Origin of the sequence: Dyadobacter luticola, assembly GCF_005860805.1 — a bacterium.
Lineage (GTDB): Bacteria > Bacteroidota > Bacteroidia > Cytophagales > Spirosomataceae > Dyadobacter > Dyadobacter luticola.
In genome coordinates, this window is record NZ_VCEJ01000002.1 from 1,687,148 (window position 1) to 1,802,490 (window position 115,343).

94 protein-coding genes (1 of these 94 cut by a window edge) are annotated in these 115,343 nt (G+C 49.1%); 40 read left to right on the top strand and 54 right to left on the bottom strand.

Annotated features, from left to right (window positions below):
* A protein-coding gene (locus tag FEN17_RS07085; protein WP_229208716.1) for a histidine kinase crosses the window boundary here: on the bottom strand, positions 1 to 556 show its beginning. Its footprint begins 3,071 nt before the window's first position; 556 of the gene's 3,627 nt are visible here — the first part of the coding sequence; its start codon is at positions 554 to 556; its stop codon lies off the left edge, out of view.
* A 178-nt stretch (positions 557 to 734) separates the two neighbouring features.
* Between FEN17_RS07085 and FEN17_RS07090 the strand changes: the two genes are divergently transcribed.
* The gene (locus tag FEN17_RS07090) at positions 735 to 1,031 is read left to right on the top strand and encodes a hypothetical protein (protein ID WP_138364574.1); all 297 of its coding nucleotides are present in this window, start codon (positions 735 to 737) and stop codon (positions 1,029 to 1,031) included.
* Positions 1,032 to 1,052: 21 nt separating this feature from the next.
* Here FEN17_RS07090 and FEN17_RS07095 read toward each other — a convergent pair whose 3' ends face one another.
* On the bottom strand, positions 1,053 to 1,898 hold the full coding sequence (locus FEN17_RS07095; protein ID WP_138364575.1) for a DUF6268 family outer membrane beta-barrel protein: 846 nt from the start codon (positions 1,896 to 1,898) through the stop codon (positions 1,053 to 1,055).
* Positions 1,899 to 2,332: 434 nt separating this feature from the next.
* On the opposite strand from FEN17_RS07095, the gene FEN17_RS07100 reads away from it, so the two are divergent.
* Positions 2,333 to 2,806: a DUF7678 domain-containing protein gene (locus FEN17_RS07100; protein WP_229208717.1), complete on the top strand. Its 474-nt coding sequence runs from the start codon at positions 2,333 to 2,335 to the stop codon at positions 2,804 to 2,806.
* 7 nt (positions 2,807 to 2,813) lie between these two features.
* Here the strand turns inward: FEN17_RS07100 and FEN17_RS07105 are convergent, their stop codons facing one another.
* Together FEN17_RS07105 and FEN17_RS07110 are read right to left on the bottom strand one after the other, a co-directional pair.
* Positions 2,814 to 5,078 (bottom strand): NADP-dependent malic enzyme, encoded by a 2,265-nt coding sequence (locus tag FEN17_RS07105; RefSeq protein WP_138364577.1) that lies wholly within the window; start codon positions 5,076 to 5,078, stop codon positions 2,814 to 2,816.
* Between the two features lie 90 nt (positions 5,079 to 5,168).
* Complete coding sequence (locus tag FEN17_RS07110; RefSeq protein WP_138364578.1) at positions 5,169 to 6,497, bottom strand: GntP family permease; 1,329 nt, start codon at positions 6,495 to 6,497, stop codon at positions 5,169 to 5,171.
* Positions 6,498 to 6,582: 85 nt separating this feature from the next.
* Between FEN17_RS07110 and FEN17_RS07115 the strand changes: the two genes are divergently transcribed.
* Positions 6,583 to 7,674 carry an SGNH/GDSL hydrolase family protein gene (locus FEN17_RS07115; RefSeq protein WP_171037858.1) on the top strand — a complete coding sequence of 364 codons (1,092 nt, stop codon included), beginning with the start codon at positions 6,583 to 6,585 and terminating at the stop codon, positions 7,672 to 7,674.
* 20 nt (positions 7,675 to 7,694) lie between these two features.
* Here FEN17_RS07115 and FEN17_RS07120 read toward each other — a convergent pair whose 3' ends face one another.
* The 3 genes from FEN17_RS07120 to FEN17_RS07130 form a co-directional block, all read right to left on the bottom strand.
* A complete protein-coding gene (locus FEN17_RS07120; protein WP_138364580.1) occupies positions 7,695 to 8,420 on the bottom strand; it encodes an esterase family protein in 726 nt (241 codons plus the stop codon).
* Between the two features lie 17 nt (positions 8,421 to 8,437).
* A complete protein-coding gene (locus tag FEN17_RS07125; protein WP_138364581.1) occupies positions 8,438 to 9,040 on the bottom strand; it encodes a GDSL-type esterase/lipase family protein in 603 nt (200 codons plus the stop codon).
* Positions 9,041 to 9,212: 172 nt separating this feature from the next.
* On the bottom strand, positions 9,213 to 9,809 hold the full coding sequence (locus FEN17_RS07130; RefSeq protein ID WP_229208718.1) for an START domain-containing protein: 597 nt from the start codon (positions 9,807 to 9,809) through the stop codon (positions 9,213 to 9,215).
* 256 nt (positions 9,810 to 10,065) lie between these two features.
* On the opposite strand from FEN17_RS07130, the gene FEN17_RS07135 reads away from it, so the two are divergent.
* Positions 10,066 to 10,812 (top strand): cytochrome b/b6 domain-containing protein, encoded by a 747-nt coding sequence (locus tag FEN17_RS07135; protein ID WP_171037859.1) that lies wholly within the window; start codon positions 10,066 to 10,068, stop codon positions 10,810 to 10,812.
* Entirely contained in the window at positions 10,812 to 11,600 is a 789-nt protein-coding gene (locus FEN17_RS07140) for a molybdopterin-dependent oxidoreductase (RefSeq protein WP_138364583.1), read from the top strand. Before FEN17_RS07135 ends, FEN17_RS07140 begins: the two co-directional genes overlap by 1 nt.
* 9 nt (positions 11,601 to 11,609) lie before the next feature.
* Here the strand turns inward: FEN17_RS07140 and FEN17_RS07145 are convergent, their stop codons facing one another.
* From FEN17_RS07145 to FEN17_RS07175, 7 genes are all read right to left on the bottom strand, one after another.
* Positions 11,610 to 12,383, bottom strand: a complete 774-nt coding sequence (locus FEN17_RS07145; RefSeq protein ID WP_138364584.1) for a 3-hydroxybutyrate dehydrogenase — start codon at positions 12,381 to 12,383, stop codon at positions 11,610 to 11,612.
* 8 nt (positions 12,384 to 12,391) lie between these two features.
* Complete coding sequence (locus tag FEN17_RS07150; protein WP_229208719.1) at positions 12,392 to 14,818, bottom strand: alpha-L-rhamnosidase-related protein; 2,427 nt, start codon at positions 14,816 to 14,818, stop codon at positions 12,392 to 12,394.
* Positions 14,819 to 14,826: 8 nt separating this feature from the next.
* Complete coding sequence (locus FEN17_RS07155; protein ID WP_138364585.1) at positions 14,827 to 17,352, bottom strand: glycosyl hydrolase family 95 catalytic domain-containing protein; 2,526 nt, start codon at positions 17,350 to 17,352, stop codon at positions 14,827 to 14,829.
* 18 nt (positions 17,353 to 17,370) lie between these two features.
* Positions 17,371 to 19,737 carry a right-handed parallel beta-helix repeat-containing protein gene (locus tag FEN17_RS07160; RefSeq protein WP_138364586.1) on the bottom strand — a complete coding sequence of 789 codons (2,367 nt, stop codon included), beginning with the start codon at positions 19,735 to 19,737 and terminating at the stop codon, positions 17,371 to 17,373.
* A 101-nt stretch (positions 19,738 to 19,838) separates the two neighbouring features.
* Entirely contained in the window at positions 19,839 to 20,336 is a 498-nt protein-coding gene (locus tag FEN17_RS07165) for a GyrI-like domain-containing protein (protein ID WP_138364587.1), read from the bottom strand.
* 95 nt (positions 20,337 to 20,431) lie between these two features.
* Positions 20,432 to 21,790, bottom strand: coding sequence for a Gfo/Idh/MocA family protein (locus FEN17_RS07170; RefSeq protein WP_138364588.1), 1,359 nt, complete (start codon positions 21,788 to 21,790; stop codon positions 20,432 to 20,434).
* Positions 21,791 to 21,953: 163 nt separating this feature from the next.
* Positions 21,954 to 22,805 carry a phytanoyl-CoA dioxygenase family protein gene (locus tag FEN17_RS07175; RefSeq protein WP_138364589.1) on the bottom strand — a complete coding sequence of 284 codons (852 nt, stop codon included), beginning with the start codon at positions 22,803 to 22,805 and terminating at the stop codon, positions 21,954 to 21,956.
* A gap of 126 nt (positions 22,806 to 22,931) precedes the next feature.
* Here FEN17_RS07175 and FEN17_RS07180 point away from each other — a divergent pair, with 126 nt between their 5' ends.
* Positions 22,932 to 23,837, top strand: a complete 906-nt coding sequence (locus FEN17_RS07180) for an AraC family transcriptional regulator (RefSeq protein WP_138364590.1) — start codon at positions 22,932 to 22,934, stop codon at positions 23,835 to 23,837.
* Positions 23,838 to 23,839: 2 nt separating this feature from the next.
* Here FEN17_RS07180 and FEN17_RS07185 read toward each other — a convergent pair whose 3' ends face one another.
* Positions 23,840 to 24,646 carry a sugar phosphate isomerase/epimerase family protein gene (locus FEN17_RS07185; protein WP_138364591.1) on the bottom strand — a complete coding sequence of 269 codons (807 nt, stop codon included), beginning with the start codon at positions 24,644 to 24,646 and terminating at the stop codon, positions 23,840 to 23,842.
* A gap of 66 nt (positions 24,647 to 24,712) precedes the next feature.
* On the bottom strand, positions 24,713 to 25,573 hold the full coding sequence (locus FEN17_RS07190; protein WP_138364592.1) for a sugar phosphate isomerase/epimerase family protein: 861 nt from the start codon (positions 25,571 to 25,573) through the stop codon (positions 24,713 to 24,715).
* 313 nt (positions 25,574 to 25,886) lie between these two features.
* Here FEN17_RS07190 and FEN17_RS07195 point away from each other — a divergent pair, with 313 nt between their 5' ends.
* From FEN17_RS07195 to FEN17_RS07215, 5 genes are all read left to right on the top strand, one after another.
* Positions 25,887 to 26,771 (top strand): DUF4595 domain-containing protein, encoded by an 885-nt coding sequence (locus FEN17_RS07195; RefSeq protein WP_138364593.1) that lies wholly within the window; start codon positions 25,887 to 25,889, stop codon positions 26,769 to 26,771.
* 119 nt (positions 26,772 to 26,890) lie between these two features.
* On the top strand, positions 26,891 to 28,909 hold the full coding sequence (locus tag FEN17_RS07200; RefSeq protein WP_229208720.1) for a PAS domain-containing sensor histidine kinase: 2,019 nt from the start codon (positions 26,891 to 26,893) through the stop codon (positions 28,907 to 28,909).
* A gap of 30 nt (positions 28,910 to 28,939) precedes the next feature.
* Positions 28,940 to 29,317: a response regulator gene (locus FEN17_RS07205; RefSeq protein WP_205748106.1), complete on the top strand. Its 378-nt coding sequence runs from the start codon at positions 28,940 to 28,942 to the stop codon at positions 29,315 to 29,317.
* 38 nt (positions 29,318 to 29,355) lie between these two features.
* On the top strand, positions 29,356 to 29,904 hold the full coding sequence (locus FEN17_RS07210) for a hypothetical protein (protein WP_138364595.1): 549 nt from the start codon (positions 29,356 to 29,358) through the stop codon (positions 29,902 to 29,904).
* Between the two features lie 108 nt (positions 29,905 to 30,012).
* On the top strand, positions 30,013 to 31,119 hold the full coding sequence (locus FEN17_RS07215; protein WP_138364596.1) for a transporter: 1,107 nt from the start codon (positions 30,013 to 30,015) through the stop codon (positions 31,117 to 31,119).
* 59 nt (positions 31,120 to 31,178) lie between these two features.
* Here FEN17_RS07215 and FEN17_RS07220 read toward each other — a convergent pair whose 3' ends face one another.
* Complete coding sequence (locus tag FEN17_RS07220) at positions 31,179 to 32,267, bottom strand: T9SS type A sorting domain-containing protein (protein WP_138364597.1); 1,089 nt, start codon at positions 32,265 to 32,267, stop codon at positions 31,179 to 31,181.
* A 255-nt stretch (positions 32,268 to 32,522) separates the two neighbouring features.
* Here FEN17_RS07220 and FEN17_RS07225 point away from each other — a divergent pair, with 255 nt between their 5' ends.
* From FEN17_RS07225 to FEN17_RS07245, 5 genes are all read left to right on the top strand, one after another.
* Positions 32,523 to 33,143, top strand: coding sequence for a hypothetical protein (locus tag FEN17_RS07225; RefSeq protein WP_138364598.1), 621 nt, complete (start codon positions 32,523 to 32,525; stop codon positions 33,141 to 33,143).
* A gap of 108 nt (positions 33,144 to 33,251) precedes the next feature.
* Positions 33,252 to 33,623: a hypothetical protein gene (locus FEN17_RS07230; RefSeq protein ID WP_138364599.1), complete on the top strand. Its 372-nt coding sequence runs from the start codon at positions 33,252 to 33,254 to the stop codon at positions 33,621 to 33,623.
* 41 nt (positions 33,624 to 33,664) lie between these two features.
* Positions 33,665 to 35,287, top strand: a complete 1,623-nt coding sequence (locus FEN17_RS07235; protein WP_229208721.1) for an aminopeptidase P family protein — start codon at positions 33,665 to 33,667, stop codon at positions 35,285 to 35,287.
* A 56-nt stretch (positions 35,288 to 35,343) separates the two neighbouring features.
* On the top strand, positions 35,344 to 36,165 hold the full coding sequence (locus tag FEN17_RS07240) for an alpha/beta fold hydrolase (protein WP_138364600.1): 822 nt from the start codon (positions 35,344 to 35,346) through the stop codon (positions 36,163 to 36,165).
* Between the two features lie 42 nt (positions 36,166 to 36,207).
* Entirely contained in the window at positions 36,208 to 36,549 is a 342-nt protein-coding gene (locus FEN17_RS07245) for a TfoX/Sxy family protein (protein ID WP_138364601.1), read from the top strand.
* A gap of 52 nt (positions 36,550 to 36,601) precedes the next feature.
* Here FEN17_RS07245 and FEN17_RS07250 read toward each other — a convergent pair whose 3' ends face one another.
* Positions 36,602 to 37,846 (bottom strand): DUF4153 domain-containing protein, encoded by a 1,245-nt coding sequence (locus FEN17_RS07250; protein ID WP_138364602.1) that lies wholly within the window; start codon positions 37,844 to 37,846, stop codon positions 36,602 to 36,604.
* Positions 37,847 to 38,050: 204 nt separating this feature from the next.
* On the opposite strand from FEN17_RS07250, the gene FEN17_RS07255 reads away from it, so the two are divergent.
* Both FEN17_RS07255 and FEN17_RS07260 read left to right on the top strand, forming a co-directional pair.
* Complete coding sequence (locus tag FEN17_RS07255) at positions 38,051 to 39,040, top strand: hypothetical protein (protein WP_138364603.1); 990 nt, start codon at positions 38,051 to 38,053, stop codon at positions 39,038 to 39,040.
* 206 nt (positions 39,041 to 39,246) lie between these two features.
* On the top strand, positions 39,247 to 39,657 hold the full coding sequence (locus FEN17_RS07260) for a VOC family protein (protein WP_138364604.1): 411 nt from the start codon (positions 39,247 to 39,249) through the stop codon (positions 39,655 to 39,657).
* 23 nt (positions 39,658 to 39,680) lie between these two features.
* Here FEN17_RS07260 and FEN17_RS07265 read toward each other — a convergent pair whose 3' ends face one another.
* The 4 genes from FEN17_RS07265 to FEN17_RS07280 form a co-directional block, all read right to left on the bottom strand.
* On the bottom strand, positions 39,681 to 40,814 hold the full coding sequence (locus FEN17_RS07265) for a DUF4249 domain-containing protein (protein ID WP_229208722.1): 1,134 nt from the start codon (positions 40,812 to 40,814) through the stop codon (positions 39,681 to 39,683).
* A 187-nt stretch (positions 40,815 to 41,001) separates the two neighbouring features.
* Complete coding sequence (locus FEN17_RS07270) at positions 41,002 to 41,793, bottom strand: TlpA family protein disulfide reductase (protein WP_171037861.1); 792 nt, start codon at positions 41,791 to 41,793, stop codon at positions 41,002 to 41,004.
* 123 nt (positions 41,794 to 41,916) lie between these two features.
* On the bottom strand, positions 41,917 to 45,750 hold the full coding sequence (locus tag FEN17_RS07275) for a hybrid sensor histidine kinase/response regulator (RefSeq protein WP_171037862.1): 3,834 nt from the start codon (positions 45,748 to 45,750) through the stop codon (positions 41,917 to 41,919).
* 169 nt (positions 45,751 to 45,919) lie between these two features.
* Positions 45,920 to 47,023 carry a Gfo/Idh/MocA family oxidoreductase gene (locus tag FEN17_RS07280; protein ID WP_138364607.1) on the bottom strand — a complete coding sequence of 368 codons (1,104 nt, stop codon included), beginning with the start codon at positions 47,021 to 47,023 and terminating at the stop codon, positions 45,920 to 45,922.
* Between the two features lie 170 nt (positions 47,024 to 47,193).
* Here FEN17_RS07280 and FEN17_RS07285 point away from each other — a divergent pair, with 170 nt between their 5' ends.
* Positions 47,194 to 49,554: a mechanosensitive ion channel family protein gene (locus FEN17_RS07285; RefSeq protein ID WP_138364608.1), complete on the top strand. Its 2,361-nt coding sequence runs from the start codon at positions 47,194 to 47,196 to the stop codon at positions 49,552 to 49,554.
* A gap of 25 nt (positions 49,555 to 49,579) precedes the next feature.
* On the opposite strand, the gene FEN17_RS07290 is transcribed toward FEN17_RS07285, so the two are convergent.
* Entirely contained in the window at positions 49,580 to 52,168 is a 2,589-nt protein-coding gene (locus FEN17_RS07290; RefSeq protein WP_205748107.1) for a BamA/TamA family outer membrane protein, read from the bottom strand.
* A gap of 412 nt (positions 52,169 to 52,580) precedes the next feature.
* On the opposite strand from FEN17_RS07290, the gene FEN17_RS07295 reads away from it, so the two are divergent.
* A complete protein-coding gene (locus FEN17_RS07295) occupies positions 52,581 to 53,285 on the top strand; it encodes a hypothetical protein (RefSeq protein ID WP_138364609.1) in 705 nt (234 codons plus the stop codon).
* A gap of 104 nt (positions 53,286 to 53,389) precedes the next feature.
* Here the strand turns inward: FEN17_RS07295 and FEN17_RS07300 are convergent, their stop codons facing one another.
* Both FEN17_RS07300 and FEN17_RS07305 read right to left on the bottom strand, forming a co-directional pair.
* Entirely contained in the window at positions 53,390 to 54,058 is a 669-nt protein-coding gene (locus FEN17_RS07300) for a hypothetical protein (RefSeq protein ID WP_138364610.1), read from the bottom strand.
* A gap of 34 nt (positions 54,059 to 54,092) precedes the next feature.
* Positions 54,093 to 54,563, bottom strand: coding sequence for a low affinity iron permease family protein (locus FEN17_RS07305; RefSeq protein ID WP_138364611.1), 471 nt, complete (start codon positions 54,561 to 54,563; stop codon positions 54,093 to 54,095).
* A 239-nt stretch (positions 54,564 to 54,802) separates the two neighbouring features.
* Between FEN17_RS07305 and FEN17_RS07310 the strand changes: the two genes are divergently transcribed.
* Entirely contained in the window at positions 54,803 to 55,321 is a 519-nt protein-coding gene (locus tag FEN17_RS07310) for a hypothetical protein (RefSeq protein WP_138364612.1), read from the top strand.
* A gap of 12 nt (positions 55,322 to 55,333) precedes the next feature.
* On the opposite strand, the gene FEN17_RS07315 is transcribed toward FEN17_RS07310, so the two are convergent.
* The 4 genes from FEN17_RS07315 to FEN17_RS07330 are packed head-to-tail and all read right to left on the bottom strand — an operon-like array spanning position 55,334 to position 59,296.
* The gene (locus FEN17_RS07315) at positions 55,334 to 56,446 is read right to left on the bottom strand and encodes a glycosyltransferase family 9 protein (protein WP_171037864.1); all 1,113 of its coding nucleotides are present in this window, start codon (positions 56,444 to 56,446) and stop codon (positions 55,334 to 55,336) included.
* Complete coding sequence (locus FEN17_RS07320) at positions 56,433 to 57,011, bottom strand: D-glycero-alpha-D-manno-heptose-1,7-bisphosphate 7-phosphatase (RefSeq protein WP_138364614.1); 579 nt, start codon at positions 57,009 to 57,011, stop codon at positions 56,433 to 56,435. The genes FEN17_RS07315 and FEN17_RS07320 overlap by 14 nt, the downstream gene beginning before the upstream one ends.
* Entirely contained in the window at positions 56,995 to 58,326 is a 1,332-nt protein-coding gene (locus FEN17_RS07325; protein WP_138364615.1) for a glycosyltransferase family 4 protein, read from the bottom strand. Before FEN17_RS07325 ends, FEN17_RS07320 begins: the two co-directional genes overlap by 17 nt.
* Complete coding sequence (locus FEN17_RS07330) at positions 58,301 to 59,296, bottom strand: glycosyltransferase family 4 protein (RefSeq protein ID WP_138364616.1); 996 nt, start codon at positions 59,294 to 59,296, stop codon at positions 58,301 to 58,303. The genes FEN17_RS07325 and FEN17_RS07330 overlap by 26 nt, the downstream gene beginning before the upstream one ends.
* A gap of 259 nt (positions 59,297 to 59,555) precedes the next feature.
* Here FEN17_RS07330 and FEN17_RS07335 point away from each other — a divergent pair, with 259 nt between their 5' ends.
* The 3 genes from FEN17_RS07335 to FEN17_RS07345 are packed head-to-tail and all read left to right on the top strand — an operon-like array spanning position 59,556 to position 63,252.
* Positions 59,556 to 61,271, top strand: coding sequence for a carbamoyltransferase family protein (locus FEN17_RS07335; protein ID WP_138364617.1), 1,716 nt, complete (start codon positions 59,556 to 59,558; stop codon positions 61,269 to 61,271).
* Complete coding sequence (locus tag FEN17_RS07340) at positions 61,271 to 62,251, top strand: glycosyltransferase family 2 protein (RefSeq protein ID WP_229208723.1); 981 nt, start codon at positions 61,271 to 61,273, stop codon at positions 62,249 to 62,251. Before FEN17_RS07335 ends, FEN17_RS07340 begins: the two co-directional genes overlap by 1 nt.
* Positions 62,248 to 63,252, top strand: coding sequence for a glycosyltransferase family 9 protein (locus tag FEN17_RS07345; RefSeq protein ID WP_138364619.1), 1,005 nt, complete (start codon positions 62,248 to 62,250; stop codon positions 63,250 to 63,252). The genes FEN17_RS07340 and FEN17_RS07345 overlap by 4 nt, the downstream gene beginning before the upstream one ends.
* A 6-nt stretch (positions 63,253 to 63,258) precedes the next feature.
* Here FEN17_RS07345 and FEN17_RS07350 read toward each other — a convergent pair whose 3' ends face one another.
* Positions 63,259 to 63,855: a DsbA family protein gene (locus FEN17_RS07350; protein ID WP_138364620.1), complete on the bottom strand. Its 597-nt coding sequence runs from the start codon at positions 63,853 to 63,855 to the stop codon at positions 63,259 to 63,261.
* Between the two features lie 429 nt (positions 63,856 to 64,284).
* Between FEN17_RS07350 and FEN17_RS07355 the strand changes: the two genes are divergently transcribed.
* Positions 64,285 to 68,106 (top strand): CheR family methyltransferase, encoded by a 3,822-nt coding sequence (locus tag FEN17_RS07355; RefSeq protein WP_138364621.1) that lies wholly within the window; start codon positions 64,285 to 64,287, stop codon positions 68,104 to 68,106.
* 18 nt (positions 68,107 to 68,124) lie between these two features.
* Here the strand turns inward: FEN17_RS07355 and FEN17_RS07360 are convergent, their stop codons facing one another.
* The gene (locus FEN17_RS07360) at positions 68,125 to 69,000 is read right to left on the bottom strand and encodes a response regulator (protein ID WP_138364622.1); all 876 of its coding nucleotides are present in this window, start codon (positions 68,998 to 69,000) and stop codon (positions 68,125 to 68,127) included.
* 192 nt (positions 69,001 to 69,192) lie between these two features.
* Between FEN17_RS07360 and FEN17_RS07365 the strand changes: the two genes are divergently transcribed.
* On the top strand, positions 69,193 to 69,675 hold the full coding sequence (locus tag FEN17_RS07365; RefSeq protein WP_138364623.1) for a response regulator: 483 nt from the start codon (positions 69,193 to 69,195) through the stop codon (positions 69,673 to 69,675).
* A gap of 20 nt (positions 69,676 to 69,695) precedes the next feature.
* Here FEN17_RS07365 and FEN17_RS07370 read toward each other — a convergent pair whose 3' ends face one another.
* Positions 69,696 to 70,904 carry an MFS transporter gene (locus FEN17_RS07370; RefSeq protein WP_138364624.1) on the bottom strand — a complete coding sequence of 403 codons (1,209 nt, stop codon included), beginning with the start codon at positions 70,902 to 70,904 and terminating at the stop codon, positions 69,696 to 69,698.
* A 39-nt stretch (positions 70,905 to 70,943) separates the two neighbouring features.
* Positions 70,944 to 71,591 (bottom strand): FadR/GntR family transcriptional regulator, encoded by a 648-nt coding sequence (locus tag FEN17_RS07375; protein WP_138364625.1) that lies wholly within the window; start codon positions 71,589 to 71,591, stop codon positions 70,944 to 70,946.
* Positions 71,592 to 71,854: 263 nt separating this feature from the next.
* Between FEN17_RS07375 and FEN17_RS07380 the strand changes: the two genes are divergently transcribed.
* Complete coding sequence (locus FEN17_RS07380) at positions 71,855 to 72,289, top strand: hypothetical protein (protein WP_138364626.1); 435 nt, start codon at positions 71,855 to 71,857, stop codon at positions 72,287 to 72,289.
* Between the two features lie 55 nt (positions 72,290 to 72,344).
* Here FEN17_RS07380 and FEN17_RS07385 read toward each other — a convergent pair whose 3' ends face one another.
* Both FEN17_RS07385 and FEN17_RS07390 read right to left on the bottom strand, forming a co-directional pair.
* Complete coding sequence (locus FEN17_RS07385) at positions 72,345 to 73,193, bottom strand: helix-turn-helix domain-containing protein (RefSeq protein WP_138364627.1); 849 nt, start codon at positions 73,191 to 73,193, stop codon at positions 72,345 to 72,347.
* Positions 73,194 to 73,232: 39 nt separating this feature from the next.
* Entirely contained in the window at positions 73,233 to 74,204 is a 972-nt protein-coding gene (locus FEN17_RS07390; protein ID WP_138364628.1) for an aldo/keto reductase, read from the bottom strand.
* Positions 74,205 to 74,318: 114 nt separating this feature from the next.
* Here FEN17_RS07390 and FEN17_RS07395 point away from each other — a divergent pair, with 114 nt between their 5' ends.
* Positions 74,319 to 75,140 (top strand): helix-turn-helix domain-containing protein, encoded by an 822-nt coding sequence (locus FEN17_RS07395; RefSeq protein WP_138364629.1) that lies wholly within the window; start codon positions 74,319 to 74,321, stop codon positions 75,138 to 75,140.
* 43 nt (positions 75,141 to 75,183) lie between these two features.
* Entirely contained in the window at positions 75,184 to 76,698 is a 1,515-nt protein-coding gene (locus tag FEN17_RS07400; protein WP_138364630.1) for an FAD-dependent monooxygenase, read from the top strand.
* A 9-nt stretch (positions 76,699 to 76,707) separates the two neighbouring features.
* Here FEN17_RS07400 and FEN17_RS07405 read toward each other — a convergent pair whose 3' ends face one another.
* The 3 genes from FEN17_RS07405 to FEN17_RS07415 all read right to left on the bottom strand — a co-directional run bounded on the left by FEN17_RS07405 (position 76,708) and on the right by FEN17_RS07415 (position 78,600).
* The gene (locus tag FEN17_RS07405) at positions 76,708 to 77,355 is read right to left on the bottom strand and encodes a response regulator (protein WP_138364631.1); all 648 of its coding nucleotides are present in this window, start codon (positions 77,353 to 77,355) and stop codon (positions 76,708 to 76,710) included.
* Positions 77,356 to 77,621: 266 nt separating this feature from the next.
* A complete protein-coding gene (locus tag FEN17_RS07410; RefSeq protein ID WP_138364632.1) occupies positions 77,622 to 78,176 on the bottom strand; it encodes a fasciclin domain-containing protein in 555 nt (184 codons plus the stop codon).
* Positions 78,177 to 78,375: 199 nt separating this feature from the next.
* Positions 78,376 to 78,600: a hypothetical protein gene (locus tag FEN17_RS07415; protein ID WP_138364633.1), complete on the bottom strand. Its 225-nt coding sequence runs from the start codon at positions 78,598 to 78,600 to the stop codon at positions 78,376 to 78,378.
* Between the two features lie 325 nt (positions 78,601 to 78,925).
* On the opposite strand from FEN17_RS07415, the gene FEN17_RS07420 reads away from it, so the two are divergent.
* Together FEN17_RS07420 and FEN17_RS07425 are read left to right on the top strand one after the other, a co-directional pair.
* Positions 78,926 to 79,393: a hypothetical protein gene (locus tag FEN17_RS07420; protein ID WP_138364634.1), complete on the top strand. Its 468-nt coding sequence runs from the start codon at positions 78,926 to 78,928 to the stop codon at positions 79,391 to 79,393.
* Positions 79,390 to 79,794 carry a type II toxin-antitoxin system RelE/ParE family toxin gene (locus FEN17_RS07425; RefSeq protein WP_138364635.1) on the top strand — a complete coding sequence of 135 codons (405 nt, stop codon included), beginning with the start codon at positions 79,390 to 79,392 and terminating at the stop codon, positions 79,792 to 79,794. Before FEN17_RS07420 ends, FEN17_RS07425 begins: the two co-directional genes overlap by 4 nt.
* 33 nt (positions 79,795 to 79,827) lie before the next feature.
* Here the strand turns inward: FEN17_RS07425 and FEN17_RS07430 are convergent, their stop codons facing one another.
* The 4 genes from FEN17_RS07430 to FEN17_RS07445 all read right to left on the bottom strand — a co-directional run bounded on the left by FEN17_RS07430 (position 79,828) and on the right by FEN17_RS07445 (position 84,180).
* Positions 79,828 to 80,256, bottom strand: a complete 429-nt coding sequence (locus FEN17_RS07430) for a GNAT family N-acetyltransferase (protein ID WP_138364636.1) — start codon at positions 80,254 to 80,256, stop codon at positions 79,828 to 79,830.
* 100 nt (positions 80,257 to 80,356) lie between these two features.
* Positions 80,357 to 81,853: a TolC family protein gene (locus FEN17_RS07435; RefSeq protein ID WP_229208724.1), complete on the bottom strand. Its 1,497-nt coding sequence runs from the start codon at positions 81,851 to 81,853 to the stop codon at positions 80,357 to 80,359.
* On the bottom strand, positions 81,816 to 83,183 hold the full coding sequence (locus tag FEN17_RS07440) for an HlyD family secretion protein (protein WP_138364637.1): 1,368 nt from the start codon (positions 83,181 to 83,183) through the stop codon (positions 81,816 to 81,818). The genes FEN17_RS07435 and FEN17_RS07440 overlap by 38 nt, the downstream gene beginning before the upstream one ends.
* Complete coding sequence (locus tag FEN17_RS07445) at positions 83,176 to 84,180, bottom strand: ABC transporter transmembrane domain-containing protein (protein ID WP_138364638.1); 1,005 nt, start codon at positions 84,178 to 84,180, stop codon at positions 83,176 to 83,178. The genes FEN17_RS07440 and FEN17_RS07445 overlap by 8 nt, the downstream gene beginning before the upstream one ends.
* Positions 84,181 to 84,490: 310 nt before the next feature.
* Here FEN17_RS07445 and FEN17_RS07450 point away from each other — a divergent pair, with 310 nt between their 5' ends.
* From FEN17_RS07450 to FEN17_RS07475, 6 genes are all read left to right on the top strand, one after another.
* Positions 84,491 to 86,437: an LTA synthase family protein gene (locus FEN17_RS07450; protein ID WP_138364639.1), complete on the top strand. Its 1,947-nt coding sequence runs from the start codon at positions 84,491 to 84,493 to the stop codon at positions 86,435 to 86,437.
* Between the two features lie 102 nt (positions 86,438 to 86,539).
* Positions 86,540 to 87,457, top strand: coding sequence for a cation diffusion facilitator family transporter (locus FEN17_RS07455; RefSeq protein ID WP_138364640.1), 918 nt, complete (start codon positions 86,540 to 86,542; stop codon positions 87,455 to 87,457).
* 72 nt (positions 87,458 to 87,529) lie between these two features.
* Positions 87,530 to 88,087, top strand: a complete 558-nt coding sequence (locus FEN17_RS07460; RefSeq protein WP_171037865.1) for an RNA polymerase sigma factor — start codon at positions 87,530 to 87,532, stop codon at positions 88,085 to 88,087.
* Positions 88,062 to 88,673: a hypothetical protein gene (locus tag FEN17_RS07465; RefSeq protein WP_138364642.1), complete on the top strand. Its 612-nt coding sequence runs from the start codon at positions 88,062 to 88,064 to the stop codon at positions 88,671 to 88,673. Before FEN17_RS07460 ends, FEN17_RS07465 begins: the two co-directional genes overlap by 26 nt.
* Before the next feature lie 53 nt (positions 88,674 to 88,726).
* The gene (locus tag FEN17_RS07470) at positions 88,727 to 89,281 is read left to right on the top strand and encodes an OmpH/Skp family outer membrane protein (protein ID WP_138364643.1); all 555 of its coding nucleotides are present in this window, start codon (positions 88,727 to 88,729) and stop codon (positions 89,279 to 89,281) included.
* A gap of 248 nt (positions 89,282 to 89,529) precedes the next feature.
* A complete protein-coding gene (locus FEN17_RS07475; RefSeq protein ID WP_138364644.1) occupies positions 89,530 to 91,911 on the top strand; it encodes an ABC transporter permease in 2,382 nt (793 codons plus the stop codon).
* A gap of 3 nt (positions 91,912 to 91,914) precedes the next feature.
* On the opposite strand, the gene arr is transcribed toward FEN17_RS07475, so the two are convergent.
* The 8 genes from arr to FEN17_RS07515 form a co-directional block, all read right to left on the bottom strand.
* A complete protein-coding gene (gene arr / locus FEN17_RS07480; RefSeq protein WP_138364645.1) occupies positions 91,915 to 92,358 on the bottom strand; it encodes an NAD(+)--rifampin ADP-ribosyltransferase in 444 nt (147 codons plus the stop codon).
* Positions 92,359 to 92,419: 61 nt separating this feature from the next.
* Positions 92,420 to 93,052 carry a response regulator gene (locus FEN17_RS07485; RefSeq protein WP_138364646.1) on the bottom strand — a complete coding sequence of 211 codons (633 nt, stop codon included), beginning with the start codon at positions 93,050 to 93,052 and terminating at the stop codon, positions 92,420 to 92,422.
* 52 nt (positions 93,053 to 93,104) lie between these two features.
* On the bottom strand, positions 93,105 to 96,194 hold the full coding sequence (locus FEN17_RS07490; RefSeq protein WP_171037866.1) for a ligand-binding sensor domain-containing protein: 3,090 nt from the start codon (positions 96,192 to 96,194) through the stop codon (positions 93,105 to 93,107).
* Between the two features lie 120 nt (positions 96,195 to 96,314).
* Complete coding sequence (locus FEN17_RS07495; protein ID WP_138364648.1) at positions 96,315 to 97,682, bottom strand: alginate export family protein; 1,368 nt, start codon at positions 97,680 to 97,682, stop codon at positions 96,315 to 96,317.
* A gap of 6 nt (positions 97,683 to 97,688) precedes the next feature.
* Entirely contained in the window at positions 97,689 to 98,717 is a 1,029-nt protein-coding gene (locus FEN17_RS07500) for an MBL fold metallo-hydrolase (RefSeq protein WP_138364649.1), read from the bottom strand.
* A 13-nt stretch (positions 98,718 to 98,730) separates the two neighbouring features.
* A complete protein-coding gene (locus FEN17_RS07505) occupies positions 98,731 to 100,488 on the bottom strand; it encodes an amidohydrolase (protein ID WP_229208725.1) in 1,758 nt (585 codons plus the stop codon).
* Positions 100,489 to 100,512: 24 nt separating this feature from the next.
* Positions 100,513 to 101,529 carry an alpha/beta fold hydrolase gene (locus FEN17_RS07510; RefSeq protein ID WP_138364650.1) on the bottom strand — a complete coding sequence of 339 codons (1,017 nt, stop codon included), beginning with the start codon at positions 101,527 to 101,529 and terminating at the stop codon, positions 100,513 to 100,515.
* A 52-nt stretch (positions 101,530 to 101,581) separates the two neighbouring features.
* Positions 101,582 to 102,364 carry an alpha/beta hydrolase gene (locus FEN17_RS07515; RefSeq protein ID WP_138364651.1) on the bottom strand — a complete coding sequence of 261 codons (783 nt, stop codon included), beginning with the start codon at positions 102,362 to 102,364 and terminating at the stop codon, positions 101,582 to 101,584.
* 254 nt (positions 102,365 to 102,618) lie between these two features.
* Here FEN17_RS07515 and FEN17_RS07520 point away from each other — a divergent pair, with 254 nt between their 5' ends.
* Both FEN17_RS07520 and FEN17_RS07525 read left to right on the top strand, forming a co-directional pair.
* Positions 102,619 to 104,886, top strand: coding sequence for a tetratricopeptide repeat-containing sensor histidine kinase (locus tag FEN17_RS07520; protein WP_138364652.1), 2,268 nt, complete (start codon positions 102,619 to 102,621; stop codon positions 104,884 to 104,886).
* Between the two features lie 9 nt (positions 104,887 to 104,895).
* Positions 104,896 to 106,830, top strand: a complete 1,935-nt coding sequence (locus tag FEN17_RS07525; protein WP_138364653.1) for a sigma 54-interacting response regulator — start codon at positions 104,896 to 104,898, stop codon at positions 106,828 to 106,830.
* 21 nt (positions 106,831 to 106,851) lie between these two features.
* Here FEN17_RS07525 and FEN17_RS07530 read toward each other — a convergent pair whose 3' ends face one another.
* The gene (locus tag FEN17_RS07530; RefSeq protein WP_138364654.1) at positions 106,852 to 109,281 is read right to left on the bottom strand and encodes an ABC transporter permease; all 2,430 of its coding nucleotides are present in this window, start codon (positions 109,279 to 109,281) and stop codon (positions 106,852 to 106,854) included.
* A gap of 231 nt (positions 109,282 to 109,512) precedes the next feature.
* Between FEN17_RS07530 and FEN17_RS07535 the strand changes: the two genes are divergently transcribed.
* Positions 109,513 to 111,690 (top strand): T9SS type A sorting domain-containing protein, encoded by a 2,178-nt coding sequence (locus FEN17_RS07535; RefSeq protein WP_138364655.1) that lies wholly within the window; start codon positions 109,513 to 109,515, stop codon positions 111,688 to 111,690.
* Between the two features lie 57 nt (positions 111,691 to 111,747).
* Here the strand turns inward: FEN17_RS07535 and FEN17_RS27245 are convergent, their stop codons facing one another.
* From FEN17_RS27245 to FEN17_RS07545, 3 genes are all read right to left on the bottom strand, one after another.
* The gene (locus FEN17_RS27245) at positions 111,748 to 111,918 is read right to left on the bottom strand and encodes a hypothetical protein (RefSeq protein ID WP_171037867.1); all 171 of its coding nucleotides are present in this window, start codon (positions 111,916 to 111,918) and stop codon (positions 111,748 to 111,750) included.
* A 61-nt stretch (positions 111,919 to 111,979) separates the two neighbouring features.
* Positions 111,980 to 113,467 (bottom strand): alpha-amylase, encoded by a 1,488-nt coding sequence (locus FEN17_RS07540; protein WP_138364656.1) that lies wholly within the window; start codon positions 113,465 to 113,467, stop codon positions 111,980 to 111,982.
* Positions 113,468 to 113,529: 62 nt separating this feature from the next.
* Positions 113,530 to 115,161 carry a mechanosensitive ion channel family protein gene (locus FEN17_RS07545; RefSeq protein ID WP_138364657.1) on the bottom strand — a complete coding sequence of 544 codons (1,632 nt, stop codon included), beginning with the start codon at positions 115,159 to 115,161 and terminating at the stop codon, positions 113,530 to 113,532.
* Positions 115,162 to 115,343 lie beyond the last annotated feature (182 nt).

Below are 115,343 nucleotides of genomic sequence, written 5' to 3' on the forward strand. Positions count from 1 at the left end.
AATTATCGGATGCGAACATGGTTGCCGCCGGGATCAAAGCTGCGATCGGGTACAATTTGCCTGCTTCAAAAATAAAAATGCGCGAAGTAGTCCCGATCCACAGGCGGCCCGTCGGATCAGATTTAATCGTCACAACATTTAGTTTTTTCAGCAGATCGAAGCGATTGTCAGTAGAAAACGTGGCGTTTTTCTTATCAAAAACCAGCACTCCTTTCGACAGCCCTACCAGCAATTTACCCTCGCCTTCCACCGGGTGGATGGCATTGATAAACATATTTTTCTGGCTCGGATCACCTTTGTAGCGTTTCACCACCGCGCCGTCAAACCGGTTTAGTCCGTTGGTGGTACCGATCCAGAGGAACCCGGCAGCGTCTTTATACAGGCAGCGAACCTGCTTGGCGCTCAGCCCGTCCTGCCATTTAATGTTCTGAAAAATAGATTGGGAAGATGCAAACAGGGGCAGCAACAGAAGCAGCATAAAGCCGATCATATTGCCGGGAGAAATCGCCCATTTTTTCAAAATGGAGCTTACTCCATTTGAAATGTATTTATTCATGCTATGTAGGAACGGCCTTAATTGACCTAAGTAGTCTACAAAAAGACCAATAAATCAATACATATTTACCAAGCGGCGGGAATGAAAAATTTACCGGTAAAAAGTTAGAGTTAATGCTACATTATTTTTGAGGCGGGTTTACCTATCCAAAAATATCACTCACTTAAACTTATCGGTCATGTTCTGGTTTTTCACAGCTCTTGGGATCAACAGTCTCGCTCTGCTGCTCATCATTGCAAATGCGGTGTACGACGCCCTCACCCTAAAAAATTCGTCCGGCCATAACGATTTTGTAAACCTTATCGGTGTGGTACTGGCCGTCGTGATCGTGTTTGCATTCAGTCTCAAAAACGCAGGAAAGCAATCCATCGCCAACATGGTGCTATGGATACCAGGCGCCCCGCTGGCGCTCTTTTTCTTCTTCACCGCGATCTATTTTGTGATTATTTTCCTGACCGATTCGGATTGGAAGTAAGTCCGAAACATTAGATGCTCACTACTGTAACGCCTTACGCGCCTTCCCCTTAAAACTCGGCGGCTGCACGTATACGTCGAAGGTCATCGCGAGGCCGGAGGCGCGAATTGGGATTGCGCCGGTGACAAGTCGGGAACTGAGGTTTTTCCGGTATCCGGCGGAAAGTTCGATACCCAGTATATTGCCAATTTTGCGATTGTAGGTGAGCCCCATATCCACGTCGACGCGGCGGCAAACATCCGGATCGCCAGTATGCAGCGGGTTGAGGTAGTACGTCCGGGTTACGGATTCCGCTTTTACGTAAAGGATATCATTAGGCGAAAGATTGTTACGCCAAGCCGCACGTTTCGGCAGCATCAGCTCAAAACCCGCGTTTTCAGCATAATTATAGTTGAAGATAAAAACCGGCAAAATCGTTGTTTTGAAACTTTGGTTGAGCATTGCACCCGCCCCGATTTCCTTATTCGCCGATTTCCTTTTCAGGTAAGTTGCAGATAATGTATAGTTGATCGGTATCTGCTTAAACGTCAAATCGGCCAGGTTTCCGCTTTTATTAATGTGAGAAGTGGTGATGATCCATGACGTGCTGTCGAGCCGGATCAATGAATTCAGGTCGAGGCCGTACGAGCGCAGGTTCCAGCCCTGCATGTTGCTGATTGGATTTTCACCCTGCGTTTTTAATTCAAACTGCTCGCTGCGGTAGTTCGGACCGAGCAGTACGGTCACACGTTTTGTTTTGGCAAGCGGCAGCCAGGCGCGCATATAAAATTCTTCGTGCGTAAACTTTTTGGTACCCGCATTGGAAAACTGGTAAAGCTTGCCCGGCGCCTGTGTGGCACGAAAGCTCAGCCACTTTGAAGGGGCCATTCCGGCCAGTCCTGGTTTGAGGGATTGACAGGGTGCGTTGCAATTAACCAGGCAAAATAAAAAGGCAAAGGCCTTCCGGTAGTCAATCAACATGTTAGGGTCTTCAATAAATGTTATAGGGGCAACTGACTCTCACGCACGATTGGGAAACATCAACAAATCAACATTAAGTTCCTGATTTTTAACGCTGCGCAAATACGTCTCCGGCGCGTAATATTTCCGTATCATTTGTGCATTTACAGTAATCTTTATACGCAGAATTTCGGCAGGTTGATGCAAAATGTTCGAAGTTTTAGAAACACTTCACAGTCTATATTAGGATCAATTCTAAATTTCTGTTTTCGCCTGAAAAACACTTCGTTAAGTTTTATTTCCTTTTTGAAGAAATGTAGTTTTGAAATTGACACTACTTTTTTTCGATGGACCGGCAGCGGATGTTTCGCAAAACTTTCACTCTTACTGACTTCCAGCTCAGGCGCTTGCAGGAACTGAGCGAGCTGGATATGATGGATATGGAAGAACATATCCGAAAGGCCGTGGATGCCTACATCAAGGCACAGAATTTCGAACTGAGGGTGCCTGCACAGAAAGATATCGTTGCCAAAATCAAAAAGCGACAGGATGACGCGACCATTTCGCGCGCATTTTGGGTGAATGGCAATGTTGATAAATTTGAATTCTCCGCGCTGATCCTTAATGCGCCTGCCAAATCGGGTATGGATAAAGGCCGGATCTCCAAACTGGCTATCTGGGACCCGGCCGTGAAAAAGAAGACCGATAATCTCATCGCCTCCTGCATCATGAACTACGACCGCGGCTGGGATATCCGCCCCGGCAAACTGGCGCAGCCCTATTACGATAAGGTAAGAGACTTGCTGGACGAGCTCATCGCCCAGCCAAAGCTCTGACCATTAATTACATATCTACTACGGCCACTGCCACCATATTGAAGATTTCCCGCACGGTACTGCCGAGCTGCAGCACGTGTATCGGCTTTTTCATACCCATCAAAACCGGCCCGATCTTGTCGATCTGCGCAATTTCCTTCAGCAAGTTATAGGCAATGTTGGACGATGACAGGTTGGGGAAAATCAAGGTATTGGCGCCGGTTTTTCCCAGTGGAGAAAAGGGATATGACTCTTTTAGCAGGTTTAAATTAAAAGGTAAGTGCGCCTGCATTTCACCGTCCACGATCAGATCTGGGCGTTTTTCGTGTAAAATCCGCACGGCCTCCGCCATCTTAACGGCATCCTCACCTTCCGCACTGCCAAATGTAGAATAAGAAAGAAACGCGATCCGCGGCTCTACATTCAGCTTTTTCACTTCCCGCGCCGTCATCTCAGCAATTTCTACCAGTTCCTGCGCAGTTGGATTAATGTTGACCGTCGTATCGGCCAAAAAGATCGGCCCGAAGCGGCTCATGAGAATGTACATCCCAAGAATTTTATTGATACCCGCCTGGCGGCCAATTACTTGTAGAGCCGGCCGCAATGTTTGCGGGTAATTTCGGGTGAGACCGGAAATGAGTACATCTGCCTTCCCCAGCTCCACCATCACCGCACCATAATAATTCCGGTGTAGCATCAGGCCTTTGGCATCCGACAAGGTCATCCCTTTCCGCTTTCTTTTTTCGTAAAGTATTTCGGCATAGGCGTTTATATTTTTCTCCTGCCTTGCTGACCGTGGATCAATGATCGTCACGCGATCGATTGTAAGCTTGTGCTCGCTGATGATCCGGTTGATGATGATCGCATTTCCAAGTAAAATCGGGATTGCGATGCCCTGTTCCAAAACTTCCTGCACGGCGCGGAGCACGGTCAGGTTTTCACCGTCAGTAAACACGACGCGTTTTGGTTTTTGTTTGGCCTGGTTGATGATACCCCGGATCAGCGAGTTGTCCAGACCGATCCGGCTGGTCAGCTTCATATCATAATCATCCCAATCCGTAATGCTGGTACGCGCCACGCCGCTTTCCATCGCTGCAAGTGCAACGGCGGGGGCTACGGTGGTGAGCAAACGCGGGTCTGTGGGTTTTGGCAAAATGTATTTCCTGCCAAAAATCAGGTTGGTTTCCCCATAAGTCATGTTTACACTTTCAGGGACCGTCTTTTTTGCCAGCGCCGCCAGGGCTTTCACGGCTGCAAGCTTCATGGCTTCATTGATGGTCGTAGCACGCACATCCAGCGCGCCACGGAAAATGTAAGGGAAGCCCAGCACATTGTTCACCTGGTTGGGATAGTCGGAGCGGCCGGTCGCCATGATAATGTCGGGCCGTACTGCTACTGCATCTTCGTACGTAATTTCCGGGTTTGGATTCGCCATCGCGAACACAATGCAATCCGCGGCCATCGATTTCACCATATCCTGGCTCACCACATTACCTACCGACAAACCGAGAAACACGTCAGCGCCCACCAGCGCATCAGCCAGTTTCCAGTCCTCGGCAAATTTGTCCGTCACATATTTGTATTGGTTCGGAACAAGATTGGCGCGTGAAGTATGCAGCAGACCATCCTTGTCGAAAACGGTAATGTTACTTTTATCAACACCCAGCGCGACGTACAAATCGATACAGGCAATCGCCGCAGCACCTGCGCCATTTACCACGAGTCTGATCTTCGAAATATCCTTGCCCGAAAGGTCTAATGCATTTAGCAATGCTGCTGCGCTGCAAATCGCGGTGCCGTGCTGGTCGTCGTGCATAACGGGGATCGAGAGTTCTTTCCGCAGTCGTTCCTCGATTTCAAAACAAGCCGGCGCGGCAATATCTTCCAGGTTGATCGCCCCGAATGTCGGTTGCAGTATCTTGACCGTTTTTACAAAATCATCAATATTCTTCGTATCCAGCTCGATATCAAAGGCATCAATGTCTGCATAAATTTTGAATAGCAAACATTTACCTTCCATCACTGGCTTGGACGCAGCCGGACCGATGTCACCCAGACCGAGGACGGCTGTACCGTTTGTGATCACTGCGACGAGATTTCCTTTGGTGGTATAATCGTACACCTTTTCCTCGGCGGCCACAATTTCGAGACAGGGCTCGGCGACGCCGGGTGAGTACGCCAGCGACAGATCGCGCTGGTTGGAGGTTTCTTTGGTGGGTTTTACTTCTATTTTTCCGGGACGGCCTTTGGCGTGGTACCAGAGCGCATCCTCTTTTAATTTTTGCGAATTCATTTGGTCAGTTTTTCAAGGCAGGTTCAACTGGTGACCCCGCCGTACAGGCCCTAAAATAACTGACTTGTGCGCTTATAATCTAAATTTTTCCTACTCTAATATTTTGGAAAGGAAAAATACAACCAGAAATGAGGTGATACCCATCATCACAGTGGCCACGGAATATACGCGCAGCATGGTCTTCATATCCATCCCCGAAAACTTGGCGATCACCCAGAAATAGGCATCATTGGCATGCGAAACCATCATGGAGCCCGCGCCCATCGATAAGATACACAGCAGCGGCCCGCTACCAGTTGCCAATCCGAGGGCGGGCAACAAAGGCTGTACGATAGAAGATGCGGTGATGATCGCGACCGTGGAAGATCCCTGGGCGGTTTTTAACAAAGAAGTAAGCAAAAAAGGAAAAAAGATACCCAGGCTCCCCAAAGCCAGCGAGGCGCTGAGATGGTCCCCAATTTTGGTTGCTGCCAGTACCGCACCGAATGCCCCGCCGGCACCGATGATGACCAGAATACCACCCGCTTTTTCGGCTGCGTCCTGCAATAAGTGGCTTACCGCATCGCGCGTCCAGGAACGCTGGCCGGCAAACGCGAGCAAAACGCCGATGGACAAGGCGATTACGGGATCACCGATAGAAAGTAAACTGTTGACAAAACCTTCGGCCGGTGCATTTTCGACCAGTAAAAAGGATTTTAAACCAATAAGAATAATAGGCACGATCACTGGCAGGAAGGATTTCAAAACCGATGGGCGGACTACATTCACCTGCTGCTCCTCGACATTTTCAGCAAAAACAGGCGTTTTGCTACCCGCATATTTTGCCCAGAAGTAACCCACGATCGCCGACGGGATCGCCACCGCAATACCTACCAAAATCAGTTTTCCAAAATCGACTCCAATAATGCCCGCCGAAGCTGCCGCGCCCGGATGCGGCGGGATGAGGCAATGTACCGAATACAAGCCGGTAGCCAGCGAAGTGGCCATCACCGCCACCGAAATACCCGTCCGCCGCGCCAGTGACTGGTTCAGTCCGCTGAGAACGATATAACCCGAGTCGCAAAAGATGGGCAGGCCAATAATAAAACCGGTCACGCTCATTGCCAGCGGCGCGCGCTTCTCTCCTACCTTGCCGAGAATGTAATTCGCCATCACGCTGGTGCTGCCGGTATGTTCCAGCACCACGCCCAATGTCGTCCCGAGGACGATCAGCAGGCCCAGGGATTTCATAATGTTGCCAAAACCTTCTTTCGTAGCCGTGATCACCTCACTCACAGGCATTTGTACGCCCAACCCGACAATAAAACACGAGATAATCAGTGCAAAAAACGCGTGTACCTTGTAGCGGGCCGTCAGCAATACAATCGCCGCGATGCCGATCAGCAGACATACGAGCAGGTAGATAAAAGAATGTTGCATGTATTTTTCTTTGAAAAAATCTGAAATAATCCAAGTACAAAATGCGCGGCGGATACTATATAAAGTAATACCGATCATTTCTACTATGAAACCCGCGTTTCTTTTCCTGCTCAACTTTCTTGCATTCCAATCCCTCGCCCAGCAAACCGACCAGATTGAAAAAGCCATGCGGCCCTTTTGGGAAGGCAAAACCATGTACAACGAGTCGGTGATGATGATTTCGAAAGATGGCGGCGCGCCTGAGGCGAAATTGCTTTTTAAACCCAAACAAATACTTTCCGTGACCGACGCAGGCCTGCAAACGACCTATGTGAAAGGCGTGGACTGGGATTATAAAGATGACAAACTGGTGCTTCTGCCGGGTTCCAAGGCAGTTTCTATGAAGTATACCGAGCTCTATCCAGATTCTGCCAAGAAGAGTTTTCCCAAACGCGGCGGCGGAAAAGTGCTCTTTGCGGAAGGCGCTTTTTTCCACAACAAACAATTGGCGGTGACTTATACGCACGGTAAAAATGAGTGGGAAGGATTGAAGCCGGTTTTTCAAAAGGATAACCTGACGGTCGCACTGGATTTGCTAAAACAGAAAAAACCGATGCGCATTTTGCTTTTCGGCGACAGCATTTCGGAGGGTGCCAATGCCAGCGGGCAGTCCAATGCAGCGCCCAACCTGCCTACCTGGGGCACATTGATCGTGGAAAAATTGAAAAGCTACTACCAGACCAACATTGAATTTACGAACACCGCAGTAGGCGGCAAAAACTCGGATTGGGGCCGAGAAACTGTGGAGGAAAATGTGAATGCGTACAGCCCTGACCTGGTAATCATTGCATTTGGTATGAACGATGGTACCGGCAAAATGACCGCCGCAAAGTTCAAAGACAACATTCAGGCGATGATCAAAAGTATTAAAGCCAAAAAGCCGGACACCGAATTCATCCTCGTCTCAACCATGCTCCCCAACCCTGAATCGATGTTTCTCGGCACCCAGCCCGAGTACACGCAGGTTTTACAGGAACTGACCGAAAAAGGCATCGTACTTGTAGATATGACGGCCGTCCACCGCGAACTTTTAAAACACAAATCCTACGAAGACCTGACCGGCAACAACATTAACCACCCGAACGATTTTCTGATCCGGTGGTATGCGCAGGAGATTGCAGGCGTGCTGATGCCTTAAAAATGTTGATTTTAAATCGCTTACAGATAGAGTTTCACCATCTCCCGCCAGTACCTCGGCCGGTGGGCTTCTTCGCCCCAAATGTAAAGTTGGTGGTTTATGCCAATGTAATTGAGTGAGGAGCTGAGCTGCTGGTTATCAGGCAAAAAAGAATCTTCTTCGCCGATGACGAGGGTAATGTCCAGCTTCTTCAACTGATCGAGCAGCTTTTCGTCCGAGATACTGGGGACGAAGCGATTAGGCATGTTGTAGTAAATGTTATCGTCAAAATACCCGTCGAAAAGATCGGCGAAAAAGGGAAGCGGCCGCGTAAGATCATAGCGGGCGCTCATACCCACGATTTTATTAAAAACCGTCGGATGTTTCAGGCCAATGTTAACGGCGTGGTAACCGCCCAGGCTGCACCCCGCGGCGATCAAGCCTCTGGTTTTGTTCTGTTTCCTGATAAATGGCACCACCTCGTTGAGAATGTAGCGCTCATATTGTATATGCCTAATGATCCGCTGCGGCGGGGGGTTGTCGGAGTAAAAACTTTCCTGGTCCACGCTGTCCACGCAGTAAACCTGGATTTCGCCGGTAAGTATCTTGTCACGCATCGCATCCACCACACGCCAGTTTTCCATGTCGTAAAAGTGTGCCGACCTCGTGGGAAAAAAGATCACCGGCACACCGCGGCTGCCGAACACCAGCAACTCCATATCCCGGTTGAGGGATGGGCTGAACCATTTGTGATATTGTCGTTCCATAGACAAACCTGGTAGTCTTAGTGGCTGAATGTCAATCCCAAACTTTCCCTGATCACGTTTTTCCAAAGCGCATATCCGGCCGGGCTCAGGTGCAGGCCGTCCTGCTCAAAAAGGTTTTTAGACGGAGCTCCCTGCTCGTCCAGCATACCGGGAAAAATATCGATATAATGCTGGTTCGGGTCCGTGTCAATCACTTCGCGGATCAGCCGGTTGGTCATTTTGATCTGCGCAATGATCTCCCACCTTTGCAAACTGGGTTTAATGCTGATAAAATAACAAGGTATATCCCCAAATTTGTCCCGGATCCTGGCGACGAGCTGCCGATAAAAAAGGCATACCTCCTCAGGCTGGGAACCATCGCCCAGGTCATTGTCGCCAGCATAGATCACGATGGTTTTGGCGGAATTGACCGGCGCCACGATGCGGTCGAAAAACCAGGCGCAGGCTGCGATCGTGGAGCCGCCGAACCCAAGATTTACCGGTTTGATATCCGCAAAATCCGTATATAATGTATTCCAAAGCGTCATACTCGAACTTCCGTAGAAGATCGTCTCCGGCTGGTAATCCAATTTACCCGCCTCTTTTTCCACACGTTGCACCTCGTCTTCGTACCAATTCATGCCTGTCTGAGATTATTTCCCGGTTTGTGTTTTAAAAAAACCAGGATCTTAAATGAAAGTTACAACCCTAATGTTATCAGGTTATTAAGAAAGTTATTCCACGGGCGAAAAACACCAGATCCTCTTTTTAAAATGCCATTAAAAAAATAAAGCCTCTTCTCAGAGGCTTGGGTCACTTAAAGCTAAACTTCACATTCCGGTACTTCGGAAGTTTTACCTGCTCCTTTAATTTCTTAAAAGACTCGATCGGCCCTTCCGCTGCGAATGCATTAACTGCCCAGGCCGGGATACTGCCGCCAGGATCGGTATGGAGCCAGTACTGGATTTTCGATTTTCCGGGGCTTAAAGGCGAGACGACCCAATGTCCTTTTGAATCACTGACACGGACAATGCCTTTTTTCTCCGGCACCATACCGCTCACGACTGGCCCTTCAATGGTAATAACCTTGCTCACAGGATTTTGCGAGGCTTTTACATGAGCCACAAAATCCCGGTTATCCAACGGCCAAGGCAAATCGATCTCCGAATGATAGTACATTTCCGTCGGCGAAACCTTGCGGATCATGGTGCAGCTCTTGGTTTTATAAACCCAGTCGGTGCCACCTTCCACATCCAGCAGCAGCGCAGCCACCTGCATCAGCGGCACATCCACCACACATTCGACCCGCAAAGCCTTAATTTTAGACCCCGGCACTTCCTGCGAGTAAACCGTAATTTCCTCTTTTTTGGTAACCAGCTTCCAATTATCCTGAGCGAAGGCTTCGGACAAGCTCAGCAAAAGCAAAAAGCAACAAAGTAATCCGGAAAATTTAAATTGATTGTAACAGGAGTTTTTAGACATAATCGCGGTCTCTCCCGCCGTCCAGTTAATGATAGGATTTTCCTTTTCAAGACAACTCAAAACCAAGTTACCCCCAGGGTGTTATTAACTGGAACGAATGAAATTAAGTTTTACGCTTTTTTGCAGCGACCATAAATTCACGGCAACTTCATCCCGCAGCCCCCGATAATGCGTATATTGAAGCATGAAAACAGTCAAAGAAAAACATGCTTTGCTGATGCGCTGGACGCACTGGGTCAATTTTCCGGTGCTGGCGATTATGATATGGAGCGGGCTGCTGATTTATTGGGCCAATGGCGTTTACACGATCAGCATTTTCGGGTACACGGTCTTCAAGTTTTTCCCAAAAGAATTTTACAAATATTTTGACCTGGGCCGGCACCTTGCCGAGGGGATGGCATTCCACTTTTTCTTTATGTGGTTTTTTGCCATAAATGGGCTTTTATATATCCTTTACACGGTTTTCTCCGGTGCCTGGCGCGAGTTGGTACCACAAAAGAAATCCTTCCGCGAAGCCTGGGAAGTGGTATTGCACGACCTCCATATCCGCAATACACTTCCCCCGCAAAACAAATACAATGCTGCACAAAGGATCGCTTATACCGCCATCATTATCATGGGTTTCGGCTCGCTGGTAACTGGCCTTGCAATCTACAAACCGGTGCAGTTTCACTGGATTACCTCGCTTTGCGGAGGTTATCATTTCGCGAGAATCCTGCATTTCGCTTTGACAATCGGATATGTGCTGTTTTTTGTGATCCACATTGTGCAGGTCGTGCTGGCCGGATGGAACAATTTCCGCTCGGTGATATCCGGGTTTGAAATTGTGCAGGTAATGTCTGCGACTAACACGCCCAACATTTACCCAACACCGCATTCCGACGCAGCTGGCTGTGATGATGAACCTGAAAATAACCCAACCGAAGCCTGATGGAAAACCAGAAATCAGCCGAAGAAATCGAGGAAGAGAAGCTGGACCGAAAGCTGAACCGGCGGAATTTCCTGTCATTCGCAACTTTCGCTGCCGTTGGCGCAGCAGCAGTTGGCGGGTGGAAATGGTTGTATCATGCTGACATTGAGCCGCGTAAAATCACAGGTTTTACCAGAGAACCACTTCGCGATGTGTTGAACAAAAACGAAACATTGTTCCGGAAGTTTTTTAGTCATGATCATTTGGTCAAAACCTATCCTAAATCGGAGGCGGTAAAAAACGTGCGGATCAATAGCCTGATCGGGCTTGAAAAAGAGGGTTTTGATGCAGATACCTGGGAGCTCAATGTGCAAAAAAGCAAAGACCAGATCCTGAAATTGAGATTGGATGATTTGAAAAAGCTTCCTAAAACAGAGATCGTTTTCGACTTTAAATGTGTGGAAGGCTGGGACCAGATACAACATTGGGGCGGCGTGAAATTTGCAGATTTCATGGCGCATTATCAGCTTCATAACCAGGCGAAAATGGAATACGTCGGCATGAAAACGCCGAATTCGAAATATTACATTGGAATGGATATGGAAAGCGCGCTGCATCCTCAAACCATTCTGGCCTACGAAATGAATGGTCGGCCGCTCACAATCGAGCATGGCGCGCCGCTGCGACTGATTGTCCCGGTGAAATACGGGATTAAAAATCTGAAAAGGATCGGGACGATTTCTTTTAGCAACGAGCGCCCGCCGGATTTCTGGGCAAGGCTGGGTTATGACTATTACTCCGGTTTGTAAAACCCTGAATTACTGCACCGTATACCCGCCATCAATCACAATCGCCTGGCCGGTAATGCCCGGCGCCTGGCCGCCGCACAGAAACACCGCGCAGTTGGCAATTTCCTCAGTCGTGATCAGCCTTTTCTGCGGCACCAGCGGGTAAATGACTTCTTCCAAAATCTTGTCTTCGGTAATGTTCCGCGTTTTCGCGAGGTCCCGGAACTGGTTCCTGACCAGGGCCGTATCCACGTACCCGGGGCAAATCGCATTGACCGTGATCCCCCACTCCGCCCCTTCAAGCGCAGTCACTTTCGTCAACCCGTTCAGTCCGTGCTTGGCACTGTTATACGCCGCTTTTCCTGCAAAACCAATCAGCCCGTTGATCGAAGCCATATTGACGATACATCCCGAATGCTGCTTTTTCATGATTGGAAAAACATGCTTGATCGCCATAAATGGAGCCGTCAGCATTACTTTGACCATTAATTCAAATTTCTCCACCGGAAAATCCTCCACCAGCGAAACATGCTGCAAACCCGCATTATTGATCAGAATGTCAATCCTTCCATATTCTTTTTCAGCGAAATCAATCACGGATTTCAATGCTTCCTCACTGGTCACATTACATTCCTTACCGGTCACCTGAAAACCTTTTTCTCGCAAAATCGAAGCCTGCTCCTCTGCCTTCGCACCATTCACATCGGTCAAAAGCACACGCGCTCCAAGCTCCGCAAATTTCGAGGCGATTGCCAGCCCGATGCCCGAGGCGGCACCGGTGATAATGAGGACTTTATCTTTCATGGTATTGGTCAGTTACGATCGAGGGACAAAGCGACATTTTTACCATGCACTTCCAGCATGTTAAACAAACCTTCCGTTTTCGGCTGCACGGGCTTTCCGTTGATCTGCCAGTTTTTGTACTTATTCTTCGGAAAAGCAATTAAGACCTTCCAGCTTTCTTTCGTCTGCGTCAAATTCCACTGCTCCGAGCTGCCTGATTTTTTAAAAACAACATCAATCTCATTGTCCCCCACAACCACATTCTCCAAACTCGCCTCATTCCATTCCGAAGGCATTTGGGGCTGGAAGCGGATCATTTGCTTCGAAGCCTGCGGTTTAATGCCGAAAAATTGCTGCACGATCGGCACGGCGTAGCTATACACATTCCATGCCTGCGCGATCATCCCGTAGTCGGGCGAAACTTCGTAGATCGAGCCGGGGAGTGCGAAGCTGAATGATTTGGTCATGCGTTTCAAATAGCCCAGCGCGGCGTCGGGCTGGCCGTAGTTGTTTTCTGAAATGGCCAAAACGCCCGTCGGCAATGTCATTACCGCACCGGTATAAGTGAAAACCTTGTTGTTACCCGCTACCGAACTTTCATCTTTCCCGGCCGACTCATCGCGGTCGATGCCGGTAACAAATGCGCCAAAAGGATTTACAAATTTTGAAGCCGTTTTCAATGCCGCCAATGCTTTCGCAGAATCAGCGATCCCGGTTTCCATCGGGGTGTTGACAACCCAGTTGTGATGCACCACGAAACCTTGTTTTGCAGAAAGATTTTTACTGATAATGTCCGCTTTGGCAGCTTTCAATTCCGCTACGGCCCAGGGCTTTTTCAATGTATCGGCCCGAACAATCGCATCGTCGATCAGGCTTGTCGCTTGCTTTGGTGTACCGATAAAATCGGCAAAAGAATTACTTTCCGCTACCCAGAAATCTTTGTTAATCAATGTCCTGAGCTTATCAGCATTGTTTTGATATTGTTTTGCCAATGTTTGATCACCCATTTCCGCCGCCAGAAATGCAGCGTCGGCAAACGCTTTCTGCGTGTAGGCGGCCACGTCCGTCATCTCGCTGTTCATCCCGTGGATTTCCATCATACCAAAACCGTCCGGCAGCAGGTTACCATCCTTATCATTTTCTTTGAGCAGCCACGCGAGCCCTTTTTTGATGACGGGAAAATATTTTTTGAGAAAATTCTTGTCGCCAGTCCACGAGTACACCGTCGCGATCAAAGATGCGAATTGCGGCGTTTCGTTGATGTTGCCTGGATTGTAAACTGCACCATTTGTAGAAGCTTCGTGCACAATCCGGCCATTTCCGTTGGTCTTTTCAGACAATTTATCCAGCACCGCAATCGTACTCAAAACCGCCTCCGTCTGCCCCGTCGCGATCAAACCTCTCAATGCATATTCACTATCCGCACCAAACCACCACGGATAATCCGGCGCGCCCGCCGACAAGCCGCGGCCAAATGCCGGCACATCGCGCATCAGCCAGTCCGTATCGTATTTCACCCACCGGAATGTTTGTTCCAGATTTTTATCCGGGATCGCAAGCTTGGTTTTCTCTGCCAAAGCTGCGTAGCGCTGTTTCTTGGTTTCCAGCAACTTAGCAGCATTCTTCTGTACTTCTGCAAATGTCTCCTTTGCCTTTTCGGCAGAAACATAAGAACCCGAAATTGTGATTGGCAGCAAGACAGTTTCGCCTGCCGGAATGTCAAGCGAATACCCGATCGAAGCCGTAATACCTTTTCCTTTAGGCCGATAATCACATGAAATGCTGCCTTTCGCGTGTTTTTCAGGTTTGATATTAGAACCGAATGTGACGTACCAATCATTCAAACTATCCTTTACCATCCAGCTTTGGCTGCTTTCATCCCAGCTCGCAATGTCCTGGCCATCAATCATATTTGTCCGCTCGCCCAGCCATACCGGCCGCAGGTCGCTGTAACCATTGAAATCGAATGTGATTTTCTGGTCCGTTTCCCCGGTATTGGTAAATGCAAATTCCAGCGCGACGGCCTCTTTTCCATCAGGTACAAATTGCGTCCGCTCGATCACCAGGTCTTTCAAACCCGTTTTAAAAACATGCTTGTTGGCAAAAGGAAAATTGGTGAAAGTATCCGCCTTCATGAGGCAAACCGACTGATTATCTGAGGTTACCGTCGCCACAAAACCATCCATTAGCTTCACCGGATGGTCCCAGATCCCGCCCATTTCACCCGTCACATGCCAGCCGAGTTCCGGAAATGCCCCGTCCTGCGTACCCACCATGTATACCCGGTCGCCAGCGGTAATGTAGGGCGTGTTCATGTAAACCGATTTTCCGTTAATGTGCTCGACGTCAGTCAGTAGCTTTTGAAAACCTTCCTGATTTTCGGCTTTTTTCCTGCATTGAAATAAACAGAAACCCAGCAAAAGCAACACAACAAAGCTGCGGGCGATGACCATCATTTCAGCATTTATTTTTTAACCAAAATATACTCCTGACCAGCTTCCGTTGCCAGATCAAATATTTGCTTTCCGGGGATTACCACGGAATACGCACCTGGTTGTTGCAGTTTGAAAAACGCATTGGTATTCTCGCCAGCAGCAGGTTTCAACGATTTTTTATTGGAAATTTTCAAAGCATTCGGCACCGCGACGCGGCAGTTTCCTCCCAGTTTTGAGCGCACGATCAGCTTGGTAATCTGCTTGTTGGCCCAGGTAACATCCACTTCAAAGCCGCCTCTTGCCTTCAAACCTTTCACTTCGCCGGTCGCCCACTCGTCGGGCAAAGCCGCCAGAATATTGAGCAGGCCGTCGTGGCTTTGCAGCAGCATCTCGGTGACGCCCGAGGTACCGCCAAAGTTTCCGTCGATCTGGAAAGGCGGGTGTGCATCGAAAAGGTTGGGGTAAGTACCGCCGCCATTTGTGTAGTTGGTACCCTCCATGCCGGTCAGTTTTAGCTGCTCGCGGATGAGTTTGTGGGCGTGATTACCATCCAGCAATCGCGCCCAGACATTGATTTTCCACCCCTTGCTCCAACCTGTACCGCCGTCGCCGCGCAGCTCCATCGTTTTCCGCGCAGCCTGTGCAAATTTGGGTGAATAAAGCGGCGAAATCTGACGCCCGGGAAATAACCCAAACAAATGTGAAATGTGCCGGTGCTCAGGCTCCGCCTCGTCAAAATCCTTGTACCATTCCTGCAAATTGCCTTTTTTGCCGACTTGGAGCGGGAGTAATTTGCTTCTTTTTTCGATCAATAATTTCCTGAATTCCGCATCCGTACCCAGCTTTTCCGACGCCTCGATCAGGTTTGTAAACAAGTCCCAGATTATCGACATATCCATCGTAGTCGCCACCGAGACGGTGCCTTTGTTTCCTTTTGAATCAATAAAAACATTCTCCGGCGTGGTCGCGGGCGAAGTTACCAGGTTGCCGTTTTTATCCGGAATCAGCCAGTCGATACAGAATTCTGCGGCCGATTTCATCGTCGGATAGGCAGTTTTGGTCAAAAATTCCTTGTCGCCCGTGAACTGGTAATGTTCCCACAAATGCTGGCAAAGCCACGCGCCGCCCATCGGCCAGTTAGCCCACGACGGACTACCGCTCACGGGATTGGTCGTCGCCCAGATATCCGAGTTATGGTGTAAAACCCAGCCTTTTGCATTGTAAAAATTCTTCGCGGTTTCGGTCCCGGTCACTTTCATTTTCCCGATAATATCCAACAGCGGGCCGTGCAGTTCCGATAAATTCGCAGTTTCCACCATCCAGTAATTCATCTGGGTGTTGATGTTGGTGGTATAATTGCTGCTCCAAGGCGGACGCAGCTCGTGGTTCCAGATACCCTGCAAGTTCGCCGGGATGCCGCCCGGACGTGAGCTGCAAATCAGCAGGTAGCGGCCAAACTGAAAATAAAGCGCTTCTAGGGCCGGATCTTTCGCGCCTTCCGTATAATTTTTCAAGCGCTCGTCCATCGGCTTGTCCGCAGCAGGGTTATCGTTCAAAACCAATGTAGTACGGTTGAAAAACTGGTGATAATCCTTGATATGGTCCGCCTTCAATGTCTCAAAACTTTTCGCGACCGCAGGTTTCAGATATTGCTCCACCAGCATTACCTCATCTTTTCCATCCTTGTCCGGACATTTATCAAAACCATTAAAACTTGTCGCGGTAGAAAGCAGCAACGTGACGTCGCTGGCATTGGTAATGTGTACGCCAGCGGTATCCGTTTTCACCTCACCGTCAGACTCTTTCACTTTTAAACGCAACTCAAACCGCATCCCCTTGCATTGCGCCGGATCATTGTAAACCAGCGGAATTTCCATCGTTTGCATATAGCTTGGATCGGTGTGCAGCGGCGCCTGGCCTTTCATCGCCAGCTGGTCATTTGCGATCACGACATTCTTGTAAACCAGTTGGCTATTCGTAGAGGCTGTAAAGTTCAGCGCGCCTTTTTTACCGGCTTTCAACCTGATAACCATGATTTGATCCGGTGCAGAAATAAAAATCTCTCGGCTGTATTCCACGCCATCGACGGTGAATGTGGTAGTTGAAAGTGCATCCGAAATGTCCAGCTCGCGACGGTAGGCACTAGGTGTTCCCTTCAAATCCTGTTTAATCGACAAATCGCCCAGCGGCTCGTAAGATTCTGTAAATAAGCCTTGTATCTTGCTCGTCAGCTGCTCGGCCAGTTTGTAGTCTTCATTTTCCAAGGCTTTGCGCACTTCCGGCAGATATTTCGCGACACCCGGATTCGGATTAGTATTCGCCGGCCCGCCCGACCAAAGTGATTCCTCATTCAACTGAATCAGCTCCTCATTAACACGCCCGAAAACCATCGCCCCGATCCGCCCATTCCCGACCGGCAAAGCTTCATTCCAGTTGCGGGCAGGTTGCTTGTACCAAAGTTTAAGTCCCTGCTGGGCAAAGGTTTGATTTGAAAAAATGAAAAAAATAGCGGCGAGCGCGAGCACATGCACACAGCGTTTTGTAGACAGGATCATCGTTTTTATTTAAGGTATTTATTTAAAAGGCAAAGCGCGTTTTTCCAATTGTTGGTTTCTAAAAAATTCAATTTCCCCCTCGCCCATCCAGTTCACTTCCTGGAAAACATCCAGCAATTCGGTCACATTATCAATGTTGCGTTTATTTAGTGAGCGGATGACGTCGCCCTTTTTCAGACCGGCGCGGGCCAGAATGCTGCTTTCGGCTGCGTTTTCCAGCACTACCCCTTTTTCGTCCGGCAAACCATAAGCCGAGCGGTCACCCAAACCATTCACATTCCGCAATTTCCCACCCAACCAGCTGATTTCCTTCGCAGCTTGTCCATCGTCCAGCACATTCAATTTCGGCAGCGGAACCTTCGCAGCCTTGGCCTTTAATTCAGGAGATACCACGCCAAACTGATCCATCGGAAAGTTCACAAAACCGACTTTCAGCGCCGGGCCACCCGGTTTTACCTGATAATTTCCGCTCTCCGCATCCACAAACATCGGGTCACCAGCAAGGCTGTGCGCATCGGTTTTGTTAGCCTGCGACTTTTCAAGCCCATTTTGATCAGGAAAAAGATTATAGTCCACTTCTTCACCCCATGATTTTATTTGAATCGGGAAATAAGGTTTTGTCACAATGTTCTTTCTGAAAACATCCCCGCTTTCGGCAAACCAGACGTGCGGGTGAAAAGAATTATTGATCATAATGTTGTTCTCCACAATCCGCTTGAAACCTTCACGCAATTTCAAGCCACCATTGAGGCATACATTGTTGTAAATGTGATAGTTACTGCTGCCATCGTCGAGATCAATGTCCCAGCCGTGGTCGCAGCGGAAGCGGTTGTTGCGGATGATAATGGTTTTTCCGGCGTCCAGCAAAATGAGTTCGGGATGCGCGGCGGCGAGTTTGTCCATCACTTCGCGGTCGGGGTGCCAGTAGCGGTCGCGGCCCCAGGAATTGAACGAGCCGTGATCGCCGGTTTCCTGCACGGTATTGAAAACATCATTGAACTCAATGATATGCCCGCCCCAGGTACCCTCGCTCACATTGATGCCCGAGCGGGGAATGTTGTAAATCGTGTTGTGGCTCACGGTAATGTCCATGCTCATCGAAATCTGCACGCCCGCCACCTGCTTCTCCACCTGCCCGAGGCCTTGCATCAGATTGTCATATACCTTACAGTCAGCAGGATAGTTGTTCGTTTTCGGCCCCGGCGTCTTGTCCAGTTTTTCATAAGCCACCGATTCATGGTATTCAAAACTTGGTGAGCGCACCGCCGCAGGATCGCCCACAAAGCACACCGCACTGGCGCCAATGTTATCAAAATGACAACCTGAAACTTCGCTTTTTCTATTGTAATTACTGAAAAACACCCCATTTCCTCCGACCGCGTTGAAGTAACATCTATTGACCGAAACCTGCTCGGTACCTTCCAAAACCACCGCCCCGCCGCGGTAAATCGCCCAGTCGCTTCTTAGCAGCGGCTCTTTGGTGTCCATAAAAGTGCGGAGCGTATGAGCAAACTCAAAGCCTTCGAGGTGAATGTTGCGGACCGGACTGGTGGCTGTCCCGCGGAATTCAAAAAGATGTTTGATCTGGGGAGAAAGTATTTTCGCCGTTTTCAGGTCAATGTTGGCGGGCGGATATAGGTAAAGCGTTTTTGTTTTTTTATCAAAAAACCACTCACCCGGCGCGTCCAGCTCTTCCAGCACATTCTCGATGAAGCGGTATTTATCATGCATCCCCATCTGCCGGTTGTTCTGATAACCGCCTTCGAGCTGCAAGGTATCGGCACTTTTGCCTTTCACAACATAATGATAATCACCCCACTCATGCTTGTGCAGCGCATGAATGTAAGCGCCCTCGGGATTTTTCCAAGATTTGATTTTTGACGGCGAAAGTACATCTGCGGCATACCCGCCAAAGTGGCTGGCGGTAGAATCATAATTGGGATACCGCGCCATCCGGAGCTTTTGACCATCAATAAAAAGTTGGTCAAAAAGGAAATTGCCCGCGACAGTCGCTTTTTGAATGTTACCCTTATAAACCGACCATTTTACAGGAATTTCAGCAGCCCCGCTAATCACGACTTTTTCGCCGGGAAAAGCTTTAAAAGTAGCTTCCTGACCCGCCCGACGGGAATCTTGCGGCGTGAAAATGATGGGTTTGGACAAAAAATAAGAGCCGGCCCGCAGGAATACGGTCACCGGCTCATGGATATTTCTGATCTTGATTTGCGCGGCTGAAATGGTTGCCAACGGCTTTTCCTTCGTCCCCGGATTTTGATCACTTCCTGTTTTCGACACATAAATGTCGGCCGAAAATGCAGTGGCAGGCAGTGTGAGCAGTATTGCCAAAAGCCGGCACTGGGCAAATCGGAGCAGGAAACATTTCATTGGCTTCAACGGTAACCGGGTCGGGATGCTGTTATAAGCCAAATATGCGCGTATTATTTAATGTTTTTGGAAAAAAATTTCAGCGCTCGCACCAAATCAAATCAATCTTCGAGCTGAAAAACAATCTCCGTCTGCCACTTTTCGGGATTTGGTTCAAGGGTCGGATCAACCAGATAAACCTCCGTGCGGCTGCCCCAGCAAGCGGTACCTTCAATCGTTTCCCGTTTTTCCTTCAAGCCCTGCGCTTCAATCCAGCTTTCGAGCGCCTTGTGTGCCTCCATCATGTATTTAAAATCGCCGGTGTAAACGAGCGACGCATAATTTCCAGCCGGAAATGCGCCAGCCTGCACATATTCGTCTCCTTCCACCGCCCGCGCCACCGGAAAACCGGCTTCACATTCAAGTTCATTTTGCGGATCAATGGATTTATACAGAAAAAAATCATAACCCGCCGGTTCAATCTTCCTTTGGTCCATCCACTGCTTCACTTCGGGAATCAGCGGCGGCAAAGCATTCGGAATGTCGAACATGTGCACCTTTTTACGGATCGCGAGATAAGGCCTTTCGGGGCGAAATTCAGTTTTAGGTTCAGAAAGCATAAGTGTTGTTAATGTTGTTGATGATCAAAATTAACAAGTGAAATTTCCACCGGGCGGGTGCGATTGCGACAAATTCGGCGGGAAAATGCGACAAGCTACACCTTTGGCTCCCAGCCTTTTTCATACTCCCGCGACCACAACTTCTGCGCATCCTTATCCCCAATAATATGTCCGTTTTTCGGATCGATTTTCAGATCGCGGCCTACGCGCCAGGCAATGTTGCCGAGCTGCATTGCTACCACGCTTTTAAAGCCCAGCTCGACGTCGCAATTCGGCTTACGGTTGTTTCTGATCGCGTCCAGAAAGTCAGCGACGTGCATATTGTCCATCCCGAGGCTCGGGCTGGCGGTGTTGCGACCCTGCATTACTTCTTCTCCTTCGCCGGATTTTACTTCTTTGGTCAGTTTGCCGTCGAGGTCGTACACTTTATAGTTGTCGCCGCCGGTGTCCAAACTGCCGTTTTCCCCATAAAAAATAATCCCGCGGTCCGCCCCCTCGATCTTGCGGCCATTTGAACTTCTTGACTCCCACATTAACGAAATCCTGCCCGGATAATCCATCGTGATAATCTGCGTGTCAGGCGTTTCCCAGTCATCTTTAAACTCATATCTACCACCTACCGAGCTGACGCGCGTCGGGAAATCGACATTCAAACCCCAGCGCGCTACGTCTACTTCATGGGTACCATTATTCAGCGCCTCGCCGGTGCCCCAGTGCCAGAACCAGTGCCAGTCGTAATGTATCAAACCATCTTTGTAAGGCATACGCGGAGCGGGACCTTGCCAAAGCTCATAATCCAGCCAGCTCGGCACGGTGCCTGGTTTCAGATACGTGGCTTTACGTTTGTTGGTATACCAGGTTTTGGCCAGGTACACCCGGCCGATGATTCCCTGGTGCAGCGCCTCGATGCCTTTGGTCAATGTTGGCGCAGAGCGACGCTGGGCACCCATTTGTACTACTCTTTTATATTTTCTGGCGGCTTCCACAGCCATTTCGCCTTCTCTTGGGTTGTGGCTCAGCGGTTTTTCTACATATACATGCTTGCCTGCCTGGCAGCCCATAATTGTCAGTGGCGCGTGCCAGTGATCGGGCGTCGCAATGTAAATCGCGTCGATGTTTTTGTCTTCCAAAACTTTCCGGCAATCCTTTTCTGATTTCGGCGTCGCTACCTGCTTTGCTTTCATCACGGTTTCGATGGCTTTGGGTATGGCGCGCTCGTCCACGTCGCAGATAGTAGCTACCTCCGCATTTTTCTGGCTGGCAAATGTGCCCGACATGCCGTTACCGCGGCTGTTGACGCCGATCGTCGCGACGCGGATCAAATCGTTGGCACCGATGATACGGTTGTAACTTTTAGGACTGAATGTGGGTAAGCCGCCGAGTGTCGGCCCAGCCAATGCTGCACCCAGCGAGCCAGCTGCTGCTTTTTTTATAAAATCACGTCGATTTTGCATGGAAGTTTTTGTCAGGATTTTGAATGTAAAATTTAGAAGGTGCCCCGGCAATGCTTTTACCTGCCCGAAAACAAAAAAGGAAACAACCGGTCGCCCGGTGTTTCCTTCGTCTGGGGTTTAGGAATAATAGTCTTTAAGGTCTTTTCAATGCCTGGGCGGCGGCTTATTTCAATGAAACATCGGCTTCTTTGGCCAGAAAATCAGCGTTTTCCTCGGCAAGTCCGGCGGTTTTCCAGGTAAGTAAAGCATCATCCGGCACTACTTCAATCGGCGTGATGCTCGCTGACGCTGAGGACGATTCGTTATAACCAATGTTGGTCGAGCGGTTGTAGCAGGAGATCATCGACCAGCGCGGCCTGTCGGACAAATTGGCCTCGGAGCGGTGCAGAATATTGCTGTGAAAATAGAGAATATCCCCGGCTTCCAGCTCCACAAAAACATGCTCCATCGTCTTCAAAGCCAGATCCACATAACGCTGCGATGCACCCACCTGCTCACCGGAAAAGCCATGCTCGACGCGGCCAATTTTGTGTGAACCTTTGATAACCTGCAGACAACCATTTTCCTGGTTCGCATCTGTGATCGCCACCATGACCGACATCATCTGGTCGGGATAAAGAAATTCATTTTTATACCAGTAACCATAATCCTGATGCCACTCCCAGGCACCGCCCACGCGCGGCTCTTTCTGCATCAGTTTGGAATGATAGTGGCAAACCGAATGCGCATCATCGTCCTCGGCGCGGTCCAGAAGCTGATCCACCGCATTGACCAGCGTTTCGCCGCGGGTCAGCAGGCCGTACACATCATCACCCGGCTTGTACCAGAGCGACAGCTTACTACGTTTGCCGCTGCTGTCATTCACATTGATGGCATGCTTGCTCACCGCCGCGTCCTCGATCGCAATCTGATAAAGTCTCGAAATTTCTTCCTGATCGTAAAAACCTTTGGCGATAAAATAACCGTCTCGGTGATACTGCGCGATTTGTTCCGGGGTGAGTGCTTGCTTTGCCATAAATGCTACATTGTATTATTACGTTTCAAAATTCAGTTATTCCAAGAATAAACAAATGAACGATTTTACTGTAAACATGGATTATTTTACCTTTGGCAAAAGTCTTCTTCTTAACATTAACTTAATATGTCCGTCAAGAAAAGCAGGGGCTTCGAAGGCGAGCTGATCATTGAAATCCCCAAAGTTGCAGCTACACATTGCGAGGCGCTGCCTTTAATTTCATCGCTTTATCTTTCGCGTATCGGATTCTATCCCAAGGCTTTATACCATTATTACCAGCGTCCGGCAGGTATCTCCCAAGCCATTTTTTTATATTGTACCGACGGAAAAGGCTGGATCACGATCCGTGGCGAAACCTTCACGGTACAGGCCGGCGAAGTGTTTATTATTCCAACTGACATCCCGCATTCGTACGGCGCCGATGCCAAAAATCCATGGAGTATTTATTGGCTGCACCTGGTTGGGAAGAACGCGAATGACGCTGCTTTAACGATTATGGAAGCTGAAAATGGCATGCTGCGCCCGGTGCAAGTCGGGCTTTCGGAGGAGCGGAATGTTTTGTTTAAAAGAATTTGCACAACATTGCTCAAAGGGTACAGTGCCTCTAACCTGCTTTTCGCAAACCTCACGCTAGCTTACTATCTGTCCACATTCATCGCCAGCGAGCAGTTTAACCGCCAAAATGCGCTTCCTGCCCAGGAAAACGCCGTCGACCGGTCGATCAGGTACATGCAGGAAAATTTGTCGACCGCAATCACACTGGATAATATTGCCCAATCGGCCCATCTTTCGGTGTCGTTTTTTTCAAGAAAATTCAAACAGGAAACCGGGTATGCGCCGATCGAATATTTCAATCATTTGCGCATTCAGAAGGCTTGCCAGCTGCTGCATTTCAGCGAGCTGCGGATCAATGAGGTTGCCTCCCAGATCGGAATTGACGATCCATTTTATTTTTCAAGATTATTCAAACAGCAGATGGGGATTTCGCCGGTGCTGTACCGGAAAAACCGCGGGGCAGAAACCGGGATCTGAAACTATAAGTATCTCCTTTTCAGCAGGTTCATCATGAACACATTGATCTCCCACTGGTCGCCAAGCGGCATTTGGGTATAGGCTGTCACCGGCATGTAAGTCGCCGGACCGAACTCAGTCGTGACAGTCAAATCAATGTCATCCTTGCGGTGACGCTTCACCACCCGGTCCCACCAGTTGAGGTGCGCCTGCAAGGTTGTGGCCCACTCGGGCGCACGGGGATCATTCACCTGCGGGCCTTCCGGGTGGCCTACGCGGCTGTGAATGTGTACAGTATGCGCAATTGCCAGCGCCACTTCCTCCTCCTGATCGTCCAGCAAACATTCGTGCACATTGCACCAGTGTGAAATGTCGAGAGTGATTTTCAGGTCGGGAATTTTTGTAAGATAATCGGCAGTGATATGCGCCGCGAAAAGACTTTTCCCTCGATGGGTTTCGTGGATAATGCTGATCCCCGATTCTTCGGAAAGTGCTTTTGCAAGATCGAAAAGCCTTTTATTTTGATCAAAACTAAAATAATCCTTACCAGTCTGGCAGTTGATAAAAACCGGTTTGGCGTCGATCAGGTTGCGAAGGTATTTTTCGTAGTTGGCTGCGTGCTGATTGATATCTTTCTCGAAAGACTGCCAATACTGCCCGATCAGTTCCAGGTTATGGTCAGCCAGCGCATCCAGGATTACCGCTTTTTCTGTTGGGTCAAAAGGCAGTGCCATCTCTACCCCGTCATATCCGGCGGCTTTTACTTTTTTACAAAAAAGAGGAAAAGGAAGCGTATTCCCCCACTCCGGCGCGTAGAATTTGATCTTCATAAAAAACTGACTTTAACCCGATGATGTACCGGATTAAAGTCAGTTTGTCGTGAATGTTACCCTTGTCTAGTAGGTCAGACTTTTCAGATAAGCCATCGTTTGCGGCACCTGGGTGGCGTAGCTCGGACTTTCGTCTTCTATATAATAATGTTCGATGCCCGATTTTTTCGCGGCTTTCAAAATCGCCGGAATGTCCAGCTGGCCGGTGCCGAGCGCTACATCATTGGTCACCGGCGTGCCGCCCGAGAGATTTCCTTCCACGCCTTTGCGCAGGTCTTTCATGTGCATCAGCTTGTAGCGTTTTGGATATTTGGTAAGCAGCCCGGCCGGATCGCCGCCAGGGAAAAACGCCCACAAAACATCGAGCTCGAAGCTGACGTATTTCGGATCGGTTTTCTGGATAATGTAATCCATCAAGGTGCCGTCTTCATATTTCTCAAATTCATAGCCGTGGTTGTGGTAGCAGAATGTGAGGCCAAACTCGTCTTTTAGTTTTTTTCCAATTGTATTAAAATCTTCCACTGTTTTTTGCGCCATTTCGAGGGTAAAAGGTCCTTTGTGCGGTACCCAGGCCACGCGGACAAATTTGGCGCCCAGCGTTTTGGCATTCTGTCCTACCTCCTGCGTTTTTTCCAGCGCATCACCATACTGCACCCCGAAAGACGAACATTTGATACCCCGCTCATCGAGCATTTGCCGCAGCTCGGCAGCCGTTTTTCTAAACAAACTTGAAAATTCAATGTCGGTGATCCCCAGACTTTTCAATGTATCCAGCGTCGCAGCGGGATCTTTGGAAAAACTGGCGCGGTAGGTATAGGAAACCATACCAGGAGTTTGCGGGAAAAGGGGCTTGCCTTTTTGCGCGAAGAGTTCATGGGTAGTTGTGGAGAGAAGAAATGTCAGGAACAGCAGAATTCTGGATCTCATAGTCAGTACTTGGTTGGGTTGCTTTTGATATACATAAAGACGAGACAGAGCGCTTTTCTCCCTGAGTTGCACAACTGCGGATGAAAATCACAAGGCTGGGTCTCGGTTTAAATGTGGCTTTTTGGAGGTTTTGAGGGCATGTCTACCTTTTGTATACCTCGCTTCCGGGGAGGTTGACCTTTTGTGTACCCTCAAAAATTGCCGCAGCTTTTTATCCGCCCTACGTTTGCATTGCCTTCCGGAACAAAGCGCTTTGGGCTGGTCGGCGAAAAAATTTGCACCATTTTAAAATCAAACTTTTACATCTGTTACCATGAAAAATTTAATGAAAAGTGCCCTGTTTTTACTGATCGGACTGAGCGCCTGCCAGAAAGAAAATGTTGAACCGACCACAGATCCCCGGCAGGCAAACGAAGCTGGTTTAAGGGAATCAGCATTGCCGTCGACCGCACCTAAAAACTACAAATTGGTCCAGGAAAGCAATGCGAAGCTTTCTTATGATGAGAGCGGCCGCGTGTCAAAACTCATTTTTGAAGCAGCCCACCGCGGCGCGATCGGGACGACGGGTACTTATGTGGTTTACAAATATGGCGCGCACCAGGTTTCGTCTGTCATGTACTATAACAATTCAGTTTATCAGCGCTCAACTTACCTGCTCGATGGTGCCGGACGCTGCTACGAATCCAATCAGTTTGACTACGAAAGCGCTGGTGGAAATGCTTATGTAGAGAAAGAAAGCAGCTTTACTTACCAATACAATGCGACCGGCCGCCTGATCAGCCGGACCAACAAGCTGGCTGCCACTGAAAAAACAACATTCGGCTGGAATGCTGCCGGCGATATGACCAAAATCACGGGCACCGATTTCAGCGGCGGAAGGGCGTACCTCCCGACAAAAGCCAACTCCACACTCTATTACGACCAGCCTACCGGCGATCCGATTTTGGACAACACACTGGCTGTCAACGAAGAGGCTTTCAGCTTACCGGATCGTTACCTGCCGATTTTCGGGAAGAAAAGTTTGCACCTCGTAAAAATGAGTTCCTACCAGCCTACCCAATATGCCACTTATTTCAATTACACATTGAACGCGGACGGCTACCCGACCAAAAGAGATACCTACGAAGTGACCGGCGCCAAACTGGTCGAAAGCAACACTTACGGCTATTTGGTGACAAACATCGGTCTTCATTTATAAGTAGAATGACTTCCTGCTAAACGCATGAGGTAAAAATATTGAAGCGCTAGTAGAAAAAAAGGGCGACTGTATTATCTTTCAATCCCGATGGATTGCAAGTATGTCACAGTCGCCCTTTTATGAATCCCTCTCCAAAATACATTAACCCGATACTGGCGAAAATTACCGCCGGCACCGGTGAAATGGGTGAAATTATCCGCTCTTACAACTGGGCTACATCCTCGGTGGGACCGGTCGATAGCTGGCCGCAAAGTCTCAAAACGGCCCTCAGCATTATCCTGCACTCCAAATTCCCGATGTTTTTATTTTGGGGAAAACATTTAACCTGCTTTTACAATGACGCCTACCGGCCCAGCTTAGGCGATAACGGAAAACATCCGTCGGCGCTGGGGATGCCCGGAGAAGAGGTATGGCCGGAAACCTGGGCGGACATCAAACCGCTCATCGACAGTGTATTGGCCGGAGAGGGTGGTACGTGGAGCGAAAACCAGTTGCTGCCGATTTTCCGGAACGGCCGGATGGAAGATGTATACTGGACATTCAGTTACAGCCCAGTGGCCGACGAATCTGGTAAGCCGTGTGCGGTTTTTGTGACCTGTACCGAAACTACCGGAATGGTGAAAACAATGACCGAACTCAAAGAGAGCAAAAATCTCCTTGAATTTGCAATCGATGCCACGGAGCTCGGGGTGTGGGACTATAATCCAAGGACCAATAAATTTACCGGCAATGTTCGCCTGAAAGAATGGTTTGGCTTATCGCCGGTTTGCGAGATCGACCTTTCGCACGCGATAGAGGTGATGGCAAAAAAGGACCAGCAGCGCGTCACCAAGGCCATCAGTGATGCACTGGTGTATGAATTGGGTGGGAAGTATGACATTGAATATACCATCATCCACCCGGCGACCGGGTTTGAAAGAATGGTCCGCGCTAAGGGAAAGGTCTGGTTTACGGAGGATCATGAAGCATATCGCTTCAACGGAACCTTGCAGGATGTTACCGAGCAGGTTGCGGCACAGGCCCAGCTGGAAGAAATTGCCGAAAAAATGCAGCTGGCCATCAATGCGGGTAACCTCGGCAGCTATGAACTGATTTTTGAAACCGGCGAAATAGTCGCTACGCCCCAGTACAAGCTTCACCTGGGCATGGCAACTACCGAGCCGCTCACATTTACAAAGCTCGTTTCGCTTATTCTCCCGCTCGACCAGGAAAAGGTGCAGCGGGCAGTGCAGACAGCTGTTGACCAGCATACCACTTTCCATGCAGACTACCGGGTTACGGCCTCCGACGGGTCGATCAGATGGGTGCGGGCGGCGGGAAATCCGGTGTATGACGACCAGGACCGGGCTGTCAAAATGGTAGGGGTGACGCTGGACATTACGGAACAAAACGAGTTTGCGGAGGCATTGAGCAAGCAGGTCAACGAGCGGACGGTGGAGTTGCAAAGGTCTAATGATGATCTGATGCAGTTTGCCCACGTCACCAGCCACGACCTGAAAGAGCCGATCCGCAAGATCCGCATTTTCGCAGGACGCATCCAGAATGAGCTGAGTGCGGTTTTACCGGAAAAAGGACTCCGGTATCTGGAAAAAATTCAGCACGCATCGTCGCGGGTGATGCAGATGATCGAGGGTATCCTGACTTACTCGGAGGTAAATGCAACCAAGCCTGAAATTGAAAAAATTGACCTGAATAAGGTGATTGAGGATGTGGAAACGGATCTTGAACTCATGATCCACGAAAAAAAGGCGACGATCAGGAAAGTGGTTTTGCCTGAAATAGAGGGTACGCGCGTGCTGCTCTACCAGCTTTTTTACAACATTATGAACAACGCGCTGAAATTTTCAAAGGAAAACGAAAACGCGGAGATCGGCATTACTTTTCAGTATCTGGGCGATCGCGTACCAGCGGTTGAGATCGCTGTCGCCGACAACGGTATCGGCTTCGATAATGAATACCAGTCGCGGATATTTACTACTTTTGCGCGACTCAATTCCAAAGATAGCTACGAAGGTTCGGGGCTGGGACTGGCGCTTTGCAAGAAGATCGTGGAACGACACCACGGTACGATCAGAGCCAGCGGACAGCCGGGAGAAGGATCGGTTTTTCACATTACATTGCCGCTGGTGCAGGGTTAGCGGGGTTTTTGACAAGAAGGTTGCATGAAAGTGAGGAGGATTTTACTGGTAGACGACGACTCCGACGATTCGGAATTATTTCTGGAAGCCCTGCATGACCTGGACGCTTCCATCACCTGCCGCAGCGCCACCGACGGCGTGGATGCACTCAAAAAACTCGACAGCCCGGAACGTCCCGACATCATTTTTCTGGATGTGAATATGCCTCGTATGGATGGCTGGGAATGTCTTGATGCCATCCGTAACAATCCTTCATTTCAGGAGATACCGGTCGTCATGTACTCCACTTCCTCGCACGAAAAAGAAGTTAAAAAGGCGCATTCCAAGGGTGCTAATCATTTTTTCAAGAAACCCGACAGCTTTATCGCGCTGAAAGAAACCCTCCGCCACGTGATAGGACTGGGTTGATTTACCTATATTTGAAATAATAATTATTCGCTGCTGACTTGGGACGACTTTTATCCATCCTGCTTTTCTGCCTGCTGCTTTACAACATGATCGGCTACCCGGTGGCTTATTTGCTGGAAGGTGGTCATGCAACAAGCGGTAAGTCAAGCGAATATGTGGAGCGACAGGCTTTTTCCGAGGACATTGTGATCAAAGTTCCGGTGTCGCTTCCTTATCAGGTGAGCTGGGATAATCCGGAGCCAGCCGAGGGTAAAATCCGGCATGAAGGCGGACATTATCGCATGAAAACCAGGCAGTTGGTCAATGATACGATGTACGTACATTGCGAAATTGACCAGAATGCGCGTGACCGGTACACCATGCTGGTTTCTAAAATTCAGGATGAGATAGGCGGCGGCAAACCTCATAAAAATACGCCTTCCAAAGTCCTCAAAAATTTCCTCAAAGAATTCCTTTCACTCGACAGAAAGCATGTTTTTTACGTGTTAGAATGGACGCCTCCACACCTGCCGGTTGCTGATCAGTATCAGTTTGCGCAGTCGGCCGCGATCATTCACGTACCTTCTCCCCCACCCAATCAGGGTTAAGTAGCTTCATTTTCTTTTTTAGTAACGCCTGCTTTGCATGGACAATGCTGTTCATACTTATCTGCACGCGCATTCACTCAATCATGATTTGATTTCTATTTTAATCCAATGAAAAAGTTTCTATCTCTGACATTCGCGGTCGCACTGACCTCACTCCTTTCTTTCAAAACATTGGCGCAAGGCTGCGTGGCGATCCGCAGCACGGGTAATGCCTGCATGCTCGCCCACGCCGACAGCACCGATCACCAGCAGTGGATTTTGACCACCAGCGGCCGTTATTTTAAATCTTTCAGACATTATTCGGGCACCGAAGAAAACAAGGACCGCCTGAAACAACATACCGAGGTAATTAACCATACTGCATCGATTGACATTAACCTGACCCGCATCCTGAACGATCGATGGTCGATCATGATCGACTTGCCGGTGATTTCCAACGCGCGCTCTTCCTTGTATGAGCATGGGCTGATTAACGGTGTGAACAAGTTTAACGAGCGTCACAGCACACATTCTTTCGGTGTCGGTGATATGCGCATTGCGGCTTACCACTGGCTGTTCGATCCGAAAAAAAGTACCCGTGGGAACATCCAGGTTGGGCTGGGTATCAAATTACCAACCGGCGATTACGATTACCAGGATTACTGGCACAATGTAGGCCCGAACGGAAGCAAAGAACTCCGCACTGTGGATCAGTCGATCCAGCTCGGCGATGGCGGGACGGGTTTTACGGTGGAAGCCAATATGTACCGCAACATTACCCACAATTTCGGGGTGTATGCCAATTTTTACTACCTGGTTAACCCAAGAGAACAAAACGGCGTGCGCACTTACCGCGAAACGTTGACCCCAAGGCTGGCCAACGAAGCAATCATGAGTGTCCCAGACCAGTATATGGCGCGCGGCGGGGTGAGCTACGCGATCAGACATAACCTGACTTTCGCGGCTGGCGCACGGTTGGAAGGCATTCCGGTGCATGACATTGTGGGCGGCAGCGGCGATTTCCGCAGACCAGGCTATGTATGGAGTATTGAGCCAAGTTTGAATTACCAGGTGAATAAGGTGAGTATTTTTGTGAGCGTACCGGTGGCTTTGGCGCGTAATCGTACGCAAAGTGTGACCGACAAGGAAAATTCTGTTACCTATGGCACTTACATCCGCGGAGATGCAGCTTTTGCCGATTATTCTGTCAATGCAGGTATTTCTTTTAAGTTTTAACAAAACAAAAATCCCCTTCACGAACTGCGCGAAGGGGATTTCAATCTTCTCATAACAAACTATTGCTTTACAAACCTGCGGCTGACCACCGAGCCGTCGGTCATGGATATTTTTAATGTGTAAATACCGGCGGGCAGGTTTTTCAGGTCAATGTTCAGATTCGGTTTTTCGGCCTGCCTTTGCAAACCATGTCCTTTCACATCCAGGATTTGCAGCGACCGGATACCTTCCGACCGCGCGGTTTGAATGATAAGCTTATCCGTGGTAGGATTTGGAAAAATGACAGTTTCTGACTCTTCTCCCGCATTCATTTTCACTTCCCGGATGCTGCTCCAAGCATAAGTTCCATCAATATCGATCATTTTGAGCCGGTAAAAATTCTGCCCGGCTTTCGGCGAAATGTCCTGGAAAGAGTAGCTGGTAAGGCTGGCTTCGGAACCCGCCGCGGCGAGGCTGCCGATGTATTTCCAGTCCTTGCCGGTACTGCTGTGCTGAATGTCAAAGGTTTTACTGTTGACTTCCGAGCTGGTTGCCCAATTTAACAATACCGTTTTTTCTTGTTTTGTTGCTTCAAAAGAAACCAATGTTACCGGCAGCGAAGAGCAGGCGGTGCGGATTTCCGAGGGAAAGTTGCAGCCTGGCGCATTGTCGGAAATTGCTGGCGCCATAATGCGGGAAGATACCGAGCCGCCGACCATCGCGCAGATCATCACCACGGCGCAGTTGCTTAGCATCGAATTACCGGTGATCTGCAATGCACCCGACATACCTATCGGATGGTTCAGCGCGTTAATGTCCGTCAAAACCGGGTTTTGATCAATCGTGATATTGCCCCAGACCATACTAAGCATGTCCAGTCCGCGGAAGCTCGTGAGATTTGGATTGTTAACGACGCTGATGCTACCGAAAATCGTTTCGATTTTTTTCAGCTTTCCAAAACTCACAATGTCATTACCCGAAATGGTGACATTTCCGACGATGGCCGTGTACTGGTCTTCATCTACGAAATTGTCGATTTCGGCCTGGGTCGTAAAATTCAGGTCCCCGACATAATCGCCGGGGTCCTGGGCAACAGCCGTGTGACCGGCGACAAGCTGGACGAAAATGATAAAAGAGGGAAGAATACGTTTTTGTAAAAGTTGTTTCATAGGTGCCGAGGCGTTGAGTTTCAGATAAGTTATTCTAAAACTATCCTGCGCAAATCAACTTCGCCAGAATATGTATGTCAACATACCTGGAATTGCAGTCAACCATGAAAAATTTGTATGTAGCTGCTAGCTGTCAGTATCTCAGTCGCTTTCCAGGTTCGGATATTCTTCCTGGACGATTCAACACAATTAATTTACAACTAAATAATTAGTTTTCTTGACCCGGTTGCTTCTTTTAAGAAATGTAACCGCAAGATGAGAACAATCTGTTATTCCCTGATCCTATTCCTGGCATGCCTGGGCTGCGCAAAACAGCCGTCGCTGCCGACCGATAGCAAGTTTAATGTGACTGCCAGTTTGAATGATACATCCTGGTATGGGACCGGAAAAGTTTTGAGGCTGCGAAATCAGAGACAAGACTTGAAGAAAGTGAAGAAATTCAACCTGGTGATTTTTACTGATATTGACTACAACGGTTTTGGCTCTTATCCTAATCCCAAAACGAAAAATGGCTGTGCTGAGCCGGAATGCACCAAATCGCAATCGCTGGTGATTTATAATATTCCCCTGAAAAAACGTCAAAACCGCATTGACAAGCTGGATCGTAGCCGGCAGTTCAAAAATGAATATGCTTCATTTTCATACATTGGCAATGCAGGTGGGTTAATGAAAAAATACGTTTATCAGCACGAAAAGCCTGGTTGGATCAGGGTTACCAGGTTTGACAAAGCAGCGGGAATTGTCGAAGGACGATTTGAAATCGCGTTTTCGGAGGATACGACATTGTACAACAGGTTTCGAAACGGTGCGCCCCCGGTTGCCCGCTTTTCAAATGGTTTGTTTCGCATTAAAATCACCGATGTGCTTTTGCGGTAATATGATATTGAAGCTTGATGAAAGACTTGAAAGATTTTTCCGCAAGCCGGACGGTTCCGAATTCGGTTACATATACTATATTTAGTTATACATTCTTCTCTCACCTTTATGAAACAGAAATATCTGATTGTAATCTTATTTTTTGCCCTGTTTTCCTGTGCCGGCGATGGCGAGGACAATAGGCCGGTGCCGACCAACGAGATGGTGGGAACTGCCTGGAAGTGGAAGATGCAGCAGGACGGCAGCACGGAAATTTATTCTGCCCTTCGATTTAAAAATGCTTCAACCCTGGAAATTTGGAGTAATCTCAATGATGAGCGCATTGAAAAGTTACAACAGACTTACTCCTACGAGTACAATGAAAATACCAAAACGGTAACTTATGCCATGACAGAAAGACCTTTCTGCGAAGGTAAAATTGCTGGCGACTCGATGGTGGTCACTTGCGGTATCCAGCGACTTTTCACGAGAATGCCATAATTTGCGGGCAGTAATCAACATTCACATCCAAATCAACAACATTGAACACATTTACACCCTCCCGATTTGCGGCAGCTTTAACATTTTTGTTGGCAATTTGCGCCGCCGCCACTTTCGCCCAGCTGCCCGTCCCGACCGACTTTTTATCCAAAGAATTTCATAAGGGTCGCCGTGATGCTTTGCGCCAAATGATGCCTGCAAACTCTGTGATGGCGGTTTTTGCTTCGCCGGTACGGAATTTTGCGAATGATGTGGATTATAAATATCACCAGAATCCTGACCTCTATTATTTCAGCGGCTACACGGAGCCTAACTCGGTGCTGCTGATTTTCAAGGACGCGCAGAAGGATTCAGCCGGACAGTCCTACAACGAAATGTTTTTTGTCCAGAAACGGAATCCCGAGCGGGAGCAGTGGACCGGAAAACGGCTGGGAATTGAGGGCGTGAAGGCGATGGGTTTTTCCACGGTTTATAATGCAGAGGATTTCGCCCGGTATGCGCCGGATTTGTCGGATTTTTCCAAGATCACATTTGAATTCCCAAAAGCGCTGGCAGACAACATTACGCAGTCGGATGAAGTTTTTGATCTAGTCAATATTTTTAAGAAAAAGGCAGGTATGCCTGCTGATTTCGACGCGGATGTGATGGGCGACGTGATGTCTGTGAAACAATATCCCAGGCTGCTCGCATCGACGCAGATTTTGACCGGATACTTTAAATCGCTGGCTGCGAGAAGTGAAAATTATTCGAAAAATCCACTGATTCAGCGACTTATGTCGGTGAAAGATACCAGCGAGGTGACCGCGATTCTAAAAGAAACCGCTGCCCTGAAATGGGATCCGTCACTTTACGACTACGCTACCAGGGAGTTAAGACAAATCAAAACCGCCGAAGAGCTGGTGCTGATGCGCAAAGCGATTGATATTTCGGCGCACGGACACAATGAGGCGATGAAGGCGATCAAACCCGATATGTCGGAGCTGGAATTGCAGGGTATCCAGGAATTTGTACACCGGAAAATGGGCGCGGAATATGAGGGTTATCCGTCAATCGCAGGTGCCGGAAATAATGGCTGCGTGCTGCATTACATTGAAAACAATGTGACAAAAGTTGGCGACAGCAAAATGATTTTGATGGACATTGGCGCTGAGTATCACGGTTATACCGCCGATGTGACGCGGACATTTCCGTCAAACGGAAAATTTACCGCAGAACAAAAACAGATTTACAACATTGTATACGAAGCGCAGGAAGCTGTTTTTAAAATATTAAAAGAAGGAACACCGTTTGCCGACATTGAAAAAACAGCCCGCGATGTGGTTACGAATGGTTTGGTCAAACTCGGCATCCTGAAAGACGACAAGCAAAACCGGCTTTATTATCCGCACGGCTGCTCGCACTTTCTGGGTCTGGATGTGCATGACAAAGGGATTTATAACAAGCTGGCAGCGAACATGATCATCACCGTGGAGCCGGGAATTTACATTCCCGAGGGTAGCGATTGTGATAAAAAGTGGTGGGGAATTGCGGTGCGCATCGAGGACGATGCTTTGATCAAAAAAGACGGTTATGAGGTTCTTTCGGCCATGGCGGCGAGGAAATTGGAAGATGTTGAAAAAATGGCGGCCAAGAAAAGTTTTGTCGATAATATGGATTTGAAATAGAACCAATCCGGCTTTCCTGCGTTGCATTTGACAATAATCACAATAAAAACAAACCAATGAGCAAGATCACAGTAAGCGACGGAACCGAAATCTATTACAAGGACTGGGGCACCGGGCAGCCCATCGTTTTTCACCACGGCTGGCCGCTTTCAGGCGATGACTGGGACGGACAAATGATGTTTTTCCTGGAAAAAGGTTACCGGGTAATTGCCCACGACCGGAGAGGTCACGGCAGGTCAAGCCAGACCGACAAAGGCCATGAGATGGATACTTATGCAGCCGATGTTGCTGAACTGGTGAAGGCGCTGGACCTGACAAATGCGATCCACGTGGGACATTCCACCGGCGGCGGTGAGGTGATCCGGTATGTGGCGAAATATGGTCAGGGTCGTGTTGCCAAAGCAGTGTTAGTCAGTGCAGTTACGCCGATTATGGCGCAGTCGGAAAGTAATCCGGATGGTATCCCCATGTCTGTTTTTGATGAAATCCGCGAAGGTACCGCTATAAAACGTCCGCAGTATTTCCAGGATTTTACCATTCCCTTTTACGGTTATAACCGCGAAGGGGCGAATGTGTCGCAGGGCATCCGGGATAACTGGTGGCGCCAGGGTATGATGGGTGCGATCAAGGCGCATGTGGATTGCGTGAAGGCATTTTCAGAAACGGATTTTACCGAAGATCTGAAAAGTGTGGACATACCGGTGCTGGTGCTGCATGGCGAAGATGACCAGATCGTACCATTTGAACTGACGGCGGTGAAAGCTGCAAAACTGCTCAAAAACGGCAAACTGATCTCCTACCCCGGCTTCCCCCACGGAATGCCGACTACCGAGGCAGCGACGATCAATGCGGATCTGCTGGCTTTTTTCCAGTCATAATATCTGGTTGCAACGACCATAACCCCGGCAAGCTTTTAAGATATGGCTTTCGACGAAAAATTGAGCGACAGGATCAGGGAGGCATTGGTAAATGTTCCCAATGTTACCGAAAAGCGCATGTTTGGCGGGATCTGTTTTATGGTCAATGATAAAATGTGCGTCGGGATTGCCGATGAAAAACTGATGTGCCGCATCGGCGAGGCGCAATATGGGGACGCATTATCGAAGCCGGGCTGCACGGAAATGGTGTTTACGGGGCGGCCTATGAAGGGTTACGTATATGTGGAGCCGGAAGGTATGCGGACGAACAAAGATTTCAAATACTGGATCGATCTCTGCCTGGCATTCAATCCGCTGGCGAAAGCGTCGAAGAAAAAGGCGTAGTAAATTAATTTGAAAACAGCGCGTCCCGAACATTTCAGGACGCGCTGTTTTTTTATTTAAACCCAAAAATAAAAGGAAACAAAAACGTGACAATCGCGGCCCAGGCAGCGTAAACCGGCACGAACAAGACGATTGACTTCCCAACCTGCTCCAAGTTTCCCTTCTTTTTCAAAGCGCCAAACAGCCTGGCCGAAACAAGCAGCAAATGTATCAGCATCAGCACATTGGCTCCCAGGACGGCCGCACGATTGGGCGTAATCCCCCACTCTGAAATCCGAAAAAGTACGGCAGATAATGCAATACCATTCACAATGATGGTCACTGCTGAAAGCAGGAACAGCACGAGTCGCTGTACCGAATTTTTGGTACCCGAGTCAGCAATTGAAAAGAAAATCAACGCCATCACTCCTACCAGCAGCACATTAAAAAGCACCAGAAATTCGCGGTCCTGATAGGGATTTTTGCTTGAAAAAAGCATCGCTCCGAGGTAGGCCAGCAATATCACCAGCGCGACCGGCGCGAAAAGTTTGGCGATCAACGGGGAGATTTTGCTAACGATCGCAGGCTGCGTCTGCGTCAGAAAAGTGGCTACCAGCGGTACGGCCGAGAGCCCGCAAATGACAATGTAGTTGAAGTAAAATTTCTGGATATCCAGCCCGATTAACCGGAACAGATTGATCGTCAATGCCGTAGTAAGCCCGCCGGCAATGAGCAGCAGCGCCATCATCACGGCCAGTTCACCATTATAGCGCAGAAATCCCAGCCAGTTTGCCTCACTATGGCCTTTTCCGCCGGCGAATGTAAAACCCAGCATTGACCATAGTAACAGCGGAAAATGTATGCATGACAGGCTCAGCGTATCAGCAGGCAAACCCTGTTTGTGCGGAAGGAGATTGATAAATATGGCACCCGCCAGAATCAGCGCAACCAGACCGGCGCCGGTTTTCATGGAAATGCTGTTTTTGCGGGCGAAAAATGCGATCAGTACCGGGAATATGATGAAGCCAATGTTGCGAGTGTAGAAAAATTCCGGGTCGATGGAAAATATTTCCGGCAGCTTGGCGATAAAAGCTGCGACGAGGGCAGCGCCTACCACAAATGTCCGCTCGGCGGGTGTGCCCCAGAACATTTCTTCCTGAGCGTAGTTTAGTCTTTGGTACCATCCCTCGGCCAGCGGATTTTCCCGCAGCTGGACGTACAGATCATTAAATGCCGACTTAAAAGTCGGCTTGTTGCTCCGGTACAACTTTTCAAGCTGCCCCGGATTGTCGATGTTCAACAGGATTTTTTCTTGCATCTCGTTCACGTTTTTGGTGTTTAACAAAGTACTTTGTGTTTCAAAGTTAAATATTGTTTTGAATTTCAAGGAGGTTGTGGTGAAAAATTTTTTTTCAGATTTGATATGCACGCATGCAACGCTTTTTACGAATTACTTTGTCAGAGAAGTAGGCATGCGCCCAACTTAGCTTTGTAACCTTGATTAACAACTACTCAATTTTCTATGAAAAAAATCTTCTATTCATCACTCATTTTGATTTCACTGTTTTCAGCGTCTTGCAGCTTGGAAGACCACGTTTTGCCCGGCGAGCCGGACGTGTACGTTGCAGGTCTTGAAAACACTGACAGTACCTTTGTGGCTAAGTATTGGAAAAATGGACAGGAAGTCGAGTTGACACAGTCTTATTACCCGCTTGCTGTCAATTCAATTGCGGTATCCGGCAATGACGTGTACGTAGTTGGATTCGGAGTTGACTCATCCAATACGCTCGTGACCGGCAGATATTGGAAAAACGGCGTCCTTGAAGATTTTTCAAAAGATATCTCGTCCTCATTTTTAAGTGATGTCGAAGTATCTGGCGGAGACATTTACGTAGCAGGCATCGGCGTTGATGGGCCAAATGCCTATCCTGCCTATTGGAAAAACGGTGTTTCCGTGAAGCTCGGAGAGAACGGATGGGCAAAAAGCATAGCAATTTCGGGAGGTGATGTATATGTCGCAGGCCAAACACAAACCGGGTCTCACGCAGTTGCGACTTACTGGAAAAATGGGGTCCAGGTAGATCTGACAGACGGCACACACGATGCCACCGCAAATGCTATCGCAGTACTTAACGGGGAGGTTCTGGTAGTAGGTTCTGAAACACTCAATGGCGTAGTATATTCCAGATATTGGAAAAATGGCATTGAGATAGGAATTACAGGAAATAAGAATACGTCGGAAGCATCGGACATCACGACTTCAAACAATAGCATTTATATTGCCGGCACTGACGACTTTCATGCATTTATCTGGAAGAACAACATCAATAACCTCGATTTTGGCGCTAATGCCAGTGGCGTCAGAGTGCTGGATGGCGACGTTTACGTTTCTGGGGGAGGATATAATAATGGTTTTGCTATTGCACAATATTGGAAAAATGGGTCGCGCGTCATTCTGTCAAATGGGAAAAGCCATACCTATGCTACCTCGATTTTTGTGAAGAAACCATAACAAACATTCCAAAACCACTTTCAAGGGACAAACAATCGTTTGTCCCTTATTTTTTATCCAACAAAAATAATCCGTCAGCTCGCTCATGAATCCCATCAGCCGCTTGGCGATCTCCGGTGTGCGAGTCGCAAAAGTTTCAGCTACCTGCTGACATACGGCTGTCACTCGGTGCATTTAGTTTTGAATTTCATTAAACTAAACTTGCTATGAATTTCGCATCGGTCAGAATTATCACTGAAAACATCAACAACCTTGTTCCGTTTTACGAAAAAGTTACCGGGGCAACATTTATCCGGTATACCGAGGATTTTGCTGAATTACGTACTCCCGGCGCTACGCTGGCGATCGGCAGCACGCGCACTTTACAATTTTTCGGGGGAAATGACATTGCAACACCTGCTTCCAACCAGTCGGTTATCATCGAATTCCGTGTAGAAAACGCGGATGCCAGTTACGAAAATCTGGCTGAATTTCTGGGTAACAACATTGTTCAGCCACCGACTACCATGCCGTGGGGAAACCGCTCACTGCTATTCTTCGACCCGGATGGTAACTTGGTTAACTTTTTTACACCACTTTCGCAGAACGCGAAGGCAAGGTCGGGGGAACAAAATTAGGATTATGCCAAAAAGGCCGTGCATTACCAGAATGACGGCCTTTTGTTTGTTCCTCCCGCCAGGCGGCAATCGGTGCATTCCGGGGTTCCCGTGACGACAAATTCAGACCTTGGCCCGAAATAAGTGAGCAACAACTGCTGCGTATTGAAGGCGCAGGGGTCGTCGGGCTTGCCGTTGCATTGGACGGGAATGGTGTCTGTTTCCGTGCATCTTGGGAATGTGCCCAGTTTCGGCGCGATGGTAAGCCTTTTCGTCACCTCCGTAGACGCGCTGAAATAGCCGAAAACAAGCTCTTTGGGATCACTGGTGTTGTGGATGTTCCCGGTAACTTTCCCCGGCTGCGGATCGAAGAGGCTTCCGGTCAGCTGCGTAGATTTGGATAGGTCTGTCCAGTATTCAAAAGCCGGGCGCGACAAGCCATATTGTTTCACGAGCAGGCTATACCGGATAAAAAGTTTGTTGGTCTGGATCGGCACAACATTGAGCGGTAAATCCTTGATCACATCCGCACTCAGCTTGACAGTGCTTCCAAGCAAAATGCTGCCGGATTTCTTGTTCGCCCAACATTTGTTAATGTTCTCGTTCCGGATTTTCAATGTATCATTCTCAATCACGAGGGCCGAATAATAAGTAGCCTCATACTCCCAGGTTTCCTCGAATTTCCAGCGGTAAAACTGCGTTTTGTTCGCCTCATCGTGGGTATTGACGTAAAAAACCATGGAATTTCGGTTGGCGTCAAACTTGTTGGTGAGGCTGTCGATGGCAGGTGTGCGGCTTACTTCCACATAATCGGAAAGATATTCTTTGCCATTATTGGTGTGGATCCTGATCCTGTACTTCCCGCCCAGATCGTAGCTGGCCGGTGCCAGCACATATAAACCATCCGATGATTCCGTAAAAGGAAAAGTGCCACCAGACTCGCCTTCGACGGCGATCGACGCGCCGGTTTCAATGATAGGCTTGTCCTGCTGGTTTACATTCTGCGTCCGCCGCAACTCAATCCGGCTGGTATCGGTACCACTCACATTAAAAAAACCGTCGACTACCAGATACTGGTCATTATAACCTACTTCCGGCGGAGTAAATTGCTGGATACAGCTTTCCAACATCACCGGCAAAGCAAAAAGGCCCACAGCCAAGCATGTAAGCCTTTTCACGTAATATCTTGACTTATTAGATTCTACTAAATGCGCAATATATTTAAACCCTCTAAAAAATAACCTCATAACCAGCTCCGGTTCATTTAAAAACGCGTTTTTTGTCTTTGACAAACTTGTTGCTGTGATAAAGGATTTTTGTAACCGGTTTTACTGTAATAGGGTGGTTTGTTGATTTAAGTATGTCTCAAATCCTAACCCCCGTCCCGCCAAGCATATCCTTCAATTCCCGCACCCAGCTACACACCCCCATCACATTCCCGTCCTTCCCGATTACTAGATGCGTAGGGAATTGGTTGATCAGCAGCGTGTCGGCGACGTAGTCTTTTTTGTTGCCGACGGTCTTGTAGTCGAATTTCGTTTTGGCGAGGAATTTGCGGAGGTTGGGCTCGGGGTCGAGGGCGATGCTGAGAAAGAGGATGTCATTACGGTTTTTGTTTTTAGCGACGATTTCATTTAGTTCCGGCATTTCCTGCACGCACGGCACGCAGCCCACAAACCAGAATTTCATAATTACAAATTTGCCACGCGTATTCTCCGGCGTGTATGATTTTCCGTCAAGATCCACATAATTGAAACCTACCAGCGGTTTGCCCTTTTTCTGATAAGAACGGTAGTCCGTAAACGCCTGCGCGCGCAGCTGGTTGATAATATTTTCCTCGACGTCCGGCTTTAATTTTTCCAGCTTGTATTGCACCACGGTATCACGCGCAATGTATTTATACACCGCATATTTTCCGGTGCTATATTTTGCCATGAAACTATCCGCGGGCATTTGCCTCGCATCCGTGTCAAACGCCTCGAAGTTTTTGTAAAATTTTAAATGATTGGAATAGTATTGCCAGTAATTCGCAAAGTTCGCGTATGCCTCGCCCGAACCGACAACCGGCTTCCCAAGTTCCACTTTATCATTGGAACAAGCAGCAAAAATGACGCTTGCTACAAGCATCAAGCTTAGTTGGTTAAAAAATTTTCTCATAGCTGTCAGGTTTAGTACGAATAAAGGCCAATATATAACAAAATTATATATTGGCCTTTCTCTACTTATTACATCCGAAAATTTATCTGACATTTCGCCTCACGCGCAGATAACCTGGATACGTCACTGCAAACTTGCCTGGTGGATCCTCTGAAATGCGCGTTTCAGCACTTCCTTGATTACTTCGAGCTTCACCGGTTTCACCATATAATCATCCATCCCGACGCCCAGGCACCTCGCGCGGTCTTCATTTAAAGCATTGGCAGTGAGCGCCACAATGTAGGGCAGTGTCAAACTGGATTTACGGATGACCGTAGTCGCTTCCAGTCCATCCATTTGCGGCATTTGCACGTCCATGAGGATCACATCGAAAACTTCCTGCTTCAAAATTTCCAGCACTTCCAGCCCGTTGCTCACGATGGAAATGTCGAAACCCAGCTTCTTCAACACATAATCGATAAACTTCTGGTTGACAAGGTTATCCTCTGCCACCAATATCCGCATCGGGAATTGCAGGGAAAAATCACGTTCCAGTAATTTCGTATCTGCCTGTGGTTCAGCATGCAATTTGTCAGAACTTGAATTTTTGTCAACAAATTTGGTAACAATGTGAAAATGAAACGCAGACCCTTTCCCAAATTCGCTTTCGACCCGGATACTGCCGTCCATCAGACGCACCAGTCGCTCGCTGATTACCAGCCCAAGCCCCGTACCGCCGTATTTTCGGTTCACGGAGGAATCGACCTGTGAAAAAGGCTTGAACAAATTGGCCAGATGCTCCGGCTTGATCCCGATCCCGGTATCCCGCACCGTAAATCCGACGCCGATCTCGCCGTGCTGCGGCTCGGAATGTTTATACACATGCACCGAAACTTCCCCTTTCGAAGTGAATTTCAATGCGTTATTGATCAGATTTGTTAGAATTTGTTTCAGCCGCAGGCTATCGCCGATCAGGAAATTCGGCAGGTCCGGCTCGATCCGGTACAGCAGATCAATGTTCTTCCGGGACGCCTGGGACGCAAAAAGATCGGTCATTTCTTTCACAGTCCGCCGAAGCTCAAACTCATGTGCTTCCAGATCGATCTTGCCGGATTCGATTTTGGAAAAATCCAGGATATCATTGATCACATTCACCAAAGTTTCCCCGCAAGCAGCTATCGTTTTCGTATAATCCTCCTGCTCCTCAGTGAGTTCCGTCTCCGCCAGCAGCGCCGTCATGCCAATTACCCCGTTCATCGGCGTCCTGATTTCGTGGCTCATCGTGGCGAGAAAAATACTTTTAGCCTGGTTGGCCCGCTCCGCTTCTTCCCGCGCCGCCTCCGCCTGCTCGTGCTGCTCGTACAATTCCTCGGTCTGCGTCCGCAGCTCTTCCGACTGCGATTGCAGTTCCTCATTCAAAGCCTGCAAATGATCCGACTGGGCATGCAGCTCTTCCGCCTGCCGCTGCACCATCATCGTGCGCTCCTCCACCAGCCTTTCGAGCTGTGCTTTTTGCTTGACGATCGCATTCAGGCGGTAATTATAAAAGAGATACACCCCGCAGATAATCAGGCTGACCATCAGCAGCCTGAACCACCAGGTAGCCCAAAAAGGCGGTTTGATGATAATAATAAGCGCCTGCCGACCCATCACCCAGGTACCTGAAATGTTCTGCGCTTTTACATAAAAAGTATAGGTACCCGGCGGGAGATTGGTGTAAACCGCCGTATTCTTGCCGCCAACATCATTCCAGTCCTCGTCAAAATTTTCCAGCTTGTAAGCGTAATTCTTGGCAGAAGAAACAAAATCCAGCGCCGCGTAATCCAGTGTAATGAAGGATTGGTTGTAGGATAAGGTGATTTCTTTTGCCTCCGAAATATCGCCTGCGAAGACCGGCTGGTGACGCTTGTCCGCCGCTGACGTCACATCCTTGTTGAAGATCCGCAGCCTCGTGACCACAATCGGATAGTCGCCCTGCTCCTGCCTCAGCTGGCGTGGATTGAATTTGTTAAAACCGTTCACCCCACCGAAATACAAATTCCCCTCATGGTCTTTGAATGTTGATTTTTGCTTGAATTCGCGCGCCTGCAGGCCGTAAGCTACCGAGTAATTCTGAAACTTTTCCAGGGTTGGGTCAAACATGGAAAGCCCGCCCGTGGCGCTCACCCACAACATGCCCATATCGTCGATGATCACGGCCTGGGTCACATTATTGATGAGCCCGTCTTTTGTAGTGTAGTCTTTGTACCGGCCGGTAGAAGGATCGAAACGCACCAGGCCTTTCAATGTTGCCAGCCATAAAATGCCGTTTTTATCCTCCGTCATGCAGTTAATCGAACTGTTTGCCGCACGTTTTGCATCAGAAATCCTGAACCGGTTGAAAGAATCCGTAGCCGGGTTGTACCGGTTCAGCTGACCTTCATCCGTGCCCATCCAAAGATTTCCTTTGCTATCATTCAAAAAACAGTTGACGGTATTTCCCGACAAAGCCTTCTGATCCTTTTCGTTGCCCAGATAATGCCTGAAAACCTTCTTGACAGGATCGTAACAATCGACACCCTCACCGAATGTACTCAGCCAGATTTTACCATCCGGTGTGCGGGCAATTGCATAGATGTTATTGGAATACAAAGAATTAGCAACACCCTGCTGATGTTTGAACATTTCCGAGCGGCCAGTCTCCGGATCAAAAACACTCAACCCGCTGCCCCAGGTACCTACCCACAATTTTTGCTGCGCATCCGCTACGACGGCCAGCACAAAATCACCGGAAATACCTTTGCCTGGTCCCACGTAATGATGCGCCGTGAACTGCTGCGTTTTGGGATCCAGCATATCCAGGCCGCCGCCATCGGTCCCGATCCACAAATTGTTTTTCGGGTCTTCGTAAAAGCAGAGGACAAAATTGTTGGACAGGCTGTTTTTCGAAGAATTATGCCGGTAATGCTGGAAACTGTTGTCGCTTTTGTAAATGCTAACACCTGCTGCATACGCGCCCAGCCAGAAATTTTGCTGCCGGTCCTTATAAATGTAGTCCACCGAATTCCCGCCGATGCTGCTGGGGTCAATCGCATCGTGCGCCTGGGTCCGGAATGTTCCGGTTGCCTGGTCAAGAATGTTCAGCCCGCCATTTTCCGTACCGACCCATATCTCGCCCTGGTTCTCGCTGATGCTCATCACATGATTGTTGGACAAGCTGGCGGCATTTCCCGTCTCATGTCCAAAATGCCGGAAAGAGCCGTCGGAAGGCCGGTATACATGCAGGCCGCCACCGTAAGCACCTATCCAGAAATTGCCCTTGCTATCCTGAAAAACCGTACGCACATCTTCACGGTCGAGCGTGGCGGCCAGCTCGGTGTTATTGTCAAATCTCCGGAAAGCACCCGTCTTGGGATCACGTACCTGCAAGCCCGCCGCAGTACCCGCCCACAGCCGGCCTTCGCGGTCGCAGAACACCGTATTGACCCGGTCACCGTGCACGCCGCCGGTTTGTTTAAGGCCAAATTTATAGTGAGTAATTACTACACCTTTTTCAGGATCAAAAAGATCGAGGCCGTTGGTGGTGGCCAGCCATAATTTTCCATTTTTATCAAAAACTATCCGGCTGATAAAATTGCCCGAAATGCTCTTATTGTTATTCAGGTCAGAAGCATAAGCCTTGAAATGTTTCCGGCTGCGGTCCAGCACATTGAGCCCGCCGCCTGCCGTCGCGATCCAGAGATTCCCGGATTTGTCTTCGGTAATGTGCGATATGTGATTGCTGCTCAGGGTGTTTTCGTCCTGCTCATCATTTTTATAAACTTTGAACTCATGACTGTCGTACCGGTTGAGCCCGCCGTTCGTACCGATCCAGATAAATCCTTTGCTGTCCTGAAAAATGCAGTTTACATTGTTGTCGATTAATCCGTTCTCCGCGGAAATATGTCTGAAATGGATGGGTTTACTCTGAGAAAATGCGGTTGACGCAAAGAGCTGCATCAATAAACAATAAAAAAGACAGCAAATATTCCGCGTCATGCTTTTCCTAGAGGCATAAAACTACTTTGTAAATTTGTAGAAATATACGGCTTACTTAGGACTATCCCCTAACATTTGGGTAATCGCATGAAAATTAGAACTGTTCTTCTCAACCCCTCATTTCGGCGCGCTAAATTTTGACACTTTTCCCCGTCGCAACCGACTTGTAAATCGCCTCCACGACCCGCGTATCCCGCAATCCCTCCTCGCCTGGCGCAATCAGGTCGGTGTTGTTGATGATCGCCAGACAGTCCTCGTCCATCTGCTTGGCCTGCTGGCTTTTAATAGGTACATCAATGATCGTCCCGTCCGACATACTGCCTTTATTGCCATTATAAGCCGAAGCAGGTTCCATTTTAAGCCAGCCTTTTTCGTAATTTACCTGCAAGAAATTCATGTTGATCCCGTAGCTGGTCTGGCAGGAAGCACGTGCGCCGCTGGGGAAATCGAGCATGAACATCATCGTTTCTTCTACTTCCTTGTAAATTTCCGGCCGGGTGGTAGAAGCCTGGGCAATTACGCTGATCGGCTCCTCGCCCGTCGCCAGTCTCGCGCCCTGCAATGCATATACGCCCATATCGCCCATCACGCCACCGCCGAGGGCTTTTTTCTGTTTCCAGTGATCTGTTCGCGCATCGAAGTAGCCTGCCGCGCTGGTAATCATTTTTACTTTTCCAAACTTCTGGTCCTTCGCCACTTTCATAAAAGCTTGAATGTTCGGGTCGTGCTGGCAGCGGTAGCCGATCGCCAGTTTTACCTTATTGCTTTTGCAGGCACTGATCATCGCCTCACAATCCGCCACCGAAGGCGCCATCGGTTTTTCACAAAAAACATGTTTCCCGGCCTTCGCTGCCCGTACCACATATTCCCGGTGCATCGACGGCGGCAAAACTACGTACACAATGTCGATATCGGGATTGTCGGCGATCTTGTCGAAATTCTGATAGTTATAAATGTTCTTTTCAGGAATGTTGTATTTCTTTTTCCAGGCTTCCGCTTTGGCCGGCGTGCCCGTCACAATGCCCGCGAGGTAACATTTCTCCGTGATTTGCAGCGCAGGAGCCAGCAGGTCTGTACTGTAATATCCCAAACCGACCAATGCAACGCCCAGTTTTTCCTTGGCGGGTCGGGGTAAAACTGTTGCCCAGGCATTTGACAAAAGCGTCGGTGCCCCGGCCAGGGCTGCACTCGCGAGGGTTAATTTGGACAAAAAATCACGTCTTTCAACTTGCATAGCTCGTTTGGATTAGGGAGTGGAGAAAAATGTGTCGGCAGGACACGTAGCGCCGTCGTCACATTCAGACCAAAACATTCGGGAGCCTCTTATCTACTGATTGTCTCATTCAAAAAAATAGTCGGCATGTAATTTGCTGGTTTCCGGCGATGACACCCGATTAATCCACTATGAAGCAATGCATTTGCCGGAAGCCGCTGGTACCCAATCAGCGGTGGTTCCTTCTTTTATCTTTCCTGATAATCCGCATCTCCGGGCCGGTTTTGGCACAAAATCAGCCGGTTCCCACCGATTCTAGCAAGCTCATTCCTGATACCCTATTGTTCCGTCTGGAAAAATACCAGGCTGCGATCACTGAAATGAACGGTGCCAACAAAAAGGGGTATGATGGGGATAAAATACGCGGTGAACTTGCCGGAATCAAAACCAATGTAACGCAGATCGATTCGGCGATGCAGGTTACCAAAACCATCCCCGACAATAAAAGCCTGCTCAACTACCGTCTGATCCTCTCCGATGCCCAGCTGAAAACGGCCGAGTGGCGTAAATCGCTCTCGAAATATAACATGCAGCTGCAACGTATGTCCGAGCAGGTGATCCGGTTCAGCCGTGATTCGCTGCTCATGACTGACGGTACTGATACCACCCAGCGAAAGCTCTACGCCCAACAGATTTCCGACCTGCGAACCCGTCTCCAAAACACCGGAAAAGTGACGGTAGCCAACCTCGATACAGTCAGTAAGCTGCTTGCTGACGTATCTGCCGTGTATTTTCAAACTATTGACCTTCAATCGATTGTTGATGATTATGTAGCCGAATCAGGCAGGAATGTGCTCAGCCGCGAGTACCGGCTGCTATGGAATGCGCCGCGGACAAACAGCTCCGACAACATTGGCGAGCTCGTCAAAACTTCCTACCTCGGGCAGGACAAAATCTTACGTTATTTTCTCAACTCTACGTGGGACAACCGGATTTTTTTGCTGCTGGTATGCGCCGGTTTTTTCTGGTGGATTTATATTAATTTCCGCCTCGCTGCCCAGCCAAAAATCGCAGCCGACCTCGGCACCATGCAGTTGAGCTACCTCACCCGCATCCCGATCCTTTCCACGCTGGTCGTTTTATTCAACCTCACCCCGCTTTTCGAACCCGGCTCACCCTCGATTTACATTGAGGTCAACCAGTTTTTCCTGCTGGTCACACTTACTGTTTTTTTATATAAAAGGTTACCCAAGAACCAGTTACAAGTCTGGTTCAGGATTCTGGGTTTATATGTACTGGTGATTTTTACGAATGCATTTGTCAACGATACCTTCCTGCTCCGACTCCTGCTGATCCTGCTGAATGCGGTTTCGATCTACTTCGGGATCTGGCTATACCACAAAATGAAAGAGGCGAGTTTTGACAAAAGATTTATCAAACCTGTCGTCATCATTTATGTTATCCTGAATGTCGGCGCGGTTTTGCTGAATGTGCTGGGGCGGATCAGCCTGGCGAAATCTTTTAACATGACGGCCATCAGCGGGCTTGTCCAGATCCTGAGTCTGGCGGTTTTTGTCGAAATTGTTACCGAGGCGCTGGAACTGCATATCAAGGTCAGCTCATGCTCCGGCGGGATTTTTTCGCGGGTCAATGTGCCGCGCACGCGTGCTAAATTTCGTAAAATGCTGGCGTTCATTTCGGTGCTGCTGTGGATCATTGTGTTTTCCATCAACCTCAGTATCATCGATTTCATCGTCAATTTCTTTGAGCACCTGCTGATCAAACCACGGACGTTCGGGAACATTACTTTCACGCTTGCCAACATTCTGTTTTTCGCGGTGATCATTTATCTTTCCAATTTGCTGCAAAAAAACATCGGCATCGTTTTCGGAGAAACCGACAATACTTTCGGCAGCACCACAAAAATTGAAAAGACCTCCAAGCTGGCACTGGTCCGCCTGCTGGTGATCGTAGTTGGCTTCCTCTTTGCCGTCATGGCGTCGGGTGTGCCGCTGGACAAAATCACCGTGCTGATCGGCGCGCTGGGCGTCGGTATCGGGCTGGGTTTGCAGAACATTATCAACAATTTCGTATCCGGTATCATCCTGATTTTCGAAAAACCATTTACGATCGGCGACTACATTGAGCTGGCGGATAAAAAGGGAAAAGTGCTCGATATCGGCATCCGGTCAAGCAAAATGCTTACTTCCCAGGGTTCGCGGGTGATCATTCCAAATGGTGATCTGCTCTCCGGGCGGCTCGTGAACTATACCCAGAAAAATACGCAGCTGAAAAGCGAGATCATTTTCAAGGTCAATGTAGAATCGGACCTGGACCTTGTAAAAAAACTCGTGAACGAAACCATTGAAAAAGGTGAGGACATTGTCAAAAATGCCCCGGCACAAATTCTTTTCAACAGCATTGGCGCGGATAATGTAGAACTGAAAATTCTTGTTTGGGTAAAAAGTGTTTATGCCGACGCTACTTTCAAGAGCTACGTTCTCGAAACGCTTTACAGAAAATTCAAGGAAAATAATATCAAGGTTATGTGATTTGAAAACGCTGGCATTAACTGGTTTACAGCCTAAGTCCGAGCGAAATGTAAGCAATCGTCCGCTCTTTGGAAGTTCCGACAATCGCTTCCAAAACCAGCATTTGCGCCGGGATCACATAAATGCCGCCGCCATAGCCATCGTGCCATCTGGAAGAATTTTCTTTCGGGACCCACACGCGGCCCACATCATTAAACCCAATAATCCCGACCGAGCCCGGCAGCAGATAAGACCGGAAATCAAAGATTTTGAGACGCATTTCCAGGTCATTATAAACCATTTTGTCCCCTGTGAACCGGCCGGTATTGAAGCCGCGCAAAGTCGTCTGGCCGCCCAATTTCACCTTTTGAAAAAACTCCGGCGCGCCAAATACAGCCCCTACACCCGTCCTGTTGATAATGATCCAGGTCGAATCTCGCCCCGGGTTTAATGTAAATCCGAATTCCGATGATAATTGCAGGTATTTTTTACTGGTGCCCGAAATGCCGGTGAATGTGCTGGCCGTGTTGTTCCAATAAATGCCGCCCAGCCGCTGAATGCCCTTGTTGCGCGTATCGAGGTTTGCGGAGACCGTAGCGCCGAAATAACCTTTGTCCGTAAATACCTTTTCCTGAGGGTTTTGAATGTTGTATTCGCTCAAAAATTTCTTCCTGTTGTTTTCAGGATTGCTGCCATAAAACTGGCCTGCAAACCCGCCGCTGAAACGCCAGTTTTTTAAGTCGCGGTACACCGAAACATCGCCCGTCACATACTCGTAGCGGTTGCGGTAATAGTTAATGTCCTTGAAACCCTCATTCACAAAAACCGTCTCATTCCCGATCCCGAAAAAGTTGCTCACATTGTTCGGGCCCCGCGATCGGACATTGATCATCAGATTGTGATAATCTCCCAAAGCTTTTTTGAAATCACCATTATAGGTAATCAGAAACGATTCCCGCGCAATGGAATATTCCGCCAGAAACTCGTGGCGATAGGCATAAGGTTCTTTCCGAAAGCCATGTTTTTCATAACTAAACCCGCCCAGCAGCGACACGCCTTTGTCCACGCCATAAGTAGCGCTGGTCACCAATGCAAAACGATCGTACCTGAAACTTTTAGTGTCATAACTATTTACCAGTGAATCATTTGACAGCCTGAATGTGGCTTGACTGCGCCTTGGAAAATTGTTTTCACTTCCTTTTTTATCATAAATAAAAATGCGCTTTTTATCATGTAAATCTGGGTCTATGCTGACACTATCCCGACCTTCTCCCGCAACAATGCGGACCTTGATCGGCGATGGCTTTGTGCCGGAAATGTTGAACCGGTCGCTGTTATCAAAGCCGTATACATGCACTTCCTTGGTGATTTGCGGGTAAAAAGTGCGGTTGTAAGTTGCATGATCAATGCTGCCGTCATTTTTTATTTTATTGACGGCCACTTTCATGCTGCCATCCGCATTGTTTTGAATGTCAAAATTGTCATGCTTGTCGGTGCCCGGAATGTCCACATCTTTTGCCAAAAAACGGTAATATTCAAGTCCCTGCCAAGTCAAATTTTCCCGTCGTGCTTTAAATTTAGCAATGATATCCTCTCCCGAAATCTTGAAAATCGTATCGGGCATCAGCCGCATCGCATTCGTAAAAACCTCGTCTGTCAATGTTTTCTGGACGTATTCGATTTGTTCCTTCCAGTCATTTTCACCTATCTGGCTCAGAAAATATCGGTCAAAAGACTGGTTTTGCAGATTCCAGCTTTTAATGTCCCTGATCTCCTTGTCATAAGCCTGAAACTTGGAGCGGAGCCAGCCGTGCGAAACGATCCACGGCAGGAGACCATTTGTTTTGTAAAAAACCTGGTCACGGTCGCGCGGTACCGGCAGGTAAGTATCGCCTTTTTTGCCCTTGATGCGTTCCCAGCGCCACTGGTCTTCGTGCCGGTCCCAATCGCCAAGCAGCATATCCAGCAGCCGCGCGCGCAGCACCAGCTTGTCGTCGATCCAGTTATCATTATCGTCACGGATTTTTTCCTGGACTTTCTGGGTATTCACCGTTTTATCCGCATCCAGCGGCGCACGTTCCTCGAAGAGGAAAACCTGATTGGCAAAGTCGGCACTGTATTTGCCCAAAACAGGATCCGGCGCCAGAAAAACGATCTCCGGATTTGCATGCGGAATGCCCAACGCCTGGGCCAGCGGCGGTACCACCAGCGCGCTGAAAGGATGCGTAGCCGAAACCTGGTCTTTGAGAATGTCGGCAGCGATGGTATTTTTCAAGTCGCTGGACAACTTGCGATCGGGAAATTTTTGCAAAGTCCGCAGCACCCACTGATGACCCGAAGTATCCGCCAGGCGCAGCGAGCGCGTCTGATTTCCGCCGCCAAGCTGCAAAATCTTCATCCCGCCTTTTTCCTGGAATAAATGTAAAACCCGCATCTTCACCGGCGCACCCCAAACCGCACGGTTATGACTACCCAGAAAAAAACGGTGCAATTTTCCAACATCATTATACTCCGGCCCAACTGCGACAGATATGCTGTCATTTTCAGTTTGTGCTAATCCAGGGAGTGCTATGAGCCAGGCTGGCAGCAGAAAAAGAAAAAAACAACAGCTTTTGGCGCGTAAAAAACAAGGCATAGGCAAGACTTCAAGTGGAGCCGGGCCGCAATATAAGCGAAATGCAACGCTTATAAATGGTTGATCGGCTTGTGACCGGTTGCATTGCCCGAACCAGCCGAGTTTTATGTTCGTAGAATTTCCGCAAAGCCACCGGATCATTGGCACCTAATGTAACGATGCCCAATCATTGGTACATGCTATTGTGTGGTTTTGGTTTTGGGAAATGGAAACACAAACATTCCAACCACGAGTTACTTCTACGAGCACTTAGAATGTCACAAAATCACTGTTCCCATTTTTTCGCAGACCTCTTCAGCTGAAAACCGTTAGTTAACCCACATCTACCGAAGGAAAGGTATACGCTCAGTGTAAAGAAGATATAGCTCATTTTCGCATCGGTAATATTTTTAACAAAAACCATTTTTAGAAAATGAACAGTTTATCAAAAATTTCCCGGTTGGGAATAAGTGCAGTTTTTATGGGAGCGGCTATGTTTATGAGTAGTTGCTCGAAGGAGGAGGCGCAGGCGCCGGAGCCACGGATTGATCTTACATCAGATTTAAATGACCTTGATGGTAATGCAAAAATCAATGACCTTGCTCCCAGTATTCCCCAGACAGCGGGACTTGCTTGCAAAGGTTGCCAAGCTGTGGGCTGGACAAACTCAAATTGGAATGCAAACGTACCAACCGGCACTTCAACATCGACCAGCTTATGGGGTATAGCTCCGTGGATAAAGGCACTCCGAGGCAATGATGAAACCGCTTCATTTATTACGACATCGGCAATCGAATATGCAGGCGGCGGGGCACGTTCATATGTTGATGCAACAATTAAGAATCTTACACCAGGCAAGACTTATGCTATCAATGTACTTATATCGACAACCAAGACCTGGGATACTGATTATGTAAAGTCCGCCATTCTTACAATAACGCATTTCAACCTGGCTCCGGTAAATTACTTTGAAACGAATTTTCATGGTAAGACAGGTCAGTGGATACCACAAACAATAGTTTTTAAGGCCGTAGCTGATAAGGCAAAATTAGGGTTTGGTGTGAATGTGGCAGGAGCAAATGTTACTGGCTATGCAAACATTTCAGTTGGGCCGAACGCAATTAAGCAGCTGGACTGATTTAGCGCTTGAAACAAGGCTAGTATATTTATTGGAACCGGGCAACCTTGGAAGTCCGGTTCTTGTTAAAATCATCCTGGTGAAGTTAATCGTATTGTCCCTACCTAATTCAAATTCAACCCCACAGTCAACCCCAAATAAGGCTTTCCCTGGTAAATCCAGTACTTCTTATTTGATTCCAGCAAATGATCCATGCCGAGGGCTAAACCGAAATTTAGTTTTTCGACTGCGGCCATGATGACGAGGGCTTTGGACCAGATGAAGCCGTCGTATTCGACGTTAATGTTGTTTTGGGTTACCCAGGGATTCATGGGTGTGACGCCGATGCCGGTTGCGAAGCCGCCCGAAAGTCCGAGGTGGGTGATGTGCTGGCTTACCTGGCCGATTGGATTTTGGTTGTACGAAAGTTGGTAGGCGTCGCGGCGATAGCCGATGTAAATTGCACCGTTGAGGTGGTTGCTGAGCTGGGGCGAAAATGATCTGGTCGAAGGCCGGTACTTAAATGGCATCGTCAGCACATCCAGGTCGAAGGCACTTTTGCGGTAATTGCTCGACTCGATCTCCTTATCTCCTTTTCCGACGGCGTAAACGGTTGGTTTTAAACGTTCGGGCTGGGGTTTCAGCTGCTTCCAGCCTTTTTCGACTTTGTAAACAAGGATCGAATCGCCATCATTCTTGACATATACCCGAGACTTTTTCCCTTGGGTTTTGGTTTGGTACAATCCGTCGGTCAACTTGTATTTCGGACTGTCTTTCAAAGCGTTGCAAGACATGAAAACAGTGGACAAGAACAAAAGCCATAGAAATCTATGCATTCTCCTGCCCATTTTTTTCCCGCAGCTTTTGCTTGGCTTCCTGCAATCTTTCCGCACTATCGATGCTGTGAGAGCGGTGAATGTCATCATCCGCCTCTGACTCGTCGGAAAGTCGCTGGTAGAATTTGTGCAAAACATCTAGCTCAGCCTCTGACAAATCCTCAATGTCAACCATCCGGTTACTAGCGGACTTACTTGCCGCAATCAGCTCGTTGAGTTTCAGCTGAATAGCTTTCGAATCTTTGTTTTGCGATTTTTGAATAATAAAAACCATCAGGAATGTGATGATGGTGGTACCGGTATTGATGACGAGCTGCCAGGTGTCGGAATAATGGAAGACGGGGCCGGTAACTCCCCATACAATAATGATCAAAAAGGCAGTGATGAATGCGACTGAACTGCCTGTCCAGCAGGTAATTTTGGTGGAAATATCCTCAAATATTTCGCTGACTTTCTTAGCCATATTTGTAGAGTGTAAAGATTATCCCTGATTCTCAAACTACGTGCCAGTTTTCTTTAAAAAAAACAAGCAGAACTATTTTAATTGAAATTTAACTTAAAAATATGCCCTTTCCGGCCCGCAAATTACCCATACGCTACTTAAAAGAGACGCGCGCCACACTTTGATTTCTGCATACATTTAACCATCTTCGGTTACAAATGTTTTATGCATTTTTCAACATTCAAAATCTCATTAAAGCCATGAAATCCAGACAACTTCTACTCCTGATCTTGGTGACGGCAGGCTGTGTGACTATACCCGAATTTGGTGATGCACCGGCGATTTATTACAATGGTATTAGCCAGTCTACCGAGGTAGATGCGAGTGGCAAAAAAATTAAAGAGCGGGTAACCGTGATGATTGATTTTGAAGATGGTGATGGTGATCTGGGCGCTAGTCCCGAGGAATATTCCGACCCGGTATTCCGGGCGCGCTATGGCAACCGGGGAAATTATGAGCTGGTTACGGTAACGAGAGCGCTGGACGGCACCTGGTCGGAAAGAATAGCCGATGTGGATTCGGCCAAATGGATGCCGCTTTTAAAACCTACCAAAACCAAAGGCCCCATCAAAGGCAAGCTGGATTTCAACGCTTACTGGCCTTACGGAAACAGCACGCAGCCGATTGAGATTAAATACAAAGTGAGGATCAGGGATAGGGCGCTGAATGTCAGCAACCAGATCGAAACCGACGTGATCACCGTACCCGGTTACCGGTAGTTTATTCAAAAATCAACCCTCATTTGGGACAGGATCGAGGCCGTGATTCCTGAGCACGATCAGCCTGGACACAGCGGCGGCAATATCAGCTGGCTCCGGGTAAGGAATTTCCTCCTGATATAACCAGCTGGCAACATCGCGGATAATCGGGTTGCGACTTTGAAGATGTTTGGGTACCGAAAATGGCAGGATTTCATGCGGACTTTGCCAGGGTGTGTGCTGCGGATTGGTTTGTGCGTATAAAACCACCACCGGCGTTTGCGTAGCAGCAGCAATGTGAATCGTAGAAGTATTGACCGACACCACGCAGGCTGCATGCGCGACCACTTCAATAAAACCTCCCAAAGAAAACATTCCGGCCACATTAATGGCGTTTATCCCGATCCCGGCCGCAATGTGACCCGCCAGCTCCCTTTCCGAAGCCGAGCCTGAAATCAGCAAGGGAATGTTAAATCGTTCTTCGAGTAATTTGCCGGCCGCTATCCATAAATCAACCGGAAACCGGCGCTTTTCTTCGGATACTCCGGGGTGGAGGAGCAAAAAAGGTGTTTCCAGCCTGAGATGAAAAGGCGCCAGCTTCTCATGTACCAGTTTAAAATCCGCTACATTCCGCTTTAACCTGATGTGAATGTCAACCGGCTTGGCGCCCAATGCTTTAACCAGGTTCAGATCGCGGTCTACCTGGTGCAGGATCTGCTGGTAAGGTTCCGTATCGGGGAGCCAGGTAGTGAGCAGATCGTATGGATTTTCGCGTGAATAAGCCGCGCGGATGTTGACGCCAGCGATCGAAACGAGCATGGCGGCCGGTAGTGAACTTTGGCTGTAAACCGTAAAAATAATCGCTGCGTCAAAGTTGCGGGAGGCAATATCTGCGGCAAGTACCTGTAAATCGGGCGCATCTTCGGCAATACTTTTTACCCAGGGCAGCTCTGCAATGATCAGTTCGTCCACACAGTTGAGGTAAGGCGCTACCAGCGACCCGGCCTGCGAGGTAAGCAAAGTAATTTTGCTGCCAAAAGTATCCTTCAATGCACATAAGGCTGGTGAAGACATGAGTACGTCGCCCATATTGTCGGCTCTGATGCACAGCACATTACGCAAAGGTATGCTATCAGATACTGTCATCGGATATGGTTTGACTGGTAATGTAATCCGCGGCATCGAGGAAAGAGCGGGTGGTGTAGTCCGGAACACGCGCAGGGCCTTCGAGCCACTCGGTTTCGTTTCCGTTGTCGATGAGCACCGTGCGGCAGCCCGCGCGGTTCCCCGCCTCCACATCATTGAGAATATCGCCGATCATCCACGAATGTTCCAGGTCAATGTTCATTTCGCGGGCTGCACGGAGGAGCAGGCCTGGCTCCGGCTTCCGGCAGTCGCAGGCCAATGTTGACTCATTGGAAGGCGCGTGCGGACAGTAATAGAACCCCGCCAGTACCAACCCATTTTCAGCAAATTGGTCTTCAAAAAACCGGATCAGCGCGTCCAGCTCGGTTTGGGAAAACAGGCCCATCGCCAGCCCCGGCTGGTTGGAAACGATTACCAGCTGGTAACCATCGCCATGCAAAGTGCGCAGTCCCTCGAAAACATCTTCTTCGAAAACCACTTTTGCCGGGTCAGCATTATAAGGTTCGTCCCTGATAAGTGTCCCGTCTTTGTCGAGAAATACCGTTTTGTTAGCTTGTTGCTGCATAAGTTAAAACGCTGCTTGGAAAATTGCTCCTGTTTTGGGTACCTGATTTATCCAGCATGATCAGATAAGTAGCAGGATGCGTTTTCACGCGGCTGCCGATGCGGTTGTAAAGCTGATCAGCCTTTTTTGCTACAAAAGACCAGGTGAAGTACCTATTTACGCGTTTTAATGCATTTTCCCTTAATTGCCCATATTTTACCGGACATTTAATCCCTTCTAAAACCGCTTTTGCCAGCGCTTCCGGATCATGCGGCGGCACCAGAAAGCCTGTTTCTCCGTCGCGGACGGTGTATTTGATACCACCTACTGCCGAGCCGATCACTGGCGTACCGCAGGCCATCGCTTCCAGAGGCGTGATGCCAAAGGGTTCGTACCAGGGCGTGGAAATGAAAAAGTCGGCTGCCTGATAATAGTATTTCAGCTGCTGGCGGTTTCGTCTTCCTGTAAACTCGATCTGAGGCAAAACACCGTCGGCTTCGGCGATATTTTTCAATCTTTTAAATTCTGCATCTTTCTCAAAATCAGGCGCATCGTCGGGACCACCTACTACCAGCAGCCGCAGCTTTGGAATGTGTTTCAGATAGCGCAGCGCGCGGATCACATTGTCGATACCCTTTCTCGGCACAATCCTGCCCAGCTGTAAAAGTACGAGTTCGTCCTCTGCCAATCCCAGCCGTTTCCGGGCTTTCGGCCTCGCCAGCGGATGAAATTCGTCGGCGCTAAAACCGCAGGGAATGATGGTAATGCGCGACGGATCGGCTTGGTAATGTTCGATCAGGTCGTCGCGGTCCTGCGGACATTCTGCAATGATATAATCTGCATCTTCCACGATCATCTGCTCAATATCGAGCCGGGTGACAGGAAATGCATCCTTTTCTTTCTGGTGGATCATCCTGATTTTTCCCAAAGCATGGAATGTGATCACATAAGGAACGCCCAAAGCTTCTTTGATCCGCGACGCAACCAGCCCCGACATAAAGAAATTGGCATGGACCAGTTCATAAGAATTACCCAGGTTTTTGATAAACCGGATCATGTTTTCGGAAAACTCATCCATAAAACCCAGCAGCTGCTCTTTGGGTACTTCCTGCGCAGGGCCGGCGGCTACATGCACGACGCGGATACCTGGCAACCATTGTACGATCTCCGGCAGGTCCTCGCTGTCGCGGCGCGTAAAAATGTCGATGATATAACCCAGGCGCGCGAGTGATTTGCAGATTTCCGCTACATATACATTCTGACCGCCACTGTCTACGCCGCCTAAAACGGCCAGCGGAGAGGCGTGTTCGCTAATGAATGCTATTTTCCTTTTCATGATGGTTAAGTTGAATAGTTTGTCTGAAAGTGTTTTCCCAATCGGCTGCAAACCGGCTGATATTGAATTTTTCCATCGCCACTTCCCTCGCTCCCTCGCCCAGCTTGCGCGCCTGTGCGGCATCATTGATCAGCGCATTCATGCCCGTGATCAGTTTTTCAATATTGGTATCGATAATCCCATTTTCTCCGTTTTTGATCACCGTCACATATTCCGTGGTCGCCAGTGCGACGATCGGCATACCCGTCATCATCGCTTCGCAGACAGCCAGACCAAAACTGGTATAGCGGATCGGGTTGAAGAAAAACCGGTAACGACTGATAAATTCCGGCAGCTGCGGATTGAGCACCTCTCCCAGCCCGCCCGAATCCGTGGTACCCATCCCGATCAGGTCCAGCGGCACGTGCTTGCGCACCTCGTCGAAAACATCCCAGCCGGTAATGCGTCCCCGCTGCTCAATGTGGTTGATCACCACAATACCTCTTGGAATATCACCCTGGTAATGCACCGGCGGAATGCAGACGCCATGCTCGATGACGCGCACATTGCGGCTGCCGCCATTGTCCCACATCAGCTTGTTGAAATGCGTGACATGCACCATCGTCACTGCCGGGTCGGTTACTACGTGGCGGGTGTTGGTGGGGTGGCGCTCCGGCGTGTTATGCTCGACGTAGATTTTCGGCAGCGATTTTTGCCTGTCGGACAAAACTTCATGCTGATCGATAAGATAATTGCGCTCCGATTGGAAAAGAATACAGTCAAATTCCATGTCACGGAGGTCGGCCACATCCACTTCGATCACATTATTGCCAAACGGAAATGTTTCGCCGCGGCCGTAGTAGCCTTCGGTCTTGGTACCATTTACAGGAATGAAAATATCATAAGTGCCTTGGGATAAATAAAATAGATAACTGCCGTGAATATGCCAGGTGAAAATTCTCAACCGGCCCTGACTGCTTATTCCGCTCATGTAATGTTAACGTTAGTTAGAATCGCGGGCGGCTTGTCAAAAACGGTGCCATCCGGAGAAACGCTTCTCTGACCGACAGACTTTTAGCTAAACACGACAGAAGTGAGGCTATTGGGTAAAGTTTTCAAGGAAGAATGTCCACACCGGGCAAAGAAGCATTCACATTCCATTTTAATAAGATGCTAATCCGGCTCTAAGGGTTACCTGGCATGATAGTTGTCCGGCTGCCGCCGGCACTTCAAATAATGATCATTTGCTTATGTATATTCTCGGAATTAATGCAGCTTTCCACGATACTGCTGCGGCCCTGGTAAAAGACGGACGTATCATCGCAGCCGCCGAAGAAGAACGTTTTACCCACATTAAGCACGGCAAGCGGCCGGTGCCTTTTTCAACCTGGGAACTCCCCTTTCATGCCATCGATTACTGTCTTAAAACCGCAGGGATCAGTTTGAAAGATGTGGACCACATTGCTTATTCCTTCGACCCGGAAGGTGTTTCGCAAGGATCGGTGTACGAGAGTCCGCTGGACGAAGACCTGGGCACTTTGGTAGAAACCAATGTCTATAATGGCTGGGATACCTTGTTTTTGAATTATATCAAAAAATCACCCGAGCAGCTCCGCGACGGTTATCCGCACCATTTGCAAAAAAGACTGGCCAATGGCGGCGACATTGCCGGTAAATGGTCTTTTGTCAACCACCACATTGCCCATGCCGCAAGCGCATTTTTCCCGTCGCCCTACTCAGAAGCTGCCGTGCTTACCTTGGATGGCCGCGGTGAAAAAGCCACTACCGGTTATTTTTTAGGTAAAAATAATGAGCTGACGCAGCTCGCGACGGTAGATATGCCGCATTCTCTTGGGATGCTGTATGAAAAAATGACGACCTACCTGGGCTTCCTGCATTCATCAGACGAATACAAAGTGATGGCGCTGGCTTCTTACGGAAAACCGGTTTACCTTGAAGACTTCCGCTCGATCATCCAAGTGGGTGAAGACGGCCAGTATACCATTGAAGACTTTGATCCCGAGCAGCTCTGGGGACCGGGCCGGACCAAGGAAGATCCTTTCGAGCAGCTGCACCACGACATTGCACATTCGCTTCAAAAAGCACTGGAAGAAACCGTTTTGAAACTGGCACACTGGCTGCACGCACAAACCGGCTCCGAAAATCTGGTGATGGCTGGTGGCGTGGCGTTGAACTGTGTGATGAATGCAGTGATCCGGGATAATGGGCCTTTCAAAAATGTGTGGGTGCAACCCGCAGCCGGTGATGCAGGCACTGCCCTGGGCGCCGCGCAGTGGCTGGACGTCCAGTTGAACGCTACCTCAAACGATATGCGCTATACGCAGCCGATGGACCATGTGTACTGGGGACCGGAATATACCGATGATGAAATAGAGAAATTCATGATCTGGGCAAAAACGCCGTACAAGCGCCTGACCAACATTGCGAAGGAAACCGCCGAGATCCTGGCGCAGGATAAGGTGATTGCCTGGTACCAAGGACGCATGGAATTTGGCCCGCGCTCGCTGGGCGCCCGCTCGATCCTCGCCTCGCCTATCCACCCCGACATGCAGGCCCGGCTGAATGATATTAAAGACCGGGAGGATTTCAGACCGGTAGCGCCCGTGGTGCTCGAAGAAGCTGCCAATGATTGGTTTGAACGTGCTAATGTTTCGCCATTTATGCTTTTTGTATACCCGGTGAGGGACGAGAAAGCGGACCAGATTCCGGCCGTGCGACATACCGACGGTACTGCGAGGGTGCAGACTGTCAATCGCGACCAGCACCCACTTTATTACGACCTGATCACGGAATTTAATGCACTGACCGGCGTTCCGGTGCTTGTCAATACTTCTTTCAACACCCGCGGCGAGCCGATTGTATGTTCGCCCCGCGACGCAATCGAATGCTTCTGGACTTCCCCTTTTGATGCACTCATTATCAATTCATTCATTTTGGAAAAATAATGATCCCAGTGAACATCAGCGTGGTGATTCCGACATTCCGGCGTCCCACGCTTTTACAAAAATGCCTGGCGGCCATCTGCAACCAGACTTATCCCGGCTGCTATTTCGAGGTACTGATCGTATCCGACGGGCCTGATCCTGACACGGAAAAGCTGGTGGATGAACTTACCTGCGGTAATTCGGACTGCATCAGATATACGCATCTCGAAAGTAAAAAAGGCCCGGCTGCAGCGCGTAACTATGGCTGGAAAATTTCATCGGGCGAGCTGATCGTTTTTACGGATGACGATACCATCCCCGATCCCGACTGGCTGGCTTCCTACTGGCGCGCCTACCGGTTTCACGACCGGCAGGAAATTGCTTTCACCGGCCGTGTGCACGTGCCGATACCGGAGCTGCCGACAGATTACGAAAAGAATGTTGCGAACCTTTCCACAGCCGAATTTGTGACGGCCAACTGCGCATGCAGCCGTGAGGCCCTGGAACTGACCGGCGGCTTCGACGAATCATTTCCGGCCGCCTGGCGGGAGGATTCTGACCTGCAATTCAAGCTGCTGGAAAATCAGATACCGATTGCGCGTGTGCCCGAAGCGTCTATTTGTCACCCGGCGCGGGAGGCAAGGTGGGGCGTAAGCCTGGCCGAGCAAAAGAAAAGTATGTTCAATGCATTGCTTTTTAAAAAACACCCTGATTTTTACAGAAAACGCATTTCCTCCGGGCCAGTCTGGAATTACTACACCATCATTGCAGCCAGTATACTGGCGATTTTAGGTTACGCCATGCATATTCCTTCGCTGGGTTTTGCAGCATTGGCTGTATGGATCTTCTCGGTAGGAGTTTTTATTGTAAAAAGGCTCAGGGGTACCAATGCGTCCTTTTCACACCGGATGGAGATGATCGTCACATCCCTGCTGATACCTTATCTTTCTGTATACTGGACCATCCGCGGCGCACTGCGTTATAAAGTTTTTTTCCTATGAAATTTCCAGCAGAAACTACCCGCCGCATCGCGGTTTTCAGGGCATTGCAGCTTGGCGATATGCTTTGCACCGTACCCGCTTTCCGCGCTTTACGGCACGCGTACCCCGAAGCCGAAATTACTTTGCTCGGACTTCCCTGGGCGGCTTCTTTCTGTGTGCGCTTTTCAAAATACTTCGATCATTTCATCCACTTCCCCGGTTTCCCCGGCTTGCCCGAGCAGCCTTTCGAGGAAGCTGCTTTTCATGAATTTGAACAAAGACTTCAAAAGCAATCTTTTGACCTCATTTTACAAATGCAGGGAAATGGCAGTATTGTGAATGACATGCTGATCAAACTGGACGCGGGGCCGGTTGCTGGTTTCCACAGCGAAGGCAGTTACTATGATCCCGCACTTTTTTTGGAATATCCGACAGGTATCTCTGAAATCGAGCGGCATTTGCTGCTGATGGAACATTTGGGGATTCCGTCACAGGGTACTGATCTCGAATTTCCGGTCAGTGAACAGGACGCTGCGCAATTGCATGAAAAAAATGATATGCTCGAAAAAGGCCGGTATGTATGTGTGCATCCCGGCTCGCGGGGTGCCTGGCGGCAGTGGCCTCCCTCCCACTTTGCAGCGCTGGCCGATCAATGTGCGGGCATGGGACTCGACATTGTAGTGACCGGCACCGAAAGTGAGGCGCCGATCACCAGCCAGGTACTGGAAGCGATGGAATATCCGGCGATCGATCTGACCGGCAAAACCAATCAAGGCGAAATTGCCCAGTTGATCCGTGAAGCCGCCCTGCTGATCAGCAATTGTACCGGCGTGTCGCATGTTGCTTCTGCCACACGCACGCCGAGCATTGTCATCAGCATGGACGGCGAGCCCGAGCGCTGGGGACCTTTGAATAAAGATATTCACAAAACGTTCGACTGGACGGTCGAGCAGAATTTCGACCAGGTACTGGCTTCCATGATACAGCTGCTCGAAAAAAGCAACATGCAGCCCGCAGAATAAACTTGACTATTTGGCTACTGCGGCTTTTACTCTCTGCGACATGTCCATCAACCGATGAATGTTCTGGGCAAGCTGCTGATAAGTGCTTAATCCGGTCATTTTAAGTCCTGTACCAGCGGTAGTCATCGTGATGGTCGGGAATTTTTCAATGCGGTTGCAGTAAATTCTTTGCAGGTCCGCCTGCAAGGCCAGCCGCGCCGGTTTTGCGTCAAAGTCACTGCCAAAACGCTGAAAGTCGAAGAAGCCGCGGTGGGCTTTGTTCACGTCCCGTGCAAGTTCCACCAGGACATTCATTTTCGAAACATCGCGATCTTCTACAAAAGCTGCTTCACGAAGTCTTTCCAGGTACAAATCCGCAGCAAGCGGCGATTGCAGACCCGCTGCCTTTACAGCCAGGCAGGCAGCATGCGGCGACGTGACGGGTTCTTCCTCCGTGGCCGATGCCGGCGTTTCTTTTGAAATACAAAACTGATAAGTCATGTAGCTCGCAAAAGTGTCGGCAAACCGGCGCCAGTGTTTTTGCATGTTCCAGCTGGTGCGGCAAAACGGGTGTGTGTACAAAACAATTTTAATAGGTTGGGGCAGGGATTCTGATCTGTACATAGTAAAATCAATATTGTTGATGGTTAGGTGATTTCATCGATGCATCATTTCCGATTAGGCCGCCTTTTGCTAAAAATCCATACCCCAAAAGCTTGCCACGGGTTTTAAATCCCACTTCCGGCAGATTCAGTAGAGGATATTGCCGATTTGCACGGAATTAAAAAAGCGGTTACTTAGAAACGTTGCGGAAGGATCAGACCTTAAAAAAGGCAATGCAACAAAATTGGCAACTACTTCCGCAGTAGGCACTAACTATCGTGGAATATACGCTACGATTTTTCCACATCCTGGCTAGAACAGATTTTGCTTATTGGGGCGCCCCTTCGACAAAAATCTACACCGCCACAGCCACTGCAAATGCACTTTCTCGCACATTTCTGGCTGAGTACTTCATTAAAACGATAAATTGCGTTTCAATCGAACGCAATAATGGCAAAAGAGGAAAATACGCATTACACGAATCTCGAACCGCACGACCGGCCCGTTCCCGTGGTGGCGATCGGCGGATCGGCCGGGGGACAAAAGGCCATTTCCGAACTCCTGGAACACCTTCCTCCCAGCACCGGCCTAGCATTTGTGTACATTCAGCACCTCTCGCCGACGCACGACAGCCGCCTTCCCGAAATATTGTCGAAACTTACCCCGATGCCGGTAGCAGAGGCCGAGCCGCTGATGCACGTGAAACCAGATCATTTGTACATCATCCCGCCAAACCGCGACATGGAGATCGTTGACGGCGTGCTTGTGCTGATGCCCCGGAAGCCCCGGCCGCACATTCACTTGCCTATCGATCAGTTTTTTATATCTCTTTCCGAAAGACAAAAAGATGGCGCGATCGGCATTGTGCTTTCGGGTATGGCCAGCGACGGTACGCTGGGCTTGCAGGCTATCAAGGTAGCCGGTGGGATTACCTTCGCGCAGGATGAAACGGCGGAATATCCGAGTATGCCAGAGTCTGCCATCCGCGAAGGTGTGGTGGATATGGTGCTCTCTCCCAAGGAAATAGCCAGCGAGCTCAACCGCCTCAGCAAACATACCGACATTTTTCAGCTAACCCAGGAAACCGAAGACAGCAAGCAGGAAGACGAGCCCGACAAGGACCTGGACAAGATCCTGATGTTCCTGAAAACCACCGTGGGGATGGATTTCGGGCATTATAAAAAAAGTACGATCCGAAGAAGGATCATCCGGCGCATGCTGCTTTTCAAGCTCGAAAAGCTGAGCCAGTATGTGGAATATATCAAGCTGCACCCGGGCGAGGCAGCCACGTTGTACGACGATCTGCTCATCAATGTCACCAGTTTTTTCAGGGACGAGCAAACGATGGTATATGTCAGAAAACAGGTTATCCCATCTGTTTTAAAAAACAAGGCGCCCGGCGAAGCGATCCGTTTCTGGGTAGCTGGCTGCTCTACCGGCCAGGAAGCGTACTCGCTGGCCATGCTGCTGACCGAAATCCTGGGCGACCGGGTTACCAGCACACCAATCCAGATTTTCGCCACGGACCTCAGCGAGACGGCGATTGCCAAGGCGCGGCTGGGGGTTTATACCAAAAGCGAAATGAAAGATGTGAGCGACCAGCGGCTCGCGCGTTTTTTTACCAAAATAGACGACCATTATCGTATCAACAAGTCGCTCAGGGACTTATGCGTTTTTGCGCAGCACAATCTGCTCAGCGATCCGCCTTTTTCCCGCATCGATCTGGTCAGCTGCCGGAACCTGCTGATTTACCTCGACGATATTTTACAGAAAAAAGCGCTCGCAACATTTCACTACGCCCTGACGCCCGACGGCGTGCTGCTGCTCGGAAAATCGGAATCAGTAGGTACCGCTTCATCACATTTTACACAAACAGATAAGGATTTTAAAGTTTTTGCCAGAAAAAACCGTACGCTCGCGCGGATACCGGGCAACATTGGTTCACCGGACGAAATCAACTATACGGACGCCAGAAGATCTGTCAAAAATGAGGAAGTATTATCAGCAGCCCAGCTTGATAAACTCGTGGATAACTGGCTGTTGAGCAACTTTGTACCGCCCAGTATTATCGTGGACCAGGACATGGAGATCCTCCAATTCCGCGGATCAACCAGTCTTTTTCTGGAACCCGCACCAGGCAAGGCCAGCCTGAATTTATCAAAAATGGCGCGGCCGGGACTGGTGCTGGAACTGCGCAATGCCATTCACAAAGCCAGAAAAACGTCACAGCCCGCAGGGAAAAGCGGGCTCGAAATCGTGGTGGCGGATGAGACACGTTACGTGAGTATCAAGGCGATCCCACTCACGAATCCCGATAATCAGCAACTGTTTCTGATCCTTTTTGAAGAGACCAAAGACCATCCGGTACAAGCTGGAATCTCGACCGAGGACGCAGACAAGCGGGTTTTGATGCTGGAAGCGGAACTGGCCGCGCTCCGGCAGGATATGCACTCGATTATCGAGGAGCAGGAAGCGAGTAACGAGGAATTGCAGTCGGCGAACGAGGAGATTTTGAGCAGTAATGAAGAGCTGCAAAGCATTAATGAAGAGCTGGAAACCAGCAAGGAAGAGATAGAATCGGCAAATGAGGAATTGCAAACCATTAACCAGGAATTGCAGATCCGGAACGATCAGCTGACGGAATCATACAATTACTCCGAGGCGATCCTTTCCACAATCAACGAAGCGACACTGGTTGTGGACGAGCAGCTGCGGATCAAAGTGGCTAACCGGGCATTTTATAAGGTTTTTCAGACCAACGAAGCCAATACCGAAAGTAGTACGATTTATGAGCTGGGAAACCGGCAGCTGGATTTTGAAGAATTCAGGAACATTATGCACGGCCTGGTACACGGCGGTTCGAGCATTTCGGGTTATGAGGTAAAAATCATGGTCCGGCCCGAGGAAGAACGTGTGATGCGCATTCACGCGCGGCGGGTTTTATTAAGCCGGCGGCAAACTATACTACTTGTTTTTGAGGATATTACCGAGCACCGGAAGGCTCAGAAACTGGCCCAGGAGCGGCAAGAATTTCAGGAAACATTGAATGAACGCCTGAACCAGCGCGTGGAGGAACGTACCGCGGATCTGAAAACTGCTTATGCCCGGTTGGAGCTTGTGAATGCGGAACTGGGCAGGACTGCGGAGAGCTTGCAGGCGGTACTCGACAGTTCTCCGGCATCCATCGGCTTTTTCAAAACGGTCTACGACGAGCATTCCGTGCCCGTAGATTTTGTGCTGATTGTCTGTAACCGGAAGTTTGCCCATGTTTTTGGAAAAGACGTAAGCGCACTGACCGAAAAGACCGCTTCGCAATTGTATCCTGTTGAGCGCGTGGATATTATGCTCAAAGTGGCAATAAGCCAGGTCGGACATTATGAAGAAATATTTTCGGAGCAGGAGAAAAAATGGGTGGGCGTATCGATCACCCGCCACGACCACGGCATTGCAATTACTGAGCTGGATATCAATACATTAAAGCATGCGCGGCTGGAACAGGACGAGCTCATGCACCGTCTGAACGATTCTTACGAGCTCATCGAATCGCTCTCTGCGTTAAAGGAATATGTGCATCATCGCGGCTCCATCCTCCGCTCTGCATTTCACGATCTCCGCAGCAGTTTTGGCATCATCAGCGGCGCAGCCTCCCTCCTGAACTTGATGGAAACAGAAGATGACAGGAGAAAAAACCTTGAAATGATCCAGCGAAACCTTCGTGTGGTGGCGGCGATGATGAACCAGCTGCTTGATTTTGCGCGACTGGAAACCGGCGAGGAAGAGCTGGAAATTTCCTCTTTCAATGTCTCGGAAACATTGCGTAACCTGATCGAAAGTTTGAAAAGCGCTATTTCAGCAAAAAGATTGTCCTTTGATTACGACGGCCCAGCCGAACTACCCATTGAAAGCGACGCCCCAAAAATCGCGCGGCTGGCCCAAAACCTGATTACCAATGCCTTAAAGTATACGGAAACCGGTCATATCAAAGTTGAATGGACAGATGCCGAACTGATGGGAGACCGGCCGCAGTGGCGCCTGGTGATCAGTGATACCGGCTCTGGCATTCCCGGCTGGCTGGTGGACAGGGTAATAGAAAATGATGGTAATGATAACCTGCGCGAAACGAGTGTTGAAGACCCTCCGCTGAAAATGGATGATAGCGTCGGTTTGTTTATTGTAAAACAGCTGGTGCGGATTCTGGGCGGCAAGCTGCAGGTGGAGACCAGTTCTTCGGGCACCAGGTTTGATATTCTTTTGCCCAAAAATCACCAGTAAATTGTTCCCGGGCCGGATTCAGACGGCCCTGGGGAGGCTGGCAGCATTGGACCAGACATCGCAAAGATTTTGCAGGTACACTGGCCAGAGGCTGACATCCAGTGGCTTAACGAGATAAGCATTGGCCAGCTCACTGATGGCCGCGTTGACATCCTGCGAAGAATTGGAATAACTGAAAACAATAACGGGAATGTTCGGAAGCGACTTTTCGACCAGGTAGCGGCGAATTTCCCGTAGCAAATGCAGGCCATCTTCCCGCTCAGGCACATACAGATCCAGCAAAATGATCTCCGGCCCGGCGGGTCCATCGATGTAACCTTTCATATCTTCCAGGAGCGTGCCTTTTTCCGCTATACGTTGAAGCCGAACGTCGGGCATGCTGCGTTTGAGCGAAAAGTTCATCAGCTCCCAGTGATCATCATTATCCTCGATCACCAGCACGTTTTTCCATCCCGGACTGATCTTGGAAGACGGCAGACTGCCCAGCGCAAAATTGGTAACAAAGCAGAAATTGATCATTTGCGCCATCCACTCAAACTCCGCCATCATGGTGGGTTTGACCAGAAATGCGTTGATTCCCAGCTCGTAAGCCCGGTTTACCAGTTGAAGATTGGAAGTAGTGGAAAGCATGATGACGGGAATCGTGCTGCATTTCGGCTCACCTTTGAGGATCGCCAGCAGTTCCAGCCCATTCATGCGCGGCATATTCATGTCAATAAGGATCAGTCGCGAACTGTCGGAAGACGGGTTTTCGTCGAGGTGCTGAAAAAGCTCCGTACCACTGGCTACCTCCACAATATTAATATTTTCGACAACGCCCCTGATCGCGTCACCCATCATTAACCGATCGTCTTCATCGTCATCGACAATAAAAATTGTACTGGATAATTTCATCTATAAGATTTTCCCTTTTAGCCTGATCGGGTTCCGAGAGCGCCCGGCACCGTATAGTCATGAGCGCATAAGAATTGTGCCAAAAACCATTCAGTAAGTTTAAATGGCAGGATTGTTGCTTGGAATAATTTTTTCTGGAAAGATATACGCAGCGTGTAGCGCTGAATAAAAACCCAATACGAACCTATCCCGATGACAACGCAGAGAAAAGAAATTTACATCGTGGAGGACTCTCCCGATTTCCGACATCTGGTCAGAAGTATTTTTAAGAAGTTCTTGCCGGAATACGACATCCGATTTTTTCAGGGAGGAAGTGAACTCTACCAATTTATCATTCTACAATCGACCGAAGAGTACAGCGGCAAGCTGCCGGGACTGATCATTATGGACCTGGAACTTCCGACGATCGACGGTTTTGAAATGATCAAACTTTTGCGGCGCAGTCCTTCCAACAAAGCCACCGCCTGGAACACCATCCCAATCGTGGTACTGAGCAACAACAGCACCCAGGCCGACATTGACAAAGCCTACCGGTCGAGCGTGAACTCCTTTTTTATCAAGCCCGTAGACTTCGATGAGTTGCGGCTGCTGCTTGAAACCATCTGCCGGTACTGGATCGATTACAACCGCCTGGCACTGCCCGATCAGGAAACGTCGGAGTTGGAAGAAGCGTGAGTGAGGCCATTTCCTTGTAATTAGGCGGCCTTTCTTTTTTCCAGATTAGGTAAAAACCACGTTACCAGACCGATCAGTAGTAAAAATGGCGTGATCGAGAAAACGTAAATGATGCCCCGCATATCGGCCAGCCAGCCCAGCAGTGCCGAGCCGATACCGCCCATACCGAAAGACAATCCGAAGAAAAGTCCTGCAATTGCACCGACTTTTCCGGGGATAAGCTCGGTGGCGTATACCAGGATCGCCGAGAATGCGGAGGCTATCAGCAGACCGATGATCACCGCCAGGACGATGGTTAGTTGCAGGCTGACGTAAGGCAATGCCATGGCAAAAGGAGCGGCGCCGAGGATTGACGCCCAGATCACAATTTTTCGTCCATATTTGTCGCCGATCGGCCCGCCGGCAATGGTACCTGCGGCCACGGCGGCGAGAAAAGCAAACAGATAAATCTGCGATTGCTGCACGGTAACGTGGAATTTTTCGATAAGGAAAAAGGTAAAATAATTGGTCATCGAAGCCATATAAAAGAACTTCGAAAACATAAGCAGGAGTAAAATCAGGATCGAATACGCGATGGTAGCATTACTAAACCTGCGCGCAATAGCCGGGCTTCCTGACGTACCCGGTGCAGGTTTCGGCGCCATATTGCCAATGTACCAGTTGCTGACATAGCCCAAAATAATGATCGCAAAAATGGCCAGGCAAGCGAAAAGGCTGATATAAGATTGCCCCAGCGGAACCACGATCAATGCCGCCAGCAGCGGTCCGATAGCGCTGCCGAGATTCCCTCCTACCTGGAAAATGGATTGCGCCAATCCTTTTTTCCCACCCGAAGCCAGGTGCGCTACCCGTGACGCCTCAGGATGAAAAATTGAAGAGCCAACCCCTACCAAACTTACTGCACCTAAGATGGTGTGAAATGTGCGTCCGAATGCCAGGATCAGCAGACCGGCGAGCGAAAAACACATCCCGAACATTACTGCTCTCGGGAACGGCCGGCGGTCGGTGTAAATGCCTACGAAGGGCTGTAAAATGGAAGCCGTAAGCTGGTAAGAAAGCGTAATGATCCCGATTTGCGCAAAGCTGAGGCCATAATTAACTTTCAGCATGGGGTAAATCGCGGAGATCACCGACTGGATCACATCATTGAGCATGTGAGAAATGCTGATCGCGAAAAGGATGCTGTATGTGGTAGCTCCGGCGTATTTTAAGGTAGCTTCGTTTTTCATATTTACATCAGATCATCTGACGACTTAGGGTAAAAAAATTTAAACAGTTCCGATTATTTTATTGACGATTTTCAGGGCTTTGGCAGGATTTTGCGCCCTCACCTGGGCAAGAAGCTCTTCATGCCAGGGCTGGCTTTTCAGAAAAGTTTGTGTATCGGTAAATTGTTCAATAAAAAACTGCGTGAGCTGCACGGAAATGATTTTGTAAAGCTCATGTAAAAGATGGTTACCGCAGCTCTCGGCCATAATGCTGTGGAATGCCACATCGGCTTTGACACAACCATCAAGCTGTCCGTCGACGGCATTTTGTCCCCGCTTTTGCAGTTCCGCTTCCATCCGCTGCAACTGTTCATCATTCCGGTTCAGCGCAGCTTTCTCGGCAATGCGGATTTCTAGCAATTGCCTCACTTCAAACAAATCAGCAAATTCCGACCGCTTCAAGGTATGTTCCAGCGACGCATTTCCGGTAGTACTTACCACCCGCGTCCCGACGCCCTGCAGCACATTCACAAAACCCGAATGTGTCAAAAACTTAATCGCCTCCCGCACCGTAGAGCGCCCCACACCAAACTTTTTCATCAGCTCCGGCTCAGCCGGCAGCTTTTCATCCACCGCATAAATCCCCGACCTGATATCCTGCCGGATCAGCTCAGCCACCTCCTGCGCCAGCGATTTACGTTGCAACATTGATTTCAAGATAGGCAGATGTCAGATCATCTGATGTTTGGCAAATGTATGGGTTTATTTTGAGAGATGAATGATAGCGGTTCGAGTTTTACTTTAACCTAATTTCTGAATCACCGCACGATTTTGCTTTCGATCTAACATTTACATTTCAGACTACATTCTAACCATATCAGTAACAGGAAATTACATTCCATACGAAAAGCGGTTTCGGTCTTGTTTGGGCGGGGCTACTTTTGAGGCATCAAAACAAAAAAATATTAGCTATGAAAAACTTGTTCACGCTCAAAAGTCTCGCAGCATTGCTGCTCCTGTGCATTTCACTCACTTCCTGCAAGGATAAAAAAGAAGATGATCCCGCGCCGCAGGATCTGGCGACGAGAAGTCTCGGTACCTACGTTTTTTCTGAACTGGAATTCGACGGGAAGAAAATCCCGGCTGAGAAAAGTGATTTGAAAGGCGATATCCGCATTGTAAAAAAAACGCCGACCAGCGTCGATGTGGAACTGGATATCCGCTCCAAATCTTCCGGCGACGAATTTATGGTCCTCGACGCCAGCGACATTCAGCTCATCGAAAATGGCAGCAGCATTGATCTTGTTTACGATAACGAAAAAGTCGGCACGATCAACGGAAAGAAAATTACCGTCAATGGTACCGACGCGGAAGGCATTGATTTCAAACTTTCAGCAACACGCTGATTTTAAATTTGACAAACAAGTCCGGTAACGGATTTTGAAAGAATACTATCCAGCTTCAAAGAGCCTGGATAGTATTTTTTTTGCTTTCCAAGTCACCCCGCGTCTCCGTAGGCGCTACGCCGAACTTCTTTTTAAAGGAATAGGAAAAGTGCGAGAGGCTCTCAAAACCGAGGTCGAGGTAGATAGCGGAGGGCTTTTTGTGTTTGGTTTCGATGAGGTGGCGGGCTTCGGCGAGGCGTCTTTCCTGCAACCAGTGCCGCGGCGCCATGCCGAAAATCTTCTGAAAATCGCGCTTGAAACCGGCCAGGCTCCGTCCGGTAAGCCTGGCAAATTTTTCGACCGGAATGTTATAGTGAAAATTGCTGTGCATGAACCTTTCGAGGTCCATTTTGTAAGGCTCCGAAAAATCGAACAGAAATTCTTCCAGCTCGGGCATGGTGTGAAGGAGGAGGTGTACCGCCTCCTTCACCTTCAAAACGCCCATCGTATGCGTGATTTTCTCGTCGGGATGACGTACGTAAGGAATAATGGACTGGAAAAATGCGCGAAGATAATCGTTGCCGGGGATCAGGATATTTTGCGGACCGACATACTTCTGACCGAGTTCTATCTGTTCTTCGAGCGCAATTTTTCGGAGCATATCTTCCTGCAAAGTGATCACAATCGTCTGATAATCCTGCCCATCCACCGGCGTTTTGGTGAGTTCGCCCAGCTGGTTTTTCTGTATCAAAAGCATTTGGCCCGGCCCCATGGAAACCTGCTCGCTGGCAGTTTGCAGTGAAAAATGACCGGCAATCTGCAGCACCAGGGTATTGTGCTCCATGAATGCTACTTTGTCTTTCCTGACCGTCGAAAGGTAGGAGTAAAACAGGATGCCGGGAATGATTTCAGCTGGATTTGTCACGCCGTAAAGGTATTAAAATGGGACTTGCAAGTTACCCGGTTATCGTTGAAGATACGTACTTCCCAAAATTTCACCGACAGCAAAATGTTTGTTCAATGTATCGAGCTCTTCCGTGGTGAACGTAATGTCCATCGCGGCCGTATTCTCTGGCAGCCTCGACCTGCGGCTCATGCTTACCAGCGGCATTATGTGCTTGCCCTGTACATTCACCCAGGCAATCGCCAGCTGCGTCGGTGTAAAACCTTTGTCTTTTGCCATTTGCTTCAAAAGCTCAACCTTTTCCAGATTCCTGATTAAATTTTCACCCTGAAAACGTGAAAAATGGCTATGATAGTTGCCTTCGGGAAGCGGCGCTTTCATGTCGCCGGTAAGCAATCCTTCGGCTGTGTTTGCAAATGCTACAACACTGACGCCCAGCTCCTTTGCAGTCGGCAGCAAGTCGGCTTCGATCTGGCGGTCGGCGAGCGAGTAGCCGATTTCCAGGGCAGATACCGGGTAAATGCTGTTTGCCTGGCGCAGCTGATCGGCAGTAATTTCTGACACGCCGAGGTGGCGCACTTTTCCTTCTTTGATCAGATCGGCAATCGTCCCGATCACATCTTCCACCGGTACGCTGCCATCGAGGCGGCAGGGTTGGTACAGATCAATGTAGTCCATACCGAGACGCACCAGCGAGTAGCTGATAAAATTTTTGATCGCACTCGGCCGAAGATCCAGCCCCAGCATTTGACCATTATAAAAAATAGCACCGAATTTCACACTGATAAATGCATCGCTACGCCTTCCTTTCACGGCTTTTCCAACCAGTAATTCATTATGACCGGCCCCGTAGAAGTCGCCGGTATTCAGGAAGTTAATTCCGTTATCGAGCGCTGCATGAATGGTTGCTACGCTTTCCGTTTCATCATTTGTCGGCCCGCCCCAGACCGAGGACATGCGCATGCAGCCCAATCCAAGTTTGGAAACCAGCGGGCCGTTTTGGCCAAAATTTATTTTTTTAATCGTCGTCATCGCTTTTTGGTTTAATGTTTGAATGTTACAAAGGTGCAGAATTCCGTACCTCGGCGTATTGCGCGCACGGCTCAAATAACTTGCCTGTACGGATCAGGCTTCGTAACTTTCAACATGCTGCACCAGGAATTTGATTCACCCGAAACGCTCCGCGATACCATTAAATGTTTTTGGTATGATAAAAGGGAAACTGGCGATTCCGGGGCCGAGTTTGACGTCATGCCCGACGGTTCTGCGGAAATTATTTTCTACTTCGGCGTACTTTACAGCAAAAGCTACTACGCTGGCCAGCAGCCGCTTCCCTCGCCTTTTATCATGGGGTTACTTAATGAACCCGCGGCTTTTTACACTAAAAATACATTGGAAATTATCAGCGTCCGCTGCTTCCCCTGGACGGTTTTTGACTTGCTGAACCTGCCGTCCGGAAATGACCGCGTGCGATTTTTCGAGCATCCTATCGCGCAGCTTCAAGCGACATTACAGGATTTGGTAAATGTTCAAAAAATAGACGGGGCGGTGAATGTTTTGCAAGAATACTTCTTGAATGTGCGAGCAGAAGTAGCGGTGGATCGTCAAATGTTGTCCAAAGCTGGCACAGCGATGCAGGAGGCCAATGGTACGAAACCGGTGAGCGAGGTAGCGGCGGCCGCGCATGCCACGGTGCGGACATTGGAGCGGAATTTCAAACAGTCGTCCGGGCATACCGTGAAAGATGTTTCTGCACTCATCCGCTTCGAGCAGGTGCGCAACCAGCTTTGGATCGACCCAGACGCCAACATTGCCGGCCTTGCCTACGAATTTGGCTATACCGATCAATCGCACCTCAGCAGGGAATTCAAAAAATTCAGCGGTACCACACCGGCCGCATTTGCCCGCAAAGCCAGAAAAAGCCGACGGGTTTTCAGTAGCGATTTTGTCGCGTTTGTACAATCCTGAGCGACGCACATTCCGGAATTTTGTGTAACAATCATAAACCAAGATGAACACTACACAAAATCAAACCTCCTACGATGTAATCATTTCCGGCGCCGGTCCGGTAGGACTTTTTCTTGCCTGCGAGCTGGCTTTGGCCCAATGTTCGGTGCTCGTCCTTGAAAAAGCCGGAGATCCGCATTCTCCTTTAAAACAACTTCCTTTCGGCATCCGCGGACTTTCCTCTCCAACCATTGAAGCATTGTACCGACGCGGCTTGTTGGATGAACTGGAAATTCATAAAAGGTTGAAAAATCCGCATTTAACTGCCATAACAAATGGTCCCCGCCGCCAGGTAGGGCATTTTGCAGGTATCCCTTTTCTTGACGGAAACGTAGACCGGTCCAGCTGGAAATATCGGCTTCCGGGTTCGCCGGAGACGAGTTTAATGTCGGAAATGCAGGAGCTGGAAAAGATTTTCGCCCGCCGCGCCGCTTCACTGGGGGTAGCAATCCTATATGGACAGGCAGTCAGCAGTTTTCAACAAAATGCGGACGGCGTGCATGTGGAATCCGGTGAGCAGATTTTTTCTGGAAAATGGTTGGTGGGTTGCGACGGTAGCCGCAGCATTGTCAGGAAATTGGGTGGCTTTGAATTCGTCGGCACCGAGCCGGAATTTACTGGTTACACGACGATGGTAGACCTAGCCGATCCCGAAAAGCTGCGTCCGGGCCGCAACCTGATGTCCAAAGGCATGTACCTGCAATCGCAGCCGGGCTATCTGATTATGCAGGATTTTGACGGCGGGGCGTTTCACGGTTCCGGCGCGCCGCTTACCCGCGAGCATGTGCAGGAAGTGCTGCGCCGCATTTCGGAAACGCATGTGATGGTTACCGCACTCCACACCGCCACCACCTGGACCGACCGGGCTCGGCAAGCCACCACGTACCGAAACGGCCGTATACTACTAGCCGGTGACGCCGCGCACATTCATTCTCCGCTCGGCGGGCAAGGGCTGAACCTCGGTTTGGGAGATGCCATGAACCTCGGCTGGAAACTCGCGGCCACGATCCACGGCTTTGCGCCGGAAGACTTACTGGATACATACTTTACAGAACGCCACCCGCTCGGCGCTCAGGTACTCGACTGGTCGCGTGCGCAGGTAGCCATCATGAAACCCGAGCCGTCAGCCCGCGCCTTAAATGCCATTTTCCGAGACTTGCTCGACACCCGCGACGGCGCTACCTACATAGCCGGAAGGGTTTGGGGCATACACACAAAATATGATCTCGGCGGCACGCACCCGTTCACCGGTCGCAGCGTACCGGATTTTGAATTTGAAAATGGCACGAGAGTGGGCGAGCTCTTGCGGGAAGGCAAGGGTGTTCTGGTTGATTTTGATACCAATGTTGAACTTCGCAACTGGGCAGGAAATCAGAAAAACCAGATCAGATATTTTTCAGGAAAAGCAAAAGATCAGCTGGGCTTGCATGCATTACTAGTCCGCCCAGACGGTATTGTTGCCTGGGCGACGGACGGTGAAATCAGCATTTCTGAACTGGAAGCAGCCGCACTTTACTGAATTTTGCATTCAGGAAGCCATCGTCTGGTTTTTGAAAAAATTGACTTTCCGGTAAAGCTCGATCACATTTGAGACGTGCAGTTTGCCAAAAATCCGCGCTTTGTAAGTACTGACAGAGCTTTCAGTGAGATTGAGCTGGTGGGCAATTTCTTTTAACCAAAGACCTTCCACCAGCAAATCCATCACTTCTACCTCCCTTGCCGAAAGTCCTTTAAGCGGATCTTCGGTTTTTGGGCGCGGCACTTTCAAGTTGCTGATGAGCTGGCGGCTCACGGCGTTGCTCAGGTAATTTCCGGTATCCAGCACCGTGCTGATGGCGCACTCGATCTCATCCCGCGCCGCATTTTTAGAAAGAAAACCGTTCGCCCCCGCTTTAAGATAAAACGTCGCGTAAAAGCTTTCATTAGCAGTCGAAAAAATGAGGATGCGCGCATCGGGCTGGACCTTTTTGATCCGCTCAATGATGCTGATGCCAGAACCTTCCGGCATAAATGCTTCCAGGATCACCAGGTCATATTTTTTGGCTGAAAGTTCAGCAAACATTTCTGTAAGAGAAGTCGCCTCGGCCGTCGAAATATCCTGCGGTAATCCCTCTACGATAGCGCTAAGTGCTGCCCTAACAATATAGTAGTTGTCGAAAATCAGGATATGTTTCATAAAATAGTTCTATAAAGACAAAAATATGTCCTACGTCAGTTACTTGAAACAAATCGGGGTTTTTTCGCAGGTAGAAACTATTTCGAACAAACCCGCTATAAATAGCGGGGGTAGGTCTACTAGATTTAGTAGCTGGGATTCATATTGAAGAGGTTAACCAAAAGTCCCGAAAACGAAAAAGGGCGACCAGCCCGTAAGCCAGTCACCCCTTCTTCCTCACTACCTATCCCCACATTCTTTTTTTTAATCACCTCAAAATGTACAAGTTATTGTGGCATCAGCACCGTGTCGATCACGTGGATCACACCATTCGACTGGAACACGTCGGCAGTAGTAACTGTCGCTGTGTTGCCTTTTGCGTCGGTCAAAACGATCTTTTTGCCTTTTTGCATGGCAGTAAGGGTTCCGCCGGCTACGGTTTTCAATGTGGCTTTACCTGAACCGCTTTCAATGGCTTTCATCAGGTCTTCGGCGCTCATTTTGCCAGCTACGACGTGATAAGTCAGGATGCCAGTCAACATTTCTTTATTTTCAGGCTTAACCAGATTGTCAACAGTTCCTTTTGGAAGTTTGTCAAATGCTTTGTTGGTAGGCGCAAATACCGTGAAAGGTCCTGGTCCTGACAACGTTTCCACCAAACCGGCCGCTTTCACAGCAGCAACCAGCGTCGTGTGATCTTTGGAATTTACCGCATTCTCAATGATATTTTTGGAAGGGTACATAGGAGCCCCTCCAACAGTAACAGATTTTTCCTGTGCAAATGCTTGCTGGCCGAACATCACGGCAACAATAAGTCCGAAAATTAGTTTTGCGTTTTTCATTTTGAAATTGTCTTTGTGTTAAGATATGATAGTGTGCGATCGATCAGCACAATCAATCTACGCTAGCCAGATGCGGTTTGGATTGATGACGGCTTGAAATGTGTGAAATAAGATTTTTGAAGCGATAAGATTGCGCTAAATAACTAGGGCGACCAGCCCGAAAGCCAGTCGCCCTATTTTTTCTAGCAGCTCGCCTTACCTAGGCGGCCTTTTCCATCTTCTCGATCTCCTGAAAGAAGAAGACCATTGTCTTGAAACTAACGAACTTGTCGTGACCTTGCGGATCATATCCGGACTGTTGCGCGAAGAGCGTGTAGCCCGTGTACATATCCCAGAGATCATTGATCCAGGTCGAAGCCCTGCTTTGTGATAGCAGCTCCTGAACCATCCGCCCGTAAGCCAGTTGCTTTGAGTCCGCGGACATGCCGTCCTGCGACTCGTTCTCTTTGTTTGTGTGCATAACTATGATTTTTGGAAAGGTTATAAAAATGCCTTGTCTTAGGTGTCCAAACGCTCATAGAAGCGCTTAGGGGGCTTTCGCCGATCCTCACCATAACAAGGCAAAACTTTGAAATTTTTCATAACTCTATGATTTTTGGAATGCGAATATTTGCAGGATTTTTTTGAGAAGCAAATTTTGGGTGGGGGGAGGTTGTACTGTTTGTAGGTGCGATTTTCTAAGACTCTTTTTTTCCTTTAATTTGTTGTCCGGTGTAGTGAGACCGCCGAATCGAGATAAACCTTGCACTATGATCGCCACAAAGCCAAATTTCCAAACTCTTTCCCAAGGACTGAAAAAGGTTGTTGCTACGTCGAAATCTGTAAAAAGCGCAAAAGATCAAAAAGATCTGGTTTCTTCTTTGAGCTTGGCCATCAATAAATTACAAGACGGCCTAGTACGCAAAACTTCCAGCGCGAAAACGGTCAGCACCTACCTAGACGAACTTACCTGGGTCGAAATCAAGGAAGAAAAAGACAGAGAAACGATCGTCGGGTTGCTCAATTCATCATCGGCCTGGTACAAATTGGAGCTGGAATATTTAGAAACAATTCAGCCTGTCATAGACAGCGGAATCGCCGCAAAAGAATTTGAGGCCTACAAAGAAGCCATAGAGGATTTAGGGGAAGCGATTTCCGACCTGACATCGGCAGTCATCACATTGCCCGATTCCAACGAATTCAATGATGCCATGAAGGAGCTTTCCAATCTTTTATGAAAATCTTCTGCACGGTCGAGTTTGAAAAAATATTTAAAAGGCTTGCAAAGAAGAATGCTTACCGGGATTTAGAGAAAGAGATCATTGACTATTTCTTCGCAGAACATATAGATTTAGCCGGAGGCAAAAGAATCGGAGGGCACCCAGAAAATCCCTACATCAAAAAGCGCCTCAGCGGATCTGGCGGTTACCGCACTTATTTTTACATTATCGTCAAAGAGGACAATCTATATCTCATGTTTCTCCATCCCAAAACCGGCCCGGATGGCTCACCGAACATTACGGATAATGCAAAGACGGAGCTCTTGAAAAATTTGATTTCGGATCTTAAAACGGGCCGGGTGCTCTCGGTAAGGATGGATGAGAACAAGCAGAAGCTGGTATTTAAGAATATGAAGTAACGCTAAGAAATCCAGAGTCGGAATCTAGCACAATCATTCCTCCAACACCCAAACCCCAAACTCCCCCTCCCCACTCATTCCAACATTCTCCAACGTCCAACCCTGCCTTCTGTAAAACTCCATTGCATTCAGATTCGCTGTAAGACATTTCAATTTGGCTGGCCGGGAAATTTGGGAGAGGCAGTGTGATAGCAATGCTTTGCCGATGCCCTGGTCGTGGAAATCGCTTGCCATGAAGAGGTTGTGGATGAAGTTGTCTGGCGGCCACCAGGAGATGAAGCCGACGGGGTTATTTTCGATCAAGGCGACCAAAATACTTTCGCCTGCAACGGATTGATCGAAATCTTCCGGCTGGAATGTAAGTGGGTCGGCCCAGGTGAATGTGTCCCGGCGCGATTGCAGGAAAAGCTCGCGCAGATCGTCGATATATTCATCCGAAAAAGCGACTATTTCAAAATTCATTTTGATTAGGTGAATTATGCCCAAACTTACTCTTTTACAGGCGCCCTGGCTTACTAAAGACGGACTTTAGGTGCTACCTGGAAAAGGTCAGTCTCCTAACTTATTCCCGAATCACCCCCGCCTGATAATACAAATCTGCCAAAGATTGCTGATACTTCGTTACCAGCTCCGCCCTTTTCATCATCATATCGATCAGCTTCGATTCGCGGCTGTTGATAAGGAATAATGTGCTTTCGCCGAGCTCGAATTTTTGTAGTTCGCCGCGGAGTAATGTTTCCTGGTTAATGATGCTTTGGGTTTGAATTGCCAGCTGCGACTGGTAGGCTTTCAGGTCGTTGAACGAGCTGCGAACGTTGGTCAGGATCGAGCGGGTCTGGTGCTGCAAGTCCAGTTTCAGGTCCAGCTGTTTCACCCGGTTTTCGTTCAGCTTGCCGCGTGCCGAGCGGAGGAACAGCGGGAACGAAAAATCAAAACCGACTTTATAGTTATTCCAGCCAATATCATAGTATTCAGGAACATACGATGTAAAATCCCGTCGCGTGGCCAGCAGCGAACCGGTAAGGTTTAGCTTGGGTTTCAGCATTTCGCGCAGGTAGTTTCTCTCGATGGCGAGCTGTACGCTTTTACTGCGCAGCATTTGCAACTTCGGATGATTGTCCTCGGCGGTGTGCAATAAGGTATCGAGCTGAAAAGACGACATTCCGGCCGCGACCGAGTCGGCGTGCACCGCCACGGCGTCTTCGGGCAGTTCCAGCGGGTTACCTTTTTCATCCCAAAGATGGTTTGATACCAGCAGCCGCGTATTCTGCACCTCAATGCCGATTTTCGCCAGCTGGATTGACCTTTCCTGCACCGTAATAAATGCTTCCACGGAGTCAATCGCAGGTTTATCGCCCAGTAAGGTCTGGTTGCGCGTGGCAATGTAGCGGGTGTTGGCCAGCTCCACGCCGCGGCGGATCAGTGCGTACTGCTGGTGCGCGTAAAACCAGTTCCAGTAGTCTTTGATCGCCTGAAACCACACTTTGTTGATCTCGTTCACCCGCTCGGCTTCGGCATAATTCACCATTACCCGCGACTGCCGCAATGTATTCCGCCGTGCGTCAATCAGCAGCCCCTGCCCGATCGGCAAGCTGAGGCCCAGGCCCGAAAGTCCCGACACCGGCGTGGTGGTTTCGGGATTGGTATAAGTCCCCACATTCCGGTCAAAACCGATTTTAAGATCAGCGCCGGCGAGCCAGAGCGGCACTTTCAATTCGCTGGCCCAGCGGTTGTAGTAGTCCGTCCCGCCAAATTGTTTGCGGTCGAAGGAGGCTTTCAAAGTTGGGTCAAAGCTGCCCAGCGCCTGGGCCACTTTCGCGCGCGCAGCATCACTGAGCAGGTCGGCCTGCCTGATGACCGGGTTGTTCCGCAGCACCAGTTCCTGCAGATCTTTGATCGAAAATATTTTTACAGAATCCTGGGACTGAATGTTTTCTGCGTGCACATTTGGTATAAAAACCCAGATAAGCAGCAGCAAGCCTGTCAATCCCACTTTTATCATTGCATTCATCGGCGTCATTCTATTTTTCACTTCCTGCATCCGCCTTTTTGGGCTCACTTTCCAGGCTTGGCGGGAAGCCGTTCAGCAATCGCCATATTTCGTACCAGATTGGCACGGGCCGCAAAATCACCCGACCGTACACGCCCGAACCCTGCCGCAGCTGCTTGGGCCAGGGCTCATCATTGTGCGGCACCGGGTCCGTAGGGGTCACCAGGAGGCGATATTTACCATTTTCACTGCTTACCAGGTCTATCACCGTCACTTTTCCGGCGAATGTCCCCACCGCCACCGACGGCCACCCGGCAAACTGTACCGAAGGCCAGCCCTCAAATTGCAGGCGCACATCGCTTTTATCCAGAATCAGCGGCACGTCCATCGCATCCACATAAATTTCCGCAGCAACCCGCGGCCTCAGCGGCTGCAAGGTGGCGATGGATTCGCCTTCCTTAATGTTCTCACCGATACCGGCTTTCAATGTTTTTACCACAAAACCATTTTGCGGCGCGCGCACCACATACAGCCCGCGACGGATATCAATGTTGGAAATCTCATTCCGAAGCTTTGCAATTTCACCCTGCGCAGTCACCCGGCTTGACAATGCTGAGCTCAGATCCGAGCGTGCTTTTGCAACCGATTCGCGGTATTTGGCGGCAATGTTGTCCAGCTCGATCCGGGCATTCTGCAGCGATTGCTGGCTGGTATTCAGCTTGTTCACCTGACTTACCACCTTCGCATTATCCTCCTGCAATTTCAGCCTGCGCGTTTCAATGTCGGTAAGTGAAAACAGGCCGTTTTTATAGCCATTTTCGTAACGTTCGAGCCGGGCTTTGCTGGTTTCGTAAAATTTCTGGACCGCCACCAGGTCGGCACTGTCGGCCTGGACGTAGTTAATCGCCTGCTCCACTTTGTTTTGTGCCGAAGTCAACTGAATTTTCAAGCCCTGCGTCATCGCATCGATCTGTGCATTGGTCGCTTCCATTTTTTGGGCTGCGGCACTTTCGGAACCTTCTTTGGCGCGTAGCTGCTCCTGCAATCGCTGCGGCAGCTGCGGGTCGAAGTACGACTGGCTGGTTTCCGAGATCACCAGAATCGTATCGCCCATTTTCACCTCCTGACCTTCACGCACCGCCCAATGTTCAATGCGGCCACCAATCTGGTTCTGAACCGTTTGCGGCCGGTCTTCCGGCGCCAATGCAGTTACGGTACCCCGGCCGGGAATGGTTTGTCGCCACGGCAGGAAAAGTACGATCATAAACAAAAACAGCAGGATCAGCATGATGCGGCCGAGGAGCCGGGTGCTGCGGGTTTTCAGGATTTGCTGCTCCGAAAGGATCCCCAGCTCTTCCCAATCCATGCGTCGGGTGAGGTCGTGTGCATGTCTAGCCATGGCGCACCTCACTTTCTTCCAGTTCCAGGTCGGTAACCGCGGCTATTTTTTCACTTCCTGTTACCATATCAAAAATCGTATCCAGACTGGTCATAAACTTTTCAATCGCGTAGCTGATCTGAACAATGATCACCTCCGCTGCCACAAACTGCCCGAGCGTCATTTGTCTTTGAACTACATAATAAGAACCCAGAAAAAGCAGCCCGCCCATCAATAATGTTCTCACAATCACCGAGCTGGCAAAAAATTTCCTTAAAATTTTGAAATGGTCATTTCTTGCCCGCAGGTAATCCGAGGTAATGCGGTCGGTTTCCACGATCACTTTCCGGAGCTTGTCGGGCTGGCCGCGGTACCGGTCGAGGTCGGCTGCAACTTCTTCGAGATATGCCACCACTTCGTATTTATAATGTGATTCCTCGATACTGGTTTGCACGCCGCGGCGGTAGTAAAGTAAAAGCACCACCACTGTCGCTACGATGGTCATCAGCCCGAAAATCATGAAAATCGGGTGGTAAAAAGACAGCAGAATTGCCGATAATGCGATCTGCACACCAGCCGCCACAATGTCGACCAGCAATTTGGTCAACCCTTTCTGGATCGTGATCACATCAAAAAACCGGTTTACCAGCTCCGGCGGATTTTCACCTTCCAGCTCTTCTCTTTTGATCCTTGGAAAACGGTAGGCGAATTCCAGTGTCGCTTTTGTAAAGATTTTCTGCTCGATCAGCTCCACGAGCGAAAGCTGCCCGATCAGCAGCACGCCGCCCACAATGATACCAATCAGCACCACGCCGATCAGTACGTAGGTTGAACTATATAGTGCACCGTTGGAAAGCAGGTTAAAAACCGCCGTCGTGCCAAGCGGAAGCGTGAGCCCGATCAAGCCGATCAGGATGGCGTAGATGAAAATGTAGTTGATGGTCGACCGTTCGACGTAAAGCATTTGAACAAGGCGCTGCCAGGGGGTCGGGACTTCGGCCTTATGAATTTTACCCATTAATATTAAAAGTAAATCGCGTTGGTTTTGAGTAGTAGACGTAAATACAACCCTAAGAATTCCCTAAAATTGTTCCAATAAATTCACTTTCTTTATACAGTGCAGGACTTTTTTTATATAGTACTAAAAAAAGAGCAATTGCTTCCGGTAACCGGTAGTGACCAAACGCAAGCTCTAATTTGTCTCTAATGAGCCTCTAATCCGGTTCTAATAAGTAGTCGATTCAAATTCAGAAAAAATTCAAAATTAAGAAGTAGGTTCGATCCGGAATTGTCCATCAAACTCTGACCGACACCAATCTTTTTCAGTAATGCGTACTTTATTTTCGGGCACAAAACCCACGCCCAAAACATCACCCCATGCCAGTTTTCTGGCGCGCCCCGTGCTGGTTGCGCTCTTCCTGGTCATCATTTCCACATTGACCCGGCTACTGCTTTTGTTCAAGACAAGTATCGATATCGATTATAGTACGCGGAATGTGCTCGGGCTTTTCGGGATCGGGTTGTTTTATGATGTGATCAATGCCTTGTACTTCGTTTTTCCGCTGATGCTGCTCGGCTGGCTGGTACCTGTCGGCTGGCAAAATAAGAAGGGTTTCAGGATCACGGCCAATGTGCTGGTTTTTATCATGGTTTTCCTCCTGCTGCTCAATGCAGTGTCCGAGTGGGTTTTTTGGGATGAATTCAGTTCGAGATTCAATTTCATCGCCGTCGACTACCTGATCTACACCCAGGAAGTGATCGGCAACATCCGGCAATCTTATCCGGTCGGCATCATTATCAGCATACTACTGCTCCTTACTGCCATTTTCACCTTTCTCCTGGCGCGACTTGCAGAGCAATCGGCTTTCCGGTCTTTTCGGTTTGGTATGCGGTCGCTGGTGATGGTTGGTTATGTAGTGATTGTCGCGGTGACGGTTTTATTTGTCGATAATAAAGTCAGGCAGTTCAGCAGCAATGTGTATGTCAATGAGCTCGCGGGAAACGGGATGTATGAGCTGTTTTCTGCTTACCAGCATAATGAGCTGGACTATAATCAGTTTTATCTCAAATCCGACGATGGAAAAGTTTCAGCTGAAATCCGCACGCTGATCAAAACACCTGAAAGCCATTTTATCAATAACAAACCTTTTTCCATTGAAAGGAACATTGTAAACCCCGGCCCCGAGCAGCGCAGGAATATTGTGCTCATCAGCGTCGAAAGCCTCAGCGCCGATTTTCTGGGCGGCTTTGGAAATACGCAGGGCATCACGCCATTCCTCGATTCGCTGGCCGGCAGCAGCCTTTTCTTCACCAATCTTTACGCCACGGGTACCCGCACCGTCCGCGGCCTGGAAGCCTTGTCCATCTGCACCCCGCCTACGCCCGGCCAGTCCATTGTGCGGCGGCCGAAAAATGAAGGGCTTTTTTCACTGGGCAGTGTTTTAAAAGGTAAAGGTTACCAGACGCGCTTCATTTACGGCGGCTACGGTTATTTTGATAACATGGGTTATTTCTTCGGCCACAACGATTACAAAGTCGTCGACCGGACAGCGCTTTCCAAAAAGGAAATCGACTATGAAAACATCTGGGGCGTGGCGGATGAAAATCTTTTCCAGCTGGCAGACAAAGAAATCAGCGGTGCTGTGAAATCCGGAAAACCTGTTTTTGCGCACATTATGACGACTTCCAACCACCGGCCCTACACTTACCCCGAAGGCCGGATCGACATTCCGTCACATACCGGGCGGGAAGGTGCGGTGAAGTATACCGACTTTGCGATCGGCCAGTTTATCCGCCGGGCAAGAACGCGGCCGTGGTTTAAAAATACATTATTTGTGATCGTAGCCGATCATTGCGCGTCCAGCGCCGGGAAAACCGATCTGCCCGTCGACCGCTACAAAATTCCCCTCCTGATCTACGCCCCTGGTTTCGTCAAACCTGCTGTCATGCCGAGACTGATGAGCCAGATCGACCTCGGGCCGACGATCCTGGGCCTGCTCAATTTTTCCTACCGCAGCAAGTTTTTTGGCTACGATATTTTCAAGCTGGAACCCGGTCGCGAGCGTGCATTTGTGAGTACTTACCAAAGTTTGGGCTATATTAAAAACGATTCGCTGATCATTTTAAAACCACAAAAACTGGCGGCAACATTCCTTCCGGATTTCAAAAATGGCGCGGCGCGGCAGGCGCAGCAAAACAAACATCTGGTGGACGAAGCCGTGGCCTGGTACCAGTCGGCGAGTTTCCAGTTCAGGCAGGGAATGATGAAAAAATAGGTTGCAGGGAACATTCGCGCCACAGTTAAATTATCGTTAACAACCTGCCTTGCGGGCAGCGATTTTGTAATTTGCTGTCAGAAATTTCATAGCATTGCCCGCATGAATACCCGGCTGCAAAGACTTCAGGAAAGAAAGCTCATCAAGGTTTCGATCGGCATCGGCTCGGTGCTCACGATCTGGGCCATCGTCGTCGGGATTGCGGGTGACTCGAAATCGATCATTTTCGATGCGCTTTTTTCCATGGTCGGCCTCAGCCTTTCCGGGGTTTCGCTGCTCGTCAACAACTTCATCCGGAAGCCCGACGACGATAACCTGCCTTTCGGGCGCTCTCAGTTTCAGCCTTTTGCGATCACATTACAATCTTCTGTCATCATTTTCCTCTGCCTCTATTCTTTGGCTACTTCCATCATGGATATGATCGGGGGCGGCAAGGCGGTGGAGCTGGACCTGGCATTCCCCTACCTTGTGGCGTCGATCCTGGTTTGTTTTGCGCTCTGGATTTTCTTTAAAAACAAAGCCGTTTCACTGCAATCGGAATACCTGCGGATCGAGTCGACCGAGTGGCAGCTCGACGCATTATTGAGCTTCGGCGTACTGGCCGTACTATCATTGGGTTACTTCCTGAAATCGACGCCGCTCGCCTACCTGATCCCCTATCTCGATCCCGCGATGGTTGCGGTTATTTCCGTGATTTTCCTACGGATCCCGGCACAAACTTTCCGGAAAAATGTGCGCGAGCTGCTGCAATTTGCGCCCGATGACGAGGTGGAAGATAACATTCATGAAGTTTCGGAGCAGATATGCCGTGACTATCATTTCCTGGATTCGTGGGTACGCGTAGCCAAAACCGGCAAAAGCTACACCATTGAAATTGACTTCTTACTCCCTAAAAACCTCTCGGATATGCCGGTTTCCAAAATGGACGAAATCCGCGAGCAACTCCACGACCAGATCAAAGGCGACTACGAAATGTGGCTGAACATTTCGTTTACGACCGAGCGGAAGTGGATGATTTAATTTTTTGCCGGACGCAGGCAACCAATTGAATCATTTCGTTATTCTAACCAGGAGAAACATTCGCAAGCAACTTTGGTCACTCTTTCGGTTATTCATCAGGCCCGGCAAAAAGACGTCTGTTCGCAGCGGGTTATCTTTGATGTTTACGGAAAAGTAGCACACCGGATCGCGAGGCGGTATTTGTCGGATAAGGCAAAAGTGGACGACGCAGTGGCAAATGCCATGTTTAAGGTATTGGTCAACATGAGCACCTGCCAGTTTGAAGCGGTCGCGGCGTTTGAAGGCTGGGTAAAAAGGATCGTCGTCAATGAATGTCTGGCAATCCTGAAAAAAGAAAAACCTTTCGAATCTTTCGATCAAGCGGACATTGAAACGGTTTACATCGACGAAACGATCATTGAAGACCTGACGGCCGAAAAGATCCTGGAAGTCATTTATAGTTTGCCGCCGGGCTACCGGGCCGTTTTCAACCTCTACGAAATAGAGGGATACTCGCACGCCGAAATTGCAGAAATGCTGGGAATCAGTACCGGTACTTCTAAGTCGCAGCTGAGCAAAGCCAAGGCACTGCTGCAAAAGAAAATCATTGAATTAGACCCATCTTATGGAAAACGAAGATTTGTATTGTAAAATCAGGGAACTGCTCGACGCCCCTGACGAGCAGCAGGATTGGAACCCTGAGAAAATCTGGGCGATGGTGGAAGCAAAAAATCAAAAACGTGTGACATTCAGCTGGACTTATTACGCCGCAGCCGCTGTGTTACTTTTCACATTTGGGTATTTTGTTTTAAATAAAACGAATTCCTCCGGACAAATCGAAGCGAAAGAGCCAATCATAACACAGCCTGAAACCAGTCAAAAAACTGATAAAACGTTTATAGCCAAGCGTGATAGTGACATGCAAGTCAACATGAACAATCCCGAGGTTTTTACAGGAAAAAAATTAAAGAAAAAAAGCTGTCACAAAACATATAAGCTCGCCTCTAACAAACATTTCAGGACACTAAAGAAAAGATCGGATTTAGCAGCTATGAATGTTGCTTTGTCTCAAAATGATCAGGACAGCCCTTCCTTATATCAAATGTACAAACAGGCGCAAAAAGAGCGCGAGCTGCGAAACCTAAGCGTAAAACTCGACGACAGCGAAGATTACAATCGCTTTTGGCTGGCTGTAAATCAACATTTGCTGGCCAATAAGTTTAGTGGTCGGAACTGATTAATTTCTAGTTCGCCGCACATTCCTTTTAATTACAAAACCCAAAATTGGACATGAAACATGTATTTCCATGCAGTATCCTTATTGCCTTCCTGATCATTTTGAAAGCCCAGGCGCAGGTGGCCGACAAGGCTGCTGCGATGAAAATCGGCTATACCAGCTCGGATGTGGTGCTGGGCAGACTGCCGGAAAGCAAGGCCATGCAGAGCCAGCTGGAAACGACGCGGGTGCAACTGGAAAAGGCGATCGACGTATCGATCAAGGAGTTTCAGGGTAAGGTGGATATTTATCAGAAAACAGGTGCGCAAATGACCGAGATTATTCGCGCCGATAAGGAAAAGGAGCTGGAAAATCTGCAAACGCGCATCCAGGACATGCGCGCCAAAGCTCAGGAATCGCTGCTGATCAAACAGGATCAGCTCATGCAGCCGATCATTCTCAAAGTAAATACGGCGATCCAGGAAGTCGGGAAAGAGAATGGATACACTTACATTTTCAACATGGACGGTGGCCAGGGAACCACGCCGTTTATTCTTTTCACGGCGACCAATGAGCACGATGTGACGAATCTGGTCTTAAAAAAGCTGGGGGTAGCGCCGAAGCCATAAAAAAGCGGCCGGGCAAGTGCCTGGCCGCTTTAAGTCTATTTACTCAACGTTATTTAATTGTCTACCATTTGATGGGCAAGATAGATGTAGAATAGCAATCCTGCAAGTAGAATTATTTCTAATTCAACCCACCAAATATAAGGGATAGCGATCAAGATGTTATATAAGATTCTTTAATATTTTCTTTAAAAACGCGGGTAATTTGGACTGTGACTGGCTTTTGTTAAGTCAAGCAGATAAAAAAGTCCATGAACATACTAGACTTCAAAATTGCACTCCGCGCTTTTCTCAAAGGCAAATGGTATAATCTCCTGAACATTGCCGGGCTGGCGCTGGGCCTGGCGACATTTATTTTTGTTTCATTGTACGTTGATAATGAGACAAGTTATGACCGGTGGAACCCCAATACGGACCGGGTTTTCCTGATCGAGCGGGAAATGCCCAACGGACCTTCACCCTACACGCCGGGCAAGCTGGCGGCGGAAATTCAAAGACAGTGTCCCGAAGTGGAGGAAACCGGGCGGATGAATACGGCGCTTTTTCAGCTGCCCTTTTTTACAAAGTCGGGTAAGTTCCTGATCAAGAAGTGGGTCGGGGCGGATTATTCTATCGCACGGATTTTAGGTATTAAATCCAAAGATTTTAATCTCAATCCTGCCAGCGAGGCACCGACAGTCTTGCTTTCGCCTCAGACGGCCAAAGTACTTTTTCCAGGCGAAGACAACATTCAGAAACAGACGGTAAATATGATGTCGCGGAGCGGCATGCCGATGGAAATTGCCGGCGTGGCGGATGAATTTCCTGGAAACACGAATATCAGTTTCGACTGCATTGGGTTCAGCCAGGACATTACCGCAGGCAAAGACCAGAGTTATGCCAACCAGATTTACCAAACTTATATCCTGGTACGGCCCGGTTCCGACATTGGTCGGCTTTCCAAAAAGATTGACAAGATTTACAAAGAAGCCGCCCTGGCCGACAGCAGTCTCGTCACAAAGGAATCGCTGGCCATATCTTCGGCTCCGGCGATTTATCTGGATCCGCTCAAAAATTTGCATCTCAAACCACATTATGCCTCGCACGTCAATGATCAGATCGTGAATGGTTTGGTGATTTTGGCACTGATTATTCTGGTCGTGACCGGCGTTAATTTTACCAATCTTTATGCGTCGCAAGCCAGCCGGCGCGCAAAAGAAGTGGGCATTAAAAAAGTGAGCGGGATCAACCAGCGGCAGATTATTTTTCAATTTCTGACTGAAATCCTGTTTCAATGTCTGATCGCGCTGGTAATTGCTTTCGGTTTAGCATTGATCGGGCTGCCGTATTTCAGCCGGTTGCTGGGCGTGGATTTGTCGGTTTCTCATATCAATGTTGAGATCATTGTCCAGCTGATTGCCGCTTTACTGGCGCTGACGCTGCTGGCGGGCGTATATCCGGCACTGGTGATGGCTGGTTTCAGGCCCGCGGAAGTTTTGCGCGGCAATCCGCTCGGAAAAGGTGGCAAGCTTTCCTGGGCGAGAGGCCTGGTTCCCGTCCTGCAATTCACTTTTGCCATCGGTTTTGTGATCACTCTAATCATTGTCAACCAGCAGGTTAGCTTCATGAAATCCGAAAATCCGGGCTTTGAGGCGAAGCAGGTACTGTATATCGACAACATGGGGATTTACAATGATCCTTTGAAATTTGAACCGGTCAGCGCGCGTATTCACGCAATTCCCGGCGTGAGGAATGTGTCCGTCGCTTCGAATGTGCCGGGCGGGATTTTGCCTGCGTCTTACGAATATGTTGTTCAGAATAAAGCCTTTGCCATGCAGACGATCGCCGTCGGCTACCAATATTTCGAAACATTAAACATGGGTTTGAAAGCAGGGCAGACTTTTTCTTCAACGTTCGCGGCTGATTCAACGCAAGCCGTGATCAACGAAACTGCGGCAAAATCTTTGGGCCTGGCAAAACCGATCGGCAGCATTATTCAGGGCCGCGGCGGTAATTATGAAGTGATAGGCGTGGTCAAAGATGTGAAAACCGGCGGTTTCGAGCAGTACATTCAGCCGACCATTTACCTCATGCACGATCCCCTCGGACTGCCCAAAACCCAGATCCTGATCAGCGCAGAAAGTAAGGCTATACCTGCTCTGCTCACAACATTAGGCAAAAATTGGAGCAGCATCAACAAGCTCGACGGCGATAATTTCAACTACCATTTCCTGGACGAACTCTACGGAAAACTGTTCACCAAGCAGGAGCAGCTACAATCCGTCCTTACCTATTTTTCAGCATTAGCCATTTTCATCGCCTCTCTCGGCTTTTTTGCCTCGGCTGCACAAGCGATTCATGCAAGAATGAAAGAGATCGCACTCAGAAAAATTTTCGGCGCGAAAGGTCAGCAGCTTATGCTCACATTGGGCAAACCTTTTTTCTACATTATGCTGATCGCCAACCTGATAGCCTGGCCCGCAGCATTTATGACCGCCTCGAAATGGCTGGAAAATTTCGCCTACCGGATCGACATTTCCGCGACGCCTTTCATCCTGGCCGCCTGCATGTCAGTAGCCATCGTCAGCATCACCGTTTGTCTGCAAATCCTCCGGGCTGTCAGTTTCAATCCGGCGACAAAGTTGAAAACGTAACATTTATTCCTCAATCTCCGCCCCGCCCTGCGCTTTCAGCCGGGCCAGCCCGTCTTTCATTCCCTGGATCTGCTCGGGTGTATGTCCTTGCCAGACCGTCACCTCGCCGACAACCTTAAAAGGCTCCGTCGAGCGGTATGATTTGGTGGGATTGCCGGGAAATTTTTTGTTGGTCACATTCGGATCGTCTTCGAGTGGGCCGGTGGCTTCCACAAGATAAATTCTTTCCTTCCCCTCGCCCATCGCCAGCTCGGCGCCCCAAACTGCTGCGTTCAGCGTCGCAGTGAGGTAAATGTGTTTTAATTTTCTTTCAATAAAATTGGAATTATACCCTACCGTAATCAAATCCCCGATTTTCAAATCGGCCTTCGTGCCATGAAAAAAAGTTTGTGTAAAAGGATTTTGAATAGGTACCTGAGGTTGCTGCACAGTTTCACTCGCGTCCATTTTCTTATAGCTTTTGGTGGATGGTTTTGGAAAAGTACACTTCTGTCACGGCAATTGCTACTCAAACCAGCCGCTCCCGGATCGCCAGACTCACGGCCTCCGTCGCGCTGTTGACATATAGCTTGTCATAAATGTTCCGGATGTGGTTGTTGACGGTGTTGTAGGAAATGTTGCATTCGAAGGCGATGAGCTTGTAGCTGTAACCTTTTACGAGCAAGCTCAGGATCTGCTTTTCGCGGTCGGTGAGGTGGTAGTCTTTTTTGGCCTGCGGCTCGGCGGCGAAATAGCGCAGGACTTTGGAGGCAATGCTGCCGGTCATAGGCGCGCCGCCTTCAAGGGCTTCGGTCAGACTTTCCAGGAAACGCTCAGGGCTGGTTTTTTTGAGCAGGTAACCATTGGCCCCGGCCCGCAGGCTGTCAAAAATGCGTTCGTCTTCTTCAAAATTGGTTTGGATCAGCACCGGCAGGGCGCCGAAATGCTTGCGGATCAGCCGGGTGGCTTCGATGCCGTCGATGCCGGGCATATCAATGTCCATCAGCACCAGGTCGGGTTTTGAGTCGGTAATGTCGGCGACCAGGTTAGCGGCATTATAGAAAGTGCCGCCGCAGGTGAAAAGCGGGGAAAGGTTCAGGAGCATGGCCACACTGTTGAGCCGCTCCTGATTATCGTCAAAAATAATAATCCTGGAAACCATGCTGCAAAATTAGCAACTCCTGATAAGAATTACATAGCAAATATTTGCCATACTAATTCGGCTTGAAAACCAGCGTGATCGTCGTGCCCTCTCCTTTGCCGGACTCGATTTTCAGATGCCCATGCATTTGCGCCGCACGCTGCTGCATATTGGTAATACCGTTTCCACGCTTCCCTACGCTGCTGTCGAATCCTTTCCCATTGTCCCGGATCACCATTTTCACCCGGTTTTCTTCCTGCATAATCTGCACATGCACGGCGCTGCACTCGGCATATTTGGCTGCATTATTCAATGCTTCTTTAAAAACCAGATAAAGGTTTTTGCGCACCTGCATGGCGAGTTTACGATTTTCCAGCCGTGGGTCGGGCTCAAAATGAAAGGCGATGCCTTTGGATTCCGCCAGGCTGCTGCCGAAGTGGAACATGCGCGCAAAAACATCTTCGATTTCGTCGGTACCGGCTTTGACACTCCATACAATGTCGCTGAGCCCCTCCTGTACTTGCTGTGCATTCTCCTTGATTTTCTGCACCACCTGCTGATGTTCGGCTTTGTCCATCTGCATCAGCAGCGCCTGGCTGTAAAAGGTAATGCTGCTGAGCGTGCTGCCAATTTCATCGTGCATATCGGCGCTGATGCCATTCCGGATCTGCTGAATGTGCAGGATCTGCCCCAGCCGGTAGCGATAAAAAAGATAGGATATCAACCCGACAGCCGCCAGAATAAAAACAAAAAACCAGATAGACCTGTACCAGGGTGCATTCACCTTGATCGGCGCCTGCCACGCCAGAGTGCTCCAATCCGCACCCGCCACTGACACCTCCACACTCAGGTTATACTCACCTGGAGGCAGGCTGTTGAAAAGCAGCTTATTACCATTTTCAAACGTATGCCAGCTGTCATCATTCCAGCCTTCCAGCTTGTAGCGAAACCGGTTGAGCGCCGTTTCGTGGTAGTCGGGGCTCATAAAAGAAAACGCAAACAGACGGTCGCCGGGGCCGAAAACGATTCTTTTCCCAGGCAAATGCGTGATGATCGTATCTGTCCGGTTTTGCTCCGAATCGTATTTGGAATATGAAATCAGCTGTGGCGCATGCTCCTTCTGTTCTCTGTTATCCAGCCGCGTCGGGTCGATGACGACGATACCATTCAGCCCACCGAAATACAGCCTGCCGTCACGCGCTTTCAGGTACGAACCGTGGTTGAACTCCATGTGCGGCAGGCCGTCGGACACGCCGTAATTATGAAACCGCTGCGTGCGGGTGTTGAACCGTGACAAACCTTTGTTGGTACTCAGCCAGAGATTCCCCTGCTCGTCGGGCAGCGCGGCGTAAATATTGTTATCGGGCAGGCCGTCTTCGGTCGTGAAAAGCCGTGTAGTTTTATTGGTGGTATCCACCCGAACCAAGCCTTGTCCCGAACTGACCCACAATGCTTTATCGTGCCAGACAGTATGAAAAATTTGAAGGGCAGGCAACTTGATCCGGTCGCCGGCAGCCTGTCCGTAATGTTCGTGGATGGTCGCGTCCCGGTTCAGCACATACAAACCATTTATGGTACTCACAAGAATGCGGTTTCCGGACCAGGGCATAAAGTAGTTGACCCGCTCGTTTTTAATGTACCTGCCCGCCTTGTCATTGAGCAGCACCGGTTTCAGGTTTTTTGTATCAATCATCCCCATCCCGCCCCATGTACCGACCCAGAATGTCTGCTCATTCAATTTGTAAAAAGCAGTAAAACCGCGGCCGCTAACAAAAGGAAATTCCACGGGCTGATATTCTTCCGTCTCGGGATTTATTTTCAGGAACTGTGTACCGTCCGTCACAGCATATACCTGATTATCAGCAAACAAAATTTTATAAGGGATCACATTGTCGCCGGGATTCGTTTTGGGCCCGTGCAGCTGCATATGCCGCGTCCTACCCAACAGCGGGTCGATCTGGTGGAGCAAGAACGGTTTTCCATCCACTTTGAAACCATAAGAACAAACCCATATCATCCCCGAACTTTCTTCCGTCATTCCACGGATGCTGCTGCCGATGTCTGCGGGTTTTTCCAGTGCCACGCTCAGGTATTTCCAGAAGACTTCTTCCGCCAATGTGATCTTGAAAAGTCCGTCCGCACCGGAAATCCAAAAACTGCCGTCGAGGCTCAGATAGGAGGTAAAAAGATAGATTTTGGCTCCTGATTTTTGCGTCAGACGACCGGTCAGGTCTGTAAACTTGCCCGTTTTTTTATTTAAAAAGCCAATTTCCTCCGACGACTTATACCATACGAATCCTTGATTATCAGGGAAAAGAAACTCCGGCGCGATGGGCGTATCCATGTTTGTCAGCGGTCCGAATGTTTGTCCTTTGAAAAAGTATTTACGCATCAGACATTTCTTCCTGTCCTCTTTTTCATAATAAACCATCACGCCGTCAGTACCCGACTGCACTACGCTGAAAACCCGGAAATTTTTGGCTTTCAAATCTGCATTTAGCAAATCGATCCGGCGGGTAAATGTGGCCCTCTCGGTAATCTGGTCCAGGTAGTGAAGTTCGCTGAACACATACCCGCGGTTTTGATCATCATAAAAAAATCGGGTAACCTGACTTTCCGCGGACAATGCTTTCGCCGAATCCGCCGGCGGGATGTAAGCAGCTACCGGCACATTATTCTTGTTCAATTTGATCAGCTTACCCCAGGGAACCGCCACCCAGGCATTGTCATTTTTATCAAAGAAAATATCCAGGTTCTGCCGCGATTTTATTCCTTTCAAATGCCGCGACGGATCGATGGTCTGGCAGGTCAGATTTACAGGGTCTATAATGCTGATACCATTATTATGCGCTACCCAGATATGCCCATGCGGCCCTGTCCGCATCTGGTTGATCAAGGTCAGGCGACCGATGGAGCGGGTGAGGATTTTGGTAAAATTCTGAAAAGTATATCCATCATAGCGCCAAAGGTCCCCACCGGTAGCCACCCACATAAATCCCCGCCCATCCTGCGCCAGGCAGCGTGTATTTCGGCTCGGCAAGCCCTGCTCAGGTCCCAGCAGCTGGATGTTGATGCGCGTCTGCGGTTCCTGAGCAAAGCAATCGCTAACAATAGAAATGCATATAAAAAAGAGCAGTATCGGAATGAAAATTCTTTCTGGCAATCCAAAAAACTCGGAACGTATAAGTCGGCGCGGCATGCAGTAACGAAAAGCGTTTAGGAGTAGATACCAAAAGTATACTCCAAAAAACGACATTTAGATTAAAGAAAACCTCTTTTTTATTCAAAACTTCAACTCTGCTGTCAGACACAAAAACAGCAGGTTTTTGCCCGGCCCTGCCTGCTTCAAAAAATCACCGGTAGCGAAGTAAGTCAGCTCGCAGCCGAAACGCAGGAAGGGATTGGTGGTATAATCCGCCGCCATCGAATATTGGTGGCCAATGAATTTGTCGGAAGTGCCGGAGCTGGAATAGATCATCGCCGCATTTGGACCGTACACGCCATCGTGGCTGCTGTACCGCCAGAAAACATCGTAATCAAAATCTACGGACAGTTTTTCGGTGAAATTCATGGTCAGCGAAGGATGCAGATCCACTAAATTCGCCGGCCCGATCAATGCTGCCAAGCCAAAATAACCGCCGCGGGGAAACAGTGGATTGAAGGTATTCAGCCGGTTGTCGCCCAGGTTCTTATCGCCGCTGATCAGCTCTGTTTTCAACCCGATTTCCGGTTCAAATTTCAAATGATCCAGTTCATAGTCAATGTGGGCCGAGGCGGTCCAGGCGCTGATGGTTTTTTCAGCAAAGCTGCCGAACTGGTAAATTGCCTCCACGTCGTACCGCCACTGTTTGCTCCGGCCCCAGATCCGGCTGCCGACCGAATGCCGCATTTCCTTGCCTTTGCCGTCGTCGTAGCTGTTTGATTTTTTGTCCAAACCAAAATAATAGAGATCAACATTTTGCAAAACCGGCACCTTGTTTCGCACCGTGTAAGCGCCCCAAAGCTTGGTGCTTTTGTTGTAACCATCATCAAAAACGCCCTTTTTAGAAGCAACATAATGCGAGTAAAGCAAGTCGGTTTTATAGTTCGGCCCAGAAAACATCACTTTCGCACCGTCGAAAGCGTGCCGGTTGTTCGGCCCTTCCCGCACCGAGATCAGCCGCTGCGAACCGTAAAGCAATTCCTGCCGGCCGACGCGTAATACGACATTATTCTTTTTTTCAGGAAACAAATTCACATCAAAAAAGGCCTGGTGCAAGTCCAGCGGGTTTTCATCCGCCGGACTTGTACTCGTTTTCGCATTCGCCATCCCACTCTGCAATTCCAGAAAAGCGCGGAAATGATCCCCGGAATGAAAATCCGCGTGGCCCAGGTACCGGGAAAAAACATAGCCGTAATTTTTATCTGGCTGCTCGCCCCACTCGTCATTGATCACATGGTAGTACTGAAACCGGACGTCGCCGCCAAAACTGAGGTACGTATTCCGGCTTTTCGACAGCGGCGTAAATTTCAGCTCGTGATAAAAATTCTCGGTCGTATCGGATTTCAAACCGGAATAATCTTCATCGTAGCGGAGCATTTTCATCGGGACATACTGCGCCTGGGCTTGAAATGAGCCCAGCAAACAAAGCAAAAGTAGCGTGCGCTTCATTGCGGGTTATTGTTTGGACTTGTTGGTACTGATGTCCTTGTAAGCATTGGCGAGATTGAAATTGTAATGCAGCCAGTCGAAAAGCACGTAACCTTTGTCAAACTCTTTCATCGTCACTTTTTTCTTGGTCTGTTCCAATGTCAGGTTTTCTTTCACAGCCAGCTCGACATTTGATTTCAGCGCGGATACGTAATCGATCGTGTATTTGATCCCGGCTTTATCCGTGATCCGACCGTGGCCAGGCACTATGATATCCTGGTCCCCGATCATGGCGTAAATCTTTTTCAGGTTATCCACTGGTTCCAGAAAGTAGCCGTCGAAAAGCCAGGGAATCGCAGGACTTTCGGCAACGAACGGATTGCCCAGCCACCAGATCGTCTTGCCATTTGTGCTCACTTTTACAAACAAATCGGCCGGCGATTGGGCCGTGCCCGTATTGATCAGCTCTACTACCTGGTTGGTCCCCAGATCAATTTTCATATTCTGATACTTGGGAATCACAATGTCCGCCGGCCGCAACCGCGTATCCTCGATGCCTCTTTTCGTCCCAAAAAGTGCAACCATAAATTGCTTGATACCGTCGTAGTTTTTAGTCAGGTTTTCATTGCAAAATTCGTTTTGAATAACCAGCGTCTCTTTTGGCAAAAGGTAATTTCCAAAACAATGGTCGCCATGGTCGCTGGTGTTTACCGCGTAAATGATCGGCTTGGGGGTTACCGAGCGTACCAATGTAAAAAGCTGATCGTAAAGCCTTTTCGTCATCATGGTTTCGATCAGCAGCACGCCTTTTTCCCCGACGATAAAACCGGCCGTCGTCGCCTGGGGAATGCCTTTGGCGGTTTCGGTTTCTGCCGTCGCCGGGATCACAGCGAAGACATTTTCGGTGAGTTTATGCAGTTTCAACGTGACCAGATTTGCATCCCAGATCGGGACCTGTGGTGGCATGGGTACCTGGGCAAATGTTGCCTGGGTTGAAATCAAAAGCGCAGTAAGTTGCAGGGCAGCCAGGCAGGCCGCCAGTTTTGTCATTTTCATACATTGTGAGGGTTTATTTTTGATAACCACCGTAAAATTTCACAGGCGACCATTCCGGGATTACCGCCGGCGCCGGTGTATCCAATGCCTTGTAATCGCCCGCCGCATACACCACCTTTCCGTTCACAATCGTCACCAGGGACTCTATTTTGCGGACGTCATCGGTTTTGGCTGCGAAATAATCATCCGTCAGGATCGACATATCGGCGTACATTCCTTTCACGATTTTGCCTTTCAGCTTTTCCTCACCGGTGAACCAGGCGCTACCGGAAGTGTATATACTTAACGCCGTGAATTTGTCGAGCACCTGGTCTTTGGGCCAGAACTGCATGCCGCCGATCGTCTTACCCGTCAGCAGCCAGTGCAGCGCCATCCAGGGATTGTAAGTCGAAATCCGCGTCGCGTCCGTGCCCATCCCGACGGGTATCCCCATCGCCAGCATCTTTTTGATCGGCGGAAGCTGGCGCTTGGGATCGCCATATAATTTTTCATACAACTCGCCCTGGTAATACATCCTGAACTGCACCGCCACGCCGCCGCCGAGCTTTTTGACGCGTTCCAACTGCTGGTCGGTAATGGTTTCCGCATGGTCAAAAAACCACCTCAGACGATTAAATGGCGTGTCTTTGTTCACTTTTTCAAAAACCGCCAGCATCCGCTCTATGGATTCGCCGTAAGTTGCATGCAGCCGGAAAGGCCAGCGGTCTTTCACCAGCAGCCGGATCACCGGTTCCAGGTCCGCCTCCATCTGGTCGGATAAGATCGTGCGGGGTTCCAGGAAGTTTTCAAAGTCCGCCGCCGTCGCTACGAGGTTTTCACCGGCGCCTTCCAGGTTATATCCGTTGGGCAGCAGCATGTGGTCATTTTTGTTGGGAAGAGCCGATGCTACCCATTTTTGATAATCTTCCAGCTCCTTCCCTTTTTGCTGCGCGAACAAAAAGTAGGACGTCCGGATGTTGAGTTTTCCATCTTTGGCCAGGTTCAATGCTACCGCATAATCAGAAGGATAATTTTGGCTCCCGCCCGCCGCGTCCGCTGCACTGGTGATCCCGAACCGGTTCAGCTCGCGGTAATATTGCAAGGTACTGTTTGCCCTTTCTTCATTCGAAAGCTTTGTGGTCAGGCCCAACGTGGTGTAAATCGCCTTGGGCGTTTCCTTCGCGAACAACATTCCGGTCGGGTTACCCTCGCCATCCAGTTCCACGAGGCTGCCTTCGTAATGCGTTTTGCTGTCATAGCCCAACACTTCAATTCCTTTTTTGTTCAGAAATGCTTTGCCATAGAGATAAGTAATAAAAACCGGCTTATCTGGCACCGCAGCATTGATTTCGGCCAGGGTCGGCTGCCTTTTTTCTTCAAACTGAAACTCATTCCAGCCCCCTATCACTTTGATCCACACGCCTGGCGGCGTTCTTGCCGCCTGCTCTTTCAGCATTTCCATGGCCCGGGCCAGCGTTTTCACACCGTCCCAGCGCAGCTCGCTGTTGAAATGCAAACCTTCACGGATAATGTGAATGTGGCTGTCATTAATCCCGGGCACAACGGTCTTGCCTTTGGCATCGATGATCTTCGTATTGTCTGCTTTAAATTCCGCCAGCACTTTCGAGGAAGTACCGGTGCCGAGTACAATCCCGTCTTTCATCGCCACGGCTTCCACAAATTCCCGGGCTTTCGCCATGGTAGCAATTTTGCCGTTTGTGACGATCAGGTCGGCGGTCTGGGCTCGTGCAGCTACCTGGAAACCAAGCAGCGGCATGGTAATGAGCATCATTTTCATAAACATGGTTACGGACGTTTATTTGGCGAGAAAAAAGTCCAGCAACCCTTTTTGTACCTGCTCGGTCTGCTCCTGCAACACCCAGTGCCCCGATCCCATGATCTTGGTTTCGCTCACATTGGTCGCTACCAATTTGGAGTGATTTTTCAGAAATGCGGCCCCAAAGTATTCGCCTCCCATCGCCAGCATCGGCATGGTCAGTTTGGTTTTGGCAAACTCAACATTGTCTTTTGCATCCTGCGGGAAGTTGCCAAACCAGTGAAATGCGCCAGTAGTCCCGCCTTTGACGGCATAGGCACGTATAAACTCGTCCGTTTCTTCCTTGGTAAATGGTTTTTCCACATGCCCTACCACCGGCCAGAAATTGGTCAGAAACTCCCTTTCCCTGCCAGCTACAATGCTGCCTGACGCCGGCCAGCCGAAGAACCCAAACCACCACGCGCTGCCCTTCACCTGGCTCCAAACCGGCTCAATACCTGGCAGCAAGGCGTCCATCAATGCCAACTTTTTCACTTCTGTCGGAAATTGAGCAGCATAAGCGTAAGCCACCATGAGCCCAATGTCGTGACCGGCGAGGTTAATGTTGTTGTAGCCCAGCTTTTTCATAAGCTCGTGCAAATCGGTAGCCATGGTCTTTTTATCATACCCGCCCTCCGGCTTGCCCGATTCGCCCACACCGCGCAAATCCGGCGCGATGACGGTGAAATGTTTGGAGAGCTCCGGCAGCAGGCGGTTCCACATATACCAGTTCTGCCCAAAACCGTGCACCAGCAGCAAAGGCGCGCCCGAGCCGCCGATGACATAGTGAATGTCGACACCGTTTACATTCGCCGTCTGATGTTTGAAATTCGATGGCGGATCGGCCGGTTTGACGGATTCTGAGTGTGCAGTACTGTCTGTTCCTGAGACATCTTTACCTTCTTTTTTTGCAGGATCACAGGCGAGGAGCGCGAATAATAGACTGATGCAAACCAGGCTTGAAACAATTTTGAGGGTGCCCGAAAGTTGCTTCTGAGCGTAAACGTTGGGTTTCATTTTAAATAAATGTTTAGGTAAAAAAATGGATAGGTAATTGATCTTAAATGCATTACCGGAGCGAGCAAAGCCAGTTCTGACAATACTCCGCTACTTCCTCCCAGCCCGGCTGACCCAGTACGTAATGAGTCCGGCCGGGAAATTCCTTGTAGTCGGTGACCGAGGTTTCGGATTTGTATTTCCGGTAATTGTCGTAGTTCAGGGAGCTGGGAATGGTGTGGTCGGCAGAGCCGGAAATGAGCAGCAGCGGCTCGTGCGGCTTTCTAAAATCCACTTTGGCAACACTGGTAATGGTATCCCGCACAATCAGCTTCGACTCCGGGATCGCCAGCTTGTAGTAGCCTTCTTTCTGAATTTCGAGCGGCAAACCGTTGGTAAAACCATACTGCCACTGGCTGAACGACATCATGAAAGTTTTGTCTGTCGGCGTAAAAAATCCCAGCGGTCCCCAGCCTGCAATGAGAAATGACAATTTGAATGTCATCATTCCCTGCGGCGGCACCGAGTGAATCGCGATACCCGCCGCGCCCAATCCTCTTTGAAGCAGCAGCTGGGTAATGAGTCCGCCGATCGAATGTCCGATCAGGATCGGCTTTTCGGGAACACTGGCAGCGATTCTGGCATAATGTTCGATCAGTGCGTCGAGCCGGTTGGAGGCGATGGCCGGGTCGGGCTGGCGGTTGCGGAGGGTTTCAGCGGGCGCATCTTTGTGCGGCCAGGGCGGTGCAAGTGTTCGGTAACCTTGCTTTTCGAAGTACAGCTTCCAGTCGTCCCAGCAGGCATGGCTCACAAATGCGCCGGTGACGAATAAAATGGTTTTGCCTTTTTCTTTCATTATTTTCTTTCGGTTTGCTAGTATGCATTCCAAAAGAGTACCATATATTTAGTTGTTTCATTATCAACTAGTTAGCGAGAATTAGCACTAATAAACCAACGGTATTTCGTCGGCAAACCTTCCAACCAACGATATATCGTCGGGAAACAAAACTGCATTTCGTTGCGCGTCATCCGGGCGGTGATTTTATTTAATACTAAACCGATTTTCAGTGCCATTTCTGCCGATATTTGGTCCAATCAGCTGCTTCCGATATGCTCAAAACCCTCGCCCTGCTCAGCACATTCCTGTTGTCCGGCATCTGCGCTTCTGCCGAATACCTGGGTCCGTTCACCCCCAAGGACACCGCCCCTATCCTGGCCAGGTTCAAAAAAAGCAGACCCGATACCAGCCGTGTAATGCTGGCGATACAGCTGAGCGACCAGTACTACTATCGGGCTGGAAGAACTGACACGGATTTAAAGTATGCCTTATTCTATACGACAACTGCCCAAAAGCTGGCAAACGGGCTTCATTTTGAAAAAGGGCTTGCGCAGGTGTACTTCCAGCAAGGCGCAATTTTCGCGACATTGGATCGCCGGCCGGAGGGGAAAGCCGCGATCAATAAAGCAATCATCCTGTTTACCAAACAACATGATTACCGGATGTTGGGAGAAACCTATTTCCGGCTCGCCAGCTATTTGTCTTTGACGGAAACCGAAATTCAGGAAAGAATCAAGTACACGAATTTGTCCCTGGAAGCATTTCGGAAAGCACAGCTGCCGGCGAAAGAAGCAGCGGTTTTGGAAGCACTCGGAGAGCTTTATTATATCGATGGAAACAACGAAGCAGCCCTGCCCACGCTGAAACAATCCCTGCGCACATATCAGTCGGCAAAGCATAACCGGCTGATGGGTATTTATGATCTCCTGGGTGCATTATATACAGAATTGGGGTCACCTTATGAGGGTATCAAATATGAAATGCTTGCGCTTCGGAATGCCAAGGAATTGGAGGATTCGTCCTTGTATCTGGCGACGATTTACAACCGCATTGGTATGACACATTTCGAATTATTCGATTACAGAAAGGCGGTTGATAATTATTCGAATGCATTAAACATTGCAAACAACTACAAAGATATTTCCACTATTCAAATCGTTTCAACCAATTTGGCGCATGCCTATTTGAAACTCAAAGACGGATATAAAGCACTTCGAATCCTGGATGATTTGGAAAGGAAATACGCATCCGATGACATTGATTATAAATTTTGGGTATACCGAATTTACGTCGACACATACCGATACCTGGGCCAGCAAGCCAAGGCTGTAAAATATATTGATACTATTGCTGAAATGGCCGAAAAACCTTCTCCCAGCACCGAATTCAGCGAGAAGATTTATCATTTTCTCACCGAATTTTATATGACAACCGGTGACTTTGCAAAAGCAGAAAAGTATGTCAGGTTGCATAAAGCAATTGCCGACAGACGCAAATACACGCAGATGACCTACCTGAATTTGCTCTGGCAATCCAAACTGGATTCCGTCAGTCGGCAATACCTTCCTGCCTTGGCACATTACCAGCAATATAGCGCAATACGGGATTCAGTTTTTAATCAAGCAAAAAGTCGGCAGATCAATCAATTGGAAATCATCTACGAAACCGAAAAGAAGGAAGAGAACATCGCCCTCCTGAAAAAGGAATCGGCCCTTCAACAAAACATGTTGCAGCAAGCTTCTCTCAATCAAGACATTACCTACGTCAGCATTGCATTGCTGCTCATTATTATCGGGCTTTTGTTTTACGGATACAGGCTAGTCCGAAAAAATAACAAAGCGATGGCTGCCCGCCAGGAAGAGATCAACACGAAGAATATCTCACTCGGAAGATTACTAACCGAAAAAGAATGGCTGATGAAAGAAATCCATCACCGGGTGAAAAACAACCTGCACATGATTGTGGGTTTATTGGAAAGTCAGTCGGAATATCTGAAAGGCGACGAGGCGAAAATGGCCCTGGCGGAAAGTGAGCACCGGATCCAGTCGATGTCTATGATCCACCAGAAATTGTACCAGACGGATAATCTTAGTTCCATCGAAATTTCACCCTACATTCATGAATTGGTACAGTACCTGAAAGACAGTTTTGAAAGCAAATGTCCGGTCACTTTTCACTTGGATATCGACCGACTTGAAATGAATATCAGCCACTCCATTCCGCTGGGATTAATATTGAATGAAGCCATTATCAACTCACTCAAATATGCTTTCCCCGATTGTTCGACCGGCAGAATCGATGTTCTTTTTAAAGAAATGAAACCCGGCCGTTTTATGCTGACTATTTCGGATAATGGTACCGGACTGGCTCCGAATTTCAATGTGAATAAAATTAATTCATTTGGGTTGACCCTGATAAAAGGACTGTGCGAAGAACTGGACGGGCAATTGGAAATCATAAATAATAATGGAACAACTATTCAGGTGAGCTTCGATTACATTTCAGAAGAAAAGCAGGTGGCGCAATATGCTATGATATAATGCAGAAATATGAATAAGAAAATACTCATCGTTGAAGACCAGTTTATCGAGGCCAATCACCTGCGCATCATGCTGCAGCGCGCAGATTATGAAGTTTGCAGCGTAGCACGTTCCGTGGAGCAGGCGGAGGAAATCATTGAAAATGAACGCCCCGACCTGGTTTTGCTGGATATTTTCCTGACCGGAAAAAGAACTGGCATTGACCTGGCCGTGCAGCTGCGGGAAACCAACATTCCGTTTATTTATCTTTCTGCCAATTCCAATGAAGAAGTCCTGAATGCGGCCAAAGCAACCCACCCCAATGGATTTCTGGTCAAACCGTTCCGGGAAAAAGATTTGCTGGTAGCGCTGCAAATTGCACATTACCACCACGAAAACGGCCTGGAATCGCAGCTTAGGAAGGAAACTTTGCTGCAAACCCAACTGGCAAATATTACCGCCGGACTGGCTGCCTGGGACCAGAAGCTGCTCATGACCGCGCAGGTTTTACAGCCTTTTATTTCGTTTGATCTCCTGGCCGTAGGTACGTCTGGAAATGCCGGCATGCCGGGCGGGATTATTTATTTTCTGCGAATTGGGTTTAATGAATATCAGGTGATAACCCAGGACGGGTTGCAAACGATCGCCAATCTGAAAAACGGCGAAATGGAGGCGCTGCAAGCTAAAACAATGCTAGCACCAGATATTGCATTTTACAATAATGAGCATTTCAAGCTCGTCACTTCCGTCCCGACCATGCGCAAGCTGATCGCTGATACTTTCGGCATGCATTCCCTGCTTGAACTCCCGCTGCCGGTGACCTCGGCGCACGATAGCCCGTTTTCCTTTTCATTTTACAGCCGGCGCGACGATGTTTACGCCGCACATCACCGGGCACTTTGCCAGCGTATCCGGCCATTTTTGCAGCTGGCAAAACGAAGTATGTACCAGGCAGAGCCCGTCGCTGCGCCTGTCGGCCACATTAACCTGCCAGCCAGCTCCCCAAATTCGGTTTTCAGCGGGATTATTGGCCGCAGCCCGCAGCTTACGGAAGTTTTTGAGCTCATCAGCCAGGTCGCGCCGGTAGATACTTCGGTGCTGATCACCGGCGAAAGCGGGACTGGAAAAGAGCGGATCGCCGACAGCATTCATGCACTTTCGCCCCGAAAAAACCAGCCGCTGATCAAGGTAAATTGCGCAGCTTTACCCGCCAACCTCATTGAATCCGAATTGTTTGGTCATGAAAAAGGTGCATTTACAGGTGCTCTGGAAAAGCGGATCGGAAGGTTTGAACAAGCAAATCATGGTAGTATTTTCCTCGATGAAATCGGCGATATGCCGCTGGAAACGCAGGTGAAGCTGCTGCGGGTCTTGCAGCAAAAAGAAATTGAACGCATTGGCGGAAAGGCGCCGGTAAAAGTGAATATCCGCATCATTGCCGCTACGAATCGGAACCTGGAAAAAGAAGTGGCCGAGGGCCGTTTTCGCCTCGACCTATATTACCGGCTCAATGTATTTCCGATCCGGCTGCCATCCCTGGCGGAGCGGAAAGATGATATTCCACTGCTGGTCAATCACTTTGTTCAGATTTATTCCAAAAAAACAGGAAAGAAAATATCCGGCGTGTCCGATAAGGCCATTAAAAATCTGATGGCCTACAACTGGCCGGGTAACATTCGCGAGCTGGAAAACCTGATCGAAAGAAGCGTTTTACTTGCCAAAAATGACCTGATCGACCACATTCCTCTGCCCACGCAGCAATCGCAAAAAATTTCCGAAAAAGCCGAAGAATCGCGCCTGAAAACCATTTTCGAAAACGAGCGCGACTACATTATCGAAGTCTTGAAACGATGCAACGGCCGGATCCGTGGAGCGGACGGCGCCGCGGCAATCCTGAATATCCCCCCAACTACGCTTGGCTCAAAAATGAAAAAGCTGGGGATCAGGCGGGATTTCAGTATTTAGTGTAGCGAATTTGAAGTTTCCCTACTCGGTTTTCAGCGCCTCTATGGGATTGGATTTGGCGGCGCGGATGGTTTGCAAAAAAACCGTGAGCACACCAATAAATAAAGCGAGACTTGCAGCGGCGATAAAAATCGTCCACTGGATATCAATCCGGTTTGCAAAATCCTGCAACCACTGCTCCATACCATACCAGGCAAGCGGCGAGGCAATAATCGCAGCGACGAGAATGAGGAGGATAAAATCGCGGGAAAGTAGCATAGCAATGCCGGATACCGACGCGCCCAGCACTTTTCGGATGCCAATTTCCTTGGTCCGCTGCTTCACCATTAACGCCGCCAGACTGAACAAACCCAACGCAGAAATCGCAATCGCCAGCAAAGCAAACGATGTAAAAATGGAAGCCAGACGGTTTTCCGACGCATATAGTTTTTGCAGGTTATCGTCGGCAAAAGTGTATTCAAAGGCCTTATCAGGAAAAAATTCTTTCCAGGTTTTTTCAATGTAGGCAATGCTTTCGGGAATGTTCCGGTTGTTGACGCGGACATAAGTGGTGGTGCTGAACCAGGATTTTTTTGGTTTATAAACCAGCAGCGGGCTGGCTTCCTTCAAGGTCGTCACCTGGAAATCCCTCACTACACCAATCACCGTACCCTGCAAAGCCCCAAGCCGGATCACTTCATTGACGGGATTTTTCAGCCGCAGCGCTTTTGCCAGACTTTGCGTGATGACGATCGGGTTTTGATACAGCAGTTCGTCGGCCAGTTTTTTGTTTGATTTTGCAGATGCCACGGAAACAAGGGAATCATAATTTAGATAATCACCGGGAAATTTCTTCGAAAAACTGCGGCCACCTTCCACTTTGATGCCCATCGTCGCGGGAAAGTCCATATCTGCATAAACGAAACCGAAATGCAGTCGCCGGGTGCTGTCGAGCGGGTCGGGCATACTCGATGAATTTCCGATCCCGCCACCCAGATCCAGCTCTGCGAAACTGGCGGCAGTAATGTTGGGGTTATCCAGCAATTTTTTCTTGAATGCCTCCGGACTATTTTGCAAATGGATCGACGGCAAGAGGAGCAAATGTTGTTTATTAAATCCCAGAGGCCGATTATGAAATAAATTCAGCTGCTGCCAGACGATCATGGTAGCGACGATAAGGACAATCGAAATGCCAAATTGGAATACAATTAAAACTTTTCTGAGACTGAAACTGATCTTCAAACCGCCGCTGCGGTCTTTCAAAATACTGGCAGGCTGCATCCGGCTTAAAAACAGGGCAGGATATACACCCGACAGTAACCCGGCCGCCAAGGCAATGATGAAAAACAATGAAATGTTCTGAAACGCAAACAAGCTGCTCACCAGCAAATTCACTTGCAGCATTTTGTTAAAAACAGGCAAAAGCAGGATGGAAATTACCACGGCAAGGACATTTGCGAAAACAAAAAACAGGAATGATTCGCCGATAAACTGTGATGCAAGCTGCCACCGGCCGCTACCCAAAGTTTTCCGAATGCCGACTTCCTTGACGCGCTGCAAAGCATGGGCGGTGGTCAGGTTGACATAGTTGATACACGCGATCACCAGGATCAGCAGCGCCGCGGTACCCAGCATATAGATGTAGCGAATGTCGCTCAGGTTCAGATTGAAGCTTGAAATTTTCCCGGCGCGCAAATGAATGTCCGTCAGGGGCAAAAGCCGGACATGCGTCGTTTTGCTGAGATGATACTTGGTAAGGGTTTTCTGCAGGCTAGCCTCCACCCGGGCAACATCCGCATTGGGCTTGAACCGAATATATTGTGGCACTGATGAATATGCCTGAAAATTAAGTGGCTGGTTTGAAACATGTCTGGCCAAAATGGCATCTCCCGTGAAGTGAGTATTGGCCGGAATGTCCTGGACAACCGCCGTCACCGTGTAGTAAGTCACGCTGCCGTTGTAGGAATTCCAGCTCATTGTTTTTCCAACCGGGTTTACTCCGGGATACAGCTTTTCCGCGGCTTGCCTGGTGAGCACAATGCCCGACTCGTCTTTCAAAGCAGTGGCCTTGTTACCTGTGACCATCCTCAGATCAAAAACACGGAAGAAATCCGGATTGACAAAGATGGCATTCAGCTCGACCGGCCGGTCGTTAACCAGATAAGTCATTTTATTAGAATACAATGCGGTGGACGATTCCACTTCAAAAAATTCGGCGGCCAATGTTTTGCCCAGCGGCTCCGGCGTCAGCGTCGTCCTTTCAGCCGGACTTGTCTCTTCTGACTCCATCACCATCTGGTAAATCCGGTCGGCATGCGGGAAATGTTTGTCAAAAGACAGCTCGTAGGTAATGTAGGCAATGATCAGCATCACGCTGGACAAGCCAACCGCCAGTCCTGCGAGGTTGATAAAAGAATAAACATGCCCTTTTCTAAAATTCCGGTACCCGATGGTGATGTAGTTTTTGATCATAGCTGCCTGACATTGATTAGCTTGTAAATCTCTGAGCCGGTGAAGGATACCGTTGACTTTGAACGTTTGCCGACAAGATCGGAAAAAATTATTTCAGATTTTTCAACCTGTGTCGCCACGTTTGATTTACGTTTTAATGTCCTGGGAAATATAGACAATCCAAGTTTGAATTGCCTTTTCCAACGAAAGTTGGTCTGTCACATTTCATCACTCACATTTCCCCAGCATGTTATGAAAATCTGTACACTTGCTTTTTTATTGCTGATCGCAGCATTTACATCTTACGCTGCCGAGCCCACGGGCGGCTATGTCCGAAAACCAGCAAACATTTCCGCCCCTGGTGATTCAAAGGCGGATCCGGCACCATTTAGCTTTTGTGTGGAAGCCGAGAAATCAAATGGCGACGGGCAGATTTCGGTCGACCCGAATGCTTCCGGCAACCTCACGCGCGGCCTCCGCGATTCACTGGATTATTTTGTTACCTATACGACCGACGTGCCTCACGCCGGGAAATACCTGATCACATTGCGCTATTTCAGCGAGCAGGATGCAAGGGTGAGTGTTTCGGTAAACAATCAATCTCTGATCTACGTCGACCTTCCATCGTCTGGTTCCTGGAACATTGCCTGGAAAGAGTACACTGTCGAAGTAAATTTGAGGGCAAGTACCAATTCGATCCGCATTAAGGAGCTTCCAGGATACAATGTAAAACAAGATAAAACCTGCTGGACCGAAAACGGGCCCAGTGATCCCGTTGTTGAAGCACCCGGCTGTGATTATGTTGTAAACACGTTGGTGAGCGATAATCATCCCGGCTGCGGGCAAGGAATCGGTTTCGCAGTTGAATGCGGCCAGGCTAATTGTACCGGTATTACCTATAAATGGACCGGACCGGGACTGGATGCTACCGGCACCAGCACCAGTTTTCTGGCACCCTCTCAAAACGGTGTTTACACATACACAAGAACTACTTCCAAAGCAGGCTGCCCTGACCAGACCAGCGACATTAAAATAACCATCACTGAATGTACGGATTCACCTTTCCGTGCCTGTATCGAAGCAGAGGAAGCTGGCGGAAACGGCCCTACTTCATCGGACCCCAATGCATCGGGCGGCAAAACGAGGGGCGGGCAGGACCGGGAAGATTATACGGTCAATTACGCCGTGCCATTTGTTTTGAATGAAGGCGCGCATGCCGTGACATTCCGTTACTACGCAGCAGCGAATACCGCCGTCGAGGTACGCATCAATGATGAAATATATCCTTATAAAATAGAGCTGCCGTCGTCCAACTCCTGGAACATTACACCTACCGAGTACACGGTTTTATTTGCTTTGAAAAAAGGGCTTAACCTAATTTTTGTGAAAGGATTGCCTGGTTACAGCCCCGTCCGGCACGACAAAATTTGCGTTGAACAAGTGCCTGGCCTATCCCCTTCCTGCGATTTCGATGTAACTGCCAGTGTCTCCACAACGATGCCCCAATGTGGTGAGCAAATGACTTTCAGCGCCAAATGCACCGGCCCGGATTGTGCTGGTATTTATTATAACTGGTATGGCGACAATGGTTTTGCGCGCTATACACAAACGTTCGATGTTGCGGCTCCTGTGGCCAACGGTTCTTACAATTATAGCGTATCCGCCGGAAAAGACGGATGTGCGGATAAAGTGATCTTCGTTCCATTTACAGTAAGTGGATGTGGCGGCGGTGAGCAGGAACCATTCAGCGCCTGCGTGGAAGCGGAACATTCAGCCAGCAACGGACCAGACTCCGATGACCCGAATGCATCAAACGGCCAGACCCGCGGGGCACAAAATAATTATGATTATTATGTTGATTATCAGCTGCCGGAAATTACCAAAGCCGGTTATTTCCCTGTGACGCTGCGGTATTACGCGGAGGGCAATGCGCAGGTGAGTATTTCAGTCAATGGTACCGAGGTAATCCCGACCCTCAACCTGGCCCCGACTTACAGCTGGAACATTGTCACGCGCGAAGAAACATTCTACATCACGCTCTTTGAAGGTATCAACACGATCCGCATTCAAGGCTTGCCCGGCACGCCTGTCCGCCAGGATAAAATTTGTGTCGGTGCGGATCAGAATGTATATAATGCCCGGATGGCAGCGCCCGAAGCTCTGGAAATGCAGCGAGACGCGCATGCCCTGCAAACCTACCCCAATCCGGCCCCAGGCGAATTCAAAGCCATATTTGACTTACCTACCGGTACCTCAGGGATCATGCGGGTGATGGATACGCAGGGCCGCATGTGGCATGAGCGCGCCGTGCAAGGCAAAGGCGCGCACGACGAGCGCATCACTTTACCCAATGCCCCGGCAGGGATTTATATGTTGCAGTTGAAAAAACCGGATTCCGTAGAGACGAAAAAAGTTTTGATCACACATTAAGTTTTCTGTTTAATAAAAAATCGGTTGTCTGAACATTCAGGCAACCGATTTTTATATTTATCCAAAAAGCTGCTCTCTGATCTCGGACTCGCGTCCTTCAACGAAATGTTTGTCCCCGTTTTTAAGCATGACGAGGCTGAATCGCATATCCGCATCAGGAATGATTTCCTCCACTTCCTCTGCCGAAAAATCGACGGTATCTTCTTCGTCCTTTATTTTAAATGTCATGGTTATATTTTTTTCCTCCGCAGGTTGAAAAAACTTTGCCACGGGACGCGCTCAGCATTTCTTAAACCTTCTCAGCCCAAACCGACACCGAGCCGTCTTTGACCGGAAATTCCGCCCAGCCTTCTTCGCCGATCGTGATTTCATGATCAAAATGACCGAGGTAGTCTACGAAGGTTTTGCCGGTGTGCTGGGGGTCAAGTTGCATGTTTCTGGCGTTATCTCCCTGGATGGAAAGTACTACTGCGCAGCCGGAATGTTCGTGCTCGTCATCGCCGGAACGCACCCAGCCAATGCTCTCCTGAGATTCGAAATAATCGGTTTGCGGGCCATAGGCAATGTTTTTGCGGACGTAAAGCAATGTTTCTAACTTATCCAATTTTTCCAGCGTAATGTCGTGCGACTCGCCGTCATTCCCTTTATCGGTATAAGTCGAACCGTACAAATCGGTGTAAAATACGCAGGGATAACCCGCCTCCCGCAGCAAGATCAAGGCGTAAGCCAGCGGCCGGAACCATTGTTCTACGGTTTGTTCAAGCGATTGCAGCGGCTGCGTATCGTGGTTTTCGACGAGCGTCACCGCCAGCTGTGGATGCGTCTGAACCAGCGTATTTTCAAAAATTGACCGCAGATCAAAATTCTCGCGTTCCTTGGAAGCCTTGAAGAAATTGGCTTGCAGCGGTGCATCGAACAAGGAAATTCTTCCGCCCGTCGATTCAATGTATGCGTGCATCGAAGGCAGATCGTAAGGTGCCCAGTACTCTCCTACCGTATAAAATTCCTTGTTATATTTTCCCCGCAAATGGTCCAGCCACTCGTTGAAAAACTGCGGGTCCATGTGCTTGATCGCATCGAGGCGAAACCCGTCCATGCCTACAGTTTCGTAAAACCATTCACCCCACCGTTTCAATTCCTCCCGGACCGCCGGATTTCTAAATTCAATATCCGAAAGCATCAGGTAATCATAGTTCCCGTTTTCAAGGTCCAGCACATCCTGCCAGCCTTCACCGTATTGGTTTTGAATGCTGTAAATGGCAGTTTCCTGGGTCGAAGCATTGTAATCCACGCCGGAAAAACACTGGTAATCCCATACAAACTCAGAATATTGGCCCTGCCGGCCAGGAAATGTGAAGCGGGTATAAGCTTCTATTTCTTTTGGTTCACCGGCAAATTCATTCCGGTTGTCGGGCGTTACTTCACGTACGGTCACCACTTCCTTTTCGTCGGCGCCGCCCATGTGGTTGAGCACCACGTCGGCATACACATTCAACCCCGCTTCCTGCCCGCTTTTAACAGCCGCAAGGAACTCGGCTTTCGTACCATATTTGGTTCTGACTGAGCCTTTTTGATCAAACTCTCCCAGATCATATAAGTCGTAAGAATCGTAACCGGAGGCCTGGTCGCCGGCCATTCCTTTGTGAGCGGGCGGCAGCCAGACGGCGTCAAACCCCAATGATTTTAAACGTTGCGCTTCTGCTGCAAAATGGTTCCACAGACTTCCGTCGGCCGGATAATACCATTCAAAAAATTGCAGCATTGTAAAATTTTCCACAGAACACTGATTGTGATGAATAATGCGGGTAATGTTACCCTTGATACCAATTCATCCAATTACTATGCCGATTTTTCCCCGGCACGAATTTCACCGGGATTTTTACCATAATAAACACTCTGCGGCGGCAGGGCAAACGTGATGCCGCTGCCGGTGATCACTTCCACCATTTTTAAAAGCAACTCTTCCTGGACTTCCAGAAAAACATCCATATCTGCGGTGTCCACATACGAGAAAACTTCCACCCGCATGCCATTGACACCCACTTCGATCAGGCGCACGCGGGCCGGGGTTTCCAGCACGCGGGGATGGGTTTGCAACACGCGGCGCAGGTCAGGGATCAGATTCCGGATTTGCTCGGGGGTTGTTTCGAGGCTTAAAACGAAGATCGGGTGGTACCAGAAACGTTCGCGGTAAGCGTAATTTTCAATTTTTAAAGACGAAAGTTCGCCATTTGGGATGGTGACGACAGTGCGGTCATTTGTCCTCACCTGCGTTGCCCGCATCCCGATCCGCTCGATGGTGCCTGTAATGTCGCCGATTTTGCAAAAATCTCCGATCCGCACCGGCTGGTCGGCAATGATCGTGACGCTCCCGACGAAGTTTTCGACTGTTTTTTGCGTACCCAATGCCAGCGCAATACCACCGATCCCAAGCGCCGCAATACCCGTGGTAACATTAAAACCGATGGTATCCAGGATAATGATGGCGCCCACCACAACCAGCGCAATTTTCAAGGCGCGACGAAGAAAAAGGATCGCAGAAACTGCCGACTGGTTTCGCTGGCGGGCCATTCTTTTTTCACTCAAAATACCCACCACATCCAGCAGCTGCCAGATCAGCAGGATCACGGCTACCATTCCGACGATCAACGTAATGTTGCTGAAACGCTGCCGCACCACCAGCGAAATGCCAATTTTCTGACTGAATTCGATAAAAAACCAGATCGCCAGGTAGAGCTGCACCGGCAAAGAAAATGCCCGGATCACGCCGAAATAAGGTTCCTGACCTGCTTTTTTATAAATTTTGGTAGTTAAAAAAATTAAAACCCGCGCCACTCCAAAAGCCAGCAGATACGAGACGATCAGCAAGATCACCGAGGCAAGCCAATGTGCGATCGGCGCAGCGCCCCACTGGTTTTTTTGTAAAAATTTCGGTGCAACATCGCTGATCAAGGTGCTCGTTTCGAGCTCATCGGTATCTGCGGGGATGCGTTCGATGGTTTGCGTGGAAAAAAGCCAGATCGGGTAGCCCTGCTTGTCGAGGGTACTTTCCAGGATCAGGTCAAAGGATTCATTATCAATGGTAATCGCGCCGATGCGGTCGAGGTTAGGGCCAAGATTATCATCGGTTTTCCCTTCCGGCTCGTTGCTGATCCAGGAATAAGGGTAAATGCGCCCGTTGACTTCCAGCAGTGCCTGCAAAGCCTTGGCCTGCCACACGGTATTCTGTTTTTTCCGAAGTGCCGGATCGCGCCGGAGGTAAAGTGCGGCCTTTTTATAGTTGTTCTGATAACTCGCTTTCAAGAATCCATCGACCGTCCCGCGCGGCGTACGACGACCCAGAGAATCAGGCGGATAAACCTGCGCGGCACGCTTCACCGTATCTTCCGGGATTGAAGGGAGCTGGGCAAGAGCGGTTGAAAAAGTGGTGCAAAAAAGGAGGAACCAAATCAGCAGAGGCTGTTTGGGCATATTTGTAATTTGTTTGAAAGCCATTGTGGAAAGCAACATTGAGATTTTAAAAAAACAAAAATCTTTTCATAAGGTAACCTCTAACCATGCGTCGCTCGTTCCTTCCCGGCCGGATCTGCACTATTTTTTCTGCTGATCATGCCCATTATTTGAAAAACCCGATTTCTGTGCCTTATTTTGTC

What these genes read in the sequence shown, in the direction of transcription:
- FEN17_RS07090 (WP_138364574.1), top strand. Translation starts at nt 735, where the DNA reads ATGTTCTGGTTTTTCACAGCTCTTGGGATCAACAGTCTCGCTCTGCTG.
- FEN17_RS07095 (WP_138364575.1), bottom strand. Translation starts at nt 1,898, where the DNA reads ATGGCCCCTTCAAAGTGGCTGAGCTTTCGTGCCACACAGGCGCCGGGC.
- FEN17_RS07100 (WP_229208717.1), top strand. Translation starts at nt 2,333, where the DNA reads ATGTTTCGCAAAACTTTCACTCTTACTGACTTCCAGCTCAGGCGCTTG.
- FEN17_RS07105 (WP_138364577.1), bottom strand. Translation starts at nt 5,078, where the DNA reads ATGAATTCGCAAAAATTAAAAGAGGATGCGCTCTGGTACCACGCCAAA.
- FEN17_RS07110 (WP_138364578.1), bottom strand. Translation starts at nt 6,497, where the DNA reads ATGCAACATTCTTTTATCTACCTGCTCGTATGTCTGCTGATCGGCATC.
- FEN17_RS07115 (WP_171037858.1), top strand. Translation starts at nt 6,583, where the DNA reads ATGAAACCCGCGTTTCTTTTCCTGCTCAACTTTCTTGCATTCCAATCC.
- FEN17_RS07120 (WP_138364580.1), bottom strand. Translation starts at nt 8,420, where the DNA reads ATGGAACGACAATATCACAAATGGTTCAGCCCATCCCTCAACCGGGAT.
- FEN17_RS07125 (WP_138364581.1), bottom strand. Translation starts at nt 9,040, where the DNA reads ATGAATTGGTACGAAGACGAGGTGCAACGTGTGGAAAAAGAGGCGGGT.
- FEN17_RS07135 (WP_171037859.1), top strand. Translation starts at nt 10,066, where the DNA reads ATGAAAACAGTCAAAGAAAAACATGCTTTGCTGATGCGCTGGACGCAC.
- FEN17_RS07140 (WP_138364583.1), top strand. Translation starts at nt 10,812, where the DNA reads ATGGAAAACCAGAAATCAGCCGAAGAAATCGAGGAAGAGAAGCTGGAC.
- FEN17_RS07145 (WP_138364584.1), bottom strand. Translation starts at nt 12,383, where the DNA reads ATGAAAGATAAAGTCCTCATTATCACCGGTGCCGCCTCGGGCATCGGG.
- FEN17_RS07150 (WP_229208719.1), bottom strand. Translation starts at nt 14,818, where the DNA reads ATGATGGTCATCGCCCGCAGCTTTGTTGTGTTGCTTTTGCTGGGTTTC.
- FEN17_RS07155 (WP_138364585.1), bottom strand. Translation starts at nt 17,352, where the DNA reads ATGATCCTGTCTACAAAACGCTGTGTGCATGTGCTCGCGCTCGCCGCT.
- FEN17_RS07160 (WP_138364586.1), bottom strand. Translation starts at nt 19,737, where the DNA reads ATGAAATGTTTCCTGCTCCGATTTGCCCAGTGCCGGCTTTTGGCAATA.
- FEN17_RS07165 (WP_138364587.1), bottom strand. Translation starts at nt 20,336, where the DNA reads ATGCTTTCTGAACCTAAAACTGAATTTCGCCCCGAAAGGCCTTATCTC.
- FEN17_RS07170 (WP_138364588.1), bottom strand. Translation starts at nt 21,790, where the DNA reads ATGCAAAATCGACGTGATTTTATAAAAAAAGCAGCAGCTGGCTCGCTG.
- FEN17_RS07175 (WP_138364589.1), bottom strand. Translation starts at nt 22,805, where the DNA reads ATGGCAAAGCAAGCACTCACCCCGGAACAAATCGCGCAGTATCACCGA.
- FEN17_RS07180 (WP_138364590.1), top strand. Translation starts at nt 22,932, where the DNA reads ATGTCCGTCAAGAAAAGCAGGGGCTTCGAAGGCGAGCTGATCATTGAA.
- FEN17_RS07185 (WP_138364591.1), bottom strand. Translation starts at nt 24,646, where the DNA reads ATGAAGATCAAATTCTACGCGCCGGAGTGGGGGAATACGCTTCCTTTT.
- FEN17_RS07190 (WP_138364592.1), bottom strand. Translation starts at nt 25,573, where the DNA reads ATGAGATCCAGAATTCTGCTGTTCCTGACATTTCTTCTCTCCACAACT.
- FEN17_RS07195 (WP_138364593.1), top strand. Translation starts at nt 25,887, where the DNA reads ATGAAAAATTTAATGAAAAGTGCCCTGTTTTTACTGATCGGACTGAGC.
- FEN17_RS07200 (WP_229208720.1), top strand. Translation starts at nt 26,891, where the DNA reads ATGAATCCCTCTCCAAAATACATTAACCCGATACTGGCGAAAATTACC.
- FEN17_RS07215 (WP_138364596.1), top strand. Translation starts at nt 30,013, where the DNA reads ATGAAAAAGTTTCTATCTCTGACATTCGCGGTCGCACTGACCTCACTC.
- FEN17_RS07220 (WP_138364597.1), bottom strand. Translation starts at nt 32,267, where the DNA reads ATGAAACAACTTTTACAAAAACGTATTCTTCCCTCTTTTATCATTTTC.
- FEN17_RS07225 (WP_138364598.1), top strand. Translation starts at nt 32,523, where the DNA reads ATGAGAACAATCTGTTATTCCCTGATCCTATTCCTGGCATGCCTGGGC.
- FEN17_RS07230 (WP_138364599.1), top strand. Translation starts at nt 33,252, where the DNA reads ATGAAACAGAAATATCTGATTGTAATCTTATTTTTTGCCCTGTTTTCC.
- FEN17_RS07240 (WP_138364600.1), top strand. Translation starts at nt 35,344, where the DNA reads ATGAGCAAGATCACAGTAAGCGACGGAACCGAAATCTATTACAAGGAC.
- FEN17_RS07245 (WP_138364601.1), top strand. Translation starts at nt 36,208, where the DNA reads ATGGCTTTCGACGAAAAATTGAGCGACAGGATCAGGGAGGCATTGGTA.
- FEN17_RS07250 (WP_138364602.1), bottom strand. Translation starts at nt 37,846, where the DNA reads ATGCAAGAAAAAATCCTGTTGAACATCGACAATCCGGGGCAGCTTGAA.
- FEN17_RS07255 (WP_138364603.1), top strand. Translation starts at nt 38,051, where the DNA reads ATGAAAAAAATCTTCTATTCATCACTCATTTTGATTTCACTGTTTTCA.
- FEN17_RS07260 (WP_138364604.1), top strand. Translation starts at nt 39,247, where the DNA reads ATGAATTTCGCATCGGTCAGAATTATCACTGAAAACATCAACAACCTT.
- FEN17_RS07270 (WP_171037861.1), bottom strand. Translation starts at nt 41,793, where the DNA reads ATGAGAAAATTTTTTAACCAACTAAGCTTGATGCTTGTAGCAAGCGTC.
- FEN17_RS07275 (WP_171037862.1), bottom strand. Translation starts at nt 45,750, where the DNA reads ATGCAGCTCTTTGCGTCAACCGCATTTTCTCAGAGTAAACCCATCCAT.
- FEN17_RS07280 (WP_138364607.1), bottom strand. Translation starts at nt 47,023, where the DNA reads ATGCAAGTTGAAAGACGTGATTTTTTGTCCAAATTAACCCTCGCGAGT.
- FEN17_RS07285 (WP_138364608.1), top strand. Translation starts at nt 47,194, where the DNA reads ATGAAGCAATGCATTTGCCGGAAGCCGCTGGTACCCAATCAGCGGTGG.
- FEN17_RS07290 (WP_205748107.1), bottom strand. Translation starts at nt 52,168, where the DNA reads ATGCCTTGTTTTTTACGCGCCAAAAGCTGTTGTTTTTTTCTTTTTCTG.
- FEN17_RS07295 (WP_138364609.1), top strand. Translation starts at nt 52,581, where the DNA reads ATGAACAGTTTATCAAAAATTTCCCGGTTGGGAATAAGTGCAGTTTTT.
- FEN17_RS07300 (WP_138364610.1), bottom strand. Translation starts at nt 54,058, where the DNA reads ATGTCTTGCAACGCTTTGAAAGACAGTCCGAAATACAAGTTGACCGAC.
- FEN17_RS07305 (WP_138364611.1), bottom strand. Translation starts at nt 54,563, where the DNA reads ATGGCTAAGAAAGTCAGCGAAATATTTGAGGATATTTCCACCAAAATT.
- FEN17_RS07310 (WP_138364612.1), top strand. Translation starts at nt 54,803, where the DNA reads ATGAAATCCAGACAACTTCTACTCCTGATCTTGGTGACGGCAGGCTGT.
- FEN17_RS07315 (WP_171037864.1), bottom strand. Translation starts at nt 56,446, where the DNA reads ATGACAGTATCTGATAGCATACCTTTGCGTAATGTGCTGTGCATCAGA.
- FEN17_RS07320 (WP_138364614.1), bottom strand. Translation starts at nt 57,011, where the DNA reads ATGCAGCAACAAGCTAACAAAACGGTATTTCTCGACAAAGACGGGACA.
- FEN17_RS07325 (WP_138364615.1), bottom strand. Translation starts at nt 58,326, where the DNA reads ATGAAAAGGAAAATAGCATTCATTAGCGAACACGCCTCTCCGCTGGCC.
- FEN17_RS07330 (WP_138364616.1), bottom strand. Translation starts at nt 59,296, where the DNA reads ATGAGCGGAATAAGCAGTCAGGGCCGGTTGAGAATTTTCACCTGGCAT.
- FEN17_RS07335 (WP_138364617.1), top strand. Translation starts at nt 59,556, where the DNA reads ATGTATATTCTCGGAATTAATGCAGCTTTCCACGATACTGCTGCGGCC.
- FEN17_RS07340 (WP_229208723.1), top strand. Translation starts at nt 61,271, where the DNA reads ATGATCCCAGTGAACATCAGCGTGGTGATTCCGACATTCCGGCGTCCC.
- FEN17_RS07345 (WP_138364619.1), top strand. Translation starts at nt 62,248, where the DNA reads ATGAAATTTCCAGCAGAAACTACCCGCCGCATCGCGGTTTTCAGGGCA.
- FEN17_RS07350 (WP_138364620.1), bottom strand. Translation starts at nt 63,855, where the DNA reads ATGTACAGATCAGAATCCCTGCCCCAACCTATTAAAATTGTTTTGTAC.
- FEN17_RS07355 (WP_138364621.1), top strand. Translation starts at nt 64,285, where the DNA reads ATGGCAAAAGAGGAAAATACGCATTACACGAATCTCGAACCGCACGAC.
- FEN17_RS07360 (WP_138364622.1), bottom strand. Translation starts at nt 69,000, where the DNA reads ATGAAATTATCCAGTACAATTTTTATTGTCGATGACGATGAAGACGAT.
- FEN17_RS07365 (WP_138364623.1), top strand. Translation starts at nt 69,193, where the DNA reads ATGACAACGCAGAGAAAAGAAATTTACATCGTGGAGGACTCTCCCGAT.
- FEN17_RS07370 (WP_138364624.1), bottom strand. Translation starts at nt 70,904, where the DNA reads ATGAAAAACGAAGCTACCTTAAAATACGCCGGAGCTACCACATACAGC.
- FEN17_RS07375 (WP_138364625.1), bottom strand. Translation starts at nt 71,591, where the DNA reads ATGTTGCAACGTAAATCGCTGGCGCAGGAGGTGGCTGAGCTGATCCGG.
- FEN17_RS07380 (WP_138364626.1), top strand. Translation starts at nt 71,855, where the DNA reads ATGAAAAACTTGTTCACGCTCAAAAGTCTCGCAGCATTGCTGCTCCTG.
- FEN17_RS07390 (WP_138364628.1), bottom strand. Translation starts at nt 74,204, where the DNA reads ATGACGACGATTAAAAAAATAAATTTTGGCCAAAACGGCCCGCTGGTT.
- FEN17_RS07395 (WP_138364629.1), top strand. Translation starts at nt 74,319, where the DNA reads ATGCTGCACCAGGAATTTGATTCACCCGAAACGCTCCGCGATACCATT.
- FEN17_RS07400 (WP_138364630.1), top strand. Translation starts at nt 75,184, where the DNA reads ATGAACACTACACAAAATCAAACCTCCTACGATGTAATCATTTCCGGC.
- FEN17_RS07405 (WP_138364631.1), bottom strand. Translation starts at nt 77,355, where the DNA reads ATGAAACATATCCTGATTTTCGACAACTACTATATTGTTAGGGCAGCA.
- FEN17_RS07410 (WP_138364632.1), bottom strand. Translation starts at nt 78,176, where the DNA reads ATGAAAAACGCAAAACTAATTTTCGGACTTATTGTTGCCGTGATGTTC.
- FEN17_RS07415 (WP_138364633.1), bottom strand. Translation starts at nt 78,600, where the DNA reads ATGTCCGCGGACTCAAAGCAACTGGCTTACGGGCGGATGGTTCAGGAG.
- FEN17_RS07420 (WP_138364634.1), top strand. Translation starts at nt 78,926, where the DNA reads ATGATCGCCACAAAGCCAAATTTCCAAACTCTTTCCCAAGGACTGAAA.
- FEN17_RS07425 (WP_138364635.1), top strand. Translation starts at nt 79,390, where the DNA reads ATGAAAATCTTCTGCACGGTCGAGTTTGAAAAAATATTTAAAAGGCTT.
- FEN17_RS07430 (WP_138364636.1), bottom strand. Translation starts at nt 80,256, where the DNA reads ATGAATTTTGAAATAGTCGCTTTTTCGGATGAATATATCGACGATCTG.
- FEN17_RS07440 (WP_138364637.1), bottom strand. Translation starts at nt 83,183, where the DNA reads ATGGCTAGACATGCACACGACCTCACCCGACGCATGGATTGGGAAGAG.
- FEN17_RS07445 (WP_138364638.1), bottom strand. Translation starts at nt 84,180, where the DNA reads ATGGGTAAAATTCATAAGGCCGAAGTCCCGACCCCCTGGCAGCGCCTT.
- FEN17_RS07450 (WP_138364639.1), top strand. Translation starts at nt 84,491, where the DNA reads ATGCGTACTTTATTTTCGGGCACAAAACCCACGCCCAAAACATCACCC.
- FEN17_RS07455 (WP_138364640.1), top strand. Translation starts at nt 86,540, where the DNA reads ATGAATACCCGGCTGCAAAGACTTCAGGAAAGAAAGCTCATCAAGGTT.
- FEN17_RS07465 (WP_138364642.1), top strand. Translation starts at nt 88,062, where the DNA reads ATGGAAAACGAAGATTTGTATTGTAAAATCAGGGAACTGCTCGACGCC.
- FEN17_RS07470 (WP_138364643.1), top strand. Translation starts at nt 88,727, where the DNA reads ATGAAACATGTATTTCCATGCAGTATCCTTATTGCCTTCCTGATCATT.
- FEN17_RS07475 (WP_138364644.1), top strand. Translation starts at nt 89,530, where the DNA reads ATGAACATACTAGACTTCAAAATTGCACTCCGCGCTTTTCTCAAAGGC.
- arr (WP_138364645.1), bottom strand. Translation starts at nt 92,358, where the DNA reads ATGGACGCGAGTGAAACTGTGCAGCAACCTCAGGTACCTATTCAAAAT.
- FEN17_RS07485 (WP_138364646.1), bottom strand. Translation starts at nt 93,052, where the DNA reads ATGGTTTCCAGGATTATTATTTTTGACGATAATCAGGAGCGGCTCAAC.
- FEN17_RS07495 (WP_138364648.1), bottom strand. Translation starts at nt 97,682, where the DNA reads ATGAAGCGCACGCTACTTTTGCTTTGTTTGCTGGGCTCATTTCAAGCC.
- FEN17_RS07500 (WP_138364649.1), bottom strand. Translation starts at nt 98,717, where the DNA reads ATGAAAATGACAAAACTGGCGGCCTGCCTGGCTGCCCTGCAACTTACT.
- FEN17_RS07505 (WP_229208725.1), bottom strand. Translation starts at nt 100,488, where the DNA reads ATGATGCTCATTACCATGCCGCTGCTTGGTTTCCAGGTAGCTGCACGA.
- FEN17_RS07510 (WP_138364650.1), bottom strand. Translation starts at nt 101,529, where the DNA reads ATGAAACCCAACGTTTACGCTCAGAAGCAACTTTCGGGCACCCTCAAA.
- FEN17_RS07515 (WP_138364651.1), bottom strand. Translation starts at nt 102,364, where the DNA reads ATGAAAGAAAAAGGCAAAACCATTTTATTCGTCACCGGCGCATTTGTG.
- FEN17_RS07520 (WP_138364652.1), top strand. Translation starts at nt 102,619, where the DNA reads ATGCTCAAAACCCTCGCCCTGCTCAGCACATTCCTGTTGTCCGGCATC.
- FEN17_RS07525 (WP_138364653.1), top strand. Translation starts at nt 104,896, where the DNA reads ATGAATAAGAAAATACTCATCGTTGAAGACCAGTTTATCGAGGCCAAT.
- FEN17_RS07530 (WP_138364654.1), bottom strand. Translation starts at nt 109,281, where the DNA reads ATGATCAAAAACTACATCACCATCGGGTACCGGAATTTTAGAAAAGGG.
- FEN17_RS07535 (WP_138364655.1), top strand. Translation starts at nt 109,513, where the DNA reads ATGAAAATCTGTACACTTGCTTTTTTATTGCTGATCGCAGCATTTACA.
- FEN17_RS27245 (WP_171037867.1), bottom strand. Translation starts at nt 111,918, where the DNA reads ATGACATTTAAAATAAAGGACGAAGAAGATACCGTCGATTTTTCGGCA.
- FEN17_RS07545 (WP_138364657.1), bottom strand. Translation starts at nt 115,161, where the DNA reads ATGCCCAAACAGCCTCTGCTGATTTGGTTCCTCCTTTTTTGCACCACT.